This window comes from Flavobacterium sp. SLB02, assembly GCF_009664855.1.
Lineage (GTDB): Bacteria > Bacteroidota > Bacteroidia > Flavobacteriales > Flavobacteriaceae > Flavobacterium.
The window spans coordinates 1,934,522-2,049,864 of sequence record NZ_CP045928.1 but is presented as its reverse complement, the minus strand read 5'-3'; the positions used below and the strand labels follow the sequence as shown (position 1 = coordinate 2,049,864).

The 115,343-nt window shown below is 32.9% G+C and carries 104 protein-coding genes, 2 tRNA genes, 1 rRNA gene and 2 pseudogenes (1 of these 109 cut by a window edge); 60 read left to right on the top strand and 49 right to left on the bottom strand.

Going from position 1 to position 115,343, the window contains the following annotated elements; genetic code table 11:
• Positions 1–12, top strand: partial view of a DNA helicase RecQ gene (recQ, locus tag GIY83_RS07840; protein ID WP_208686173.1) — the 3' portion only. It extends 2,097 nt beyond the left edge of the window; only the last 12 of its 2,109 coding nucleotides appear in the window; the start codon falls outside the window, past its left edge; the stop codon is at positions 10–12.
• Between the two features lie 364 nt (positions 13–376).
• Here the strand turns inward: recQ and GIY83_RS07835 are convergent, their stop codons facing one another.
• The 4 genes from GIY83_RS07835 to GIY83_RS07820 form a co-directional block, all read right to left on the bottom strand.
• Positions 377–892 (bottom strand): DinB family protein, encoded by a 516-nt coding sequence (locus GIY83_RS07835; protein WP_194618239.1) that lies wholly within the window; start codon positions 890–892, stop codon positions 377–379.
• A gap of 34 nt (positions 893–926) precedes the next feature.
• Entirely contained in the window at positions 927–3,512 is a 2,586-nt protein-coding gene (locus tag GIY83_RS07830) for a phosphoenolpyruvate carboxylase (protein ID WP_194618238.1), read from the bottom strand.
• A gap of 87 nt (positions 3,513–3,599) precedes the next feature.
• A complete protein-coding gene (locus GIY83_RS07825; RefSeq protein ID WP_008468989.1) occupies positions 3,600–4,079 on the bottom strand; it encodes an Lrp/AsnC family transcriptional regulator in 480 nt (159 codons plus the stop codon).
• Positions 4,080–4,156: 77 nt separating this feature from the next.
• A complete protein-coding gene (locus GIY83_RS07820) occupies positions 4,157–5,311 on the bottom strand; it encodes a M14 metallopeptidase family protein (RefSeq protein ID WP_208686172.1) in 1,155 nt (384 codons plus the stop codon).
• 312 nt (positions 5,312–5,623) lie between these two features.
• Here GIY83_RS07820 and GIY83_RS07815 point away from each other — a divergent pair, with 312 nt between their 5' ends.
• Positions 5,624–6,076 carry a helix-turn-helix domain-containing protein gene (locus GIY83_RS07815; protein ID WP_194618236.1) on the top strand — a complete coding sequence of 151 codons (453 nt, stop codon included), beginning with the start codon at positions 5,624–5,626 and terminating at the stop codon, positions 6,074–6,076.
• A gap of 65 nt (positions 6,077–6,141) precedes the next feature.
• Here GIY83_RS07815 and GIY83_RS07810 read toward each other — a convergent pair whose 3' ends face one another.
• A complete protein-coding gene (locus GIY83_RS07810; RefSeq protein WP_208686170.1) occupies positions 6,142–6,711 on the bottom strand; it encodes a 1-acyl-sn-glycerol-3-phosphate acyltransferase in 570 nt (189 codons plus the stop codon).
• A gap of 65 nt (positions 6,712–6,776) precedes the next feature.
• On the opposite strand from GIY83_RS07810, the gene GIY83_RS07805 reads away from it, so the two are divergent.
• From GIY83_RS07805 to GIY83_RS07780, 6 genes are all read left to right on the top strand, one after another.
• Positions 6,777–7,442 carry a spermidine synthase gene (locus GIY83_RS07805; protein ID WP_208686167.1) on the top strand — a complete coding sequence of 222 codons (666 nt, stop codon included), beginning with the start codon at positions 6,777–6,779 and terminating at the stop codon, positions 7,440–7,442.
• Between the two features lie 12 nt (positions 7,443–7,454).
• Complete coding sequence (locus GIY83_RS07800; protein ID WP_208686165.1) at positions 7,455–8,132, top strand: peptidoglycan DD-metalloendopeptidase family protein; 678 nt, start codon at positions 7,455–7,457, stop codon at positions 8,130–8,132.
• Positions 8,133–8,138: 6 nt separating this feature from the next.
• Positions 8,139–8,615 carry a hypothetical protein gene (locus tag GIY83_RS07795; RefSeq protein ID WP_208686163.1) on the top strand — a complete coding sequence of 159 codons (477 nt, stop codon included), beginning with the start codon at positions 8,139–8,141 and terminating at the stop codon, positions 8,613–8,615.
• A 9-nt stretch (positions 8,616–8,624) separates the two neighbouring features.
• Positions 8,625–9,149 carry a hypothetical protein gene (locus GIY83_RS07790; protein ID WP_208686161.1) on the top strand — a complete coding sequence of 175 codons (525 nt, stop codon included), beginning with the start codon at positions 8,625–8,627 and terminating at the stop codon, positions 9,147–9,149.
• 51 nt (positions 9,150–9,200) lie between these two features.
• Positions 9,201–9,671, top strand: a complete 471-nt coding sequence (locus GIY83_RS07785; protein ID WP_208686159.1) for a nuclear transport factor 2 family protein — start codon at positions 9,201–9,203, stop codon at positions 9,669–9,671.
• Positions 9,672–9,792: 121 nt separating this feature from the next.
• On the top strand, positions 9,793–11,535 hold the full coding sequence (locus GIY83_RS07780) for an APC family permease (RefSeq protein WP_208686157.1): 1,743 nt from the start codon (positions 9,793–9,795) through the stop codon (positions 11,533–11,535).
• Between the two features lie 361 nt (positions 11,536–11,896).
• Here the strand turns inward: GIY83_RS07780 and GIY83_RS07775 are convergent, their stop codons facing one another.
• The gene (locus GIY83_RS07775; protein WP_194618228.1) at positions 11,897–13,384 is read right to left on the bottom strand and encodes an aminotransferase class V-fold PLP-dependent enzyme; all 1,488 of its coding nucleotides are present in this window, start codon (positions 13,382–13,384) and stop codon (positions 11,897–11,899) included.
• 179 nt (positions 13,385–13,563) lie between these two features.
• Here GIY83_RS07775 and msrA point away from each other — a divergent pair, with 179 nt between their 5' ends.
• Together msrA and GIY83_RS07765 are read left to right on the top strand one after the other, a co-directional pair.
• A complete protein-coding gene (gene msrA, locus GIY83_RS07770; RefSeq protein WP_208686155.1) occupies positions 13,564–14,097 on the top strand; it encodes a peptide-methionine (S)-S-oxide reductase MsrA in 534 nt (177 codons plus the stop codon).
• A gap of 110 nt (positions 14,098–14,207) precedes the next feature.
• On the top strand, positions 14,208–15,776 hold the full coding sequence (locus GIY83_RS07765; protein ID WP_208686153.1) for a YdiU family protein: 1,569 nt from the start codon (positions 14,208–14,210) through the stop codon (positions 15,774–15,776).
• A 99-nt stretch (positions 15,777–15,875) separates the two neighbouring features.
• Here the strand turns inward: GIY83_RS07765 and GIY83_RS07760 are convergent, their stop codons facing one another.
• Together GIY83_RS07760 and GIY83_RS07755 are read right to left on the bottom strand one after the other, a co-directional pair.
• A complete protein-coding gene (locus tag GIY83_RS07760; RefSeq protein WP_208686151.1) occupies positions 15,876–16,844 on the bottom strand; it encodes a YpdA family putative bacillithiol disulfide reductase in 969 nt (322 codons plus the stop codon).
• Positions 16,845–16,848: 4 nt separating this feature from the next.
• Positions 16,849–17,325, bottom strand: a complete 477-nt coding sequence (locus GIY83_RS07755) for a CYTH domain-containing protein (protein WP_194618224.1) — start codon at positions 17,323–17,325, stop codon at positions 16,849–16,851.
• A gap of 201 nt (positions 17,326–17,526) precedes the next feature.
• Between GIY83_RS07755 and GIY83_RS07750 the strand changes: the two genes are divergently transcribed.
• Complete coding sequence (locus GIY83_RS07750) at positions 17,527–18,438, top strand: OmpA family protein (RefSeq protein WP_208686149.1); 912 nt, start codon at positions 17,527–17,529, stop codon at positions 18,436–18,438.
• Positions 18,439–18,458: 20 nt separating this feature from the next.
• On the top strand, positions 18,459–19,010 hold the full coding sequence (locus tag GIY83_RS07745; RefSeq protein WP_194618222.1) for a hypothetical protein: 552 nt from the start codon (positions 18,459–18,461) through the stop codon (positions 19,008–19,010).
• Positions 19,011–19,180: 170 nt separating this feature from the next.
• Here the strand turns inward: GIY83_RS07745 and GIY83_RS07740 are convergent, their stop codons facing one another.
• The 8 genes from GIY83_RS07740 to GIY83_RS07705 all read right to left on the bottom strand — a co-directional run bounded on the left by GIY83_RS07740 (position 19,181) and on the right by GIY83_RS07705 (position 28,333).
• On the bottom strand, positions 19,181–20,215 hold the full coding sequence (locus GIY83_RS07740) for an o-succinylbenzoate synthase (RefSeq protein ID WP_208686147.1): 1,035 nt from the start codon (positions 20,213–20,215) through the stop codon (positions 19,181–19,183).
• A 132-nt stretch (positions 20,216–20,347) separates the two neighbouring features.
• Positions 20,348–21,550, bottom strand: a complete 1,203-nt coding sequence (locus GIY83_RS07735; protein ID WP_208686145.1) for a M48 family metallopeptidase — start codon at positions 21,548–21,550, stop codon at positions 20,348–20,350.
• A 25-nt stretch (positions 21,551–21,575) separates the two neighbouring features.
• Positions 21,576–23,027 (bottom strand): S41 family peptidase, encoded by a 1,452-nt coding sequence (locus tag GIY83_RS07730; RefSeq protein ID WP_208686143.1) that lies wholly within the window; start codon positions 23,025–23,027, stop codon positions 21,576–21,578.
• 44 nt (positions 23,028–23,071) lie between these two features.
• Positions 23,072–23,581: a DUF2199 domain-containing protein gene (locus GIY83_RS07725; protein ID WP_194618218.1), complete on the bottom strand. Its 510-nt coding sequence runs from the start codon at positions 23,579–23,581 to the stop codon at positions 23,072–23,074.
• A gap of 210 nt (positions 23,582–23,791) precedes the next feature.
• Entirely contained in the window at positions 23,792–24,469 is a 678-nt protein-coding gene (locus GIY83_RS07720; RefSeq protein WP_194618217.1) for a metal-dependent hydrolase, read from the bottom strand.
• Positions 24,470–24,499: 30 nt separating this feature from the next.
• Entirely contained in the window at positions 24,500–25,462 is a 963-nt protein-coding gene (menA, locus tag GIY83_RS07715) for a 1,4-dihydroxy-2-naphthoate octaprenyltransferase (protein ID WP_194618216.1), read from the bottom strand.
• A 159-nt stretch (positions 25,463–25,621) separates the two neighbouring features.
• Positions 25,622–26,455, bottom strand: coding sequence for a 1,4-dihydroxy-2-naphthoyl-CoA synthase (locus tag GIY83_RS07710; RefSeq protein WP_035625114.1), 834 nt, complete (start codon positions 26,453–26,455; stop codon positions 25,622–25,624).
• A 1,023-nt stretch (positions 26,456–27,478) separates the two neighbouring features.
• Positions 27,479–28,333, bottom strand: a complete 855-nt coding sequence (locus GIY83_RS07705; RefSeq protein ID WP_208686141.1) for a S1 RNA-binding domain-containing protein — start codon at positions 28,331–28,333, stop codon at positions 27,479–27,481.
• A 168-nt stretch (positions 28,334–28,501) separates the two neighbouring features.
• Between GIY83_RS07705 and GIY83_RS07700 the strand changes: the two genes are divergently transcribed.
• On the top strand, positions 28,502–29,851 hold the full coding sequence (locus GIY83_RS07700) for a M28 family metallopeptidase (protein WP_194618214.1): 1,350 nt from the start codon (positions 28,502–28,504) through the stop codon (positions 29,849–29,851).
• Between the two features lie 105 nt (positions 29,852–29,956).
• Positions 29,957–30,379, top strand: a pseudogene (locus GIY83_RS25170) (Imm70 family immunity protein).
• Here GIY83_RS25170 and GIY83_RS07690 read toward each other — a convergent pair.
• A pseudogene (locus tag GIY83_RS07690) lies at positions 30,354–30,668 on the bottom strand (DUF2853 family protein). The pseudogenes GIY83_RS25170 and GIY83_RS07690 overlap by 26 nt on opposite strands.
• Before the next feature lie 87 nt (positions 30,669–30,755).
• A complete protein-coding gene (menD, locus tag GIY83_RS07685; protein WP_208686139.1) occupies positions 30,756–32,423 on the bottom strand; it encodes a 2-succinyl-5-enolpyruvyl-6-hydroxy-3-cyclohexene-1-carboxylic-acid synthase in 1,668 nt (555 codons plus the stop codon).
• A 173-nt stretch (positions 32,424–32,596) separates the two neighbouring features.
• Here menD and GIY83_RS07680 point away from each other — a divergent pair, with 173 nt between their 5' ends.
• From GIY83_RS07680 to GIY83_RS07670, 3 genes are all read left to right on the top strand, one after another.
• Positions 32,597–33,775, top strand: a complete 1,179-nt coding sequence (locus GIY83_RS07680) for a thioredoxin family protein (protein ID WP_194618212.1) — start codon at positions 32,597–32,599, stop codon at positions 33,773–33,775.
• 193 nt (positions 33,776–33,968) lie between these two features.
• A complete protein-coding gene (locus GIY83_RS07675; protein WP_194618211.1) occupies positions 33,969–34,466 on the top strand; it encodes a GNAT family N-acetyltransferase in 498 nt (165 codons plus the stop codon).
• Positions 34,467–34,739: 273 nt separating this feature from the next.
• Positions 34,740–35,408 (top strand): alpha/beta fold hydrolase, encoded by a 669-nt coding sequence (locus GIY83_RS07670; protein ID WP_208686137.1) that lies wholly within the window; start codon positions 34,740–34,742, stop codon positions 35,406–35,408.
• A 272-nt stretch (positions 35,409–35,680) separates the two neighbouring features.
• Here GIY83_RS07670 and GIY83_RS07665 read toward each other — a convergent pair whose 3' ends face one another.
• The gene (locus tag GIY83_RS07665) at positions 35,681–36,268 is read right to left on the bottom strand and encodes a glutathione peroxidase (protein WP_194618209.1); all 588 of its coding nucleotides are present in this window, start codon (positions 36,266–36,268) and stop codon (positions 35,681–35,683) included.
• An 875-nt stretch (positions 36,269–37,143) separates the two neighbouring features.
• Between GIY83_RS07665 and GIY83_RS07660 the strand changes: the two genes are divergently transcribed.
• From GIY83_RS07660 to arsB, 9 genes are all read left to right on the top strand, one after another.
• Positions 37,144–37,674 carry an RNA polymerase sigma factor gene (locus GIY83_RS07660; RefSeq protein ID WP_194618208.1) on the top strand — a complete coding sequence of 177 codons (531 nt, stop codon included), beginning with the start codon at positions 37,144–37,146 and terminating at the stop codon, positions 37,672–37,674.
• Positions 37,674–38,462: an anti-sigma factor domain-containing protein gene (locus GIY83_RS07655; protein ID WP_194618207.1), complete on the top strand. Its 789-nt coding sequence runs from the start codon at positions 37,674–37,676 to the stop codon at positions 38,460–38,462. Before GIY83_RS07660 ends, GIY83_RS07655 begins: the two co-directional genes overlap by 1 nt.
• A 107-nt stretch (positions 38,463–38,569) precedes the next feature.
• Positions 38,570–38,947, top strand: coding sequence for a DoxX family protein (locus tag GIY83_RS07650; RefSeq protein WP_194618206.1), 378 nt, complete (start codon positions 38,570–38,572; stop codon positions 38,945–38,947).
• Between the two features lie 32 nt (positions 38,948–38,979).
• Positions 38,980–40,044 carry a hypothetical protein gene (locus GIY83_RS07645; protein ID WP_208686135.1) on the top strand — a complete coding sequence of 355 codons (1,065 nt, stop codon included), beginning with the start codon at positions 38,980–38,982 and terminating at the stop codon, positions 40,042–40,044.
• A 20-nt stretch (positions 40,045–40,064) separates the two neighbouring features.
• The gene (locus GIY83_RS07640; RefSeq protein ID WP_208686133.1) at positions 40,065–40,796 is read left to right on the top strand and encodes a DUF3667 domain-containing protein; all 732 of its coding nucleotides are present in this window, start codon (positions 40,065–40,067) and stop codon (positions 40,794–40,796) included.
• 81 nt (positions 40,797–40,877) lie between these two features.
• Positions 40,878–41,210 (top strand): helix-turn-helix transcriptional regulator, encoded by a 333-nt coding sequence (locus GIY83_RS07635; RefSeq protein ID WP_194618203.1) that lies wholly within the window; start codon positions 40,878–40,880, stop codon positions 41,208–41,210.
• A 19-nt stretch (positions 41,211–41,229) separates the two neighbouring features.
• A complete protein-coding gene (locus GIY83_RS07630; protein WP_208686131.1) occupies positions 41,230–41,703 on the top strand; it encodes a DUF6428 family protein in 474 nt (157 codons plus the stop codon).
• A 17-nt stretch (positions 41,704–41,720) separates the two neighbouring features.
• The gene (locus tag GIY83_RS07625) at positions 41,721–42,350 is read left to right on the top strand and encodes a protein-tyrosine-phosphatase (protein ID WP_194618201.1); all 630 of its coding nucleotides are present in this window, start codon (positions 41,721–41,723) and stop codon (positions 42,348–42,350) included.
• A gap of 1 nt (position 42,351) precedes the next feature.
• Positions 42,352–43,410, top strand: a complete 1,059-nt coding sequence (gene arsB / locus GIY83_RS07620) for an ACR3 family arsenite efflux transporter (RefSeq protein WP_194618200.1) — start codon at positions 42,352–42,354, stop codon at positions 43,408–43,410.
• Between the two features lie 495 nt (positions 43,411–43,905).
• Here arsB and ccsA read toward each other — a convergent pair whose 3' ends face one another.
• The gene (gene ccsA / locus GIY83_RS07615) at positions 43,906–47,118 is read right to left on the bottom strand and encodes a cytochrome c biogenesis protein CcsA (RefSeq protein ID WP_208686129.1); all 3,213 of its coding nucleotides are present in this window, start codon (positions 47,116–47,118) and stop codon (positions 43,906–43,908) included.
• Between the two features lie 394 nt (positions 47,119–47,512).
• On the opposite strand from ccsA, the gene GIY83_RS07610 reads away from it, so the two are divergent.
• The 17 genes from GIY83_RS07610 to GIY83_RS07530 all read left to right on the top strand — a co-directional run bounded on the left by GIY83_RS07610 (position 47,513) and on the right by GIY83_RS07530 (position 64,544).
• On the top strand, positions 47,513–48,274 hold the full coding sequence (locus GIY83_RS07610) for a Rossmann-like and DUF2520 domain-containing protein (protein WP_194618198.1): 762 nt from the start codon (positions 47,513–47,515) through the stop codon (positions 48,272–48,274).
• Positions 48,258–48,785: an HAD family hydrolase gene (locus GIY83_RS07605; RefSeq protein WP_194618248.1), complete on the top strand. Its 528-nt coding sequence runs from the start codon at positions 48,258–48,260 to the stop codon at positions 48,783–48,785. Before GIY83_RS07610 ends, GIY83_RS07605 begins: the two co-directional genes overlap by 17 nt.
• Before the next feature lie 119 nt (positions 48,786–48,904).
• A complete protein-coding gene (locus GIY83_RS07600; protein WP_194618197.1) occupies positions 48,905–49,831 on the top strand; it encodes a geranylgeranylglycerol-phosphate geranylgeranyltransferase in 927 nt (308 codons plus the stop codon).
• Positions 49,824–50,408 carry a Maf-like protein gene (locus GIY83_RS07595; RefSeq protein ID WP_194618196.1) on the top strand — a complete coding sequence of 195 codons (585 nt, stop codon included), beginning with the start codon at positions 49,824–49,826 and terminating at the stop codon, positions 50,406–50,408. The genes GIY83_RS07600 and GIY83_RS07595 overlap by 8 nt, the downstream gene beginning before the upstream one ends.
• A gap of 10 nt (positions 50,409–50,418) precedes the next feature.
• Positions 50,419–50,949 carry a mechanosensitive ion channel family protein gene (locus GIY83_RS07590; protein ID WP_194618195.1) on the top strand — a complete coding sequence of 177 codons (531 nt, stop codon included), beginning with the start codon at positions 50,419–50,421 and terminating at the stop codon, positions 50,947–50,949.
• 280 nt (positions 50,950–51,229) lie between these two features.
• A complete protein-coding gene (locus GIY83_RS07585; protein WP_194618194.1) occupies positions 51,230–52,330 on the top strand; it encodes an AI-2E family transporter in 1,101 nt (366 codons plus the stop codon).
• A gap of 201 nt (positions 52,331–52,531) precedes the next feature.
• Positions 52,532–54,244: a hypothetical protein gene (locus GIY83_RS07580; RefSeq protein ID WP_370514244.1), complete on the top strand. Its 1,713-nt coding sequence runs from the start codon at positions 52,532–52,534 to the stop codon at positions 54,242–54,244.
• A gap of 199 nt (positions 54,245–54,443) precedes the next feature.
• Positions 54,444–54,971 carry a hypothetical protein gene (locus tag GIY83_RS07575; protein WP_194618192.1) on the top strand — a complete coding sequence of 176 codons (528 nt, stop codon included), beginning with the start codon at positions 54,444–54,446 and terminating at the stop codon, positions 54,969–54,971.
• A gap of 212 nt (positions 54,972–55,183) precedes the next feature.
• On the top strand, positions 55,184–56,815 hold the full coding sequence (locus GIY83_RS07570; protein ID WP_208686127.1) for a hypothetical protein: 1,632 nt from the start codon (positions 55,184–55,186) through the stop codon (positions 56,813–56,815).
• Between the two features lie 206 nt (positions 56,816–57,021).
• Positions 57,022–59,553, top strand: a complete 2,532-nt coding sequence (locus GIY83_RS07565) for a PIG-L family deacetylase (protein WP_208686125.1) — start codon at positions 57,022–57,024, stop codon at positions 59,551–59,553.
• Positions 59,554–59,675: 122 nt separating this feature from the next.
• Positions 59,676–61,412, top strand: a complete 1,737-nt coding sequence (locus GIY83_RS07560; RefSeq protein WP_208686123.1) for a sodium:solute symporter — start codon at positions 59,676–59,678, stop codon at positions 61,410–61,412.
• 10 nt (positions 61,413–61,422) lie between these two features.
• Entirely contained in the window at positions 61,423–61,782 is a 360-nt protein-coding gene (locus tag GIY83_RS07555) for a hypothetical protein (protein WP_208686121.1), read from the top strand.
• Between the two features lie 249 nt (positions 61,783–62,031).
• Complete coding sequence (locus tag GIY83_RS07550; RefSeq protein ID WP_208686119.1) at positions 62,032–62,307, top strand: hypothetical protein; 276 nt, start codon at positions 62,032–62,034, stop codon at positions 62,305–62,307.
• A complete protein-coding gene (locus tag GIY83_RS07545) occupies positions 62,292–62,609 on the top strand; it encodes a hypothetical protein (protein WP_194618186.1) in 318 nt (105 codons plus the stop codon). The genes GIY83_RS07550 and GIY83_RS07545 overlap by 16 nt, the downstream gene beginning before the upstream one ends.
• Positions 62,610–62,666: 57 nt before the next feature.
• Entirely contained in the window at positions 62,667–63,149 is a 483-nt protein-coding gene (locus GIY83_RS07540; RefSeq protein ID WP_208686117.1) for a hypothetical protein, read from the top strand.
• Positions 63,150–63,230: 81 nt separating this feature from the next.
• Positions 63,231–63,839: a hypothetical protein gene (locus tag GIY83_RS07535; protein WP_194618183.1), complete on the top strand. Its 609-nt coding sequence runs from the start codon at positions 63,231–63,233 to the stop codon at positions 63,837–63,839.
• Positions 63,840–63,914: 75 nt separating this feature from the next.
• The gene (locus GIY83_RS07530; protein ID WP_194618182.1) at positions 63,915–64,544 is read left to right on the top strand and encodes an MCP four helix bundle domain-containing protein; all 630 of its coding nucleotides are present in this window, start codon (positions 63,915–63,917) and stop codon (positions 64,542–64,544) included.
• 6 nt (positions 64,545–64,550) lie between these two features.
• Here the strand turns inward: GIY83_RS07530 and GIY83_RS07525 are convergent, their stop codons facing one another.
• The 7 genes from GIY83_RS07525 to GIY83_RS07495 all read right to left on the bottom strand — a co-directional run bounded on the left by GIY83_RS07525 (position 64,551) and on the right by GIY83_RS07495 (position 69,663).
• The gene (locus GIY83_RS07525; RefSeq protein WP_194618181.1) at positions 64,551–64,964 is read right to left on the bottom strand and encodes a nuclear transport factor 2 family protein; all 414 of its coding nucleotides are present in this window, start codon (positions 64,962–64,964) and stop codon (positions 64,551–64,553) included.
• Between the two features lie 2 nt (positions 64,965–64,966).
• Complete coding sequence (locus tag GIY83_RS07520; protein WP_194618180.1) at positions 64,967–65,491, bottom strand: TetR/AcrR family transcriptional regulator; 525 nt, start codon at positions 65,489–65,491, stop codon at positions 64,967–64,969.
• Positions 65,492–65,799: 308 nt separating this feature from the next.
• Entirely contained in the window at positions 65,800–66,642 is an 843-nt protein-coding gene (locus GIY83_RS07515; RefSeq protein WP_194618179.1) for a DUF2911 domain-containing protein, read from the bottom strand.
• Positions 66,643–66,713: 71 nt separating this feature from the next.
• Complete coding sequence (locus tag GIY83_RS07510) at positions 66,714–67,376, bottom strand: HAD family phosphatase (protein WP_194618178.1); 663 nt, start codon at positions 67,374–67,376, stop codon at positions 66,714–66,716.
• Positions 67,377–67,535: 159 nt separating this feature from the next.
• Positions 67,536–68,252: a ThiF family adenylyltransferase gene (locus GIY83_RS07505; RefSeq protein WP_194618177.1), complete on the bottom strand. Its 717-nt coding sequence runs from the start codon at positions 68,250–68,252 to the stop codon at positions 67,536–67,538.
• A 155-nt stretch (positions 68,253–68,407) separates the two neighbouring features.
• Complete coding sequence (locus tag GIY83_RS07500; protein WP_194618176.1) at positions 68,408–69,064, bottom strand: TatD family hydrolase; 657 nt, start codon at positions 69,062–69,064, stop codon at positions 68,408–68,410.
• The gene (locus GIY83_RS07495; protein ID WP_194618175.1) at positions 69,064–69,663 is read right to left on the bottom strand and encodes a DUF1684 domain-containing protein; all 600 of its coding nucleotides are present in this window, start codon (positions 69,661–69,663) and stop codon (positions 69,064–69,066) included. The genes GIY83_RS07500 and GIY83_RS07495 overlap by 1 nt, the downstream gene beginning before the upstream one ends.
• A gap of 97 nt (positions 69,664–69,760) precedes the next feature.
• On the opposite strand from GIY83_RS07495, the gene GIY83_RS07490 reads away from it, so the two are divergent.
• The 8 genes from GIY83_RS07490 to GIY83_RS07455 all read left to right on the top strand — a co-directional run bounded on the left by GIY83_RS07490 (position 69,761) and on the right by GIY83_RS07455 (position 77,954).
• Positions 69,761–70,978 carry an MFS transporter gene (locus tag GIY83_RS07490; RefSeq protein WP_208686115.1) on the top strand — a complete coding sequence of 406 codons (1,218 nt, stop codon included), beginning with the start codon at positions 69,761–69,763 and terminating at the stop codon, positions 70,976–70,978.
• Positions 70,979–71,125: 147 nt separating this feature from the next.
• Positions 71,126–71,494, top strand: coding sequence for a BlaI/MecI/CopY family transcriptional regulator (locus GIY83_RS07485; protein ID WP_208686113.1), 369 nt, complete (start codon positions 71,126–71,128; stop codon positions 71,492–71,494).
• Between the two features lie 5 nt (positions 71,495–71,499).
• Positions 71,500–73,095 (top strand): M56 family metallopeptidase, encoded by a 1,596-nt coding sequence (locus tag GIY83_RS07480; RefSeq protein WP_208686111.1) that lies wholly within the window; start codon positions 71,500–71,502, stop codon positions 73,093–73,095.
• A gap of 26 nt (positions 73,096–73,121) precedes the next feature.
• Complete coding sequence (locus GIY83_RS07475) at positions 73,122–73,490, top strand: BlaI/MecI/CopY family transcriptional regulator (protein WP_194618171.1); 369 nt, start codon at positions 73,122–73,124, stop codon at positions 73,488–73,490.
• A gap of 5 nt (positions 73,491–73,495) precedes the next feature.
• Positions 73,496–75,283: a M56 family metallopeptidase gene (locus GIY83_RS07470; RefSeq protein WP_208686109.1), complete on the top strand. Its 1,788-nt coding sequence runs from the start codon at positions 73,496–73,498 to the stop codon at positions 75,281–75,283.
• Between the two features lie 24 nt (positions 75,284–75,307).
• Positions 75,308–76,756: a serine hydrolase domain-containing protein gene (locus GIY83_RS07465; protein ID WP_208686107.1), complete on the top strand. Its 1,449-nt coding sequence runs from the start codon at positions 75,308–75,310 to the stop codon at positions 76,754–76,756.
• Between the two features lie 100 nt (positions 76,757–76,856).
• Positions 76,857–76,997: an SsrA-binding protein gene (locus GIY83_RS07460; protein WP_194618168.1), complete on the top strand. Its 141-nt coding sequence runs from the start codon at positions 76,857–76,859 to the stop codon at positions 76,995–76,997.
• Positions 76,998–77,108: 111 nt separating this feature from the next.
• Positions 77,109–77,954: a DMT family transporter gene (locus GIY83_RS07455; protein WP_194618167.1), complete on the top strand. Its 846-nt coding sequence runs from the start codon at positions 77,109–77,111 to the stop codon at positions 77,952–77,954.
• A 94-nt stretch (positions 77,955–78,048) separates the two neighbouring features.
• Here GIY83_RS07455 and GIY83_RS07450 read toward each other — a convergent pair whose 3' ends face one another.
• Positions 78,049–78,603 (bottom strand): fasciclin domain-containing protein, encoded by a 555-nt coding sequence (locus GIY83_RS07450; protein ID WP_194618166.1) that lies wholly within the window; start codon positions 78,601–78,603, stop codon positions 78,049–78,051.
• 210 nt (positions 78,604–78,813) lie between these two features.
• Between GIY83_RS07450 and GIY83_RS07445 the strand changes: the two genes are divergently transcribed.
• Positions 78,814–79,347 carry a biopolymer transporter ExbD gene (locus GIY83_RS07445; protein ID WP_208686105.1) on the top strand — a complete coding sequence of 178 codons (534 nt, stop codon included), beginning with the start codon at positions 78,814–78,816 and terminating at the stop codon, positions 79,345–79,347.
• A 22-nt stretch (positions 79,348–79,369) separates the two neighbouring features.
• Positions 79,370–79,900: a biopolymer transporter ExbD gene (locus GIY83_RS07440; RefSeq protein ID WP_194618164.1), complete on the top strand. Its 531-nt coding sequence runs from the start codon at positions 79,370–79,372 to the stop codon at positions 79,898–79,900.
• Between the two features lie 355 nt (positions 79,901–80,255).
• Here GIY83_RS07440 and GIY83_RS07435 read toward each other — a convergent pair whose 3' ends face one another.
• The 4 genes from GIY83_RS07435 to GIY83_RS07420 form a co-directional block, all read right to left on the bottom strand.
• Positions 80,256–84,452 (bottom strand): T9SS type A sorting domain-containing protein, encoded by a 4,197-nt coding sequence (locus tag GIY83_RS07435; protein WP_208686103.1) that lies wholly within the window; start codon positions 84,450–84,452, stop codon positions 80,256–80,258.
• Positions 84,453–84,582: 130 nt separating this feature from the next.
• Positions 84,583–87,213: a leucine-rich repeat domain-containing protein gene (locus GIY83_RS07430; RefSeq protein WP_194618162.1), complete on the bottom strand. Its 2,631-nt coding sequence runs from the start codon at positions 87,211–87,213 to the stop codon at positions 84,583–84,585.
• A gap of 140 nt (positions 87,214–87,353) precedes the next feature.
• On the bottom strand, positions 87,354–89,132 hold the full coding sequence (gene rpsA, locus GIY83_RS07425) for a 30S ribosomal protein S1 (protein ID WP_056253708.1): 1,779 nt from the start codon (positions 89,130–89,132) through the stop codon (positions 87,354–87,356).
• A 378-nt stretch (positions 89,133–89,510) separates the two neighbouring features.
• The gene (locus GIY83_RS07420; protein WP_194618161.1) at positions 89,511–90,044 is read right to left on the bottom strand and encodes a hypothetical protein; all 534 of its coding nucleotides are present in this window, start codon (positions 90,042–90,044) and stop codon (positions 89,511–89,513) included.
• Positions 90,045–90,147: 103 nt separating this feature from the next.
• On the opposite strand from GIY83_RS07420, the gene GIY83_RS07415 reads away from it, so the two are divergent.
• Complete coding sequence (locus GIY83_RS07415; protein ID WP_194618160.1) at positions 90,148–90,663, top strand: hypothetical protein; 516 nt, start codon at positions 90,148–90,150, stop codon at positions 90,661–90,663.
• A gap of 9 nt (positions 90,664–90,672) precedes the next feature.
• On the opposite strand, the gene GIY83_RS07410 is transcribed toward GIY83_RS07415, so the two are convergent.
• The 7 genes from GIY83_RS07410 to GIY83_RS07380 form a co-directional block, all read right to left on the bottom strand.
• Positions 90,673–91,239, bottom strand: a complete 567-nt coding sequence (locus GIY83_RS07410) for a hypothetical protein (protein ID WP_229029244.1) — start codon at positions 91,237–91,239, stop codon at positions 90,673–90,675.
• A 257-nt stretch (positions 91,240–91,496) separates the two neighbouring features.
• The gene (locus tag GIY83_RS07405) at positions 91,497–92,873 is read right to left on the bottom strand and encodes a nucleoside permease (protein ID WP_194618247.1); all 1,377 of its coding nucleotides are present in this window, start codon (positions 92,871–92,873) and stop codon (positions 91,497–91,499) included.
• 70 nt (positions 92,874–92,943) lie between these two features.
• The gene (gene cmk, locus GIY83_RS07400) at positions 92,944–93,636 is read right to left on the bottom strand and encodes a (d)CMP kinase (protein ID WP_208686098.1); all 693 of its coding nucleotides are present in this window, start codon (positions 93,634–93,636) and stop codon (positions 92,944–92,946) included.
• A 270-nt stretch (positions 93,637–93,906) separates the two neighbouring features.
• Positions 93,907–94,506, bottom strand: coding sequence for a murein L,D-transpeptidase catalytic domain-containing protein (locus GIY83_RS07395; RefSeq protein ID WP_208686096.1), 600 nt, complete (start codon positions 94,504–94,506; stop codon positions 93,907–93,909).
• Between the two features lie 4 nt (positions 94,507–94,510).
• Positions 94,511–95,530: a type IX secretion system protein PorQ gene (gene porQ / locus GIY83_RS07390; RefSeq protein ID WP_208686094.1), complete on the bottom strand. Its 1,020-nt coding sequence runs from the start codon at positions 95,528–95,530 to the stop codon at positions 94,511–94,513.
• A gap of 270 nt (positions 95,531–95,800) precedes the next feature.
• Entirely contained in the window at positions 95,801–98,254 is a 2,454-nt protein-coding gene (lon, locus tag GIY83_RS07385) for an endopeptidase La (protein ID WP_208686092.1), read from the bottom strand.
• A gap of 248 nt (positions 98,255–98,502) precedes the next feature.
• Positions 98,503–99,516 (bottom strand): DUF6252 family protein, encoded by a 1,014-nt coding sequence (locus GIY83_RS07380; protein ID WP_208686090.1) that lies wholly within the window; start codon positions 99,514–99,516, stop codon positions 98,503–98,505.
• A gap of 198 nt (positions 99,517–99,714) precedes the next feature.
• Between GIY83_RS07380 and GIY83_RS07375 the strand changes: the two genes are divergently transcribed.
• The 4 genes from GIY83_RS07375 (at position 99,715) to GIY83_RS07360 (ending at position 102,715) form a co-directional block, all read left to right on the top strand.
• Positions 99,715–100,269 (top strand): RNA polymerase sigma factor, encoded by a 555-nt coding sequence (locus GIY83_RS07375; protein ID WP_194618153.1) that lies wholly within the window; start codon positions 99,715–99,717, stop codon positions 100,267–100,269.
• Between the two features lie 84 nt (positions 100,270–100,353).
• The gene (locus tag GIY83_RS07370) at positions 100,354–100,890 is read left to right on the top strand and encodes an anti-sigma factor (protein WP_208686088.1); all 537 of its coding nucleotides are present in this window, start codon (positions 100,354–100,356) and stop codon (positions 100,888–100,890) included.
• Entirely contained in the window at positions 100,874–101,935 is a 1,062-nt protein-coding gene (locus GIY83_RS07365; RefSeq protein WP_208686086.1) for a hypothetical protein, read from the top strand. Before GIY83_RS07370 ends, GIY83_RS07365 begins: the two co-directional genes overlap by 17 nt.
• A 45-nt stretch (positions 101,936–101,980) precedes the next feature.
• Positions 101,981–102,715 (top strand): head GIN domain-containing protein, encoded by a 735-nt coding sequence (locus tag GIY83_RS07360; protein WP_208686084.1) that lies wholly within the window; start codon positions 101,981–101,983, stop codon positions 102,713–102,715.
• Positions 102,716–102,802: 87 nt separating this feature from the next.
• Here GIY83_RS07360 and GIY83_RS07355 read toward each other — a convergent pair whose 3' ends face one another.
• The 6 genes from GIY83_RS07355 to GIY83_RS07330 form a co-directional block, all read right to left on the bottom strand.
• The gene (locus GIY83_RS07355; RefSeq protein WP_208686082.1) at positions 102,803–104,125 is read right to left on the bottom strand and encodes an MFS transporter; all 1,323 of its coding nucleotides are present in this window, start codon (positions 104,123–104,125) and stop codon (positions 102,803–102,805) included.
• A gap of 166 nt (positions 104,126–104,291) precedes the next feature.
• Positions 104,292–105,104 (bottom strand): M48 family metallopeptidase, encoded by an 813-nt coding sequence (locus GIY83_RS07350; RefSeq protein ID WP_194618148.1) that lies wholly within the window; start codon positions 105,102–105,104, stop codon positions 104,292–104,294.
• Between the two features lie 85 nt (positions 105,105–105,189).
• Positions 105,190–107,589: a glycoside hydrolase family 31 protein gene (locus GIY83_RS07345; protein WP_208686080.1), complete on the bottom strand. Its 2,400-nt coding sequence runs from the start codon at positions 107,587–107,589 to the stop codon at positions 105,190–105,192.
• A gap of 202 nt (positions 107,590–107,791) precedes the next feature.
• Positions 107,792–109,696 carry a 1,4-alpha-glucan branching protein GlgB gene (gene glgB, locus GIY83_RS07340; RefSeq protein ID WP_208686078.1) on the bottom strand — a complete coding sequence of 635 codons (1,905 nt, stop codon included), beginning with the start codon at positions 109,694–109,696 and terminating at the stop codon, positions 107,792–107,794.
• A gap of 80 nt (positions 109,697–109,776) precedes the next feature.
• Entirely contained in the window at positions 109,777–111,057 is a 1,281-nt protein-coding gene (locus tag GIY83_RS07335; protein WP_194618145.1) for a glucose-1-phosphate adenylyltransferase, read from the bottom strand.
• Positions 111,047–112,474, bottom strand: a complete 1,428-nt coding sequence (locus GIY83_RS07330; protein ID WP_208686076.1) for a glycogen synthase — start codon at positions 112,472–112,474, stop codon at positions 111,047–111,049. Before GIY83_RS07330 ends, GIY83_RS07335 begins: the two co-directional genes overlap by 11 nt.
• A gap of 124 nt (positions 112,475–112,598) precedes the next feature.
• On the opposite strand from GIY83_RS07330, the gene GIY83_RS07325 reads away from it, so the two are divergent.
• Together GIY83_RS07325 and nth are read left to right on the top strand one after the other, a co-directional pair.
• Entirely contained in the window at positions 112,599–113,465 is an 867-nt protein-coding gene (locus tag GIY83_RS07325) for an alpha/beta hydrolase (protein WP_208686074.1), read from the top strand.
• Between the two features lie 39 nt (positions 113,466–113,504).
• Positions 113,505–114,149 carry an endonuclease III gene (gene nth, locus GIY83_RS07320; protein WP_208686072.1) on the top strand — a complete coding sequence of 215 codons (645 nt, stop codon included), beginning with the start codon at positions 113,505–113,507 and terminating at the stop codon, positions 114,147–114,149.
• 4 nt (positions 114,150–114,153) lie between these two features.
• Here the strand turns inward: nth and GIY83_RS07315 are convergent, their stop codons facing one another.
• The 4 genes from GIY83_RS07315 to rrf all read right to left on the bottom strand — a co-directional run bounded on the left by GIY83_RS07315 (position 114,154) and on the right by rrf (position 115,330).
• The gene (locus GIY83_RS07315; protein WP_229029243.1) at positions 114,154–114,588 is read right to left on the bottom strand and encodes a nuclear transport factor 2 family protein; all 435 of its coding nucleotides are present in this window, start codon (positions 114,586–114,588) and stop codon (positions 114,154–114,156) included.
• A 394-nt stretch (positions 114,589–114,982) separates the two neighbouring features.
• A tRNA-Leu gene (locus GIY83_RS07310) sits at positions 114,983–115,068 on the bottom strand.
• 6 nt (positions 115,069–115,074) lie between these two features.
• Positions 115,075–115,147 (bottom strand) — tRNA-Phe (locus GIY83_RS07305).
• Between the two features lie 73 nt (positions 115,148–115,220).
• A 5S ribosomal RNA gene (gene rrf, locus GIY83_RS07300) occupies positions 115,221–115,330 on the bottom strand.
• Positions 115,331–115,343 lie beyond the last annotated feature (13 nt).

The window sequence follows — 115,343 nt, the reverse complement described above, 5'->3', positions numbered from 1 at the left end:
AGGAATAAGTAATGTCATTGCGAGGAACGAAGCAATGTCACTAAAAAATTCGACAAAGATTAGTTAATGCAGATTTTCAGGAGCTAATCCCGCTATGCATTCCAATCTTTTGTGGCGAACACCGCCACAGAAGGATTTTTACTTCTATCGGAGCTAGGGCAATTGTTTTCATAATAATGTTTTCGTCTAGTTGTCATCCCGAGGAACGAGGGATCTACATAAGTAGCTCGACAAAGATTGGTAATTTTGCTTGCGGAGTTTCTTGCGTAGATCCCTCGTTCCTCGGGATGACAAACTGAAGCCTCCATACTTAAAAAACAAAAAAAAATCCTGTGAAGTTGATTCACAGGATTTTTTTATATCAATAATCTAAGATCTATAAATACCTTTCCTCAAAAACTTTCTGATGGTGTTTTTGGTGTCCGATAATCACAAAACCCAAAGCACCTGCAGAAATTTGATGGTTTGAAGCCGTTCCAACTCTTTTAAGTTGCTCTTCAGATAAACTTTTGTAAAACAATAAAGTTGAATGTCTTAGCGCGGAAAGCTCAGTTAGTAATTCCTGAATACTTCTTTTGCCTGCAGCGGTATTGTCAACATAATCGTTTTCTTCAAATCCTGGTAATGCGGTTTTATCATTTCTTGAAAAACGCAAAGCACGATAAGCAAAAATACGCTCGCAATCAATCAAATGCTGAATGATATCCTTAATCGTCCACTTACCTTCGGCATAGCGATAGTCAAATTTATCTAATGGAATATTTTGAACAAATCGAATAAAATCATGAAGAGAAATTTCTAATTCCTCGATCAGATTAATTTCTCCGGCTTCGCGGACATAATTCGCAAAAGGACCTGAATATTCTGTTTCCAATAACTGATTTGAATTCATATTTATATTTTTTTTGCAGTTCTTTCAATCAAATTTATGCAGAGTTTCTACTTGCATTAGTATTTCCGAAAAGTGATCTCGTCACGATTTTTTCATATACTTTTACCAACTCTTCATCAATCTCATTTTCTTTGTTCAGTTCGTTAATTCTTAACAAAGCATATTGTTGTATTGTTAACAATGGCAATACAATACGCTCTCTTACCTGAATCGATGCTATACCATCAGGATAGTTTTCCATAAGCGTTTTATGTCCTGCAATTTTAAGTAATAAACGTTTTGTTTCCTGGAATTCATCGTAAATAATTTGCCAGAATTCACCAAATTCAGGATCATTTCTCATGTAAGCTGTTAACGGCAAAAATGATTTAGCCAACGACATCATACTGTTTTCAAGCAATGTTTTAAAGAATAAAGAATTATGATACAAATCATGTACTTTATCCCATTGTCCTGATTCTTCAAAATGTTTTAACGCTGATCCTACTCCAAAAAATCCAGGTACATTTTGTTTCAATTGACTCCATGAACCTACAAAAGGAATCGCTCTTAAATCAGCAAAATCTAATGATTCAGATTTACTTCTTTTAGATGGACGGCTTCCGATATTAGTTTTTGAGTAATATTTTAACGTACTCATTTTCTCTAAATACGGAATGAATTTTGGATGGTTTTTAAAGCTTAGGTACTTCTCATAACCTAAATCAGCCAATTGCGTTAAAATTTGAGTTTCATCTGCACTCAATTCGTTTTTCTCTTTACTAAATACCTGATTGGTTACACCGGCAGTCAATAAATTCTCGATATTATAACGACAAGAATCCAAAGTTCCAAAATTAGAACTAATCGTTTGTCCCTGAACCGTAATCTGAATTTCATTATTTTCGATCTTTGGCCCTAAAGAAGCATAAAATTTATGTGTTTTTCCACCGCCACGAGCTGGAGGTCCACCGCGTCCGTCAAAGAAAATCGCTTTAATGCCGTATTTTCTGGATATTTCGGTTAAAGCAATTTTTGCCTGATAAATACTCCAGTTTGCCATTAGGTAACCACCATCTTTAGTTCCGTCAGAGAAACCTAACATAATTGTTTGCTTGTTGCCTCTTTCCTGCAAATGTTTTGAATATTCAGGATTGGTATACAATTGCTCCATAATATGGTGCGCATTTTGCAAATCATCAACAGATTCAAAAAGCGGAATAATATCTACAGTTGGATTTTCCCAATTGTTCAATCTGATCATAGCAAAAGTCTCCATTACATTCAATGCGCTTTCGTTATTACTAATGATATAACGATTAGCACCAAACTCACCATTAGCTTTTTGAATTGTTTTAATTGCCTGAACGGATTCTAAAGTAGATCTGGTGATTTCATTTTCGAAATCAGCCGGATTTAATTCTCCCTTCACTTTAGATAAAACAATTAATTTTTCACTTTCAGATAATTCAAAGTAATTTGATGGAAATATCGGAGAACCAGAATTTAAATAATGATTTACTACATCTTTAAATACGGCATCATGAATCTTACTATTCTGACGAATATCTAAAGTAGCAAAATGGAAACCGAAAAGATTAATTTTTACCAAAAATGCTTCCAGATCATCTAAATAAAGAGATTGGTGTTTTTCGATAATGATATCACGAATAAGATTTAATTGTGTCAATAATTCATCTAAAGTGATGTAAATTTCTCCTTTAGAATAAAAAACAGAACGATAAAGTTTATGTTCAAGTTCGGACACCAAAGTATCTACTCCTGAGAAAGTTAACTTGCGTTTTAAGTTTCTCATTTCGATATAATAACACTTTAAAATTGAAGTACGTAAACGTTCAGCAACTTTCAAAGTAATCTCAGTAGTAACGAAAGGATTTCCGTCACGATCTCCTCCTGGCCAGAATCCTAACTTTATTAATTGATTCTGAATAGCATTTCCCTGAAGAATGTTCTTTTGTAAATAATGAACAATTTCGCCTGAAGTAGCGTAAAAAACATTCTCTAAATACCAGATCAAACTAACTGCTTCATCGTAAGGATTTGGTTTTTCGTTCTGAATAAAAGGTGTTTTTCCTAATTGCGCTAGTAATTCTTTTATTTTTAATAAATCATTCAAACGAATAGCTTCGGTCAAATCGTTTATAATTCCCAGAACCGGTCCCGGGTAAAATTGCGTTGGATGCGCTGTTAGAACTGTTCTGACATTAAAATTTTCTAAGAATTCGATCAATTCATCGTCTTTCTCTTTAGCGTCTGATTTCTCTTTAATATCACGCAAAGATCCGCGGCCTTCCATATTATTAACTTCCGGAAAAGCAGCATCTTCAATGGCATCAAACAATACAATCTGACGTTCTGTATACTGGATAAATCGAAACATTAAATCGATCTTATCTGTCTCAGTTGCATTGTTTAAATATCGATTAGAGAAGAAATCGAATATTTCTTTTGGTGTTTCTTGTTTTTTAAATCCCGTTTCGCATGTCTCTGTAAATAAAGGAAGTAGCGCTCCTGTATTATCAATAGAATCAAAAGGCAATGTTATAAATACACTATTGTAAATGTGGTATTTTGAAAGAACATCTTGATTAAAGCGTTCAATTTTTGGTAACGTGTACATAATCTATTGTAGTTGTGGTTAATTAGTCATAAAAAAACCCCAAGAATAAACTTGAGGTTATATTTTAATATAGCATTCAAGAAAAAATTACATATTTTTAAAAATAGTATGCATCAAACGCTTCTTATCGTTGATACTTTCTTCTAATGAAATCATAGTTTCTGTTCTGTAAACACCATCGATATCATCTATCATAAAGATAACCTCTTTTGCGTGCTTAGTATCTTTTGCTCTAATTTTGCAAAAGATATTGAATTTTCCTGTCGTTACAGAAGCTACTGTTACGAACGGAATTTGATTGATTCGCTCTAATACAAATTTAGTTTGAGACGTATTATTAAGGAACACACCAACGTATGCAATAAATGAATACCCTAATTTATCGTAATCCAAAGCCAATGAAGAACCCATTATTATTCCTGCGTCTTCCATTTTCTTAACCCTAACGTGCACTGTACCAGCAGATATCAATAGTTTTTTTGCAATGTCAGTAAACGGAACTCTCGTATTGTCTATTAACATATCTAAAATCTGGTGATCTACTTCATCTAAACGAAATTTACTCATAATTCTTTAATTAATATTACTAATTGCTATTACAAAGTATAAAAATATATATAAAAAACAACAAATTCACATAAAAATTAACTTTTTATCAATCCGTTAACAAATTTAACATTTTTATTTAAATAAAAATCTGCTTTTTGATTCGATTTCGGAAAACCACTAAAGTCATCAGAATAAATTGCGCCTTTTGCATCGTATTCATAATGTCCAAAATAATTTTCCAATTCGCCCGTTTCAACTATGTAAGCGTTAAAATGAATCTTATTTTCAATCAATTCTTCTTTGTATTGTGCGACAAAATTCGTAATAATTTCGATACCATCATAATTTATTTTGATATTTTTATACATAAAATCATAAAAAACGACTTTATTTTGTGAAATATTCAAATAATCATTAATTCTGTTATCAACTAAATCGTTTTCGCTAATGAGTTTAAAACTTGAAAAAAGTGAGAAAAATATGAGTTTTCGAGTGATTTCGCGGTCATAATCATGAGGAAAATGACCTGCTTCGAATAAAATTGTTGGTACTCCTAAAAACTGAAACGTATCCCCTATACAGTTGATATTAAATGAATCATCAAATCGGCCCACCTGTCCCGGGATGTGCTTTTGTAATACATCATTGATTCCGGCAATCACATTAATAGCTTTTAAACGGTTTTCATTTACTTCTCTTTCTTCATTATAAGAAGGTGCTAAAAATGAAACGGTTGCAGGTTTTCCAGTATCTCCTGCACCAAATATAGTACGCTGATCATGCAGATTAAAGCAGTAATGAGGTTTAAAGGTCTTAAAAACTTCTCTTAACACCCTGCTTTCAGGTTGAGTAAGGTTTTGTGAATCCCTGTTTAAGTCAATTTTATTGGCATTTTCCCTTGTATAAAGCCTTGCGCCGTCTGGATTTAAAATAGGAATGCAGTAAAAGGTAAAGGTATTAAGTATTTTCTCTGCAATCTCAGATCCGCTGTTTAAGACATTAATAAAGTCAAACAAGGCTTTTGTGGTCGTGCTTTCGTTTCCGTGCATTTGTGACCAAAGGTAAATACGCGTTTCTCCGGTTCCAATTTGATAACTATATATAGGTTCGTCTAAAACCGATCTTCCAATTATTTGTACTTGATTATTAGTATTTAGTTTATCTAATATGGGTTTAATATGATCTAATGTTAGATAACGACCTTCTATTGTTTTCTCTTTGTATTGGCTAAATAATTCTTCTAAATTCATTGTCTTTTGATTAGTTTACAAAAGTAAACATCTTTATTTTTACAATTGTAAACAGTTAAAAATAAAGATAATTTATAATTGTAAACAAGATTTTAAAGATTATTAATCATTTAGTATACACAGGAGTTGACAAATGTTATAATTTTAATCAAACAACATCAAATAACTTGTAATTAGTTACTTATGTACTATTAGTTAAAGTTATAATTAATACATTATACCTTACTTTTGATAATTTACAACTGTAAAATTGCTTTATTAGATTCTTTTAGTTACATTTGTAAACAACGGTTTTAAAAACAATAATTTACAATGGTAAACATCGATGATTTTGTAAAACGTCTTGAAATAATACTTGACTATTATGCCTTAAATGCCTCTTCGTTTGCTGATAAAATTGGCGTACAGCGTTCTAGTATGTCTCACCTACTTTCTGGCAGAAACAAACCAAGCTTGGATTTTGTGATGAAGATTATGGAAGTTTTTCCTGATGTTGACCTGTATTGGATTTTGAACGGAAAAGGAAGTTTTCCTAAAAACAATGAAGAAGTTGTAGAAACGACAAAAAATCCTGCTCCTATTTCTTCAAATGAAAATATAAGTGGCGGAGATTTATTTTCGGCTATTCAATATAAAGAAGCTGAAAAAACCGAAATAAGAATTTCTCCAGAAATTAAAAATCAAAATTTAAGTTCTCAAGAGAGTGAAATGGAGAAAATTGTTATTTTTTATAAAAACGGAACCTTCAAGGCCTATAATCCGTAGATCGAAAAAATCGCATATTTCAAAAAAAATGAAAATATTTTTCGTTTAAACGATTCTCACGTAACTTAAAAAACATCGAAAATTTGCAACTGAAAGCCATTCTCAGGAATTTTACCTACGACTCCTTTATAATGTTTTTTTAAAATCATAAGATCTGCTTCGTAATTTCCTGTTGGATAAAATGGTTTTGCAAAGCTCACTTCTTTCTTTCCCCAGTCAAAAGCAACCGGGACAATAGGTGCATTTGCTTTAATTGCAATATAATAAAATCCGCTTCTGATTTCTTTTACTTCTTTACGGGTTCCTTCGGGCGCAACAGCCAGACGAAAAACTTCTTTTCTGTCAAAAATAGCCGCAATCGAATCTACTTTATTCAATCCTCCCGAACGATCCAGAGGTTCTCCTCCTGCGCTTCTAAAATAATATCCAAACGGAAACTTAAATAATTCCTTCTTTCCGACCCAGTTCATTTCCAGTCCTGAAATGCCACGGGTAAATATTCCTAAATAAAAATCATGATTACTTGTATGGGGCATCACCATCATCACACATTTTTTCACTTCCGCATTTTCAATTCCTACTATTTTCCAGCCCATTAGCTTAAAAAAGATGAATTTATACAACTGTTTTTTCATTAAAATTTATTTTGTGTTGCAAAATAAAAGATTTAAATGGTAAATTTGAGTAAAAGCATTTAAAAATGATTCAAAAATTATTCAGTTATATCATTCCAATAAAAATATTCAAGAAAAAATCAGAAAGAAGTAAAATTATCGAAGTTACATGGGCCAATGGTGAGCTGGTTCTGGATTCTGAAAATACCAATTATTCATACGGAAGTTTACAACGCATATTAAGATACGGTCTTAGAAACATAGGTTACAATGCCATTCTTAAAATGGATCACATTCTTTTATTAGGAGTTGCCGGCGGGAGCGTCATTAAAACCCTTGTAGACGAAATTGAATATAAAGGCAAAATTACAGGTGTCGAAATTGATTCAGAAATTATTCAGATTGCCAATCAGTACTTCAGCCTTGATCAGATAAAACAACTGGAAATTGTAATTGATGATGCTTTCGAATTTGTTTTAAAAACAAAAAACAAATATGATCTCATTATTATTGATATTTTTGAAGATATAAAAATGCCCAACTTTTTGTTTGAAAGTTTTTTTAGCGAACGCATTTGCTCTCTTTTAAAAAATCATGGATTTGTACTCTTTAATACCATGATTTTAGATGAAGCTCATAATGTTCGTAATAGAAAATATATTTCAGAAATAAACTCAGAATTTTTTACTTCAAAAATGCTGCCCCGCATAGAAGTACATAACGAATTAATAATTATCGAAAAAGTCGTCTAAAAATTAAATTTTATGAAACCTCTTGTCTCCATATTAAAAGCCTTACCACCTACTAAAGTAATTGACTCTAATATTCACCTTTCAAAATACATTCCGTTAGATCTATCTGTAACGAATCACGAATTGATGGAGAAAAAACCTGGGAATGCAACTGAATTTGAAACATTTATATTTAATTACTTAGAAAAAAATAATGCCGAAGTCGCCTATGGCGGTTATATAGAAGGTCGTACCTTGTACCAACGAAGTACGATTTTCAAAAATGATTCTATTCCGGAACGCAATATTCATATTGGTCTCGATTTATGGACAAAAGCAGGTACTGCGGTTTTGGCACCGCTTAGCGGAAAAGTGCACAGCTTTAAAAACAATATTGGTTTGGGAGATTATGGCCCGACCATTATTTTGGAACACATCGTCGAAAATGAAAAATTTTATACTTTATTCGGACATTTATCGTTAGAAAGTATAGAAAACCTTAGTGTTGGGACATTTTTTAATAAAGGTCAAAAAATTGGAACCCTTGGAGATTCAAGTGTAAACGGCGATTATGCGCCTCATGTACACTTTCAGATCATAAAAAATATCGAAGAGTATAACGGAGATTATCCGGGAGTTTGCAATACAAATGATTTGAATTTTTATATAGAAAATTGTCCTGACCCCAACTTATTATTAAAAATTACTTAAATAGTTATGAAGAAAGCAGGATTGATTATATGTTTGTTGTTGTTAATTGGGTGTAAATCGAAAACCGTTAGCAGAGATACTGAAGATTTAAAGATTAAGAAAATTTCTGGTTCAGAAATCAATGCCAATCAACAACAAAAAGCTTACGAGTTAGGAAAACGAGTTTTAGAAACTTGTAATACATCAAAGTTTAAACCTTTTAATGACACAGAAGTTACGACCTCGGTTAGAGAAAACACAACCGAAGAGCGTTTAACAAAAACCTGTCAGAGATTTAGACAGTATTACGGAAGCTTTATAGATTTAAAACTAGATGGCGTTTACAAAACAAAACAAGAAGTAGTTTACCGCTATCACGCCTTATACACAAAGAAAGTAGCCAATAAAGAATTGCGCGTTTTTGTAAATGAAGACAATTTGGTTTCTGCCATAAAATCAATGGATTGGGATGAAAAATTTGATTCTAAACTAACTGAACAATAAAATACAATTATGAATTTAAAACTGCCTTTTTTTTTATTACTGTTGATTTCGACATTTGCAAACGCTCAGGAAACTATGAGCATAAAAGGTTCTAAACCTTATCCAGCAACAGAAAATTATACTTTCATTTGCGAAAAATATGTTTACACGGGCGAAGCAAATGTTCAGATTGCAAAGACAGAAAAAGGAGGCGTTTTAAAAATAACCATTAAGACTGCTAACGATAAAACCCGAATTTCCGGTGGTTTATATGTTGATTTAGCAAATGCAGATGTCATTCCCTGCGTTGATAAAAAAGTAAATGAAAGTGCTGAAGGCACAACATCATCCTATTATTATTTCACTCCGTCAGAAATGATAAAATTGAAAAAAAATGACATCAAAGGAATTCGCTTTATAGTTACCGGAAACTCAAATGCCTTTGGCGACCAAACGGGATATTTTACAGCCTCTAATAAAAAGGATTATTTTTCTACAGCCTTCGATAAATCTAAAAAATCATTTGACACTGCCGCAGCAATTAGTGCTTTATAAATAAATTATTTAATCTAATAAATCTTATATTTATACTCTAATATAATACCTATGAATCCTAACGAGGCTTTAATTACCAAATTCTATACTGCTTTTGCAAACGCCGATGCTAAAACCATGAGCGAATGCTACCATCCTAAAATTCATTTTATAGATCCCGCTTTTGGCTTACTAAAAGAAGATCAGGTTTCTAAAATGTGGGAAATGCTTATTTTAAAAAGCAAAGGCAATATCAAAATAGAATTTTCAGATGTAAAAGCCGATGATTTTACAGGCTCTGCAAAATGGGTTGCTACCTATAATTTTAGTAAAACCAATAGAAAAGTAATCAATACAATTACTGCTGAATTTGCTTTTCAGGACGGATTAATCATCAAACATACCGATAATTTTGATGTTTGGAAATGGTCAAAACAAGCTTTTGGCCCAATGGGATATTTATTAGGATGGACAGGTTTTTTTCAGAAGAAAATTCAGGACCAGGCCCTGCTGTCGCTCAAAAAGTTTCAGGAATCTAAATAATTCCAATAACTTCGAAATTCAAAATATTAGTTATTTTTTTTACTTGAATTATCTGCCTTCGATTTTAAATTGCTTGTTTCTGTCTTTTGTTGATTTAATCGTGTTTTAATCTTGAGTAACTATGAAAGAACTTGTACACAAAAAACTAAATCAATTACAGGCAACGTCAATTTGCGGAAACGATATTAGTTCCTCCTGTTTATATGTTTCGGCGTTAACTATTTTATACGCTGGTCAATATGCATGGATCTCCTTATTAATAGTGGCAGTTGTTTTATTTTTATTCAGAAAAATTTACGGCGAAGTTGTGGGCGCAATCCCCTTAAACGGTGGCGCTTACAACGTTTTATTAAACACATCAACCAAACGGCTGGCTTCCCTTGCTGCGACACTAACCGTTTTGTCATATATGGCAACAGCAGTAATTTCGGCCTCAGAAGGCATGCATTATCTACACGGAATCTTCGAAAGTTTAAATGTAACAATTGCAACAGTCGTCGTTCTAATCCTCTTTACAGGACTTGCTATTTTAGGAATTGGCGAATCAGCTTTTGTGGCCGTCATCATTTTTATCACACATTTAGCGACTTTAAGTTTACTGGTGTTTGCCTCGCTTTGGTTTATCTTAAACAATGGCTTAGAAACTTTTCACATCAATTGGGAAACACCTATAGCTTACGGAAACATCAAAACCGCTTTGTTTTTAGGATTTTCAGCAGCCATGCTCGGAATTTCAGGTTTCGAAAGTTCTGCCAATTTTGTCGAAGAACAAGAGCCAGGAGTTTTTCCAAAAACGCTTAGAAATATGTGGGCAATCGTAAGTTTCTTCAATCCTGTAATTGCCATATTATTAATCAGTATTATTCCGCTAACCGAAGTTGGCGCCAATAAAGAATCCCTTCTCGCCCATTTAGGACAAACTACCGGTGGATCATGGTTAGCGTGGCTCATTTCTATCGATGCAGTTTTAGTTTTATGTGGAGCCGTATTAACCTCATTTGTTGGAGTTTCAGGATTATTAAACCGAATGACCTTAGACAGAATTCTACCCAATTATTTTCTAAAACAAAACAAAAGAGGTTCGCATTATAGAATTGTAATCAGTTTTCTGGTTTTATGTATTTCCGTACTTTTTGCTACCAGCGGACATTTAGAATCTTTGGCCGGAGTGTATACTTTTTCATTTCTGGCCGTAATGGCACTATTCGGAATTGGAAATTTATTGCTCAAATTCAAACGCAAAAAATTACCAAGACCTGAGCGCGCAAGAGGAATTACAGTTGTTATCGCTGTTTCCTTTATCATAGCTGCCTTCATCGGCAACATGAAACTGAACATCAATTCTTTTTATACCTTCTTAAAATATATGGTTCCATCCCTGATTTTTATCGGAATCATGCTAAACCGTGTCATTCTAATTCGATTACTCATCGAAGCTTTAGAATATTTCTATCAGCCATTACGAAAAATAGTAATTCTCAGTAATCGTTATTTGCAGCGAATGAGCGTTGAGATAAATTCGCAGGAATTTGTCTTTTTTACCAAAGGCGATGATATTGCCATTCTCAACAAAGTCCTGCAATATGTTCAGGGAAATGAAACCACCAATAAATTGAAAATCGTATACGTAACAAACAACACTTCAAGAAACGAAGCCTTGATAAAAGATCTTGAAGTTCTGGATCGCGCTTACGACGAAATTGATCTCGAATATCTCGAAATTAAAGGTGTTTTTGGTCCAGAAATCATCGACGAATTATCCAAAAAGTGGAAAATCCCCAAAAACTTTATGTTCATAGGCTCACCCGGAAATAAGTTTTCGTACCGTGTTTCAGATCTCGGCGGAGTTCGTTTGATTATGTAATAGATTTTTAAGGAGCAGAAAAAATGAGGTTTTTCAAGGCATTTAGTCCCGCTTTCGCCTTTATCTTTGTTCGTTCCTCTCAAAGGATACCGTCTCTATAGAGGCTAGTCGAGAAATTTATCATTTATAAGTACTAGATTGACTTTTACCGCAAAGCACGCCGAGACGCAAAGTTTTTTTTTTCACGCAGATTTTGCAGATTTTTTTTAAGTTTTAATTTAAAATTCGTGTAGATTCGTGAATTCGTGGCGAATTTAACCGCAAAGTTCGCAATGATCAAAGTTTTTTTACGAGATTATTTTCAACCCAATAAAAAGATTCTTGCGTTCTTTGCGGTTAAATTTTCAGCTTTCAAAAAAAATTAAGATCTAAACCAACCGGCAACCAATTCATCCTCAAACGAGTTAGCATTTTTATGAATAAACTCATTTGTGTTTTTATTATAAGAATAATCCAAAGCCCAATTTTTATGGTTCTCTGCTAAATCCTTAATACTTTCACACACAAAAGCAATTTCTTCGTCAGTTGTCGTTGGGTGAATCGACATTCTGATCCATCCCGGTTTTTTGATCAAGTCCCCAATCGTAATTTCATTCACCAGTTTATTAGAAGTTTCCTGATCTACGTGCAACAAAAAATGTCCGTAAGTTCCGGCACAGCTGCAACCTCCCCTGGTTTGAATCCCGAATTTATCATTCAGTAATTTTACTCCTAAATTAAAATGAAGATCCTCAATAAAAAACGAAATTACACCCAAACGATTTTGATGTTGTCCTGCTAAAATTTTAATATTTGAAACCGGATCCAAGGCATCAAAAACATAATCAACGATCTCGTGTTCACGTTGCAGAATGTTTTCAATTCCCATTTCTTCTTTTAGCTCAATAGCCAAAGCAGTTTTAATAACCTGAAGGAAACCAGGAGTTCCGCCATCTTCGCGATCCTCTATATTGTCAATATACTTATGTTCACCCCAAGGATTTGTCCAGCTTACGGTTCCTCCACCCGGACAATCAGGAATCATGTTATTGTATAATTTTTTATTAAAAATCAAAACGCCAGAAGTTCCGGGTCCGCCCAAAAATTTATGCGGCGAAAAGAAAATAGCATCAAGATACGCTTCCGGATCTTCAGGATGCATATCAATTTCGACATAAGGTCCTGAACAGGCAAAATCCACAAAACAAACACCATGATGCTGGTGCATCAATTTTGCTGCGTCGTGAAAAGGAGTTTTTAAACCTGTAACATTCGAGCAGGAAGTTATCGAAGCAATTTTAATTGTTCTGTCAGCATATTTTTCTAATAATAAAGCCAAATTATCCAGACAAAAAAGCCCTTTTTCGCAAGACGGTATAATCTCTACATCAGCAATTGTTTCCAACCAGGACGTTTGATTCGAATGGTGCTCCATATGCGAAATAAAAACAATTGGTCTTTTTTCTGCAGGAACAGTAATGAAATCTTTTAGATTCTCAGGAACTTTAAGTCCCAGAATACGCTGAAATTTATTGACAACACCGGTCATTCCCGTTCCATCAGTAATCAAAACATCATCTTTACTGGCATTGGTATGACGCTTTATGATGTTTCTGGCATGATGATACGCTTTTGTCATGGCAGTACCTGACACAGTAGTTTCCGTATGAGTATTTGCTACAAAAGGTCCAAAATCATTCAAAAGTTTCTCTTCAATTGGTCGATATAACCTTCCGCTGGCAGTCCAATCTGTATAAATGATCTTTTTTTTGCCATATGGAGAAGTAAATTCCTGATCAATTCCAACAATATGCTTTCTAAAATCCTGAAAATAGGTTTCTAAGGTGATGGTATTATTTTTGCTATTCATTAGTGTGTCTGAGTTTGATTGCAAATATATTGCTTTTTTATAAAATTGCGAATTTATCAATTGTAAACTTCAAACTTTCAATAACCGTTTGGTATATTTAATTAAAACATTGTTTTATTAATAATTTTTCATAATATTCTATCGGATTAATAGGGCAAGTAAAACTAAACAATACGTTTATGAAAAATTCGGCAGTAGCTACTTTTGGTGGTGGATGTTTTTGGTGTATTGAAGCTGTAATTCAGCGTTTAAAAGGAATAAAATCATTAAAGTCAGGATTTTCAGGAGGTTTTATAAAGAATCCTCCTTATCGTGAAGTTTGTACTGGCAGAACCGGTCATGCTGAAGTGATACAAGTCACTTTCGATCCTGACATAATTTCATATCATGATTTGATCTTTATATTTATGACCAGCCACGATCCCACAACTTTAAATCGTCAGGGAGCAGATGTTGGTACGCAATATCGTTCTATAGTATTATACCATGATGAAGAACAAAAAGCAATCGCGGAACAAGTCTTTATAGAAGCAAAAGAATTCTATAAGGATCCAGTTGTTACGGAATTAGTGCCTTTCGAGGTATTTTACAATGCCGAAGACGACCATCAAAATTATTACAACAATAATCAGGATGCGCGTTATTGCCAAATCGTTATTGACCCGAAAGTGCAAAAACTAAAGAAAATGTATGATCATAAACTAGTTGACTAAATAAAGTTTTGCTACAGATTAAAGGATTAAAAGTTTTTTTTTAAATCTAATTTTAACATTTTAAAAATCATTTTAATCTGTGTAATCTGTGGCTAAAAATAAAAACTCTAATGAAAAATTTAAAAATAAATAATCGATTTACTGCTGAATTACCTGCAGATGCTAACGAAACAAATGAAATTCGTCAGGTTTCGAATGCTGTTTTCTCTTATGTAAATCCAACAAAACCTTCGAATCCTCAACTTATTCACGCATCAAAAGAAGTGGCTGAATTAGTAGGTATTGCTGAAGATGAAATTCAGTCACAAGCTTTTTTGGATGCCTTTTCAGGAAAAGAAATTCTTCCGGAAACGCGTCCGTATGCTATGTGTTATGCCGGGCATCAGTTTGGGAATTGGGCTGGACAATTGGGTGATGGCCGTGCTATCAACTTAACCGAAGTAGAACATAATAATGAATTTTTCACGCTTCAGTTAAAAGGTGTCGGAAAAACACCTTATTCCAGAACTGCTGATGGTTTGGCTGTTTTACGTTCTTCTATCAGAGAATATTTGTGTGCCGAAGCCATGTATTATTTGGGGGTTCCCACTACCCGATCGCTTTCGCTAATGCTGTCCGGTGACGAAGTTTTGCGTGATATTTTATACAACGGAAATCCGGCTTACGAAAAAGGCGCGATTGTTTGTCGTGTTGCTCCCTCCTTTATTCGTTTTGGAAGTTTCGAAATGCTGACAGCGCGCAACGAACTCAAAAATCTAAAGCAATTTGTAGAATACAATATCAAACATTATTTCCCCGAAATAAAAGGAGAACCAAAAGAGCAATATCTACAATTCTTTCAAACGGTTGCAGATAAAACACGTGAAATGATTTTGCATTGGCAACGTGTAGGTTTTGTGCACGGTGTAATGAATACAGATAATATGTCAATTCACGGAATCACAATCGATTACGGCCCATATGGCTGGTTAGAAAATTACGATCCCAACTGGACACCTAATACTACGGACAGCCAAAACAGAAGATATCGTTTTGGGAATCAGCCTCAAATTGCACAATGGAATTTGTATCAATTAGCAAATGCTCTTTATCCCTTAATTAATGAAGCTGAGCCTTTAGAAAAAATATTAGAATCGTTTATTAATGAGTATGCTTCTGACTATAAAACAATGTTTTTGAGCAAAGTAGGAATATTTACTTCGACTGAAACTGATAGTAATTTAATTACCGCTTTAGAAACTGTTTTACAATTATCGGAAACAGATATGACTATTTTTTTTAGAAATTTAAGTCAAATTCTAAAATCAGATACCCCACAAAATGCAATAAAAAAAGTAAATGATGCTTACTACAAGCCGGAAGAAATTTCAGGAGAAATCTTAGAAGCCTGGATAAAATGGTTTACAGTTTATATCGAAAGTTTAAATACTGAAACTTTATCAGATGAAGTTCGTTCACAAAAAATGAATGCTGTGAATCCTAAATATGTGCTTCGAAATTATATGTCGCAATTGGCAATTGACGCAGCAGATCAGGGAGATTATTCTTTAACTGATGAACTCTACAAATTATTGCAAAAGCCTTATGATGAACAGCCTGAATATCAAAAATGGTTCGCGAAACGCCCGGATTGGGCACGATCTAAAGTAGGTTGTTCTATGCTTTCTTGTAGTTCTTAAAAGTTTTTTGCCACGAATTTCACCAATATACGCTAATTTTAATCTCGATGTTAAAAAAAATAATTAGTGTATATTGGTGAAATTCGTGACAAACTTTTTCTATTTGGAAGTAATATAATCTACAATCATATTGGCATGAATACGAGAGTTTTCGATAAACCATTTGTGTGTTTGCATTCCGCCACAAACTACGCCTGCTAAAAATAAACCTTTAATATTGGTTTCCATAGTTTCAGGATTGTAATGAGGAGTTTTTAATTCATCATTAGATAACTCGATCCCTATTTTTTCCAGAAAACTTAAATCTGGTTTATATCCTGTTAATGCAAGAACAAAATCATTTTCTATAGTCACTTTTCCGTCAGGTGTTTTTATTTCTACTTCATTTTCTCCAATTTCAGTAATATTCGATTCAAAATAAGCTTTGATACTTCCTTCGGCGATTCGGTTTTCGATATCAGGTTTTACCCAATATTTTACCCGATTATTAATTTCGTTTTTACGAATCACCATCGTAACATTTGCTCCTTTTCTCCAACATTCTAAAGCAGCATCAACAGAGGAATTATTGGCACCTACGACTAATACATTTCTAAAAGCATATTCATGCGCTTCTTTATAATAATGACGTACTTTAGGCAATTCTTCGCCTTTTACGTTCATTTCAATCGGAATATCATAAAAACCTGTTGCTATTATTACATTTTTTGACTTGTACGAAGATTTATCGGTTGTAATTTTAAAAGATTGATCTTCTAATTTCAGCACTTGATTTACTTTTTCAAACAAATGAATTGAAAAATTAAAATAACGATGAATATTTCGATAATACTCTAAAGCTTCTTGACGACCGGGTTTTGGAGCTAGGCAGTTAAACGGAATATCGCCAATTTCAAGCCTTTCTGCTGTCGAGAAAAAAGTCATGTACAATGGATAATTGAAAATACTATTTACAATCGCGCCTTTCTCAATAATCAAATAACGTAAATTTTTCTTTTGTGCTTCGATCGCGCAAGCCAGACCTATAGGGCCGCCTCCAACGATGATCAAATCATATTGTGTTGTCATAACTCTATTGCTTTTCCCAGCTTTTAAAAGGATTTTTACTCAAATAAGCGTTATAGTATCTTTTGTCATTTGTTACTTCTTCGCCCAGCCAGTCAGGCTTTTCAAAGGATTCTGTTTCAGATTCCAACTCGATTTCGGCCATTACTAAACCTTCATTTTCTCCGTAGAATTCATCTACTTCAAAAATGTGTTTTCCTGATTGTACTTCAAAACGGGTTTTCTCTATTTTACCTTTTTCGCATAATTTAAGTAACTCTTGGGCTTCGTCAAGCGGAATTTCATTTTCCCACTCAAAACGGGACATTCCTCCCTGCTGACCAATTCCTTTTATCGTAATAAAGCCTTTATTTCCTTTTATTCGAACCCGAACAGTTCTTTCAGGAATAGAACTCAAGTATCCCTGCGCGATATTATTTCGGGTAAAAGCCTGTTCTTTAAAATCATCCGATTTTACAAGAAACTTTCTTTCTATTTCGACCATTTTTATTGTCTCAATTTAATTTTTATGCAAGTTACTCAATTTAATTCAGTCTTATAAATTGAGATTCAACAAAACCGTAGCTGTTTAGCTAAATTCTATAACCGACTTAAAACTAGATATATAACTTCGAAATAACTGATTATTAATGCATTATGTATCTATTTTTTTGTTAAATTTGATTGAATCTTAATTTCATCACTTATGTCTAAAAAAGCACTTTATCTATTAGGCATTGCAATAACAATCATTTTGGGTACTTTTTTGTATGTGAAATTCTGTTGCAATTGCATTATTAAAACACCAGCGGTTGATACTGAAAAAGTATCGGTAGTTGTGGCTGAGGAGACAGTTATTGTCCCTTTTATTCTAAATGGTTCCGGAATTGATTATCATAGTAATGATAACATCAAGTTCCTTAAAAACAGTTTTGCAGTAGTCCTGCCTGTTAGTGATTCTGTAGCAATTGGAATTGAAAATCTTAAAACATTTTTGGTTGCAAATCCTAAGCAAAAAATAACGATAACGGGTTATGCTACTTCTGATGAAACAAACTCTACCACTTTTGAAAATCTTGGTCTTGCAAGGGCAAATGACATTAAGAAGTATTTTGTTTCGAAAGGATTATCGGCTTCTCAGTTTAATACAAAAGGCGAGATAGTAGATACGTGGAAAACAAGCAAGGATACTCTTTTAGGACCTGCTGACTATAAGTTTGAAGCTATGGAAGCTTCTCCTGCTGTTACTGATGAATGGGTTATTTTGAAAGATAAAATCAATGGTGATCCGCTAATCTTACATTTCAGCACCAATAAATCCAGTAACAATTTATCCGACGCGGAAAAACAAAAAGTAGCAGATCTGGTTAAATATATGGAACACGTTAAAGATGCGGTTATTCTGGCCGTTGGACATAGTGATAATGTTGGAAACCGCGATTCTAATGTTGTACTTGGACAAAAACGTGCCGAATTTTCTAAAAACTACCTGTCTAAAAAAGGTATCGATGGCAGCCGTATTACCACTGACTCAAAAGGTCCGGATGAACCTATAGGTGAAAATACAACTGCTGAAGGAAAAGCAAACAACAGAAGAACTGTAATTACAATCAAATAATTAATCAAAAATATACTATTATGAATATACCTTGTATCTTAATACCGGTGCTAGTGGGATTAATCTGTGGAATCTTGGGTTACTTACTAGGAAAAATGAATTCAAAAGGAGACGATTCTCTTGCATTGTCACTACAAGCTGATTTAGATGCCTGTAAAGCAAATACCAAAAATTTGAATGCTAAAATTTCGTCATTAGAAGCCGATTTAGCATCAAAAGCATCTATTGCCGCCCCTACACAATCATTTACTGCTGCTGCAGCTCCTGCATTTTTATTTGATGCGGCATTGGCTACAACAGTTTATGGCAAAAAAATAAAAGAAAACGATTTGAAAATTGTAGAAGGAATCGGACCAAAAATTGAGGCTTTATTTAATGCAACAGGAATAACAACATGGAGAGAGCTCTCTGAAACTTCAACTGAAAAATTACAATCTATTCTGGATGCCGGCGGCGAAAATTACGCCATTCACAATCCGAGTACCTGGGCAAAACAAGCTTTATTGGCTTATCAGGGCAAATGGCAGGAACTTAAAGACTGGCAACAAGGATTGCTTGGAGGGAAAGAGTAAAAGATAGGTTCAAAGGTACAGAGTTGCAAAGGTTCAAAGGCTTTTCTACTCTGTGCCTTTTATTTGATACCTCTTTACTCTTTACTCTTTACTCTTTACTCTTTACTCTTTACTCTTTACTTCATGCTTTTAAACCTCTGAACCTTTGTCGCTCTGCACCTTTGCACCTTCTAAAAAAAAGATTCCCATTTTTTAGAAGTATTGTACCATAACTGTCCTTGCGAAACTTCTAGCGGACAATCGATATTGTTGGTATAAAGTGCACCGGTTCCTAAACCCTGTGGCATTTTTGAGTTTTGAATAAAGGTCCATTGCGAAATGGCATTAAGGCCAATATTGCTTTCTAATGCTGATGTAATCCACCAGCCAATATTGTATTTATTAGCTAAATCAATCCATTCTTTAGTACCTCTAAAACCTCCCACAAAACTTGGTTTCAGGATAATGTGTTGTGGCTTTATTTCTTGTATTAATTTTTCTTTTTCTGGTAATGAAAAAACACCTATTAGTTCTTCGTCTAATGCAATAGGAAAAGGAGTGGTCTGACACAAATCAGCCATTGCTTTGACGTTTCCTTTTTTAATGGGCTGCTCAATACTATGAAGCTGAAATTGATTCAATTGATTAAGTTTATCTAAAGCTTTATTTAAGGCAAATGCGCCATTGGCATCCACGCGAATTTCTATCTGTTCTGCTGAAAAATGACTTCGGATAAAGTGTATTAATTCTAACTCTTTCTCAAAATCGATAGCGCCAATTTTGAGTTTGATGCAATTAAAACCATCGGCTAATTTCTCTTCGATTTGTTGTTTCATATACGAAGCTTCTCCCATCCAAACCAAGCCGTTTATATTAATTGATTTAGAATTATTGGTGAAATCCGAAGGGAATAATACATATGGATTTTCGCTTTTAAGCGATAAAAAAGCCATTTCGATCCCAAATTGAATCGACGGAAATTCTAATAAAGCGTCCCATAAAGCGTTTTCTCCTAAATGAATATTCTGGCAAGTCCAGTTTAGTTTTTCTTCGTAATCATCCCTGTCGTCGGCACTTAAACCGCGTAAAATTCCGCACTCGCCTATTCCTTTTTTGCCGTTTTCTTCAAGAATAATAAACCAGGTTTCTTTTTCGGACATAACGCCTCTGGAAGTTCCGGAAGGACGTTTAAACTCCAGCATGTATTTTTGGTAAGTTGCTTTCAAAATATCGTTTTTTTTATGCCACAGATTGCCCAGATTAAAATGATTTTTAAAACATTAAATGTTTTTGTTTTGTTTAAAATAATTATGTTTTTTAGTTTTCTTAATCTGTGTGATCAGTGGCAACACTTTTTATTAATTGTATAATTTCAAAACTCTTTCAAAGTCTTTTGATGGTAATCCTGCTTTTTCGAAAACTATAAAATCCTGTTTTGTTTTTTCTTTCCAGCTTAAACTCTCTGTAACGTTTTGAGTCTGGTATTTTTTATAAATGGCTTTTGCTTCGCTGTAATCATCGCTTACCAGATAAACGTGGGCCAGATTTAATTTCACCAATAATTCTGTATCGTCTAATTTTTCACCTTCTTTCAGGAATTTAATCGCTTTTGCATATTGTTTGGTCAAAATATAGCAATAACCAATAGAACCATAATCAATTGCGGTTGCTTTTCCGTCATTGATGATGGTATTTAGTTTTTGAATCGCTTCGTTGTATTTTTGCAGTTTTATTAGAGTTGAAGCCTGAGTTCTTAAATCGCTATAAACGTTTTTAGAAATATCGGCATCTTTATAACAGCTGTTTCCGAAGTCTTTATATACTTTGTTTTTCTCGATTGGCAATAATTTCTGAAACTCGGTATAGCGATATTGTTTCATTATTTTTTCGAGAATACAAACGCAAAAATCATCCGAATTGGCCATTTTTTGAGCCATTGTCGAAGTTTTACAAAGGCTGATAATTTCGTTTTTGTTGTCCTGATTCCAACCACGATTTAGTTTTGAATCGACCCATGGCACAACTTCAAGTACTATTTTTTGATTTAAAAGCCAGTTTTTACTATGAAAACCAAACCAGAGTGTACTTATATTTTGCCCCAAACATGAAGATTTATCAAGTGATAATCGTTTAGCATCTTTGCTTAAAGGTTCTTCCTGAGCGTAACAGGCTTTATCTGTTTTACCATCGGAAATGTATTTTTTTGCATTTTCGTTTGAAGTAAAAAGTGCGTAAGAACAAGTATCGTCACCAGAAATTTTAGACATTAAAAAAACGGCTCCGGCAGAACCCTGAGAAATTCCGGTTGGATCGGGAATAGATTTTAAAACGGAAACTAAACTATTCGTCATTTCCTGATTTTCATCTAATAGTGTGATTCTATAAACGATTTCTGTTGTTCCAACAGGTAAATCTTCTGTTTTTAGCACAATTCGGTCTCGTGCTGAAACTATGATTTCTTTTGTTGTAGCGCGTTCCTTGTCCCAATAGCCATCTTTTTGAGCGAATGTGTTATAGGAAACTGCAATTAAAATGAATAAAATTATTTTTTTTACATTCATGTTACGATTTTTTAAAATCTTTTATTTAATTCGCCTTTAATATTTTTTCTGTAAATCTCACCCAGTCATATTCAGGGATACTCTTGTCAAGATAATAATCCGGCTGAATTCCTTTACCATCAATTTGCATGCCCGGAATTCTGAAACTTTTTGATAACGAATATCCTAACTTTAAATCTTTGCAAGGAGAATCGACAAAGTGCATATTTGAAATATCCAAAATACCTTGTGTCGTTGTACCAAAAAGTTTGACTTTTTTACTTTGTTTTGCTTGTAATAAAAACTCTTCGGTGGTACTTGCATTATTTTCGTTTATAATAATCCCAATATTTTTTGGATTGGTATAAACGATATTTAACTTACTTTCCTGAACTATCGCATCTTCTAAACTAACAAATTTACCTAAATTAGAATTTAATTTCTCTAATCCTTTTCTTGCCCATTCTTTCTCTTCAACAGACCAATCAGGATTTGCTATGAATTCCTCCATTCTTTTATTATTCTGAACTGTAGATAAGTATTCTGTACCAATGATTCTAATTGGATTTGTGTATAAATAGGGGATTATTTCCTGAAAACTGGCATCAGATCCGCCGCCGTTATTTCTTACATCAATTATTAAGTTTTCTTTTGACAGGATTAATTGTTTATTGGCGGCTAATATACTATCAATAACTTTTTTGTTAGAATAATCGAATGAAGGTATTCGCAGTAAAATGGTTTGACTTGAGATTTCTTTAAGAAATGGATTTTGAGTCGTTACTGATTCAACATAGTTCGTTATTTCGGGATTACTTTCCTGATATGCAGGAAATTTTCTTTGTAATGAGACAAAACCCATCTTTAGAAAATTATTTCCAATAAGTTTAACTTCATTAATTTTTTGACTAGAATAATCACCTAAAAAGAATACTGCGCTGTAGGTTTTGTCAGGGTTTTCTTTTATTTTGAATTTTACCTGATACTGCTTCCATTTACTTTTTTTTGCTTCTAAAATATAACCAATATATTCATTGTTTCTTTTTGCAACTCCAATAGTATATGGAGCCGAAACCCAAATACCTTCAAAGCCCGGTTGTGAAATATTTGATAGATTTTTTTTTAATTGATCTTCATTTATTTCCAGTTTTTCCCATTCTTTTTCAGGAGTTGTATTAGTTTCAGAAACTGATTTCTTTGCAAAATCCTGATTTACCGATAAAGATAAATGTCCGGGTCTAAAGAATAACATCCAGTCAAAAAGGACATCTCTGCAAGTATTTAGGTCTTTTATTTTTTTTGCTTTTTGGCTAAAAAGGACATTGTGATTTTGATATGCGGCTGGTCCTTTTTTATCAATTACAAATTGAAAACCTGCATCGTTTTCTTCAAAATTTTTCTTTAACCAGTTAAAATTATCCTGACAAGAGCATTTTTGGGCAAATGTGCTACATGAAATTATAAGGAAAAGAAAAACAGACAGTTTTTTAAAATTCATTTTTTTAAGTTTGATTGTTCGATAGGATTTGATGATGATGATTGTTATAGTATTTCCCGAATCCTCTTTTCGGCTTCTTCTTTTGTAATTCCTTTATAAAAATCTTTTACAAAAGGATGATCGAAATCATCATGAGGAAAAATTTCGGGTCGATTATTCCCGGTTTTAGTAACTACTGTTGTTGGAATGCTATTTGAAAATTCATATTGTGGAATATAATTGGAAAGCCATCCAAAATAGTGTGTTTCATGATTTTCGTTATCGAAGTTTTCGAGATAGTCATTAAAACTTGTTTCGCTTAATGAAACCCAGAAACCGTATTCGAGATCTTCGCAATGGTTGTTTACTTTTTGAATCAAAACGACTCTTGCAAACCGGTCTATATGATCATCTGAATGTTTAATTACGCAAAAATCTTCATCGATAACAGCCATTTCTTCTTTTTCCTGAGGTGAAAGATTGTGGTAACTATTTGGTGCATTGTAGGTTATTGCCGGCCAGCTTTCGTGTTCTTTGCCGCAACAATCGCAAATAAATGTAATGGTGTCGTTCATATAAATTTCTTATGAATACTAAAACCCTGGCCCCGATAGAGGCTATATCTTTTTTGAGAAGATGAAAAATCTTCTCAAAAAAGATATAGCCGAAAGAGGGAAATAGCTTCTTAATAAATTCCAATATTTTAAATTTCAAATTCCAAATCTGATCTTGAAAATTTAAGATTTGATAAATTCTAAAAAAACTACAAACCAGCTTTCTATAAATTATAATTCGATTGATTCTCCGATTTCAAGAAGCATTAAGTCTTTTCCTTTATCGAAAAATTTACGAATTGATTCTTCGTGATTGATTTCGATATAACCAAAAGTATCAAAATGGTAACCAAGGATTTTATCGCATTCGATGAAATCTGAAGCAATAATGGCGTCTTCAACATCCATCGTAAAATTGTTTCCGATGGGAAGAATGGCTAAATCTAATTTTGTACGTAACGGAATCAGTTTCATGTCGTATGTAAGCGCTGTGTCTCCGGCAATGTAAATGTTTTTGTGCTCGCTTTCGATCACGAAACCTCCGGGATTTCCGCCGTAACTTCCGTCAGGGAAAGAACTTGAGTGTATTGCGTTTACGTATCTTACTTTTCCGAAATCGAATTGCCAGCTTCCGCCGTGATTCATTGGGTGCGCTTTAAACTCTCTTTGAGCGTAATAACTTGTAATTTCTGCATTTGAAACGATCGTAGCATTGGTGCGCTTTGCAATAGCTTCGACGTCAAGAACATGATCGCCATGTGCGTGCGTTAGCAAGATGTAATCTGCTTGTAAGGTATTGATATCTATACCTGCGGCTTTTGGATTTCCGGTAATAAAAGGATCAACAATAATGTATTTTCCGCCAACTTGAATACCTAATGAAGCGTGTCCGTAATATGTGATTTTCATTTTGTTTAAATTTTAAAGTTGAACTTTGTTTTATCTTCCGCCTAAGAAAAGGTTCACAATAATGTCTGAAATCAAGGATATCATACATACTGTTAATAATATTGAAAGTAAAAATGTACTCAGTGCCAGTGTTTTTAATTCCGGATCTAAAAGCTTAGGGTTTTGGTTTTTATAAACCGTAATTAAATGTTTAGTTAAAGGTATGTAAGCCAATAAAAACAAATATTGATCGAAATTATAGTCGCTTAAAATCGCAAAAAGAACCACTGCAACCATAGCGGTAATGATAAGTGTAAAGTGATAAACTTTAGCTTTTGCCCCGCCCATTTGAACTACGATGGTGTTTTTTCCTGATTTTCGGTCAGATTCTTCATCACGCATGTTGTTTAGGTTTAGAACTCCTACACTTAATAAACCAATTGCGACTGCAGGAAGTATTAAAAGCGGATCGATTTCTTTAGAATACAAAAAGTTAACGCCTAAGGTACTTACCAAGCCAAAGAATATAAAAACAAAAACGTCTCCAAATCCTTTGTATCCATAAGCCGAATTACCTACAGTATAACGAATTGCAGAAATAATTGCAGCTACACCAAGCAATAAGAAAAAGATTGAATAAACGAAATTGGTTTCGCCAAAAGCAAAATAAATTAAGGTAATAGCAGATAATAAAGTCAATACAGAAGTTATTATGATTGCTTTTTTCATGGCCTCAGGTGTGATAATACCACTCTGAATAGCGCGTTTTGGGCCTACTCTGTCTTCATTATCAGTACCTTTTACACCGTCTCCGTAATCATTTGCAAAATTGGATAAAACCTGTAAACCTAATGTTGTTAAGAGTGCAAAACCAAAAATTTTCCAACTGAATACTTCTGTTGGGGTGTCGATCGTTGATGTTGGATTTGAAAGCGCATAGATACTTCCAACTATAATTCCGGAAACTGATAAAGGCAATGTGCGCAATCTTGCGGCTTCAATCCAATGTTTCATTTATTTTTAATTTTAGATTTTAGAATTTAGATTTTAGATTGTTGGATTCTTTTATTTTAAAAATCTAAAATCTGTAATCTAAATAAATATTATTTTTCTACTCTAGAGTTGAGATGTCAGTTTCAGATTTAAAAAATCTAAAATCTGCAATCTAAAATATTAAGGAAGCCATTTGTTTTCGCCAAAGTTTGGTTTTCTTTTTTCTAAGAATGCATTTCTTCCTTCTTTAGCTTCTTCGGTCATGTAAGCTAAACGAGTGGCTTCGCCGGCAAATACTTGTTGGCCAACCATTCCGTCGTCTGTAAGGTTCATGGCGAATTTTAGCATTTTGATAGAAGTTGGAGATTTTTGAAGAATTTCCTGAGCCCACTGGTAAGCGGTGTCTTCTAACTCATCGTGAGGAATTACGGCATTTACCATTCCCATATCCATCGCTTCCTGAGCGGAATAGTTTCTTCCTAAAAAGAAAATTTCACGTGCTTTTTTCTGACCTACCATTTTAGCCAGGTATGCTGATCCGTAACCACCATCAAAACTAGTTACATCGGCATCTGTTTGTTTAAAAATAGCGTGTTCTTTACTTGCCAATGTCATATCGCAAACTACGTGTAAACTGTGTCCGCCGCCAACTGCCCAGCCTGGAACAACTGCGATAACTACTTTTGGCATAAAACGAATTAAACGCTGTACTTCGAGAATATTCAAACGATGTTGACCATCTTCGCCTACGTATCCTTGGTGTCCACGGGCATTTTGATCTCCTCCGCTACAAAAAGAATATACGCCATCTTTGGTCGATGGTCCTTCTGCAGAAAGTAAAACCACTCCTATCGAAGTATCTTCTTGTGCGTCGTAAAAAGCCTGGTATAATTCTGAAGTTGTTTTAGGACGAAAAGCATTTCTAACATTCGGTCTGTTGAATGCAATTCTTGCAACTCCGTTACATTTTTTATAAGTTATATCTTCAAATTCTCTGGCAGTGATCCAATCCATTTCTATTTGTTTTATTTTTAATAATTATAGCGTAAAAATAAAGCATTTTTACATTTTTACCTACTCAATTTGCGTTAAGTCTGTACGAAAATTACTTTCAATGTTAACAATTGCTGCTCAGAGGCAAAAAATAACATTTTTTAACATTAGTTTCAAAAAATAATAAGTAATTTTACACCCTAGAAATCAATGAGATACATTTTATTTCATTGATTTGGGATTGATTTTCTTTCACTGATTTATTAACCTAAAAAATGATTTTTTTGAGAAAATTTAAAAAATTTGTCGCTCATTTTTTTACGGTTTTTAATAGTAAACCCTTAAATGATGAGCAAATGATTTACTCATTTATTGAAACTTCGAAAAGGAGATAGTAACACCTAAGGTTAAATGCTAGAATTGTTTAGTAATTAGTATAAAATTGATTACGAAAAGAGGAAAAAATGCTAACTGAAACTTTCTATACGTTATTTTATAAAACCAATGGATTAGCCGTGAAATTGACGTTTCGCTCTTAATATGAATGTATAAGTTATTTAAAGACATACCGTTTCAAGAAGTAATTTCTAAAATTTTTAAAGCTGTTATTTCTTGAAGGATTCAAATTATTTTATTTCTGTTTTTTTTTAATTACAATTTTTTTTAAAACTAGAATAAAAAGGGAAAGGCTACTTGTAATGAGTAGCCTTTCCTGTTTTAATAATTTAAAATTCAAAAAAACAAATTCCAAATTCCAACTCGACGTCGAGTGTTGTTGAGATTTAGGATTTTAAATTCCCAAGGTTGAAACCTAATAATGTAAGGAACTTGTTCTTAAACTTTGACAAAGGTTTTTTACTTATAAACTTGTGAGACATTGCCTGTGGTTTCAACCACGGGGTGCAATATTATCAAGCCTCGTATTGTGTCCTCGTGGTTGAAACCACGGGCTATGGTGGGGATAAATTTCAATAAAAAATTCCAAATTCCAATAACTATGTTTCATATTGGAATTTGGAATTTTAAAATATTGGAATTTTAAAGTTATTCTTTTACAAGATAAATCCCGTCTTCTTTAATTTCGATAAGTTTGTCTTTGTATAAAGCACCAATTGCTTTTTTGAAAGTCTTTTTACTCATTTTTAATACTGTTTTGATGTCTTCAGGGTGTGAAGCATCGTTTAGACGTAAAAAACCACGATTGGCTCTCAATTCATCTAATATTTTTTCTGCATTTGGCTCAATACTCTGATAACCTTGTACTTGCAGGGCAACATCTATTTTGTTATCAGGACGGATATTTTTGATAAATCCGGTCAGTCTGTCTCCGGTTCTAATCGCATCATCGTACACTTCATCTTTGTACAACAATCCTTTATGCTGCTCGTTGATGATCACGTTGATTCCTAGTTCAGTGATATGTGAAACGATTAAATCAACTTCTTCACCTTTTTCAACCGTTAGGTTTTCATTGCTTAAAAATTGGTTCAATTTACTTGAAGCTACCAAACGATTGGTTTTTTCATCCATATAAAGGTAAACTAAGTAACGTTTTCCTTTTTCCATCGGACGAGCTTGTTCTTTAAACGGAACCAGAATGTCTTTTTCCATTCCCCAATCCATAAAAGCACCTACCTGATTGGTGTAATTCACTCTTAAAAGTGAAAACTCATTCAGTAATATATAAGGTTCAAGTGTTGTGGCAACAGGGCGTTGTTCGTGGTCTAAATAAACAAATACGATAAGCTCCTCGTCTATTTCAAATTCGTTGGGAACGTATTTGTTGGGTAATAATATATCGTGAATTCCTTCGGGATCTTCTTGAGGATTTCCTAAAAATAAACCAACTTTGGTATCACGCAGTATAGTAAGGGTATTGTATTTTCCTATTTCAATCATATTCTTGAGATTCTAAGCTAAAAAGCAGCTGAGTTTTTAAAGTGCAAATGTACGAAGTTTGAAAATGGTACAACGAAAAATGTTTTAGATAAAAATCCGGTAAAAACATCTTTTTAGAGTTTCTCTTTTTTTTAATTAAATTTGAGGATCTAAATTAATCCCAAATCAATGAAAAAGACTCTTTTTTATTCTGTTTTTACTTTTCTGTTTTTTACTCAAATTACCTTTTCCCAAGTGGCTGAAGATACGGAAATAAAAAAAATGATCACCGAAATTAAAGCCGAAAACCTTGAAGCTACTGTTCGTAAATTAGTTTCTTTCGGGACACGACACACCTTAAGCGATACTAAAAGTAAGACGAAAGGAATTGGTGCCGCACAGCAATGGGTAAAATCTGAATTTGATAAATATGCCTTGGAATCTAACGGAAGATTAACTTCTGTGATTGATTATTTCACGGTTAAAGCAGACGGAAAACGTATCAACAAAGACAGTCAGCTTGGCAATGTGATGGCGACTTTAAAAGGAACTGACCCCAATGACAATCGTGTGCTTATTATAAGCGGACATCTTGATTCGAGAGTTTCTGATGTTATGAATATAAAATCTGATGCTCCGGGCGCAAATGATGATGCTTCGGGAGTTGCAGCTGTAATGGAGCTAGCTAAAGTAATGAGTAAAAGATCTTTTCCTGCAACTATTATTTTTGTGGCTGTAGTGGGCGAAGAACAAGGACTTGTTGGTGCCCGTCATCTTGCTGAAACGGCAAAAGAATCTAACTGGAATATCATGGCAATGCTAAATAATGATATGATTGGCAATAGTTTATCGAGCGGAACTAAGTTAAGAGACAATACACAAATCAGGGTTTTTAGTGAGACTATTCCGTTTCTTGAAACCGAAGAAGAAGCTAAAATGCGAAAAGCTACAAGCCGCGACAATGACAGTCCGTCAAGATTGCTGGCACGTTACATAAAAACGGTTACAGAGCAATACGTAGATCAATTGACGGTGAAACTGGTCTATAGAAACGATCGTTTTTTACGTGGCGGAGATCATACTCCCTTTAGCCAAAATGGATTTACAGCAGTTCGCTTTTGCGAAATGAATGAGAATTTTGATCATCAACATCAGGATTTAAGAACTGAAAATGGTATTAAATATGGTGATTTGGTTGAATTTATGGATTTTGATTATTTAAGAAAAAACACTTGTTCTAATTTAGCTACTCTGGCCAATTTAGCTTGGTCGCCAAAAGCACCAACCAATGCAGGCATCGAAGTTAAAAATCTTTCTAATTCATCTACTTTTTCATGGAATGCTCCGGAAGGGAAAACACCATACGGTTATCAAATTTTAATGAGAGAAACATCATCTTCTCATTGGGAAAAAACTTTTTTTGTAAAAGATACAAAAGCTGAAATCCCTTATTCTAAAGACAATTATTTTTTTGCCGTACAAGCTGTAGATGAATTAGGACATGCCAGTTTACCTGTTTTTCCGGTTCCAATTCGTTAAAATATATAATATAAAAAGCGCTAATTTGGTATTTCTTAGATGACAATTAAAAACAAGTAGGTTTTTTCCTTCTTGTTTAGTTTCTTTGTGTAAATTTTTAATGTTATGGGAATATGTCTTAGGATAAAGGGGGTAGTGAATATTGAGTATGAAATAGGAACAGCTGATTTTTTTCACTGTTTTTTTTCTACTATTTGCTACCATTTAGAAAATAAAAAATGGGGTAGCAAATATCCTGTTACAATGAATAATTTATATGAAGGTAAATTCAAGTGCCAGTATATCAGTATTGCAATAAATGAATTAAATAGTATAAAAGGATGAATTTTAAAAAAATTCACCACGAGATATCATTTGGGATATTAGTAATTTAAGTCTTACTCCTCCATGGGAAACAATATCTCTTCAGAAATCATAAATCTATCTAATTATTTTGTCACTAGTGACGGTAGAGATTTGTTTAAAGTTTTGCATTTGGCACTCCAGGATTCAAAAGTGAGATTTATTTGTAAACACTTTCTTTTTTAAAATGCAATGTCAATAAATAATACGCAACTGCTCTGTATTTGTGTTTATTCAGCTATGGCTTTGTCTAAGGCCGCGCTATCAGCTAATCCTAATTTTTTATCAGGAAATTATTTTTTGCAGTGTCCAACTCAGATTGTTGAGTTCCGGCAACCGCAGAGGCATCTGCATTATAAATAGAAGGTCCGCAACCAATAGTTACTTTAGTAAGCAAATCCATATTAGGCGTTACTCCACATTTTTCTTTTAGATCTTCTGCATACTTTTTAATTAATTCTTCTCTTGCGCTCATAATAAAAATTTAAAATTGATTAGATTTACAAAAATTAAAGATTTACCTTACATTTAATAGTGTTTTAACTTTATTTTATTTACAATGCTAAACCAGCTCTTTAAAGTATTGTTTTAAAATAACATTATTCTCTAATGTTGGCGTAAATACTTCCAGAATTCCGGCAGCATTATTATTACTGTAAAGGTTTTTTATTCCCTCTTGAAGAGATGCTACATCGTTGGCAGTAAAATAATTAAGCTTATACATCTTTGCTAAATGTTCTGCGGTAAGATTATGCGAAGTTTCGAAATAAGTATTAAAAACAGGCTTTTCTTCATGTCCTGGTAGAATTCGAAATATTCCTCCTCCTCCATTATTAATTAAAATAATCTTGAAGTTTTTAGGGATATAAGAATTCCATAAAGCGTTGCTGTCGTATAAAAAACCAATGTCTCCGGTAATAAATACGGTTTGCTTATCGCTTCTTCCTACCGCCGCTCCTATTGCTGTTGATGTGCTTCCGTCAATACCGCTTGTTCCCCGGTTGCAATAAACTTCGATCGAAGGATCAATTTCGATTAACTGTGCATAACGAATCGCTGAACTATTGCTTATTTGCAGCTGAGTGTTTTTAGGAAGTGATTCTATTACTTTTTCGAATACTTTAAAATCAGAGAATGTCGTTTTACGCAAATATTCTTGTTTTCTGATTTTTCTTAAATCGTAAATTTTATCAATTTTTGAGAAATATTTACTCGAAACAAATGCTGTTTTTGGAAGCAGTTCTTTGAAAAAATCTTCTGGTTCCATTACAAAATGTTTGCTTAAAGCATTAAACGTATCATAAGCACGTAAAGTATCTATATGCCAGTGATGTGCAGGTTTATATTTTCGTAAAAAAGCTTTAATACGTTTTGAAACAATCATACCGCCAAAGGTGATTAAAACTTCCGGTTCTAATTCTTTAAAATCAGAATCGTCAAAAGGTGTAATTAAGCTGTCTATGCTATTTATAAAACTTGGTTCATGCAAATTTGATGTTGTCTCGGTAAGCACTACAATTGAAGGATCTTTGGCGAAATTTTCGAGAATTTCTTTACTAACAGAATTGGCTTCGTTTATTCCTCCAATAAGAATTAATTTTCTTTTTGAAGTATTCCAGACAGAAACTATATCATCAATATTTTCGATAATTTTTGTTCCGAGAATCTCCTCTGAATGGGTAATCTTTGGTTCAACAGAAAGTTCTGAAACCGTTTCGTATAAAGGTTCTTCGAATGGTGCATTGATATGAACCGGTCCTTTTTGAAGAATGGCTGCTTCGATTGCTTTATTGATTTTTAAATCATTTTCTACAGAAGCTTCTTCTGTTAAATTGGCATTGAAAACGGAGTGATTCTGAAAAACATTTTCCTGACGAATGGTTTGGCCATCGCCAATATCAATCTTGCTTTGCGGGCGATCTGCAGAGATCACGATTAACGGAATCTGGCTGTAAAATGCTTCGGCCACAGCCGGATAATAATTCAATAAAGCCGATCCTGAAGTACAAACAATTGCAGTTGGCTGTTTGGTTTGCTGTGCGATTCCTAATGCGAAAAAAGCAGCGCAGCGTTCATCAGCAATGCTGTAACAATTAAAATTAGGATTTTGTGCAAACCCTATCGTTAAAGGTGCGTTTCTTGATCCCGGAGAAATTATAATATTGGTGATTCCTTTTGCTAAACAAATTTCGATAATGCTTTGAGCAAGCGCTATTTTGGGGTAAATCATTATTATGTGTATTATTTTGTAAAAAGAATCTAAAAGTCTAAGATTTCTTTTTGATAACACAAAGTTACAAACTTCGCATTGGATTTAACTTATAAATAGGAAGATATTAAGGGCTGTTTTTAGAAAAAGGAGATATATTTGTAAATCAGATTTTTTAATAAAAATAAACTTCTATGCGTTTCTTCTCTATTTTATTTCTTTGCGTATCCCTACAAGTCCTACATTCTCAAAATCAGTTTGTTCCGGATGACACACCGTATAAAACAGTCTTAGAAAATGCCAAAACACAGGGTAAACCTCTTTTTGTAATGCTTTACGCTGATTGGTGCCCACATTGTAATCAAATGAAAAAAGAAGTTTTTAGTGATCCTGCGGTTATGGATTTTTTAAAGAAAAACTATGTGTGCGTTTGGAAAAATGTCGAAAAAGAAGAAGGTATTGCTCTAAAAGATAAGTACAACACCAAATCACTGCCTACTTTCTTATTTATAGATCCTGCCAATGAAACGCTTTTGTATGCTTTGAAAGGAGAATCGAAAAAGGCAGATTTTATGACCGAAGCCAATTATGCTTTGAATCCCAGAATGCAATTGCCTTATTTAGAAAAGCAATTTCTTGATGACCCGAGCAATTCTACTAAGTTTTTTGCCTATTTGAATACACTGAAAAAAGGAAAAGACAGAACCGATTTATCGATCCCCACACATATTTATCTCAATACACAATCTGATGCGCAATTGGTTAGTGAATTAAATTGGCGTGTTATTGCGAATGGTGTAACGGATATTAAATCAAGAGAATTTCAGTATGTTTTAAATCATCAGAAAGATTTTGCTACTGTGGCTTCTCAAAACCGTGTTGATCGCAAAATAGAAAGTATCGTAAATGAATTGCTGCGTCCGTATGTTGATGGCCTGGACACTATAAACTATTATAAACAAAGAGAAATTGCAAAATCGATCCGATTGCAAAAAACGGATTCTATTGTGTTTAAATTCGATTTGACTCTGGCAGAAAGAACTGAAAAATGGCAGCAATACAAAAAAGTGACGCTTGACGATACTCAGAAAATAGTTTGGAATGATGCGAGTTTCCTTAAAGAGATTGGTCAGACGTATTTAAAGCATATTTCTGATACCGAGAGTTTGAAAAAATCCATTACCTGGGTAAAACGTTCTCTGGAATTAAACGATTCATATGATGGAAATTTCCTGATCGCCCGACTTTACAACAAAATAAAAGACAAAAAAATGGCTATGAAATACGCTAAAGATGCCAAGGAAATTGGTGCCGAAATGGGTTGGGGCACTAAGGAAGTAGATGATTTATTAGTGGAACTCAGCAAAAAGTAGACGTTAAATTCCAAAAATAATAAAATTCCAAATTCCAGTCTAAAATGCTTTGGGGAAAGTCCTGAATAATTTGGACGAATTAAAACTTAAAACAAACAACAATTAAAATAAACACGAATTTGCGAATTGATATTTATAATTAAGAATAAATTAATTCTTGAATTCGGGGCAAAAAAACTACCAATAAAAAACCATGGACGTAATACTTAGACCAGCCACAACCAACGATTTAGAAAAAATTCTTGAGATTGTAAACCATTCTATTTTGCATACTACTGCAAATTATAATTATGAAATTCAAACTATAGATATTCAGACAAAATGGTTTGAAGATAAAACAGCTAAAAACCTACCTATTGTCGTTGCTGAATTAGCGGGCGAAGTTGTCGGTTTTGGAAGTTACGGGCAATTCCGTGAGAAAATCGGATATCAATATACAGTAGAACACTCCGTTTATGTAGTTGATAATATTATAGGTAAAGGGATTGGATCTAAACTATTACTTGAATTGATTCGTGTGGCCAAAGAACAAGGTTATCACGTAATGATTGGTGCAATCGATGCTGATAATGCGGGAAGTATTGCCTTTCATGAAAGATTTGGTTTTGTAGCAACGGGAACGATTCGTGAAGTAGGTTATAAATTTGATCATTGGCTTGATTTGGTTTTTATGCAGCTTATATTGAAGTAGGTAAAAATGACCCACAGATGAAACGGATTCGCTAGCGCGAAAACGCTGATTGACGCGGATTTTTTCTGTTTTTTGATAATGGTTTACTGGAATGCTTTTTTTTACCTCAAAGCACGCTAAGAATTACGCAAAGTTCGCTATGAAAAACATTGTCATTCTTTGAGTTCGCAAAGCTGGACGTTAATATTTTTTGTCGTTTCGAACTTAATAATTTAATTTATAAGGAACTAATTTTAATCTACAACTATTGAATACAGACTATCAAATACAAATTTGGTCGACGATATTAAAACCCTTCTCTCCTATCTCAAAATCAAAAAGGTAAATATTTTTGGTGGTTCCTGGGGCACAACTTTAAGTCTTGTATTTGCGATACAAAATCCCGAAAAAGTAAAAAGTCTTTTGTTAAGAGGTGTATTTCTTGGGGATAAACGGTCTATAGATCATTACGTAAATGGTGGCGTACAGAATGAATTCCCTAAGGAATGGGATCGTTTTAAAGCGAATGTTCCTTTAGATTCAAACCTTACGATTCCGGCTTATTATCTGGGTCAAATGTTGAATGGAACTCCTCAAAACAAAAAGTTCTTTTGCTATGAATGGGTGCTTTATGAAATCTCTATATTTAAGAAAGGAATTGCCGAAAATGAAATCGATGCTATTATAAATGAATTTCCGTTTGAGTCTTTAGCAATTATGGAGGCGCATTATTTAAGTAATAATTGTTTTATAGAGGAGAATTATATTTTAGATCATATAAAAATTTTGGATGATATTCCGGCGACTATTATTCACGGAAAGTACGATGCCATTTGTCCTGTTGAATATGCCGAAAAACTACACCATAAACTTAAAAGGTCTACTTTATATATTGAAAATTGCGGGCATTCTGATTCAGAACCCGGAATTGAGCAGACAATTATTGAGGTGTTGAATCAATAGGTTATTTTTATAAGTAAAATTACTTTTTTTACCACAGAGGGCACGAAGTTTTGCACAGAGTTGGGAAAGGGGTTTTACTATGTAAAAAAATTAGATCTCAGAGGGTCAATCACGATTTTTATAATAAAAATAAATAAAATCCGCGTCAATGGGCGTTTTCGCTTTAGCAAATCCGTTTCATCAGCGTACAAAAGTTAGCATAAATTAAAACAAAAAAAATCCACAAACTTGAATATTCAAATTTGTGGATTTTTTGGTAAAGATAGTTATGATTAACTTTTTATCCAGTTGATTACTTCAGGATCTGTCGGTAATGTTCTTGGTTTAATAACTTTTACCAATTCGCCTTTTTCGTTGATTAGGTATTTCTGAAAATTCCATTCAACTTCTGAATCCTGTAAACCGTTTTTAGATTTTTGAGTCAGGAATTTGTACACTTCGCACATATCGTCTCCTTTTACAGAAACTTTGTCCATCATTGGGAAAGTTACTCCGTAATTTTGTTGGCAAAACGTTTCGATTTCTTTGTTTGTACCAGGTTCCTGCGAAGCAAAATTATTAGCCGGGAAACCTACAATTACAAAACCTTTGTCTTTGTATTCTTTGTAGATGGCTTCAAGATCTTTGTACTGAGGTGTTAATCCGCATTTTGAAGCGGTATTTACAATCATTACTTTTTTTCCTTTAAGGGATGCAAAATCAAAAGTATCTCCTGATAAATCCTGTACTTTAAATTGGTAAATGTTTTCTTTTGCCATGGCTTTATCTGTTTTAGATATTTTGTTTTTACTTGTCTGAGCCTGAACTTGTGAACTCAACAATAAGATTAAGCTACAAGCTATAAATGCTATTTTTTTCATCGATTAATTTTTTTATAAAATTAGTTAAAAACTGTTTTCGGATAATGTTTTGCCTGCTTTATTTTTATTAAACATAAGTTAAATAAAAAATTGAAGCCTAGCGTTAATCAGACGCTAGGCTTCCCCCCATACAAACAAATCAAACCATGAATTTAATTGTAATCTATTATTCTGTTAGTTAAAATTATAGTTGATGCTTCGGTTATAGTGAAAATTATATTTAGAATCATATAACCTTATTTTTAAATATTATCTTATTTCTGGCGTTTATATCTTAATTTATCGTTTATGAATGTAAATTGGCATTTAGTTTTCTATTCTAATTTTCGATTTGGAAGTCCGAAGACATCAACTATGCAATGCTATATTTAAATCTGAATCAGATTTTGTTTTTCTCTTAAATTTTTATTTGACAATTCACTTCTGAACTTTTACAGTTCTTTTTAAAATCACTTTTACTTAAACTGGTCAATGCCAAAACCGTTGTTAAACCCACAATTAAAATTTTTAAATTGTATATCTTCGTCATGACATTTTTTATTATTGAGATTTACTTTACACTTAAATGTTTAACAATTGTTAAATTTCAATTTATCATCTCCTGCAAAAACAGCTTTTATATTCTTCTTTTGAAGCTCTTTTCTTTCTTCTGCTATTTTCAGCATTATTGTTTGATGTTATAATAGCATTTACGTAATTGGTTTGCTTTTGGTTTTAAAAAAATGAAAAAAAAGTGATATTTTTTTTCAAACCCTTATTTTACTAGGTTTCGGACTGTTAAAAAAAAATAAAATTTCACAAAAAAATAAATTATCTTTATCTCAATCTATAAAAATGTATACTAAAATTTTGTTTAAGCTTAAAAACCTAAATCTATGAGTCAAGATGAATTGCTTGTTTTAATTTACAAAAAAGACGAAAGAGCTTTTACCCATTTGTACGATATGTATTCGAAAAGTTTGTTTTCGGTCATCAACGTTCTGATTAAAAATCGTGAGGAAGCCGAAGATGTTTTGCAGGAAGTTTTTGTCAAAATCTGGAAAAATATTGATACTTATAATGAGAGTAAAGGCCGATTTTACACCTGGATCCTTAATATTGCAAGGAATACATCGATTGACAAATTGAGATCTAAAAATTTTAATAACAGCCAAAAAAACCTTTCTTCAGATAATTTCGTAAATCTGTTAGACGACAGTAATAAACTAATGAACAGAATTGATACAATTGGAATTCAGGAATTTGTAAAAAAACTAAAACCAAAATGTATTGAAATCATTGATTTATTATTTTTTAAAGGATATACCCAACAAGAAGCTTCAGAAGAATTGGCATTGCCACTGGGAACTATCAAAACGCAAAACAGAAATTGTATTAACGACCTACGTAATTATTTAAAAATATAATGGAAGCACAAGAATATATAGACTCAGGAATTCTCGAATTGTATGTTTACGGTTTATTGACCGAAACTGAAAATCTGGAAATAGCCGAAATGGCAAAGAAGAATCCCGAAATGGATCAGGAAATTATTGCAATAGAAAAAGCTATTGTGGCTTTATCATCAAGTTTTTCTCCTTTTCATTCGGTAGCTAATTTTGAAAAGATAAAGGCCCGTTTAGAACTGAAACATGGCAAAGTAGTCGATATGAAACCGGCATCGACCTGGTCTCAATATGTGGGCTGGGCTGCAGCGGTACTATTACTACTAGGTCTTGGATATCAAACTCTGGAACTGACCAAAACAAAAGAAGCTATTTCTACTGTTGGAACTGAAAAAGAAAAAATACAAAGAGAATATGCTTTCTTAGATCAGCAAAATAAAGAAACAGAGAAAAACTTAACTATCGTAAGGGATATTAAAAATACTGGTGTAACACTTGGCGGACAAGCGGTTTCTCCTAATTCATTTGCAAAAGTGTACTGGAATAAGCAAACAAAAACCACTTATATTGATGCTGCCGGTTTACCAACTCCTCCAAAAGGAATGGTATATCAGGTTTGGTCTTTAAAATTGAGCCCGGTACTTACGCCAACAAGTATTGGTTTGCTGGATAATTTTGAAGGAAACAGTCAAAAAATCTTTGCTGTAAGCCAGACAGATTCTGCAGAAGCATTTGGAATTACACTTGAGCCTGCCGGCGGAAGTTTAACGCCTACAATGACACAATTGTATACTTTAGGAAAAGTTTAAAAATAAAGTTAGCATAAAACTCAGAACGCATATTAATTTATTTTAATGTGCGTTTTTTTTATTATTTTTAATTCGAATAACTCTCTATTAACCAAGTCACTAAAACCATGAACGGAACTTTACTTTTACGAATTGCAGTTGCTATTATTCTCCTCACCCATTCTGTTTTTGGTATCTTCGACAACGGAATTAATGATTTTGGAAATTTGTATTTAAACCAAATCGGGTTTGCTCCTTTTGGAGTTTTTATCGCCTGGTCTATCAAATTGTCGCATATCATAGCTGCTGTTCTTTTGGTTTTAAATAAGTATATCAAACTTGCGGGCTATGTAACGATTTTTGTGCTCATCATGGGAATTATTCTCGTTCATTTTCAGGAGGGTTGGTTTGTTGTTGGCGGCGGCCGAAATGGTGTCGAGTATAACTTTTTACTCATTATAGTTTTATTGGTCATTATGTATCCTGATGGATGCAAGAAAGTATAAATTGAATTGATTATTAATTATAAACATAACCTATGATGCCTTCTGATAATCGCTATAGTTCTTTCAATCAAGTTATCTTACTGTTTTTTCTTCTTATCTCAACATTTGCTTTTGCACAGGAACCGCACAGTTATATAAATGATTATGATTATTTAAATAAAAATACCAAAGGAGTAAAAAAAATAACGGTCAAAGAAAATGATACAATTCAGGAGCAGCATTATTTTAATAACAAGGGACTTATTTATTTTTTCTTAAAAAACAGATTAAATCACGTCGGCTACTTTAAGTACGACAAAAAAAACAGACTTATTAAAAAAATAAATGCATACGCTATTCAGGGCTTTAGTTGCGAAGAAATAAAATATTCAGATAAATCAACACAACTTTTTTCGTATTTAACTGAAGACGAAAAAGAACGTCAATTAGAAAATGATAAATATCTGGAAAATAAATCAAAAGGAATAGAATATACAATTGTTGGCCAAGATACTATTAGCATTGATGATGCCTATTCGGTAGTGACATCCGACGAGGAATACTATAAATACAAAAACGAAATTGAAGGAATTAAAGATACAACTGCATTGCTTAATGCTCAAAGTTTAAAAAAATTAATTGACCAACCAAAATATCTGGATTTTTCGATTGAATACGATAGTAAGCTTCGTCCTTTAAATGAAAATTTTTTTGACTCCAGAAATAATGTTACTTCAGTACATACTTTTTCCTACTTACCTGGTAAAATAATAAATAAGTACAAAACTGACATGATTGGAATGGGAGAAATAATTAAAACGTTTGATGAACACAAAAATGTTATTAGCGAAAAAGAAGGAAGTAAAAATTTAAAGTATAAATATAAAGACCAGCATTGTATTGAAAAAAGTGAATTTAAAAATGATACACTTTTGAATACAATAACATACAATTACGACAACAATCTTTTATCAGAACGGATATATCGAAATTTAGAAGATGGAAATGTCTATTTTTTTAATTATAAATATAATAGCAAAAATTTAATCACTGAAATAATATTTCGTTCTCAACAGTTTCAACGTGTTTATAAATACGAATATGAATATTATAAATAAAGATTAAAATACGAAATACAATGGAAATAACCTGTAAAAACTGTCAGCAACATTATGCCGGAAATTACTGCAATAATTGCGGCCAGCCAGCGGATACGCATAAAATAAACTCACATTATTTATGGCATGATATTCAGCACAGTTTATTGCATTTTGATGCAGGGATTCCTTATTCTATAAAACAACTTTTTACAAGGCCCGGACATTCTATTAGGGAATTTATCGAAGGAAAACGCGTCAGACATTTCAAACCCTTGTCTTTGGTGACGGTTTTGGCTGCATTTTATGGTTTTTTATACCATTATTATCGCCTTAATTTATTTAAGGTTAATGAAGCTGATTTAAATCTAAATGATTTTAATGAATGGAATGCTACGCACTTTGCCTGGACAACCATTGCTACTATACCTTTGTATACTATTGGAACCTATGTTGTTTTTAGAAAACAGGGCTATAATTTTTTTGAACTTTTTGTCCTCAATACATTCAAAGCTTCACAAAGGTTATTTGCTCAAATTTTAATATTTCCATTATTACTGTATTTTAACGGAACGCCTCATATGCAAGAGATTTTAAATTTAATGTATATAATAGGTCTCCTATTAATTTTCTGGACCAATATCCAGTTCTTTAATAAAATATCAAAAACAAAAGCATTCTTGCTGTCTATAGTAAGTCATGTTGTTTTTCTAGTTTGTTTTTTAATAGTAATGACTATTGTGCTTGTGATGACGGGAAGACTTTCATTATAAATCCTCTAAAAAGAAAATAATAAACTATTTTCTTTTTTTATAAATATCTATATCGTAATATTGCAATATAAAAATATAACAATGGGAGCTACAAAAACAGATCATTTTACAGATGAGCAAAACGAATTGGCTATTTTAACAAAAGCTTTAGGTCATCCTGCGCGAATAGCTATTATTCAATATTTAATGAAGGTCAATACATGCATATGCGGTGATATAGTAAACGAATTACCTCTTTCTCAGCCAACGGTTTCTCAGCATTTAAAAGAATTAAAAAATGCCGGATTGATAAAAGGAAATATCGAAGGAAATGCGATTTGCTATTGTATTAACGAAGCGGGTTTTGAGAAAATAAAAATCTTCTACAATCAGATAAATATGCATTTAGAAAAAAGAAAAAACGAATGTTGTTAAATTATTAAAACAAATTATTATGAAACTTTCAGAAATTAAAAAAATACTTACTACTGTTGAAGCCGTTAACTTTCAATTGCCTGACGGAAAATTTGTTCCGGAATATTTTCACGTAACCGAAGTAGGTTTGATTACCAAAAACTTTATTGACTGTGGCGGAGTTGTTCGTAAAGAAACTGTCGTGAATTTTCAGCTTTGGGATGCCAACGATTATCAACATCGTTTAAAACCTCAAAAATTAATTCATATCATAGAACTTTCAGAGAAAGTTTTGGGAATAGAAGATTTTGAAATCGAAGTAGAATATCAAAATACTACTATTGGTAAATATGATTTAGATTTTAATGGAAAAGATTTTTTACTGTTAAATAAAACTACTGCTTGTTTAGCTCAGGATCAATGTGGGATTCCGCCAGAAAAACCAAAACTTAAACTGACGCAATTAGGTACAGATGAAGGTAATTCCTGTACTCCTGGTGGAAGCTGTTGTTAAATTTAAATGCCTACAAAATGTCAAATCACAATATATTATTCTCCGAAATTCAATCTTTAGTTCAGTCTTTTGATTTTGGAGTAATTTCTAAAGATCGTAAAGAAATCCTCCAGCCTCTTATTAATTTTATTCAGCTAAAGTCTGAACAACATCAGGAAATCAGATTGAATTTAATTTGCACGCATAATTCCAGACGAAGTCATTTATCTCAGGTTTGGGCGCAAACTGCTGCGCATTATTACGGAATTCAGAATGTGTTTTGTTATTCCGGAGGAACTGAAGCAACAGCTTTGTATCCTAAAGTTGCTGAAACATTAGCATTATCAGGTTTTAAAATCACGAAGTTATCAGAAGGTAACACTCCTGTTTATGCTATAAAATTCGCTGGAAATCAAGCTCCAATTATAGGTTTTTCTAAAACGTATGATGATGATTTTAATCCAGAAAATGAATTTGCAGCTATTATGACCTGTTCTCAGGCAGATGGCGGCTGTCCTTTTATTGCTGGGGCCGAGAAAAGAATTGCCGTAACTTATGATGATCCAAAAGCTTTTGATAATACGGATCAACAATCAGAGAAATATAATGAAAGAAGTTTGCAAATCGCGACTGAAATGTTTTATGTTTTCTCTCAAATAAAAAAATAAAATGTCTATAGATCATTGTCATCCCGTTGCGGGAAGAAAAAAGTTAAGTTTTCTGGATCGGTTTTTAACGCTTTGGATTTTTCTGGCTATGGCTGTTGGTATTGCTGTAGGATATTTTTTTCCGTCAAGCGGAAATTTCATCAATTCGTTTTCTAACGGGAGTACTAATATTCCGTTGGCTATTGGTTTGATTTTGATGATGTATCCTCCGCTGGCAAAAGTGAACTACAATAAAATTGGTGAAGTTTTTAAAAATACAAAAGTACTTGGCGCTTCTTTATTCTTAAATTGGATTGTTGGTCCTGTTTTGATGTTTGCCTTAGCACTTTTATTCTTAAAAGAGTATCCTGAATATATGATTGGATTGATCTTAATTGGGTTAGCGCGTTGTATTGCCATGGTGGTCGTTTGGAATGATCTTGCCGATGGAAACCGTGAATATGCCGCCGGATTAATTGCTTTAAACAGTATATTTCAGGTTTTGCTTTATAGTGTTTATGCATATATTTTTATAACTGTTTTACCTCCTTATTTTGGATACACAGGTTTTAATGTCAATATTAACATGATTGAGATTGCTAAAAGTGTTGGTATTTATTTAGGGATTCCGTTTGCTTTGGGAATTGTAAGCCGATACGGTTTGATAAAACTCAAAGGCGAAGAATGGTTTCAGGATAAATATATTCCGTTTATCTCTCCTGTTACATTGATTGCTTTGCTGTTTACCATTGTTCTTATGTTTAGCTTAAAAGGGGAACTGATTGTCCAGATTCCGATGGATGTTGTTCGAATTGCAGTTCCATTGATGATTTATTTTGCCTTAATGTTTGTCTTAAGTTTTTTTACCGGAAAATATTTTGGTGCCGATTATTCTAAAAGTACTTCGATTGCTTTTACCGCTACAGGCAATAATTTTGAATTGGCGATTGCGGTTGCCATAGGTGTTTTTGGTATCAACAGCGGGCAGGCTTTTGCAGGCGTTATTGGTCCGCTGGTCGAAGTTCCTGCTTTGATTGCTTTGGTAAATGTAGCTTTTTGGTTTAGAAAGAGTTTTTTTTAAGTTGCTAAGATGCTAAGCTACTAAGTGGCTAAGTTTTAGAATCTGGTTCTTCTTATTTATTATTAGACAAGGTTTCAATCTTGGGTTTTATCGTTACAATTTATCGTTACAATTTATCTTTATATCATTGATTGTGTAGCATAGATTATCTACTATTTATTTTGTGTCATTGATTGCGTCCCAACGGTTGAAACCGTTGGCTATGTTTTATACTGAATTATATTTTAAATTTTATTTCATCTTTTTTCTGATATCTTTATTTTGATATAATTATATTGAAAACGAGTGCCCTAGCCCTGATAGAAGTGGAAATCCTTTTGTGTCGGTGTTCGGCACAAAAGATTGAAACGAATAGCAGGAAATAACTCCTAATTCTTCAAGTCATCTAGGTGTAACAGAAGGGAATTTCTAATTTATCTTTATAATAAAATATAAAAAAAGGTTCAACTATGACAGTTGAACCTTTTTTGCGAATTAATAAAAATACCTTAGTTATTATTTTTTCTTTTTATAATACTTTCGGTATTTTGGATATGTGAGAATTCCGAGAAGGGAAATTGTTCCTAATGAATACCAGATCCAGCTTAATGAATGTGCTTCTCCGCTTGCATAAGAGTGCAGTCCTACGAGGTGAAAGTTTACTCCGTAATAGGTAAACAAAATAGACACAAAGGCAAACATACTCATTAAATTAAAGAACCATTGCCCTCTTAATGAAGGAACAAAACGAGCGTGAATTACGAACGCATATATCATAATCGAGATTAGAGCCCAGGTTTCTTTTGGATCCCATCCCCAGTAACGTCCCCAGCTTTCGTTGGCCCATTGTCCTCCAAGGAAGTTACCAATCGTTAGCATGATTAGACCAATTGTTAAGGACATTTCGTTTATATAGGTAATTTCTTTGATGTTTAAATCCATTTTAGCCTTGTTCTTTTCGTTGGTAAAGAAGATTAAAATTAATCCAACAAGACCAAGAATCATCCCTAAAGCAAACGGACCATAACTTCCTACAATTACTGCTACGTGAATCATTAACCAATATGAGTTAAGAACCGGCTGCAGGTTTGCAATTTCAGGATCGATCCAGTTGGCGTCTGCAGCAAAAAAGATCATCGCTGTTACGAATGCTGCCGATGCAACGGTAAGTTTTGATTTACGATCAAAAGCCAGGCCGAAGAACATGGTTGCCCAGGCAACGTAAACAATTGCTTCGTAGGCGTTACTCCAAGGTGCGTGACCTGAAATGTACCAACGGGCGATTAATGCTACGGTATGAAATGCAAATATTACTCCTATTAATATATGAAAACCATTTACAGTAATACGAAGCCATTTTTTATCAAAGAAGGTACTGAAAAGCGTAAAGATCAACATGAAAATTCCGGCAAGTGAATACCAATAGAACATTTTTGGTAAAATGTTGTAGGTGTTGTAAGCAATTTCAAGATCGATTTTCTTATCACTTGGACGTACTTTACTTCCAAATTTCTTTTGGAAACCGTCAATACTTTCCACCAAATGATCGGCAGTATCAAAGTTTTTAGAAATTGATCCGTTGTTTAAAGCACTGAAATATAAAGGCAGAATTTGTTTCACATATGTAGAATCCATGCCTTTTAATCCTGCGTTCTGAATTTCTAAATAAGAAATCCATTTGTTGTTTGGATCATTCGGGATTGGGAAAATTCTCAGGATACTTCCGCTCAAAGCAGATTCCATCAAGTTAACTTTTTTATCTGTTTCTATAAAGTCTGTCTCAAAACTATTTGGATTTGCTGCTTTGTATGCTGCATCTAAATAAGGAGATAATTTATAATTTCCGTTTTCGTCAAAGAATTTTACAAACGGCGCTAGTTTTGCTTTTCTGTCTACACCAATGATTTTACGGATACTATCATCTTTGGTATTAAGATAAATAAGCGGAACTTGTATCCAAACCTGAGCGTACTGTGTCATTGACAAGAACACCTGATCAGAGTTCATTCCGTTGTAAGTATCCTTATGACTTACTTTTCTTAATAGTTCAGATGAGAAAGTATTGATAGGTTTCATTCTACCTCCGGCATCCTGAATAATCAAACGTCCGAATTTAGCAGCGTGTGCTACCGGAGCTTTGTAAATCGTTAGTAACGAATCTATTTGTTTCTGACTTGGTGCTGCAGTTACGTGATTGGCATGATCGTTAGGATCTGCTGGTGCATGATTATGATTGTGGTCGTGACCGTCACCAGGCGTATGAACGTGTGGTGCCTGAGAAAAACCAGCGAAACTTAGCATTAAAACCAGGATCGTAATTAGTTTTTTCTTTTTTACATTATCTAATTTACGTTTTAGATCAGCAAAGCGAGAATGTTTGGTAAACATAATAGCCATTAGACCAAAGTATAACATAAAATATCCAAAGTAAGTAATAGAAGTTCCCCAGAAATCGTGGTTTACAGATAATACGGTTCCTTTTTCGTCCGGATCGAATGAAGATTGAAAAAATCTGTATCCTTTATGGTCTAAAACGTTGTTCATAAAAATTCTGGCATCAAATGTTTCTGTAGAATCCTGAACCGTTACTTTACTTTCGAAAGCAGAATAACTTTTTTCTGTTCCAGGATATTTTGTGGCGATAAAATCGTTTAATTTTATTTTGAATGGTAATACATACGCTTTACTTCCGTAGAATAAACTGTATTCGATTTTACCAATTTTTACGGTTTGAGGCTCCCCTATGCTACCTTTAGATCCTAAAAGACGAACTTCTTTTTCCTTTCCATCGGCTTTAACTTTTACCACCAAAGCATCATGATGAGATTTTGCTTTGAAATCATTATCCGACTCATAATCAACAACTCCTCTTATAGCTGGATCCGGAAAAACGATTCGGATGTCTCCAATACTATATAAAGAACGCATCATAAGAGGCTGAACATTATCTTTGGTTACAGCTCCTTTTAATTTATCTGCCATTCGCATAAACTCTCCTTCAAAAGGGGTTTGAATGGTATATTTTTCTCCTTGAGTATTGATATTGATCGCGCCTTCGGTAGGTTTGTTTAATGCAAATAATACATTATGAATGTTCTGAACTTCTCCTTCTTTTAGGAAATGTTCTTCACGTCCGCCTGCTCCTGCTTCTACCAATTTAAGGTATAAAGTTCCGTTTGCTGAAGGTTTTATCGTTTCTTTGGCTCCCATGATGTACTTAACGTAAGTCACTTCAAAAGGAGTTTCGTCGAATTTACCTGAAAGTGTAAAATCGTTATTGGTAACTGGCGAGAACAATAGTGCTTTGTCAAAAACTCTGCGTTTCATTTCGCCTTTGTATTCTCCGTCTGCAAAAACAGTTAAGAATGTTTTATCTGAATAGATTTGATTTTCGGCAGCGCCTTCACGAATTGGCATCATACCTTCGTAGCTGATATAACGTGTAATAAAAGCTCCTATAAGAATAAAAATAAAAGCGATATGAAGTATAAGTGTCGCCCATTTTTCCTTTTTATGCAATTGGTAACGTTTGATATTTCCGAAGAAATTGATCAAAAAGAAGACCATTATTGCTTCAAACCACCATGTATTATAAATTAGAATTCGGGCTGTGTCTGTATTGTATTTACTTTCGATAAAAGTACCAATACCCATTGCTAAAGCAAATGTTAAAAAAAGAACAGACATTAATCGTGTAGAAAACAAAAAAGAGAATATTTTTTTATCCATTTTTGAGGAATTACATTGTATAAAAGTGGCACAAAAGTACTTAAAAATGTTGAGTTCCAATATTTGAAGTTTGTTAATAAAAACCAAAAATAGGATACCATTTTAAATCAAATTCACAAAAATGTACGCTTAACTTTACAAAACCATAACAGTCCCATTTATTGTAAAAGAGACTATTAGTCCGCAACCTAAAAGGGTTAAAGTATTTTTCTAATAATAAAACTGTTTTCTATGGTTTTACAAATCTCAGTTTGATGAAATATACCTTTATAAGTCAACGTTTGCATATCATTAACAAAATAATGCGCTATTAAAATCATTTTAATCGGTGCAATCTGTGGCTAAACTCAGTTTTGGCTATTTTCTTTAAAAAAAATAATGCTAATTTTGCGCTATGACTCGAATAACAATAATTGGTTCAGGAAATGTTGCCCAACATTTGATAAAAGCTTTCACCAAAAGTGAACTTGTAGAAATTGTACAGGTATATTCAAGAAAAAAAGAAACCTTAAGTTCTCTCATTGAATTTGATAAAATTACAAGTGATTTTGAAGAATTACAGGAAAGTGATTTGTACATTATTGCCGTTTCAGACAAGGCTATTGCAGATGTTTCGAGACAACTGCCTTTTCACAACCGAATCGTTGTTCATACTTCCGGTGCTGCTTCTCTTGATGTTCTGGATGCAAAAAACAGAAAGGGTGTTTTCTACCCGCTTCAAACATTTTCTAAAAACAAAGAGATTGATTTTTCTATCATTCCGCTTTGTTTAGAAGCTGAAAATACTTTTGACTTTCGTGTTTTAGAAACCGTTGCCAAAAGTGTTTCGAATGCTGTTTTTGCTATTAATTCAGACCAAAGAAAAGCGTTGCACGTTGCGGCTGTTTTTGTAAATAATTTTACGAATCACTTATATCATATAGGACAGGAAATTTGTGAGGAACATCAGGTTCCTTTCGAAATTTTAAGACCATTGATACAGGAAACCGCCGAAAAGATCAATACTTTAAATCCTGTCGATGCGCAAACAGGGCCTGCAAAACGGAATGATTCGGTTACAATTGATGCGCATTTGGCGTACTTAACCAGTGAAAATCAAAAAAATATCTATAAACTTATAACACAATCTATTCAAGATGATAGACAAGCACTTTAAAGAAATAATGAACGACATCACTACTTTTGTTTTTGATGTTGATGGCGTACTTACAGACAGTTCGGTTTTTGTAACCAATGAAGGAGAAATACTCCGAACGATGAATATTCGTGACGGTTATGCTATGAAAGCAGCTGTAGAAAGTGGTTATAATGTTTGTATTATTTCTGGCGGAAGCAATGAAGGCGTTCGTGTTCGTTTGCATAATCTTGGAATTAAAGACATTCATTTAGGAGCTCCTGATAAAGTATCCACTTTTAAAGAATACACCGAAACCTATAATATTAAGCCTGAACAGGTATTATATATGGGTGATGATATTCCTGATTTTCATGTTATGAAATTAGTAGGTTTACCAACCTGTCCGCAGGATGCAAGTCCTGAAATCAAAAATATTTGCCGTTATGTGTCGCACGTAAAAGGCGGAAAAGGTGCTGTAAGAGATGTAATCGAACAAGTGATGAAAGTGCAGGGAAAATGGATGGAATATTTTAATGGGAAACATGATTAGTTTTCAGTCTCAGTCTCAGTAACAAATTGTTTCAGTATTCAGGTTTGGAATGACGTGAACTTGAAATGAAGAAAACCTTAGTCCCTCTGCCTCTTTGAACCTTTGTAACTTAAAAAAAAATGAAATTCCTCAAACTCATTCGATATAAGAACCTACTGATGCTTGCTTTTATGCAGGTATTATTTCGTTATGCTTTTTTAAAACAGCAAAATATTCCATTAGCCCTTAGCGACTGGCAATACGGATTACTGGTTTTGAGTACCGTTTTATTGGCCGCAGCCGGTTATGTAATTAACAATATATATGATGTGGCAACAGATACCATCAATAAACCTAAGGATGTTGTTATTGGCAAAGGCATCTCAGAAACTGCTGCGTATAATATTTATATCGGACTTAATATTACTGGGGTTGCTCTGGGTTTTGTTTTATCTAATATCATTTTAAGGCCTGGTTTTGCTTCGCTGTTTATTTTGATCGCATCGTTGCTTTATTTCTATGCCACAACCTTAAAACAAATCATGATTCTAGGGAATTTTGTTGTAGCATTGCTACTTTCTGCAAGTGTTGTAATCATTGGCGTTTTTGATCTTTTTCCGGCAACTAATGCTGAAAATCAGGCGCAGATGGCCAGTTTTTTTTCTATACTGACAGATTATGCTTTGTTTGCTTTTATGATTAATTTTATTCGTGAAATTGTTAAAGATATCGAAGATGTAAATGGCGATTACAATCAAGGAATGAATACGTTACCTATTGCAATTGGTATTAGTCGCGCTGCAAAAATTGCAGTCGGTTTTGCAGTTATTGCTTTTATATTATGTCTGCTTTATGTCAATATGTATTTTTTTCAGAACAATCTTTTCATCGCAACATTTTATGCCTTTGCTTTTGTTCTGGCGCCGCTTTTATACTTTATTGTAAAAATCATTTCCGCAAAATCTAATAAAGATTATCATCATTTGAGTACCGTTTTAAAACTCATTTTGTTCTTCGGAATTTTATCCATTCTAATTATTACCCTAAATATCAAATACAATGCTTAAAGAAAAATTAAAAAAATATACTTTAATCTTGGCTTCGGGCTCACCACGCAGACAACAGTTTTTTAAGGATTTGGACCTTGATTTCGAAATAAGATTAAAAGAAATTGAAGAAATTTATCCTCTGGAATTAAAAGCAGTTGAAATCACTGATTATTTGGCGGCATTAAAAGCAAGTGCATTTGATGGAGAACTAAAGGAGAATGAAATTCTGATTACCAGCGATACAATAGTGTGGCATCAGGATAAAGCTTTAGGAAAACCAAAAAATGCCCAGGAAGCTTTTGAAATGATCAAATCAATGTCAAACGACACGCATGAAGTTTTTACATCGGTATGTTTTAGAACTGGCTTTACTTCTACTGTAATAAATGATGTGACAAAAGTAACGTTCAAAGATTTGTCAGATGAAGCAATTTTGTATTACATCGAAAACTATAAACCTTATGACAAAGCCGGTGCTTACGGCATTCAGGAATGGTTTGGTTTTATGGCAGTTGCAAAAGTCGAAGGCTCTTATACCAATGTTATGGGCTTACCAACAGCTAAAGTTTACGAATATTTGAGTACTTTAGTGTAAAAAAATATTTATGTTTTCTTTTAAAGAATATAGTCAGGAGATTTTCAGCACCATAATTATTCTTTTCGCTTTAGTAGCGTTAAGAGTAATTATTGCAAAATTAATTCGCCGTTACGCCAGTACAAGTCACTTATTAGAACACCGAACTAATCTGGTTATCAAGTATATCCATATTTTAATGAATATACTGGTAACGATAAGTTTAATTGTAATTTGGGGAGTTGAGACCAAAGATATTTTTATAACCGTTTCTTCAATTGCTACTGTTATTGGAGTGGCTATGTTTGCGCAATGGTCTATTTTAAGTAATATTACTTCAGGAATGATATTGTTTTTCTCCTTCCCTTTCAGAATTGGAGACACCATCAAAATTCATGATAAAGATTTCCCTATAGAAGCTGAAATCGAAGATATTAGTGCTTTTCATGTTAATCTAAAAACAAAAGAAGGTGAAAAAATTATTTTCCCTAATAATTTATTACTTCAAAAAGGTATCTCAATAATGCCGGCACATTACGAAGAAAAAGAGTTTTTTGATTAAAACTTATCTAGGACAAAATTTTACCGCAAAGTCCGCAAAGATTTACGCAAAGCTCACAAAGCTTTTTGAGCTGAAAATTTCAGAAAAAGTTCGCAAAGTTTTAAAGCATTTAAAGCAAACACAAAAGAAAATTTGTGCTAATTGGTGCAATTCGTGGCGAAAAATAAAAATTTGAATGGGAATTTTATAAACTATTAAGAAAAAGCTAAAACGATATTTTTTAAATAAAATATAATATTTGTTTTACCAAATTCTAGTTTTACTAAATCACCAAAACACAATGATTCGCACCATAAAATTACCGTTTTATGCTAAACTTGCTTTTATATTAGTTAGCTTTATATCTTTTGCTTTTATTTTTTGCGCCGGAAAAGACATTATTACTCCCGTCTTAATGGCTTTTTTATTCTCGGTATTATTAGTGCCGGTTTTTACCTTTTTGCACACACGATTAAAATTTCCCAGACATCTTGCTGCGGCATGTTGTATTTTAATTTTTGCTGCATTCATTGTAGGTATACTAATCTTTATATCCTATCAGGTTAGCGATATTGCGAATGATTTTGACACTATAAAAAAGAATGCAAACGCCTTTATAACAGATATTCATAAATTTGTAAAAGACAATTTTCATGTAAGCATTGGCGAACAGAAAAAATATATTGATACCGTTGCAAAAGATTCTGTACAAAACGGAAAAGCAACTATAGGATCTGCATTAGTATCTATAACTGACCTACTTGTAGACTGTACCATTATCCCTATTTATACTTTTTTATTCTTATTATATAAAGATCATTTTATTTTGTTCTTAGCAAAATTGGTCAACAAGGATGATCACGAAAGATTGAAAGATATCTTATCGCAAATTAAAGTTTCTATAAATAATTATATTGTTAGCTTAATCTTCGAAATGATAGTCGTGTCTGTATTGACGGCTTTAGGACTTTGGATTATCGGAATCAAGTATTTTATTTTATTGGGATTAATCACCGGAATCTTAAATCTTATTCCTTATATAGGTATTTTAATTGCTGGTATTATTACCGTTCTAGCCTCTTTAACAGGTTCTGCAGATACCTCAATAATCTTAGGCATTTTAATTGTGAATATAATTGTTCAGTTGATAGATAATAACTTATTAGTGCCTTTAATCATTAACTCTAAAGTCGAAATCAATGCTTTTGTTTCCATCATAGGAATAATTGTCGGTGGCGCTGCAGCAGGAATATCGGGAATGTTTTTAGCGATTCCTCTTTTGGCTATTTTAAAAATTATATTTGACAGAATCGATTCGTTAGAACCCTGGGGCTACTTAATGGGCAATCATATGCCCAGAAAATTCACCTGGAGAATTCGAAAAGTAAAAGCACAAAACTAAATAGTATCGCGTTTTTACAAAATAGTCTTATTAATTTACTATATTCATATCAAAAAATAACTTTTAAGCCCGTCTGATTATCTAATGTCCATAAACGCTAAAATAATAGTTTTTATTCTCTTGTGCTTTTGTTTACAAAGTGCCTATGGTCAGGTTGATAAGCCAAAGAAAGATTCAAACGGCAAAAAGGATAGTACGGAGGTGTATACTAAAATTAAAAATTATTCTAAGAGAAATAAATTTACTAAGACACTTCATAAACTATTGTTCAGGTCGGCTAAAACCAAAAAGAAAGAACCGATTTTGGTTCAAAATGACACAACCAATTTTAATGGTAAAATTATTAGAAAGATTAATATTGAAACTTTAGACCCTTTTGGGCATTCTATTACCGATACCACTCAAATGCCCAGAAATTGGGGAGAAAGAACAGGAAACAGATTGCATCTTAAAACAAAAAAAATAGCGATTTATAACTTATTATTATTCAAAAGAAACACTCCTTACGACACTTACAAAGTACAGGAATCGGAACGTTTAATACGTTCTCAAAGATACGTTTCTGCCGTAAGGGTCACAAACAAAGTAGCAGGTGTAGCAGCAGATTCTGTAGATGTTACTATTCGAGTTCTGGATTCCTGGAGTACCATTCCAAAATTCTCAATATCTAGTAATCGTGTTTCTGTTGGGGTAAAAGAAAAAGACTTCTTTGGATCGGGCCAACAACTCGAATACCGTTTTACAAATCGTTTTGATGACGGAAGTAATGGTAATGATGTCACTTACACCGTACCAAACATCAAGAATACCTACATTGGTGCTGTATTGCATTACAATATGGATCTGGACAATAATTATACTAAAAGTATCAATATCGAACGGCTCTTTTATTCTCCTCTTACCAAATGGGCAGGTGGTGCTTATGTAGGACAAATTTTTAGAAGAGATTCATTGCAGGCGCCGGATAGTTCGTATGCGTTTCAGCCCTTTAAAAATAATTTTCAGGATTTATGGGTAGGACATGCCTCTAAAGTATTTGAAGACGAAAACGGAATCACAAATTTGGTAGCTTCCGCGCGCTTCCTTAATATTAATTATAAAGAAAGCCCTTCTCCTCTTTACGATCCAGCCAATTTTTATTCAGACGAAAAATTCATCCTGACCGGAATTGGACTTAACCGACGTAAATTTATAAAAGAAACCTATCTCTTTAGAAACGGACAGGTCGAAGATGTTCCTATTGGAAGGATTTATGGAGTTACTTTTGGATATCAATATAAAAATACTTTTTGGCGGCCTTATGTTGGTGGACAATTTTCGTTTGGAAATTATTACAAATGGGGATTTCTAAGTATAAATTTTGAAGCCGGAACTTTCTTTCATCAATCTAAAACCTATCAAACGGCATTTTTGATCGAAAGTAACTATTTTACCAAGCTTTATAAGATTGGCAATTGGAAACTAAGACAATTTATTAATCCTAAGTTTGTTATAGGTGCAAACCGTGAAGATATTATTGGAGATCAATTGAATATTAATGAACAAAATGGTCTGGCAGGATTTAACAGTGCGATATACGGAACAAATAAAATGGTTTTGTCACTTCAGACCCAAACCTATTCCCCTCATGCTCTTTGGGGATTTCGTATGAATCCGTTTTTTAATTATTCGATCGCTGTATTAGGAAGCCCTAATGATGCCATGGGAAGAAATAAAGCATATCAAAAAATTACCTTGGGGTTATTGATCAGTAATGACTATTTAGTATTTAGTTCATTTCAGCTTTCAATTTCCTACTACCCTACTATTCCTTATCAGGGAGATAATGTATTTAAAACAAATACTTTTGAAACTACAGATTATGGCCTGCAAAACTTTGAGCTTGCTAAACCAAGGGCTGTCGAATACAGATAATTGAAATTCTCTTGCTGTTTTTTTTAAAATTTTAAATTCACGAAAACGTTTTATAAATCAAAACGTTACAAAATAAATAAGTAAATATTGCTCGTTAAAATGCTGTTTTTATTCGACCAAATACATTTTGTTTTCATTTTTGGCACAGTATATGAATATCCCTAAACAGGAATAACATTAACATTAAAACTAAAAAAAAATGAAAACAATAAAAATAGCAATCGTAGGTTTATTTCTGATGGTTGCAAGCGCCACACAAGCTCAGGTATCAATAAATGTTAATATAGGATCACCTCCTGCCTGGGGTCCTGCAGGATATGCAGAAATGGAATATTATTATTTACCAGACATTGAAGCGTATTATGATGTAAGAGCCTCTCAGTTTATTTATTTTGGAGGAGGAAGATGGGTTAGAACAACTTACTTACCAAGACAGTATAGAAATTATGATTTATACGGAGGATATAAAGTAGTTTTAACCGACTATCACGGAAGAACTCCTTACACTTACTTTGATCGTCACAGAGTAAAATACTATAAAGGATATCACGGTGCACCTCAAAGACCTTACAGACCAAGAGAAGTTTACGGTTATAATGATCGTCGTAATGATCGTAGAGATTACAGACATCATGATAACAGAAACCACGACAAGCACGACAGACATCACGACAAGCACGACAGACATGATGATGATCACGGACATGGAGGTCCTGGAAGAAGATAATTTGCTAAATAGTTAATTTTCAATATAAGAGAGTATCAAATTCATGATACTCTCTTTTTTTGTTTAAATTTTAACTACAAAATAGTTGAATCATTGCGCATTTAACATAAAATACTATAAAACAAATAGTTGAGTTAAACTATTCCTAACAAATATCTTCTTTTACTGTTTTTATGGCGTATATTTGCAAAAAATTTAATTTAAAGAATACCATGAGAAAAGGAGTTTATTTATTTTCATTTATAGCAATGTCGCTTTTTACATTTTGTACAAGCAATGATGACTCAAATATTGACAATCAGGCAAAAGATAATGCTATCGAAATCAATAACGATATTACCTCTTTAAGTAAAAGACTGGATTATACAAATTCTGGAGTACTTTCTATCACGGGTCTTTCAGCTGGAAAATTTGCAAAAAGTGCTGAATCATCAACAAACAGTTTACCATTAGTACAAATTGCAGAAGTAAATCCGCCAACAGACAGCAACGGAAAAACTTTACAGGCAAATCATGTTGCCGTAAACGGAAACTATGCTTATGTAGCATATACAATGAGCGGAGAAGTTTATTCAGGAGCTATTGATGTTATTGATGTTACTGATCCTTATAAACCTAAACTAATTACATCGGCATTAATTGCCAATACTGATATTACATCCCTAACCTACTCAAACGGAAATTTGATTATTGCCGCAGCAACTGATATTGATAAAAATGCTGCAGTAACAAATCCTTCAATTGTAATTACAATGCAATTGAGTTCTGGAATGCTTACAGATAAATATACGATTACAAATCTTGAAGGAAAAGTTACTACTGATGTTGCATCAAACTCAAATTCATATTTTGCTACAACAGGAGATCAGGGAAGTTTATTTAAAATAAATAGTTCGACCAAAGCAGTAACTGCAAAAGCGACCCTGGAAGATTTACGTTCTATAGCAATTAGCGGAGACAAAATTGTTACTTTAAGCGGTACAAAGGGCGTGAATATTTACAATGAATCTACTCTTGCATTGCAAAAAAGCTTTACAACATCTACAGATGTTAGCGGAGCAAAAAGAACAATGGATCTTGATGGTACAAAACTTTTAGTATCTGAAGGATACAATGGTTTAGGAGTTTATGATATCAATAGCGGCTCTAAATTACAGACTATTGCACTGGCTGTTGGTGGTGAGGAAAATGTAACCAATGCAGTTTCTGTAAATGATGGTTACGCATTTGTTGCCAATGGTGCAGCGGGTTTAAACGTTTACAAAACCGGTTTTCAATTGAATTTATTAGGAACAGTAAATATTGTAGGTTCATCAAACTATGTAAAATCAAGTGGTGATTTTATTTATGTGGCAAGCGGAAAAGGCGGTTTGAAAATCATCAAGATGGAAAAACCAAATACTGTTTTTGCTGGATGTTCAGACTACAGTGTATATAATCAGGGGCAAAATTTGATCTTAAATTCAAATGAAATAAAATCATACTCAGGTTCTACAGCAATCAGTTCTGCTATGGTGAATTCTGGTGCGATACTAACACATTGTGGTTCAATTACAGTTCAAAATGGTTTGACTTTAAACAGTGGAGGAACTTTTAATATGAGAGGAACTTTGGCACAAGGAAAATACCAACAACAAAATCCAACTGAGTTAATCATAAACAGTAACGCTGTATTGCAAATTGAAGGAACGGTTGTAATCTGGGGGGACTTAAGATTAAATAGCGGTGCAAAAATTAACTTTATAGGAAATGATTCGTCTATTACCATTTACGGAAAAGTGACTAAAAACAGTAATGTATCCATTACAGGAACTTATAAAGACACAGAAAACAAATTGAAATAATTGTTTCGGTATTGTTTTAGAATAACGATGATATAAGTTTATATATTAATTCTCTTAAAAGCTGTTAGATTTGATCTGACAGCTTTTTTTTTGAATCAATTTTCTTAAAAAAGGAAATCAATAACCAAACATTAACATTTCATTTAAATACTGTTCAAAAATATAATTAGTATTTTTGAAGCTATTTCAAACCATTTAACTACGCTATGCGAAAAATTCAGATTCAAATTCTTTTTATTTTTTTAACAGGGATTTCCATTTCTTTTGCACAACAACCACAAAAACCAAGTTCTGTCGAAATTTACAATCAAATCAAAAAACTGAATTTTTTAGGTTCTGTTTTGTATTTGGCTGCCCATCCTGACGACGAAAATACCCGCTTAATTTCATATATGGCAAATGAAATGAATGCCAGAACCGGTTATTTGTCTTTAACACGCGGTGATGGAGGTCAGAATTTAATTGGACCGCAATTGCGTGAATTATTAGGCGTTATTAGAACTCAGGAATTAATCGAAGCCAGAAAAATAGATGGCGGTGAGCAGTTTTTCTCACGAGCAAATGATTTTGGCTATTCAAAAAATCCTACTGAAACTTTAGAAATTTGGGACAAAGATAAAGTACTGGCTGATGTAGTATGGACCATTAGAAAATTTCAACCAGACGTCATCATCAATAGATTTGATCATCGCTCTCCTGGTACGACCCACGGACATCATACATCGTCGGCAATATTGAGCGTTGAAAGTTTTAAGCTTACAAACGACCCGAAAATATATCCGGAACAATTAAAATATGTAAAACCATGGCAGGTAAAACGTCAGTTTTTTAATCCGTCTTGGTGGTTTTATGGCAGTCAGGAAAAATTTGACGCCGCTAATAAATCAAAATTTACCAAATTAGAAACAGGAGTTTATTATAACGGAATAGGGAAATCGAATCAGGAAATTGCTGCTTTGAGCCGAAGCCGACACCAATCGCAAGGTTTTGGAAGCACTGGTGCAAGAGGTCAGGAAATGGAATATTTAGAACTTATAAACGGTGATAATCCAAAAGATCGTGACAATTTATTTGATGGGATCGACACTTCATGGAATCGTGTTAAAAACGGAAAACCAGTTGGTGATTTGATTACCACCATTATTGCAAAATATGATTTCAGTAATCCGTCAGCCAGTATTCCGGATTTGGTTAAAGCCTACAAAATGATCGAAGCTTTAGAAGATGATCATTGGAAATCTTTAAAATCTGCAGCCATAAAAAATATAATTGCATCTTGTTCAGGATTATATCTTGAAGCTGTTGCCAGCGAGCAGGAAGCAACTCCGGGAAGTACCATTAGATTAAGCCTTGAAGCTATTAACAGATCTCCTGTAGATATGCAATTGGTTAGCGTAACTTCTTTACCGGATAATAAAAGCACTGCTCAAAATATAGTATTAAATAACAATAACGATCAAAAATTAAATTTACAAATTCAGCTTCCTAACAATATCGAATACACTCAGCCCTACTGGTTAAAAGAAAAAGCAACTGTAGGAATGTACACGGTTTCGAATCAGGAAAATATTGGTATTCCGGATATTATCAGACAGGTGAAAGTAGTTTTTAATGTTAAAATAACTGGTATTGAAATTCCGTTTGAACGTACTGTTGTTTACAAATATAACGATGGTGTAAAAGGCGAAATGTATAATTTCCTTGATATCGTTCCTGAAGTTACTACTTCAGTTTTAGAAAAAGTTCTAATTTTTGGATCTGTAAAAAGCAAAATAATTCCTGTAAAAGTACGTGCAGGAAAAGACGGAATTAAAGGAAAACTACAACTGGAATTGCCTAAAAGCTGGAATGTTTCTCCAAAAGAAATTGCTTTTAGTCTGGATAAAAAAGGAAACGAACAGATATTTTATTTTGAAGTAACACCACCTGTAAACCCGGAGCAAGCTGTTGCAAAAAGCATTGCTACTGTTGATAATAAACGTTTTGACAAAGATCTGACTATTATTGATTACAGCCACATTACCAAGCAAATGGTTTTGAAACCAGCTGAATCAAAATGCATTCGAATTGACTTAAAAACAAACGGTGATGCTATTGCCTATATTATGGGTGCAGGCGACGAAGTTCCTGAAAGTCTGGCTCAAATGGGGTATAAGGTTACGATTATTAAACCCGAAGAAATCACACCCGAAAAGCTGGATTCGTTTAATGTCGTTATTACCGGAGTTCGTGCATATAATACTGTCAATGCTTTGGCCAACAAACAAAACATACTTTTCAATTTTGTAAAAAGCGGTAAAAACATGATCGTACAATACAATACGTATGGCAAAACCGTAACCGATCAGATTGCACCGTATCCGTTAAAAATTTCAAACGATCGTGTGACCGAAGAAAATGCTAAAGTGACTTTTCTGGCGCCTAATCACCCTATTTTGAATACACCCAACAAAATCAATTCAAAGGATTTCGAAGGTTGGACACAAGAACAAGGTTTGTATTATCCGGATCAATATGATCCTGCCTTCACTCCTATTATATCATCGCATGACAAAGGCGAATCTCCTAAAAACGGCGCGTTACTGGTAGCGCCTTACGGAAAAGGATACTATATTTACACCGGTCTGAGCTTTTTTAGAGAATTACCCGAAGGTGTTGCCGGAGCGTATAGATTGCTATCGAACATGATTTCGCTAAAACAGCCTGTAGAAGCTCCTAAACAAGAAATAAAGAAATAAACATTCAAAATATGGAAGCTAAAAAAACTAAAAAATGGAAAAAAAGCTACACCTATGTTTTGGTGGCCAATGCTATTTACATTGTGATTTTTTTCTTAATCATGCAATTATACTCATAACCTATGCAACTATTTGATTGGATCGTACTTATCGTCACGCTTTTATTTATTGTTGGGTACGGCTCCTGGAAAACCAGAGGAAGTAAAACCGTCGAGGATTTTATTCTGGGCAACAACGAAACTCCCTGGTATACCGTTGGATTATCAGTTATGGCAACACAGGCCAGCGCTATTACCTTTTTATCGACTCCGGGACAGGCATATCATGACGGAATGGGTTTTGTGCAATTCTATTTTGGATTGCCAATTGCCATGATCGTAATTTGCGTCACTTTTATTCCGTTATATCATAAAAATAAAGTCTTTACGGCTTATGAATTTCTTGAGAAACGATTTGACCTTAAAACACGATCATTAGCTGCTATTTTATTTTTGGTTCAGAGAGGTTTAGGAACCGGACTGACTATCTATGCTCCTGCCATTATTTTGTCGGCACTTTTGGGTTGGAATTTGACTTTAATGAATATTATTATAGGTGTTCTGGTAATCATTTATACATTCTCAGGCGGAACAAAAGCGGTAAACGTAACACAGAAACAGCAAATGTTTGTGATTATGTCGGGAATGTTTATTACATTTTTCCTGATTTTACATTACCTGCCAAACGATATGACTTTTACAAGCGCATTGCATATTGCGGGTGCTAATGACAAAATGAATATTGTTGATTTTTCTTTTAATCCGGAAGAAAAATATACTTTCTGGAGCGGAATCACGGGTGGTTTTTTCCTTGCCCTCGCCTATTTTGGAACTGATCAGTCTCAGGTTGGACGTTATTTATCCGGAAAATCAGTTCGCGAAAGCCAGATGGGATTAATCATGAACGGACTTCTTAAAGTGCCGATGCAATTTTTTATTCTGTTGACCGGAGTTATGGTTTTTGTGTTTTTTCAGTTCAATCCTGTTCCATTGAATTTTAATCCGAATAATAAAATTGTCATTGAAAAATCAGCTTATAAAGAAGAGTATCATGCTTTAGAGAAAAAATTAGTCACCCTTTCAGAAGATAAAAAGGTAATTAATTTATTGTACATCGACCAGTTGAACCAGGATTTTGATAACCCTATTTTACGAAAAGAACTGGTAACTTTATCTAACAAGGAAAAAGATTTGCGTGATCGTGCCAAAGAAATAATTTCAAGAGCCGATCCTGCCAGTGAAACCAACGACAAGGATTATGTGTTTTTCCATTTTATCCTCAATTATTTACCTAAAGGACTTATTGGTTTATTATTGGCCGTAATTCTTTCGGCGGCAATGTCATCAACGGCTTCGGGATTAAATGCTCTGGCTTCTACAACAGCAATTGATATTTATAAACGAAATTTAAGAACCGTAAAATCTGAAAAGCATTATCTAAACGCAACCAAATTTTTCACCTTATTCTGGGGTGTTGTTGCCATATTATTTGCCTGTGTGGGAACTTTGTTCGAGAATTTAATTCAGTTGGTTAATATCATTGGTTCTATTTTCTACGGAACCGTTTTAGGAATCTTTTTAGTTGGATTCTATCTGCGTCGTGTAAAGGCAAAAGCGATGTTTATTAGTGCTATCATTAGCCAGATAACCATCTTTGTTATCTATTATTTTATGATTGCCATACATCCAAGCGGTCAGGAAAAATTAGGCTATTTATGGCTGAATTTTATTGGAGCTATTTTGACTATAATATTAGCACTGTTTATGCAGATTGCTTTTTTTAGAGGAGAAAAAGAATCTGATAGTGTGGTTTTGGAGTAATTAGAGAATAATGACAGCACTTTTTAAACGTAGAATATTTTATCAAAATAAATTATCCTTTTTGGGTCTAGGAACAATTTTGATAGGTATATATATTTTCGCTCCAATTGCAATAACACATATAAGTATGCTAATTCCTCTTGAAGGAACTATTAAGGCAACAAACTACTCAGAGGGTATCAGTACAAGTAAAGATAAATATGGACATGAAACTTATGGTAGATTTTCAACTTTAGTTTTCTCTCTTAATGAATTTAACAAATCCTTTATTCTATCTGGAGGTTCTGCCAATCCCTTATATAATGGATATACTGAAAATGATAAAATAGAATCCTATTTAAAGGTTCAGATAAAGTTGTTGTATGGATAAAAAGATGGGACAAGAATCAAGTTGAGCCCGAAGTTTTTAGAATCGATATCGACGGAAGAACAGAGTTCAATTTTGAAACTAACCGATCAAGAGCTCAAGAATTATTATTTATTTTACTCATTTTTGGTTGTTTATGTATTTATTTGGGTAATAAAATTGAACAATCTAAGGCAAAATAAAGTTAGCGCTCATCTTTTTTTGAAAGTGGTTAGATAAAAATAAATAGTTAATTCTGATTTAAATATATTCATGACACAACAAGAATTTTTATTTCATTTGCAAGGAGCCAGTTTGGTTTCCCTGAAATTTGCAGAGCGTTATGTCAAGGATAAATTAACTACTGATTTCAAATACAATATAATTTTTACTCCACCCAATATTTACGGAAATGTTGATCAATTTGATTTTTATCCTGAAGATGAGGGAATTATAAAGTTAAATTTTTGGCTTAAAAAAAGGCAATTTACTTCAATTATAGATTTTACAAGAATTAAAGCAAAATTAAATTCATGGAAAAAAAGATAACAACAGACAGAAGGATTTTATTTACTTCTGCCATTATTGGAGTTTTACTTTCTTTTCCTTTAACCGGATTTATTTATGGATTTTCTATCTGCAAAGATTGTGGAGAAGGAATAGGCGGAATATTCGGCAGAATACTTATTGGTTTCGTTGAAGCGATTCTAACTACAATTACATTAGGTCCTCCCTGGGATAATGAAGGCGGAACAATAAGTACCAATCTTAGGTTTTATGTTTTTCTGACTGCTTTAATTATTACTTTGATTCTTTTTTTAATTCGAAAAAGAAACCAGAAAAAGTATTAAAATATAATATAAATCAAGAGTTGAAGCTTCTCCTTTTTAGAATTAAATTTTAAGACCATGATTGCAAAATTTCTATCCTTGCTATTATTAATTTTAAGCTTTCAGGCCAAAAGTCAAAATGCGGATGAGAGTATAAAAATTGAAGATAATTCGATTTCGGCTCAGCTTTACACAAAATGTTTTGAGAATCTGAATCAAGGTTCTAAGGTTTTAGAAAAATATACTGCTTTTAAAAATGTGAAACTTTGTTCTCTTGCATATTGTATGATGCTTTTGGCATACCAGGATAAAGAAATACAACAAATGGGCAAAAACCGCTTGATAGGAATTGCGACACAACTCTATCACGAAAAAACTCCAGTTATATTAATTATGGGAATGGACAGTTCTATCGAAGCCCAAAAGAGAAACCAAAACCTCGATGATGACGATCACATCGTTTATATCAGCTATGGAGAATGCACAAATCCGGTATTTCTAAGTAAAGCCGCTGAAATTGTAAACAAGCAAACCAGAACATTAGTCTATCAAAACAGATAATAATTTTCTTTGCAATTCATCTATTGGATATTTATAATAAAAAAGTACTATTTTAGTATTCGCCAAAACAAAACTATATAAATGAAATATTCAGAGGAAATACAAAAATTACTTCCGCTAGGTTACCTTTACCTTGTAATATTAGGAATACTTAAGGAGAGTATTTTTAACTACCAACTAGGAATAAACATTCTGAAATACTCAACTATTATGGATATCTTAATTAGTCCAATTGCAGAGTTCACTTCAAACCCAATAACATTGGTTTTTATAGTTTCGCTTTTTGTATTTCATTATTATTTGCCAAAAATATACCTCAGGAACAAAGACAATAAGACGCTTCAGAAAATATTTGAATTGAAAACTACAGAAGAATTATCAGAAGAGGAAATTAATAAATATCACATTTTTGCTTCTTTTAAAATGTTTGCTTTGATATTATTATCATTTTTTGTTGGAACAGGAGTTGCGGGTGGTTACATGACTATGCACAGTATAAAAGAGAATAAATTAAAATACAATAATATACTAAACTACAATAGCGGCGAATCTGAACAAATTTTCCTCATTAACTCCAATAGTATTTATTATTTTTATGTTCAAAAAGGAAATAAATCTATCAAAATTGCGCCAATTGGTGCCATAAAAAATATAGAGAAAGGCTTAAACATTGAAATTCTTTCGAAATAAAGGTTTAAATCTAAAGATTATATTTCCTTAAAAAACTGATAATCAGTTTATAAAATCAATTTAAAACGCATCATCATGAAGGATTTAAAAAAATATAGCAATAAAACAAAGGCTGCTTTTATTTTACTTATTGTGATGCTGATCATTTTGTTGGGAAATTTTAATACACTGCAAAATTCAAAAAATGTAAACGAGAATATTAATGCGATTTATAACGACCGATTGGTGGTGGCGCATTATATTTTTCAGTATTCTAAAGAACTTCATTTTATAAAAGCCGAGGCGGAAAAGCTTGATTTAAGCGATAATACTAAAAAAAATGAGATCATTCATACCTTAGACGTGATTCATAATATTGATGATTTGTATGCGAAAACCGTTTTGACGAATAAAGAAAAACAGTATTTTGATACCTTCTTGATTTCATGTAAAGAAATAAACAAGCAGGTTGCAAGCAAAAATTGGAGTAAAATTGCAAGTCTGAGCCATGATGCATTATTGACTTTAGAATCATTATCGAATATTCAGATTCAGGAAGGAAAGGCTAAATTGGCCAGTGCGAATGCTATGTATAGTAAAAACAATAGCCTTGGGCAGCTGCAAATTGCTTTGCTAATTATTTTAGGCGGCATCACTTTTTATCTTTTAATTGTAAAGAAAATCAAGCGCAGCATTAAAATTCCTGAACCGCCAAGTATGAACTAACTAATTTTATTTCAGCTTTCTGTCTTCTTCCTTAATCGCAAGATCGTTTATACTGGCGAACCTTTTTTGCATAAGACCATTTGCATCAAATTCCCAATTTTCATTTCCGTACGCTCTGAACCAGTCTCCCTGAAGATTTTGATATTCATATTCAAATCGAACAGCTATTCGGTTTTCACTATGTGCCCAATATTCTTTTTTTAGTTTATAGTTTTGTTCTTTTTGCCATTTTTTAGTTAGAAAAACTACTATTTCTTCCCTCCCGTTTACAAATTGGTCTCTGTTTCTCCATTCGCTGTCTATTGTATACGCTTTCGAAACTCTTTCGGGATCCTGACTGTTCCAGGCGTCTTCGGCCAACTGGATTTTTTGTATTGCTGTTTCATATGTGAAAGGTGGCAACGGTAGTTTTTGTTCCATTTTTATGAAATTAGGGTTTGAATGATTTTTTTTGATTGTTCTATCAATTGATTCGATTTGAATAACTGGCTTTCGATAATACAGCTTTCAAAAAGTAAATAAGTATGATCTGCGATAAGATTATCTCCTAAAATAGCTTTAAAATAGTGACGTAAATCTGTTTTATGGCTTTGAATTACGTTGAGAATCTTTACATTATCTGAAGGGATTTCAGATAGAATATTAAGAAAACTACAGCCTCTAAAATTCTCTTTCTGATTCATATCTATCAAAAAGTCAAAAGAAGCCAGAACTTTTGATTTCGTATCTTTTTGGGTCAAAGTGAAGTTTTCTAATGCATTGAACCAAAAAGAATGACGCTCATTTAAAAAAGCCACGCACAAATCTTCTTTTGATTTAAAGTGCTGATAAAAACTCGCTTTCGCTACTTTGGCTGCTTCTATAATCTGATTAATACCCGTAGCATTATATCCCTGCTTGTGGAATAAAACTGAGACTGTATCTAAAATTCTTTCTTTTGGTAACATTTGATAATCGTTCTAAGATATGCAAATGTAAATAATTATTTTCTAAAAACAGACAAGTCTGTCTGTTTATTTTTTTTTTATATTTCATAACACAAACTTGTCATCTCGACGTAAGGAGAAATCACACTATGAATTCTGCATAGTAAATCGCAAATCTTTGTCGAGTTTCGAGTTTGATCTCTACTTACGTCGAGATGACAAAAAAATGAAATTCAATAAAAACAAAAATTCCAAATTCCAATATTTAATTGGAATTTGGAATTTTATTTAAAATCTACCAGTTGGAATTTAATAATTCAAAAAAAATATTATCTGCTCCACTCTGTGATACTATCTTTATTTAATTTTACGTAATCCTGGTTGTTTGCAGCTTCAGCAGCGGCAAGAGAAGCTTTTGCAGTTTCAACCGCACCTTTTTTGTCTCCTTGTTTTGCCTGGATTTGTGATTTTAATCTTAAGATAAAATATGGTTTTTCAGCACTCATATCTAATGATTTATCGATATAAGTTCTTGCTGTCTCGATGTTTCCGTTTGATTGAAACAAATAAGTTGCAGCAGCAAAATAATCATTAGCTGATGGTCCGTTTAGCGCTTTTTCGATACTTGCTGTAGCGATTTTAGCTGTTGGAACTTCGAATTTTAAAGCTACATGAGAGTTTTCCCAAGCCATATCAAGATATCCGAAGTTTGGATCTAAACCATTAATACCAATCGTAAATGTCTCAAGTGGAGTTGGTAAAGCATCTTCTTTTACAGTAGTTCTTAAAGCCACATAAGCATCGTTCCAGTTTTCAGGTAATCCCCAGTTGTCTGTAGAAAGATAAAAAATCACTTCCCAGCTTTCGATTTTAGGAATGGTATAAATTGCATATTTTCCTTTTTTCAATGTTTTACCATCGATCACTACATCATCACTAAAATTAATGATTGTATTTTCGTTAGCTCCGGTTCTCCATAATTTACCAAACGGAACTAAATTCCCGAAAACCGCTCTGCCTCTCGCGCCCGGCCTTGAGTAGGTAACTTCAACATCAGTTAATCCAACTGTTTGTTTGATATACCCTTTAGGGCTCGCTTGTGGTGTTTTTATTTGCGCCTCTGTAGCAAAAGGAGCCAAAATTATGGCTAATGCAATAAGTATTTTTTTCATTGTTTGAGTTTATTTTGTTTTGTTCAAATTTACAAATTCAATTACCGAACAAATGTTAAATTTTCTATAATTCAGCATTTTAACTGTGATATTTTTTGAGCATTTAATTCGCTGAAATCATTGATAATACTATCTGCATCTGATAAATCCTGCAGTTTAGAATGATGGCTGTTGTATCCCACACAGTAGATTCCGGCCGCTTTTGCTGCTTTTACACCATTTGTGCTGTCTTCAATAATAATACATTCTTCTTTTGGTGCTTTTGACAACGAAGCCGCATGAATAAATATTGCCGGATTTGGTTTTGATTGAGGAAAATCTTCCCCGCTAACAATATCCGTAAAATACTGATGCAGATTGAATCTCGTAAAAACACGATCAATCGTAACTTTTGAAGCCGATGAAGCCAGAATCAACTGTTTTCCGCTGGTATATAAATCTTTAATAAGATCTTCTACACCTTCTAAAAGATACAAATCTTCTTTGGTATCAAAAGCATCATTAAATATACTTCTTTTTCTTTGGATTAAATCTTCAACTTCGTGCTCAATAGTTGGAAAAAATCCTTTTAGCGTCTGAAACGTATTTCTAGTCGAAAATCCGGTAAACGAAGTGTACATTTCCTCGGTTACTGTAATATTTAATTCTGAGAATTGTTTGTAGTAGGCATAACGATGAACGGGTTCAGTGTCTACAATTACACCATCCATATCAAAAATTACTGTTTTTATCATTTTTTTTAGGTTCAAAGGTTGTGAGCAACAAAGGTTCAAAGTTTTGTTGTTTCAGGTTTCTCTGCTTACGATAACTTTGTCAAAGTTTTAAACTTTGACAAAGTTTACTTCGTTGCTGAACTTGAAACGTGAAACCTGAAGCATTTTTAAAACAAATTTTTACTCTTTCTTAAGCAAATGCCTGATCACGGTTTCGGCTACATATAGACCAAATAAACCCGGCATATAGCTGTTGGTTCCGTAGAATGACTTTTTAAAGTTTTTTCCGTCGGTTAATTTTAAGCTTTTTTCGTCTTGAATTTCAGAGGAGAAAACCACTTTTAGTTTGTTTATTTTTTCTGCTTTCAGGCGTTTTCTGATGGCTTTAGAAAAATAGCAGTTAATGGTTTTAGAAATATCAGTAACTTTTACTTTAGAAGCTAACATTTTTCCACCGGCGCCCATACTGCTAATGATTTTAACCCTTTTGCGTTTCGATGCAATAATAAGGTTTAATTTTGGCGTAATACTGTCTATACAATCCAATACATAATCAAACTCTGGAGATACGATCTCAAACGCTCTTTCCGGAGATAAAAACTCCTGCACGCGGGTAAGTTTCAATTCAGGATTAATATCCATTAAACGATCTCCTACGATTGTAATTTTAGGCTGACCAACAGTTGAATGCAAAGCTGGTAATTGTCTGTTGATGTTTGTAATATCGACTACATCTCCGTCTACAATTGTCATACTTCCTACTCCCGCTCTTGCCAAAAACTCAGCCGCAAATGATCCAACTCCGCCTAAACCCACTACCAAAACATTGGAGTTTTGTAAATTTTGTAATCCCTCTTTTGTAAATAAAAGCTCGGCTCTTTCTGTCCACTCTGCCATATATCTTCTTTTGTTATTTTTTATTTGTTTTAATAATTTGTTCCAAGTTTAATTCCCCGGCTTTTAAAAGCCCAATCATTAATCTTGCTTCTTTCTCTATTATCTTTCTCTATTATCTTTCTCTATATTCTATTCTCTATATTCCATTCTCTTTCCTATACTTTCCCCTTCACAAACACAGCTGCAAAATTACTTGAGATAACCTCTTGTAATTCATTAATTGTTATATTTTTATATTCTGATGCCAGATCATAGACTTGCTTAATACTTTCTTCAACTGTATCTGTTTCAAGAAAAAAACGATCGTTTGGGGTATTCTGAAATACCGTTTTTAAATCCGGATTTTTTAATAAATATTTCCCAAATGAAAGATAAAACCCTGCCGTAATTAACTGATTGGCGATTTGACTATTTTTAGAAAAACCATGAATAATCATTGGCACTGAAATTTTCATTTTCTTTTTAATGCCAATCACTTCCTGAAAAGCGGCAACACAATGTATTACCACCGGCTTTTTATATTGTTCGGCCAAAGCCAGTTGTTTTTCAAAAACTATAATTTGCTGTTCCAACGGAATTTCAATTCGTTTGTCTAAACCACATTCGCCAATGGCCAGGCAATTTTGTGTCTGTAGTTTTTCCTCAATAATTCTGAGGTCTCCATCAATTTGATCTTCCTTAATATACCACGGGTGAATGCCTATAGAATAAAACGGAATCGAGTCATCAAATTCATTTGGATATTGATTGACCAACTCCAATATATTCGGTTGATTCGTAAACTGATGAGTATGAAAATTAAAGAATTCCATTAATGAAATGTTTTAACGCCAGCTTTTATTTCGACATTCAAATCATTTTCTAGAGGAACAAGCGGACAAGAATATTTATGATTATAAGCACAATACGGATTATAAGCCTGATTAAAATCAACAGCAATTGTATTTCCTTTCGGGATTTTCAGGTCGATATACCTTCCTCCTATATAACTTTCTTTTCCGGAAGTTAAATCTGAAAAAGGCAGAAACAAATGATCTTTATATTCTTTAGTTTTCGAAAGTTCTATATTTCTATATACATTCAGCTTAAGTGCAACGCCATCTATAGTAAAATATAAAGTTCCATATTTAATGTACTTTGGTGTTCTGGTTCCTGTAGTTTTCATTTCGAAAACTTTTTCATTTTGTGCTTTTTCGAATTTCGCGTTCACAAAATATTTACTGTTTATAGGATAAAAATCTAAAGTTTTAAAAGTCTTTAAATCTTCTTCCATCAACGGACTTGTTTTAGGATCAGCATATTCACTATTAATGGTCTTGTGAAATTTTTCAGCTTCTTTTTGATCGAATTTATTTTGTCCAAAACAAAAATTCATCATCAGTAATACTAAGAAAGCAATAACATTTTTCATCTTTGAAATTTTGAGCAAAAATAGTTTAAAAGTAACAAAGCAGCAACCTGTGATCCCTACAAAGTTTTGTAACTTTGTTGCAAATAACTTATTTATAATGCTCAAGACCGCTTTTAGTCACTACATCAATAATTTTAAAGGATTCTCAAGAGAAATTTGGATACTTACAATTGTCACTTTTATCAATCGTGCCGGAACGATGGTTCTTCCCTTTTTATCCAAATATTTAAAAGAAGATCTTCAATTTACTTATAATCAAGTGGGTTGGATTATGGTGGCTTTTGGTTTAGGATCGATGTTAGGATCGTGGTTGGGCGGAAAATTATCTGATAAAATTGGTTTTTACCGCATCATGATTTTTAGTTTATTTACCAGTGGGGTTTCACTTTTCTTTATACAATATGTTACAACTTTCTGGACATTGTGCATTGCCATGTTTGTCTTAATGACCATTGCAGATATGTTTCGTCCAGCAATGTTTGTTTCGCTTGGTGCTTATGCCAAACCTGAAAACAGAACAAGAGCTTTGACTTTAGTGCGTCTTGCGGTAAATTTAGGTTTTGCTGCCGGTCCTGCTTTAGGTGGTTTGATTATTATGGGAATTGGATATTCAGGTTTGTTCTGGGTTGATGGGGCTTCATGTATTATTTCGATTTCTATTTTTGCTTTATTGGTTAAGGAAAAGAAAAAAACGGTTCATGAAGATAAAACCGAAAGTGCTGCCGAAATAAAATCGGTTTTTCATGATAAAATCTTTTGGGTCTTCTTGTTTGTGAGTTTTGTAACGGCTATGATTTTCTTCCAGCTTTTTACCACTTTACCTTTATACCATAATGAGAAATTTGGTTTAAGCGAATTTCAAACCGGATTATTAATGACCTTAAACGGATTGCTGATCTTTGCTCTTGAAATGCCAACGGTTGGTTTTATGGAAAGAAAAGGATTTCCTAAAATCAGGATTATTATTCTTGGATCATTTATAATGTCGCTGAGTTTCTTTTTATTATTGATAAATGTTTGGGCAGGAATTCTTGTTATTAGTATGATTTGTATTTCGATTGGAGAAATTTTGACTTTTCCGTTTTCGAATGCTTTCGCACTGAGTCGTGCTCCACGTGGTCAGGAAGGCCGTTATATGGCATTATATACTATGAGTTTTAGTTTGGCGCATATTATTAGCTCTAAAGTTGGATTTGAAATCATCTCCCGATTAGGTTATCAAATCAATTGGTTCTTCATGGCTTGTATTGGAGTTATTGCAACGCTTTGTTGTTTATGGATTAAGAAGGCATTGCACAAAGAGAAAGTTCTCTGAATATTTTCTCTGCAGGTACTCATCTGGCGATTTTACCCCCGTTTTCATGCTCTCAACTCTATCCAAACGTATTTTTTAGTTAAATAACTATTTTTATAGTTGCGTAACTAAAAAAATAGTTGTAGGTTTGAATTAAAATTAGAAAACATGCAAAAGTTAACCAACAAGGAAGAGGAAATCATGCAAATTTTATGGAAACTTAAAAAAGCATTCGTAAAAGAAATACAGGCAGAGATAACTCAAGATCAACCACATTACAACACACTTTCTACGATTGTGCGCAATCTTGAAGAAAAAGGTTTTGCGGGTCATAATGCATTTGGAAATACGCACCAGTATTATCCAATAGTTACTTTAGAAGCGTATAGCAAAAAGTATATGAAGACTGCGATCGACAACTATTTTAATAGTTCGTATAAAAATATGGTTTCATTTTTTGCTAAAGAAGAGAAAATTTCAGCAGCCGAATTACGTGAAATCTTAGCCATGATTGAAAATCCAAAAGAAGAAAAATAATTATTATGGAGGCAATTTTCATATTTATCGCAAAATCAAGCGGATTGCTTGTATTGTTTTATTGTACTTACTATTTTTTACTGCGCAAAGAAACTTTTTTTAGCAGTAACAGATGGTTTTTATTGGCTGGGTTAGTCACTTCTATTGTTCTGCCTTTTTTGGTTTATACAAAAACTGTTTGGGTCGATCCTACTCCGCTTTTGTCTGATAATTTTCAAATTAATACACCACAAGTCAATGCGGCTACATCTCTAACGGTCGATTGGAATTTAACTTTATTAGCTGTTTATACTATAGGATTTCTGGCCTTAGTAATAAAGTTTGCGTTTGATTTTTATAGTTTAAATTCTGTACTAAAAGGCAAAAAGATAAAACAACAAGCTGACTTTAAATTTGTAGATATCAACGAAAATATTGCCCCTTTCTCTTACTTTGATTATATCGTGTATAACTCATCACTGTACAGCGCCTCAGAGTTAGAAAGCATTTTGGAACATGAAAAAGTACACAGCGAGCAAAATCATACCATAGATGTTTTAGTATCAAGAATATTTTGTGTCTTGTTTTGGTTCAACCCTATTATGTGGCTGTACAAAAAAGCCATTCTGCAAAATCTTGAATTTATTGCAGATAATGAAGCCGCACAAAAAATATCCGACAAAAAAGCGTATCAATACACGCTTTTAAAAATAACAACACACGAAAATTGTGTTGCCATTACCAATCATTTTTATCAATCATTAATCAAAAAACGAATCATTATGTTAAACAAAAAACAATCAAAAAAGAGAAATTCCTGGAAGTTCTATGTGATACTTCCGGCACTTGTGGCTTTTGTACTTTTATTTCAGGTTGAAGTAATTGCAAAAGAAAAACAACAGATTATAAAAGATCTTTCGGGAGAAATTAAGTCTGTGGATGTGTATAAAATTAAAAAGAATAGTACAGACGCAGAATTAAAAGATATAAAAGAGAAATTAAAATCAAATCACAATATTGTTTTTGAAGTCTCTGACATAAAAAGAAATGCCGAAAGTGATCTGACTTCGCTTAAAATTGATATCAAAAATGGCGACCAGATATCACAATCTATCCAAACGGGAGGAACTAAACCTATTAAAGATTTCGGAATAATTGTTACAACCGATAAAGACGGAAAGAAACAGGTAGGTTTTCAAACTGGTGATGAAACAAATAAAGATCAAAGAACCAGTAAAACAATAACAATAAAACAAAATACCAACGGCAATACTAATTCTGATAAAAATGCTAAAACTAATCATATTAATGATAAAAATACTAGTTCAGGTACTAGTACAAATACTGTAAGTACAGATGCAGCTACTTCTTATAGCTATAATATAGATAGTAACGTTAAAAACGGAACTGTTATAACAGTATCTTCAGGTGGAGATAATACACAAAAAGGAGAGCCTTTAGTAATTGTAGATGGCGTTGTAATTACTACAAATAAAAGTACAGAAGAACTTCAGGAGCTTAATATTAAATCTATGAGTGTTTTTAAAGGTCCTGAAGCTTCAAAAAAATATGGTGAAGAAGGTAAAAACGGAGTAATTGTAATAGAAACTAAAAAAGAATAGTTTCTGTTGCGTAAAATCTAATAATCATGCAAAAGTTAACCAATAAAGAAGAAGAAATCATGCACATTTTATGGAAGCTTAAAAAAGCATTCGTAAAAGAGATACAGGCAGAGATTACGGAAGACCAGCCGCATTACAACACGCTTTCGACAATTGTACGCAATCTTGAAGAAAAAGGTTTTGTAGGGCACAATGCTTTTGGAAACACGCATCAGTATCATCCAGTAATTACACTGGAAGCTTATAGCAAAAAGTATATGAATACTGCCATTGACAACTATTTTAATAGTTCATATAAAAATATGGTTTCATTTTTTGCTAAAGAAGAGAAAATTTCGGCTGCAGAATTACGTGAGATCTTAGCTATGATTGAAACTCCACAAGAAGTAAAATAATCTTTATGGAAGCACTTTTCACCTTTATCGCAAAATCCAGTGGATTACTAGTACTGTTTTATTGCGCTTATTATTTTTTATTGCGCAAAGAAACATTTTTTACCAGCAGCAGATGGTTTTTACTGGCAGGTTTGATCACCTCGGTAATTTTACCATTTGTAGTATACAACAAGATTGTTTGGGTTGAACCTGCTGCTGTTGAAGTTTTGGCTTTAGATCAAAAAACTTATGGCGTTTCAAATTTAAATTTTTCTCAGATTCCAATTCATACTATTGAAAATGAATCTTTTGAAATTAATTGGAATTATGTTCTGCTAGCTATTTACATACTTGGTTTTCTTGCCCTGGTCATAAAGTTTGTCCTTGATTTTTACAGCTTAAATTCTGTTCTAAAAGGTAAAAAAGTACAACAACAAGCTGATTTTAAATTTGTAGATATTAACGAAAACATTGCTCCGTTTTCTTATTTTGATTATATCGTATACAACTCATCAATGTATACAGCATCAGAATTAGAAAATATTATTGAACACGAAAAAGTACATAGTGATCAGAATCATACTATAGACGTCTTGATTTCGCGCGTATTTTGTGTGCTGTTTTGGTTCAATCCAATAATTTGGCTGTACAAAAAAGCTATTCTGCAAAATCTTGAATTTATTGCAGATAGCGAAGCTGCCAAAAAAATATCCGACAAGAAAGCGTACCAATACACGCTTTTAAAAATTACAACACACGAAAGTTGTGTTGCCATTACCAATCATTTTTATCAATCATTAATCAAAAAACGAATTGTCATGTTAAACAAAAATCAATCAAAAAAGCGAAATTACTGGAAGTATTATGCTATAATTCCTGCGCTTGTAGCTTTTGTGTTTTTATTTCAAATTAATATAATAGCACAGGAAAAAGAACGAAAAGAACTAAAAGAAGTTGCCGGGAAAGAAAGTCAAACAGATGTTTACAATATTAAAAAATCAACAACAGATCAGGAATTAAAAGAAATAGTACAAAAAGCAAAACAAAACCATAATGTTGATGTTGTAATATCTGATGTGAAAAGAAATTCAGCTAACGAATTGACAGCTATTAAAGTCGATATTAAAAAAGGAACAGGAGAAGTACAAACTTTTCAGGTTGAAGGAGATAAAGCGATTAAAAATTGTGGTATTGTAATTATTACGGAAGATAATGGTTCTAAAAAAATCAATTTATTTGCGGATGGGGATAGTGACAGCGCAATGACTGATGAAAATTACGTTGCAGAAGTAAGAGAATATAATAGCCAGGGTATGATTGCTCCACCAGTTCCGCCTACACCTCCGTCAACAGCATCATTACCACCAGCACCTATAGCTCCGGTAGCACCTGTATTGCCAAAGGAATTATATCTTCCTCCGCCGCCTAATATGTCAAAAATGCCAAAACCTCCGGTAGCGCCAAAAAATCCTGAGGATAAAGTTGCAATGAAAAATTTCGAAAAAAAGATGGAGGAATTTGATAAAAAAATGAGCCTTATTGAGCCACAAATGGCTGCTTATGAAAAGCAAGTAGATCAAATCATGGCAAAACGTGAACTTGGGTATGATAAAGAAATGGAAAAGTTCGAAGTTGCAATGGGAAAATTTGAAGTAGAAATGGATAAATATAGCGCCATTATCGAAAAGCAATTTGGAGCCGAATTTGAAAAAAAGATGGAGCAATTTGAAAAAGACATGAAAGTGTATGAGAAAAGTATGAAAGAACATGAAAAAGATTTCAAAAGAATTGAAACACAAAGCAAAAAATCTTAATTCAGGAAATATCCCAAATCATACATGAAAAACTCATTTTTACTAGCCTCTCTCCTATTGGTTTTTAATTGGTCATTTAGTCAAAAAAATGAAGATCAATTAATCGAACAAAAAATTGACAATTACATTAAAGAAGTAATACAAATAAATGAAATCCCCGGAGTAGCATTGGGTGTTATAAAAGACGGCAAAGTTATTTATGAAAAATATTTTGGGAAAGCCTCTCTGGAAGAAAATAAAGCAGTGGATAAAAACACTGCTTTTAAACTCTTCTCTACAACTAAACTTATTACTAATGTTGGCGTGTTTCAGCTTATCGAAAAGGGAAAATTATCATTAGAAGATCCTATTTCTAAATACCTGGACAATCTGCCCAATGAATGGCAAAAGATACAGGTCAAGAATTTGTTGTCCCATTCTTCCGGATTACCTAATATTATCATGTTTGAGGACATAAAGATTACATTGCCTTTTGAAGAAAAATTGGCGATTTTATCTAAAAAACCAATGGAATTTGTTACTGGAAATGAATACAGTTATAATCAGACCAATTATTTATTTCTAACCAAAATTATAGAGAAAATTACCAGTTTAACTCTTGAAGATTATATTTTGCAAAATCAGTTTCCTGCAATACAATCAGGGGTTTATTTTTCATCTAATTTTGGAGAAAATTTTCCTAATAGTGCTCCTCGCTATAATTATGATATCAAAACAAAGAATTATACAAAAAGCATTTCAAATTTTGGGTTTGATGCACATTCTGCCAATGGCTTAAACATTACTTTACAGAACTTTATACGCTGGAACGAAAATCTGGATAAAGATGTTTACCTTAATAAAGAAACTAAATATTCGATGTGGAAGCCTTTTGCATTTGCCAACAATACAGATCGCTTTGCTTACGGCTGGGAAATTGTTCCTGTAAATAAAATTCTTTCTTATGGCTTTACGGGAGGAAATGAAACGGCATTTAGAAAATTTCCTGATAATAAATTAACAATTATATTTTTAGCAAACGGACATAGATATTCTTCGTTGTATGTGCAGAGTCAGGTAATAAACCATGTCGCGGCAATTGTAGATAAAAAATTAACAGATGACTACTATCTTACCGGTGAAAAAATCAATCAGAACTTTTTAAAATTAAATATCGAAGAAGCAAAGAAAAATTATTTAGATACAAAAAAAAGCCATCCCGGCTGGGATTTTCAGTACCGATTAAATCTTATTGGTTATACCTTAATCGATCACGGAAGAATAAGTGACGGCATTAAAGTTTTAGAATTAAATACAATAGAAAATCCAAAATCCGGAAATGCATATGATAGTCTGGCTGATGGTTATTTTAGAAACAATCAGTTCGAAATTTCAAAAGAAAATTATAAAAAGGCATTAGAACTAAGACCTGATAATGCTAATGCAAAACTAATGCTGGAGAAGATTGACAAACTTTTACAGAAGAAATCATAAAAGCTGGAAATAATCATCTTTTATTGCGTAAAATATTCATAAAAAAGACTTTGCCCAACCGCAAAGTCTTTTTTTATATCTTTGCAAAAATTAAAATGCCATGTATAAAATTTTAGCCAAAATCAATAAAGTCCTTTTACCTAGCTTTACCAAACAAGGTTTAGACATTTCGAAAGCAAAAAAATGGCAAATGGCTATTATTGGTTATCGTGCTTTTGTTACAAAACGCGCATTGCAATAATCAAAATATCCCCATCCTTATATTAAAGAGTTGAGGTTAATTTCAACAATACCTCTTGAGATAGAAATTATTACTTCGTAAATACATTTCTTATCGCATCAATTATTTCTAATGAAAAACAAAGATTTTAATATCCCTCCTATTTACGCTGTGCTTTTAGCGATTGTAAGCGTACAATGCGGAGCTGCAATTGCCAAAAGTTTATTTCCCACAATTGGAGCTGCCGGAACCGCCTCTATCCGAATTGGGTTATCGGCTGTAATTTTACTATTGGCTTACAGACCCAATCTAAAAGCAATCACGCCAAAACAATGGAAAATAGTCGTTCCCTATGGTTTATGTTTGGGTGCAATGAATTTAATTTTTTATTTAGCAATAGAAAGAATCTCTATAGGACTGGCCGTTACGCTAGAATTTGTAGGACCTTTACTGTTGGCTATAATTGGCTCAAAACGACTGGTAGATTATTGCTGGGTGATATTAGCAGCTATCGGAATCGCTTTAATCGCTCCCTGGACAAATGAAGGTATCGATCTTTTAGGAGTTTTCTTTGCGCTTTTGGCTGGTGCATTATGGGCTACCTATATAGTTTTGGGTGGAAAGATTTCTCAAATTATGAATGGTGGCCAGGCTGTATCAACCGGAATGTTATTTGCGGCAATTTTAATCCTCCCTTTTGGTATTTACGAAAACGGACTGTCGCATCTTACTCCAAAGCTTTTTGGCATGGGTATAGCGTTGGCGCTTTTGTCAAGCGCAATTCCGTTTACACTTGAGATGAAAGCTTTAGGACAGCTTCCACCACGAACTTTTAGTATTTTAATGAGCTTAGAACCAGCGGCAGCTTCTATCTGCGCTTTTATATTCTTGCAGGAAAAGCTTAATATTTATGAAATTGTGGCTGTATTTTGCGTTGTTATTGCTTCGGCCGGATCAACATTAACCGCTAAAAGATAAGCTACAAAACTTCTAATAATTAAAATTCCAAATTCCAATTTAAAAGTTGGGATTTGGAATTTTTAATTATTGCTTTTTTTTTATAAAACAGCTATTATTTTTTAGGCAATAATACAGTATCTACAACATGAATTACACCATTAGATTGATTCACATCTGCAATGGTAACTTTAGAATTGTTTCCGCTTTGGTCAGTGATGTATAAATCTTTTCCTTTCATCCATGCAGTAAGAATTCCACCGCTAACCGTTTTAAGAGTTGCTTTTCCTTTTCCTGCTTTTATTGCTTTAGCAATATCAGAAGCATTCATTTTTCCTGCAACAACATGATAGGTCAAGATCGTTTGCAGCATTTTTTTGTTTTCAGGTTTCAATAATGTTGCTACAGTTCCTGCTGGCAATTTGTCAAACGCAGCATTTGTTGGGGCAAAAACGGTGAATGGTCCTTTACTTTGTAATGTTTCTACTAAATCAGCAGCTTTTACAGCAGCTACAAGTGTAGTGTGGTCTTTTGAGTTTACGGCATTTTCAATAATATTTTTGTTTGGGTACATTGCAGCTCCACCAACCATTACAGTTTTTTGCGCAAATGATGTAAATCCAAATCCTAATGCTAAGATTGCTACGGCTAAAAATTTTCTAGTTTTCATAATTAATATTTTAAGTTATAAGCTCATTTACGCGGTAATAATTGTTTTGGTTTTATTAAATCTTCAAAAAAGTTTTAAAAACATTGAAACATCTTCAAAAAAGGCTGTAAAACAAGCTTTTAATACCTAAAATTATTTTGATTATTTTTAAATTCAGGTTTATCAATATGTTAATTTTATTGTTAACTTTAGTAAATCAATTTATCATTTATGGAAAATCTACCTAAAAAAATCAGAAGTAAAAAGTTAAGTACAAGAGTCGATTTAACCCCAATGGTGAGTGTTTCTTTTTTATTGATCATCTTTTTTATGGTGACAATTGAGTTATCTAAACCAAAAGCGGTTGATTTAAGTTTGCCTGATAATGATTGGACTTGCGGTAACGGTAGATGGATCAGTTGTGGTGGTGGCGAAAGAACTGTTATTTTATTATTAGGAAGTAATAATAAATTAATATCCTACATGGGATTTATGGAAAATCCGATGGCTCCGGTCAAAGAAATTAGCTATGGTAAAGATGGTATTAGAAAAGAACTTTTATTAAGAAATAAAAACATGCTTGAATATTCGGCTCAATTAGGAAAACCCGGAAGAGGAATTACTGTTATTATCAAACCAAGCAAAGAATCTAATTATAAAAATTTAGTCGATATTCTTGATGAAATGGCAATTGCAAAAATTGACACTTACACTATTGTAAATGATTTTACACCTGAAGAATCAAATTTATTAGCGACTAAATAATTTACTTAATTCTATAAAATCTATGCAAACTCTACCTAAAAAAGTAAGAAGTAAAAAGTTAAGCACAAGAGTCGATTTAACTGCAATGGTGAGTGTTTCTTTTTTATTGATCATCTTTTTTATGGTGACAATTGAATTGGCAAAACCTAAAGTTTTAGAATATGGAATGTCGGGTTGTGATGATTGCGGCGAATATTTTGGCTGTAGACATATAGACGAAAACCGTATATTGACAATATTACTAGACGAAAATGACGAAATAGTAACTTATTCAGGACTAATAAATTTCCCAATTGAAACCCCAAAAAAAGTCAATTATAGCAAAAACGGAATTCGTAAAGAATTAATTAGTAAAAGTAAAATTGTGCTTGAATATTCTAAAAACTTAGGGAAGCCTAAAAATGGATTAATTGTAATTATTAAACCAAGCCAAAAATCTAATTATGGGAATCTAGTTAATATTTTAAATGAAATGAAGATACTAAACATTCATAATTACAGTATTCTAAATGAATTTACTTCTGAAGAGGAAAAATTATTAGCTACAAGATAATCTTTTGAACACGACTGCCCTAGGCCTTATTGAAGTGGAAATCCTTTTTATTTTTTCCTTTAAAAAATAAAAAGATTGGACCGGAAAGCAGGATATAGCTCCTAAAAAAACTTCAATATTAAAACTCCAAACTCCAACTCGTCAAAGATTTCAAATTTGCTTGAATTTATAACTTTGCATTGTAACATAAAGTGGCTCTTTTTCTTGTACCTACAAAATCAAAAATCCGTTTTTATTCGCATTTTCGCTTGCGGATCTGTGTCATCCGCGTACTATTTCATAAAGAAAATCAAAAACAAAAATGCATAAAAAAAAGTCCCGCATTGCTGTGGGACTTTTTGTTCTAAATGAACTGTTATTTCTTGATAAATTTCATATTTGAACTTCCTTTATCCGACTTTACTTTTATAAAATAATTACCTGTTCTAAGCTGCGAAACATCGATATTAGAGACTGTTTTTGCATTTGGAATCGCGATTACCAATTGCCCTAAAGTATCATAAATTGCAAACGATTGTATTTCTATATCCTGCTTAGCGTTAATATTTAAAATATCATTTGCAGGATTTGGATATAAAGTAAAATAATTAGAGAATTCAAAATCCTGAGTCGCTAATGTTTTAAAAGTAGAGGTTGCTTTATTGGTTAAAATAGGGAAATTATAATCAAAATAAATATTGGCATCATTTGTAAAAGAATCTCCAACTTTTAATGTTGGTTTTGTTTTAATTTTAAAAGCAACATAACCGTCATTACTAGCATCATCAAAAGGAAGATTGATGTTTTCGAAAATAAATTCTACTTTATTTCCTTCTGAAATTTTAGTCACAAAAGAATGGCTAGAACTTGTTGGTATTAAAGTAGCAATATCAAACTTTGATAAATCAATCATATCTTTTACTACAATATTTTGTGCTTTGTAGCTTCCGGTATTTTCAAAACGAATCATATAATGAACATACTCGCCTATTAAAACTGGCGTTATAACTGAACCCTCTAAACAAGTTTTATCGTTTGGATCGTAAGAACCTACAACAGTCTGATTTAAATTGAGTGCATTATCTAAAGGCATTTCATCTACATTCTGCGATGCGACAGCAGCGCTAAATTTTAAAATATCACCATTGTTTACAGCAGGAGTCTCTGTTGGAGTATTTGTGTTAAAAACAATGGTTATTTCTCTACTTTCAAAAGGCTTTAAGTTGGTAAAATTCCATTCAATATTACCAACAGATTGCTTTGAAAAAGCAATATTTGAAGATATATAATCTAAAATAGAATCGTCGAATTTAAAGCTAACAGTGCCTGATTGCGTTACATTTCCTTTATTTTTATAAATTAGTTTGTATTTTGAATCAAATCCTGGTCTGGCATTATTTAAAGGAAGTAATTGAACTTCTAAATCTTTTTTCTCCGTATTTGTAGCAGTAAGACAAAAATCCTGAAACAAAGGTGTTGTTTCTGCAGGTGTTGCTACGATTAAAGTTGTAGGCGAAATATTAAAATATTCCGGATTTTCTAATATCGGGCTTACTTCATAATTTCCTGTTTGAATTGGAAAAGAATACGATCCTGTTGCGTCTGAAATAACCGTACCTTCGGTCAAATTACTTTTTATTTTGAACTTTATACTTGAAACCGGTATATCAGACACCTCGCAACCATTATTGTTTGCATCTAATCGTGTGTTTCCTTGCAGCATAGTAAAAGCTCCGTTGGGAGTAAAACTGCAATATGAATTTACATTACAGGTGTAATATCCTAATCTATATACTTCTTTTTGAAAAGCTGCAATTCTAGACTCATCAACACAGATATACTGTAAATTTGGATTGTAATGTAACGAAAAATCAATATGTACATCGCGATCCAGATTGTTTAAAAAAATAGAAGTTAACTTACTATTCTCAACACAACTAAAAGTTGTCAGTTTTGTTAAGGATCTTAAATCTAAAGTAGTGAATTCATTTCTTAAGCAAACTAGATAATTAATGTTGCCGCAACCTGTTAAATTCAATTCTGTCAATTTATTATCACTGCAGGTAAGTGTGGTTAAATTCTTAAAATCAATTAAATTAATTTCACTTATCTGATTTTCTTGAAAATTTAATTTTTTGATGTTTTTTAATGTTTTAGTGTCCAAAGTGGTTAACTTGTTTCCTTCGCAACTTAAATCAATTATATTGCTAAGTCCTTGTATGTCTAAATTTGTCAATTGATTTCGTGCTCCATAAAATGTTTCCAAACTTTTTACTTCTTTAAGGTCCAGTGAAGTAACCCCTGTGTCATATATGCTAACTGATTTAAGTTTAGGTACATTAGAAAATGTAACAGTAGTTAATGTTTTAGAATCTGAAACTCCCAGGTTCTCAAGACTTGGCAAGTTTGTAATAGGTAAATTGGTTAGCAAAGTATTGTACAATGCAATTTTGGTCAACATATCACAGCCTGCAAATTGGAAAGACTTAAATCCTTTATAACTTACTTGTATATCATTGATACTGCTGCAGCCTGTGATATCTAATGTTTCGATATGAGAATTATTATCAAAGTATAAAGTTTTCAAACTTTTACAACCACTCAAATTTAAATTTTTAGTGTCTATAGTATAAAAGGCTAATTTTGGACATCCTGAAGCGTTAACATTTTCTAATCTGCTAAGTCCGTAAACTTTAGATAAATTGGCAAGGTTAGAAATATTAATATTTGGAGCGGTACAATTATCAAAAACAATAGAAGATACGGTGTCAAATCCTCTTAAATCCAAATCAATTGGAAAAGTAATATAATAAAAATAGAGATTGGTTGCCTTCGTTGTATTAGTATAACTAAGCTTGTCAACAGCGCCCCAGCTTACATTTAAATCATTTAAGGCACTACAATTTGAAACATCCAAATTTCCAATAACTCTTGATTTAATCTCGGCAATTACCAAGCTGGTACAATCGGATAAATTTAAGTTAGAAAGTTTACCAAAACCTGTATTGGTAATATTTGTAAGTGTGAAGGATTTCAATCCTGTACAACCACTAAAATCACCTACTACAATTGGATTTGCGATTATCAATTGTTCTAATAAAATACAACCCGAAACGTTTAAATCTGCTAAGACATAGTTTCCATTTGTAAATGAAAACTTATTTAATTTAACCAATTTGCTTGTATTTAAGCTGACAAGGTTATTAAAGCTACAGTCAAACTCTTGTAGTTCTGAAAGTTGCGACACATTTAAGTTGGTTAAAAGATTCCTATAGCAAATAAACGTTTTTAAACTGGTTAATCCTGTAATATTAATATTTGCCAGTTTATTTTCGTAACAACTTAAGCTTACAAGTTGACTTTGGCCTGATAGATTTAAATCGGTTAATAAATTATTAGAACAGGAAAGCTCTTTAAGCTTGCTTCCTGCAACTTTTAAAACCGTAAGCTTATTAGATTTGGCGACTAATTTTTCAAGATTAACACAGTCAGACAAATCTAATTGTTGCAACATATTGTTATCGGCTACTAAAGTTTTTAAACTTGAACAGCCTGATAAATTAATTGTTTCTACGTTAATTTTAGTACATTCTAAAGTTGTAAGAGCACTACAATTCAATAGATTAAGATTTTTAACTCCAAAATTAACCATGATAATTGCCGTAAGGTTTTTACAATTTGTAAGATTCAAATTTGTTACATAGCCCATAGAATCAAACCCGCTTATAGCAGTAAGAGCTGTACAATTTTCGACGGTCAGTTTATCAATACTGCAATATCTCACATCTAGCGTCTCTAGGGCGGTACAGCCCGATATATTTGCGTCACTAATTTTGTGGTCCGCTACACTGATAAATTTTAAAGCAGTACAATTTGCGGTATTTAAACTTGTTAGCGGATTACCGTAAAAAGTTAGGGTGTTTAAAGCTGTTAAATTTGATGTATCTAAAGTTTTAACGGAATTACTACCTAAATTCAGTACTTCAAGATTTTTAAAACCGGAAACATTTAAAACACTGATACTGTTATTATTAATTATAAGATTTTTTATAGCAGTACAATTTGTCAGGTCTAACGCTACCACTGAACTGTTGCTGCAATCTAAATTTTTCAGAGCCGTGAAATCCTTAAAGTCCAAAGTTGGAATTGCATTATAACTACAATCTAAAACCTCAATTTTGGTTAGTCCGGTCACATTCAAGGTTTTTATTTGGTTACGGGCACATTTAACTATTTTAAGATTATTTAAACCGGTCAAATTCAAAGCGGTCAATCCGTTTGAAGTCACGTCAAGCTCAACTAGATTTATAAATTTTGAGATCTGAGTAAGATTAGTAAGATAGCGCGAATCCATTTTTAAGTAAGCAATTGGCAGTACTTCAGATTCTTCAATCAAATTATTATTGTTTGTATCCACCCTAATATAATTTCCGTTGATATCTTTTGCAGGGCCTCCGCTTTCAGATGAGCTAAGCAACAGATCTTGAAAGCGAATGTCGTTAAAAGTAATAACCTGCGCATTCAAACCAGTAAAGAAACATAACGCCAAAGCTAAAAAGTAGATTTTTTTCATATAAGGAAATTTTACACAAAAATAACTTTTTAAGATAATAACACAACTTTATTTGTTAAAACATCTTAAAACTAAAAATATAAATCAAAAAAGCCCCGCTATTTGGGACTTTCTGTTTAGAATTAAATTGTTAGTTCTTAATAAATTTCATATCTGAACTTCCTTTATCCGACTTTACTTTTATAAAGTAACTGCCGGTTCTAAGCTTTGAAACATCAATATTAGAAACTGTTCTTGCATTTGGAACCGCAATTACCAGTTGCCCCAAAATATCATAAATTGCAAAGGATTGTATTTCTATATCCTGCTTAGTCCCAATATTCAAAATATCATGTGCAGGGTTTGGATAAAAAGTAAAATAATTTGAAAATTCAAAATCTTGAGTTCCTAATGTTTTAAATGTAGAAGTTGCTTTATTGGTTAAGATTGGGAAATTATAATCAAAATAAATATTAGCATCATTAGTAAATGAATCACCTACTTTTAAGGTTGGTTTTGTTTTAATTTTAAAAGCGACATAACCGTCATTACTATCGTCATCGAAAGGAAGATTGATGTTTTCAAAAATGAATTCTACTTTGTTTTCTTCTGAAATTTTAGTTGCAAATGAATGGCTTGAACTTGTTGGAATTAATGTTGATAGATCAAATTTAGATAAATCGATCATATCTTTTACTACTATATTCTGAGCCTTATAGGTTCCTGTGTTTTCAAAACGAATCATATAATGAACATATTCGCCAATTAAATTGGGGGTAATTACATCACCTTCAAGACACGTTTTATCGTTTGGATCGTGAGAAGCTACTACAATTTGATTTAAAGCAAAAGTATTATCTAAAGGAGTTTCATCTCTATCCTGAGATGTAACCGTTGTTGTGAATTTTAAAATGTCCCCTGCATTTACCGCAGGAGTTTCTGTTGGTTTGTTTACACTTATAGTAAATAAAATTTCTTTACTTTCGAAAGGTTTTAAATTACTAAAATTCCATTCTATATTATCAGCTTTTTTACTTGCTAATGATGTGTTTGAAGAAATGTAATCTAAAATATTATCATCAAATTTCAGATTAATAGAACCTGATAGTTCAATATTTCCTTTGTTTTTATAAACAATTTTATACATTGCATCAAAACCAGGTCTTGCCGGTTCTAAGGGAAGTAAAACAATTTCTAGATCCGGATGATTACCATTTGCTGTTATGCAAAAATTTTGAGCAACTGAACTTGTTTTAGCTGGAAAAGTTAGTGTAGCCGCTGTGGGAGAAATATTAAAATAGGTAGGTTTTTCTAAAATTGGAGTTATATTATGATTTCCTGCCTGAACCGGAATAGAATAATTTCCTGAGGCATTTGCAATAAAATTTCCATTTGTTATACCGTTTGCAATTTTAAAGTTTAGATATGGATAAACAATGTCCAAAGCGTCACAACCATTTTTGTTCATATCCAAACGAGTATTACCCTGAATAACATAAAAGGTACCTCCTGGAACAAAAGTACAATAAGAATTTACGTTACAAGTAGCTGAATAACCATATTGATCAATTTTACTCTGCACTAAGGCCAGATCTTCTTCGTCTGCGCAAACGTATACTAAATTATCATTGTTTTGAAAATCTAAAGTAGGCCATCTTAAATTATTACTTTTAATGAATAAACTTTTTAGTTCATTATTTTGACAACTTAAACCCTGCATCTTAGATAAAGCTGAAAGGTTCAAACTTGTTAATTTATTGTATTCACAAGATAAAAATTCTAAATTAGTTAAATTCGAAATATTTAAACTCGATAAATTATTATTAAAACACCTTAAATCTGTCAAAGCAGTTAAACCTGAAAGATCCAATTCAGCCAGTTGATTTTGATAACAATGTAAGTTTGTCAAATTTGTGCAACGTGTGGTATTTAAATTTATTAATTCATTATTTGTACAAAACAAACCTTGCAACCTAATTAAATTGGAAACATTTAAACTTGATAGTTTATTATAATCACATTTAATTTCTTGCAAATTGTTACATTCTAAGACACTTAAATTAGATAATTTATTAAAAAAGCAGCTTAATTTAAGTAAATTGACACAACCAGTCACATCTAAATTTGATAGTAAATTAGAATAACAATCCAAACGTTCTAATTTAACTAAATTCAAAACATTCAAACTTGACAGTAGATTATTGTTACAATAGATTTCTCTTAAATTATTTAAGCCTGAAGTATCTAAACTAGATAATTTATTATTTGGACAATATAAAGTTCTTAAATTAGTCAAATTCAAAACATTCAAACTTGTCAACTGATTATCATTACAGTGTAATTCTTGCAAATTAGTTAAACCCGAAATGTTAATACTTAATAATTGACTAGATCTGCAATTTAAACCCTTTAAATTAACTAAAGCCGAAACATTTAAGTCTGTTAATTTGCTAACGCCACAACTCAAATAAATAAGATTTGTAAAATTCTCAATACCACTTAAATCACTAATTGATGTACCGCTTACATCTAATCTTTTTATAGCTAGTGCTTCGCTAACTTCGATTTCACCATTATTATTGGTGTCTATTGGCTGATAAGATGAAACTGACCAAATACCATTAACAGTAATATAAAGCGGTGTTTGTGTCGATGCAATTGTATTATTAGAATTTGCAGCCAGCAACTTAGCTTTAAAATTAGCGTCAGGAAAATTAATAACCTGCGCATTCAAACCATTAAAAAAATATAAAAACAAAACCAAAGAGTAGATTTTTTTCATAAAGGGGTATTTTCGAACAAAAATAACTTTTTATGATTATAACACAACTTTTTTTGTTAAAACATATTAAAAGCAAAAGTATAAAGCAAAAAAAGTCCCACATTGCTGTGGGACTCTCTGTATTTAGATAAACTTAAGAATTATTTTTTCTCAGTTTTTTCCATTTTAGCTTTCAATGCAGCTAATACATCATTATTATCTCCTAAAGTTGCAGCTGGTGCATTTGTAGAAGAGTTAGATGAAGTATTTTCAGTTGCAGCTTTCACGTTTTTCTCTTCTTCTTCACGGAAGATAGCAGTGTGAGAAGCAACTACTCTTTTGAATTCTTTATTAAATTCGATTACTTTGAAATCAGCAGTATCACCTTTTTTCAATTTCTTTCCGTCTTCTTTTTCAAGGTGACGAGTAGGAATGAAAGCAACGATATCATCTCCGAATTCTACAGTAGCTCCTTTGTCAACGATTTCAGAAATTTCACCATTGTGGATAGTTCCTACAGCGAAAGAATCTTCGTATTGATCCCAAGGATTAGCAGTAGTTTGTTTGTGACCTAAAGATAATTTACGTCCTTCAACATCTAATTCTAATACAACTACATCAAGTTTCTCACCAACATTTACAAATTCAGATGGGTGTTTGATTTTCTTAGTCCAAGAAAGGTCAGAAATGTAGATTAATCCATCAATTCCTTCTTCTAATTCTACGAAAATACCAAAGTTTGTAAAGTTTCTAACGATACCTGTATGTTTAGAACCTACTGGGTATTTAGAAGTAATATCAGTCCATGGATCTTGAGTCAATTGTTTGATACCTAATGACATTTTACGGTCATCTCTATCTAAAGTTAAGATAACAGCCTCAACAACATCTCCAACTTTTACGAAATCCTGAGCAGAACGTAAATGAGTAGACCATGACATTTCAGAAACGTGAATTAAACCTTCAACACCTTCAGCAACTTCGATAAATGCACCGTAATCAGCGATTACAACTACTTTACCTTTTACTTTATCACCAATAGTTAAATTAGCATCTAAAGCATCCCATGGGTGAGCGTTTAATTGTTTCAATCCTAATTGAATTCTTGTTTTCTCATCATCGAAATCAAGGATTACAACGTTTAATTTTTGGTCTAATTCAAGAACTTCACTTGGGTGGTTGATTCTACTCCAAGAAAGGTCAGTAATGTGAATTAATCCGTCAACACCACCTAAGTCAATGAACACACCATAAGAAGTAATGTTTTTAACAACACCTTCTAATACTTGTCCTTTTTGTAATTGACCGATGATTTCTTTTTTCTGTACTTCGATATCAGCCTCGATAAGCGCTTTATGAGATACAACAACGTTTTTGAATTCGTGGTTAATTTTTACCACTTTGAATTCCATCATTTTGTTTACATATACATCGTAGTCTCTAATTGGCTTAACGTCAATTTGAGATCCTGGTAAGAAAGCTTCAATTCCAAAAACGTCAACGATCATACCACCTTTAGTTCTGCATTTTACAAAACCATTAACGATTTCTCCTGTTTCGTTTGCAGAAATAACTCTATCCCATGATTTAATAGTACGTGCTTTTCTGTGAGATAATACTAATTGACCTGTTTTGTCCTCACGGATGTCGATTAATACTTCTACTTTGTCACCAACTTTTAAGTTTGGGTTGTAACGGAATTCGTTTAAAGAAATAACACCTTCCGATTTTGCATTGATATCAACGATAACGTCTCTATCTGTAATTCTAACAACTACACCTTCAACTACTTCTTCTTGATCTGTAGCGATGAAAGTTTTTGATACTAAGTCTTCGAATTCTTGTAAGTTTTTCTCATCTACTGCATCGATACCTTCTTCGAAGTTATGCCAGTTAAAATTTGCTAAAAACTCTTCTTGTGATTTTAATTGTTCAGACATGCTGATAAAAAATTTGTATTCTGCTTTTCTTGAGTTTCATAAAGCGATAGAAAAAACAGAAGTTGTTTTACATAAATAGTTGATACCTAATGGAAACTCTTCTCTGCCAAAAGGTTTGCAAAAGTAATACATTTATTTGTAATAGCAAAACAATTCGATATGATAATCAGTCTATTGTTCAGCAGCAGCAATTTTAAGGGTTTTCAAGACCTGAAGTCCCGCTTTCACTCTTATCTTTTATGGTGAACCCCACCATAAAAGGATAACCGCTCTATCGGGGGTATATTAGAGTTTTTATTGTTTTTAAGAACTTTAGATTCTTAAATTAGTTCTGTAACAAACCCGACAGGTTTACTACGCGTAACTATCCTTAGATAATTATTTATTTTCCACTTTTATTTTTTTCTCTACAAAAGAAATTATTTGTCGAAAGTTCTCTGTTCCTACTTCAATCTCTCCTAATATATAAGGCCGATAATCTTTAGTAATTAAAATAAGGTTATCTTCTTTAACAAAGTGAACACCAAAATTTTCCCAATCAGTAACTATTGTATGATTTTCAAAATTCATTATCCAGGATTTCTCCGTCAGTTCTAATGTAGCAATCTCTACATCTTTAAAACTATCATTATATTTTATTTTAGCACTCTCAAATTTCTTGTATTGTGATTTGATTTTCAAATAATAATAAACAAATGGAATAAAATTAGACAATCCAAAAATTAATAAAAAATAACCAATTCCAAATATATTTGGTCGATTATAAATTAAAGCAACTCCCGTTACAATTAAAAGGATACCTAAATATTGGGAGTTTTTATAATATGAAATCTTTCGTTTCCAGGTAATATCAAACAATAAATCCATTTGATTATTATAAACAACTTCATCAAAAACTAATTCGTACTTCATATTTATTTGTTTCCTTAATTCAAAACTGAAAAAGCGAATTTAAATAATAAGTTTTAATAGTTTAAATGATAATGGAAAATTTCAAAATTCTTACTTTTATATAATGCTTAGAACTCTCGACGAAATAAAACTACAAATAGATGCGTTCCATAAAAACGGACAAGTCATCAATGCTGTTTACTGGCTTTTGAAAAAATACAATCTCAACAACAAAAACTTAAAAGGATTCGAATTTAGAGAAAGCGCCAAGCCTGATTTTATCTTAATGACCACTGAAGGCGATTTTGGACAACCACAAATCATCCGAATTCCTAAAAATACTTTCGAATTTCCTTTAGAATTAATGCTTGTTTTAATTGCTCACGAAATGGTGCACGTGAATCAAAAAACTCAAAAGCCATATGTATTAGATAAAAATGAAAGAGAATGGCAGGCCTATTACGAAATGAATTTTCATACTCAGTTTCCACAAATTCCCCAAATATCCAACTTTCATAAAAAATTCTTCGCCAACAAAGCCCTCGAATACTACAACCGAATGGGAGAAGGTTCTGATCTGCAGCAAAAATATGCTCATCAAAAAAAGCAAGTCGAAGATTTGATCGCTTCTTTAAAATAACTTTATTTATTAATCAACAAAATAATAAATAAGTCCCAAAACCAAAATAAAAAACACGGCAGACATAATTCTGGTACGTTTTTGTTGCCTATAATCAATACTAGAGTTTTCCGGATCAATATAGTGATTCGGAAAAATAACAGGGTCAACAGTAATATCAGGACGATTATGTTCAACTCCTAATAAAAATGTTCTTATCAACTCTAATCGATTTGCATAAAACATGGCAAAAAAAAGTCTTCCTAAAAAAGCGTCATTATGAACTATTACCTTATTATCAATCAAAACCGGCCAATAAAACTGATCGTATAATGATTTCATTGGTCTTGTCGATGTAATATCATATTTGGGAGGTTCAAAAACATGCTCCAGCTTTTCTCTTTTAGCAAAACTGCTCAAGGGTAAATCTTTGGCAATTCTGTTATTAAATGTATTCAAATACCGAATTCCTTTTTGGTCGATTATAGTAGTGGTAGACATTTTTTTTCTGGAATAAATCAGCAATACTACTATACCTGCTAAAGCAATAAAAAAGATCAAAAACAAAAAAACGGAAGCAATTACATCTAACCCCATTTCTTCTTGGGAGCTAAAAAGTAAAAAGACAATTCCTGCAACGAAAAAAAGAACAAAACAGACCCAGAATAAACCAAAGATAAAATTCAGTAATACTATTGGTTTTGAGCTTATAGCCCTAAAAGGTGGAATTGTTTTTTCTTAACTGTGCATATTATACTCTAAAGATAAATAATCAAATATACATATAAACAAAAAAAAGAAAAACCCGCTTTCGATAAATAGAAAGCGGGTTTTTAAATATAATTTATAAGCTTTTAATGACTCAAATTTTCTATTTCCTTAGGGTCATGTTTGTGTTTAAACAAAATCGCAAAAGCAATTGCGATAACCAACGCATAAGCTGCAAACGACAACCAGATCGTGTGCCAGTCTTTCATTAAAATTGGCTCTGCAAAAATTCCATCTCTAGTAATTGAATTCCCTTGTCCTTTTACAAAATCAAGCATTTTAGAATTTGTAGTTTCTGTTTGTAAAAATCCAGCTAATTCAGTTGTATTGCCAAATGATTTGGTAAAGAAGCGATCAATCGCCCAACCAGAGGTTAAACTTCCTAAGACAGCTCCTACTCCATTGGTCATCATCATGAATAATCCCTGAGCCGATGAACGTATTTTAGAATCGGTATTGCTTTCTACGAATAATGAACCTGAGATATTAAAGAAATCAAATGCCATACCGTATACAATACATGACATGATAATCATCCATAAACCTCCTACAGGATCTCCAAATGCAAATAACCCGAAACGCAACACCCAAGCCAGCATACTAATCAACATGACTTGTTTGATTCCAAAACGTCTTAAGAAAAACGGAATCGCCAAAATAAATAACGTTTCAGATACCTGAGAGATCGACATAATAATAGTCGAATACTGAATTACAAAAGAATCTGCATATTTAGGAAAATGTTTGAATTCATCTAAAAATACATCTCCGTAAGCATTTGTTAATTGCAAAGCACCTCCTAAAAACATAGAAAACACAAAGAACAAAGCCATTTTATAATTTCCAAATAACTTAAAAGCTTCTAAGCCTAAAGTTTCTGTTAATGTAGCATCTTCTTTTGTTAGACGTTGTGGTTTACATTTTGGCAATGTAAAAGCGTAAAATCCAAGAATCAACGCACCAACTCCGGCAATATAAAACTGATACTCTGTTGCCTTGCTTCCACTTAAATTAGTGATCCACATTGCAGCAATAAAGCCAATAGTTCCCCAAACACGAATTGGGGGAAAATCTTTTACTATGTTTTTATTATTTAATTTTAGCGAAGTATACGATATCGAATTACTCAATGCAATTGTAGGCATATAGCAACACATTGCAGCAAACATTACATATATAAAATTATCCGGTGTAGTAACTTGTGCGATACCAAATAAAACTAAGGCATAAATTATATGCAGGAAACCATATAATTTTTCAGCATTTACCCATCTGTCGGCAATGATTCCGGTAAGAGTAGGCATGAATAAAGAAGCAATTCCCATGGTTCCGAAGACAAGACCAAATTGGGTTCCTTCCCAATTTTTAGTTCCAAACCAATAATTTCCAATTGTTATAAGCCAGGCTCCCCAAACAAAAAATTGAAGAAAGCTCATTATAATCAACCTGTTTTTAATTCCCATATGATGAAATTGTCTTTTGAATAATAAATGAAGCGGTAAAACTACCATTAAAATAAATATCTACAAAAATTTAATTCGTTTTTACAACATCATTTACTAATTCTAAAACAGCAGCGAACTGTTCTTCTCTGCTTAAGTAAGAATTATCTATTTCTATGGCGTCATCTGCAATCACTAAAGGAGAATCTTCACGGTGCGTATCGATATGATCTCTTTCTACTACATTTTTCAAAACATCTTCATAAGATACGTTATCACCTTTTTGCTGTAATTCATCAAAACGTCTTTGTGCACGGGTCTCAGCGCTGGCTGTCATGAAAATTTTAAGTTCTGCATTCGGGAAAACAACTGTTCCTATATCCCTACCGTCCATTACAATTGCTGCGTTTTTTCCCATTTCTTGTTGTTGTTCTACCAATTTAGAACGTACTTCAGAAACTTCTGCTACTTTACTTACAAAATTAGAAACTTCAATAGTTCTGATTTGTTTTTCGACGTTCTCACCATTCAGGTACATTTCCCCAAAACCTAAATCAACATTAAACTTAAATTCCAGCTGAATTTTAGGTAACGATTCTTTTAAAGCATTTTTGTCAAAAAAATCAGCTCCAATAAACTGCTTTTGCATTGCAAAATAGGCAACTGCACGGTACATCGCTCCGGTATCGACATAAACATATTCAAGCTCTTTTGCTAATTGTTTTGCCAAAGTGCTTTTTCCTGTTGATGAGAATCCATCAATAGCAATGGTAATTTTTTTCATTTTTGTTTTTTAATTTAATTCAGTTATGCTTTTGCTGTACAAATTCAATTCTTCTCTGCATACTTCGTCATCGCACTTTCTAAAACATTCTGCGAATATAAAACACTATTGAATAGAAGTAAAAATAAAATATAGTATTTCATGAAATTTTAGTGAGAGAAGATTTAAAACAAGCACAAAAAAAATTATCAGTAAAAAAAAATATTTACTGATAATAGTATCATTTCAATGTAAAGTTTGTTTTTTTTCTTTTGGTATTAAGCCCCGTTTTTAATAGTAAACATCCAAAATAATTTTCGACTTTGAGTTGTCGATTATCTTTTCAATTCTTTTAAAAAATTGCTCGTTAACCATTGGACATCCATGACTATTACTGATATAATAATCCTGCTCTTCATAAGGGACAGCAGAGTAATAATGCAAAACAATAGCTCTTTTTAATGCATTATTATTTGTCTCGTCAAGGCCGTTTAGTTTATAAGATTTTCCGAATCCGCCTTTATAGCAGTTTTCGATAACATATCTTCCTAATGCGGTGCAGTTTGAATTTGGCGTATTGCTAAATCTTAAGCTTCCCTTTACTCCGGTTTCAGATCCTGAACCATGAGCCACTAATCCCTGATCTAAAATTTTATTGTTTACAAGATCATAAACAAAAAAACGATTTTTACCTGACGGTATTCTCATGTCTACAAAAAATGCAATTTTAGTATTGTACTTAGGATCAATACTAATCATGTTTTTTATTTCGCTTATTCTGGTATTCATTCTCTCTAGTTCAAGAGTAGACATGACTTCTTTTTTATAGTAGTGCTTTGTACCCGTAAAAAGCCCTACAGTCATGAACAAAAACAAACTGAATATTTTCATATAATTATTGAAAATTTAAAATTAGACCAAAAAGACTTGTATTAGCTGCCAATGTATATCTTGAATACGAATAATTAAACTTTAACTTATTCATTTTTAAACCAAACCCTAGTGAGATTCCTGAAAAATTACGTTGTTCGTCAATCCTTAATTCTTCTCCTCTTCTAAAATTATATCCTAAACGCAAATTAAATGCCTTCTTGGGGAAAAGTTCCAATCCAAAAACAACATGTCGCAAAGCATTATTTACAAACGAAACTTTCTCGTTACTTGTTGATCCATCAATATTGGTTTCGCCACGCACGGGATTCGAAAAAGAGATGTTCCATTGTTGCAAATTCTCTAAAGTAAGATGCCAGCGAATAGGTACATGTTCTAATTCTTGCGAAACACCAGCAATGATTTCAAAGGGCAAATTCTCTTGTATTCCTGAATAAGTAGTAAACTGTGTTCCTATATTTCGAAATACTAGGGCTAAATTTACATTATTTTTTTGAATTTCATACATAATTCCCACATCAATTGCACCACCAATCGAATTATAACTTTCTAGAGTTGAAGTTATTAACTTAGCATTAGCTCCAATATGCAGGTCTGTAAAAGGAATATTATAAGCGTAACCCAGGGAAAGAGCGCCTTCACTCCCTGTAAAATCTGATGTTACCTGACCATTTTCGTCATAACCTTCAAACGAACCATAGTTTACATAACTTATTCCTGCGTAAAATGTTTGCACATGTCGATCGTAAGTATAAGCATAAGAAGCTGTTCCGTAAGAGGCTTCTCCGTAGTAATTACCATAATTCATTGCAAGGTGATTGTCCATATCTTCGTTTAAAGCTGCCGGATTAGACATCGCCTGATTGACATCTTCATCATAAATCGTTATATTTTTCCCTCCTAACGCTGCCTGCCTTGGTGACGTCGTTAAATTAAGAAACTGATAAGTGTAACGCCCTCCTATTTGCCCGAAAGAAACGGAACAAATTAACATAAATAAAAGTAAAACGAATCGTTTCAACATGCTTTTGGGGCGAATCCTATATGGGAATAACGCAACTGCGAAGATAAAATTATATAACTTATAAAAAATAAAAAAACTCCAAATTTAAAATTCCTAATTATAACTAAATTCCAATCTTTTGAAATTCCAAATTCCAATTGTAAGTGAGACCAAATTAAATAAAAGTTCTAAAACTGAAATAGGTTCAAAAATAAAAAATTCCAAACTCCAAAACTGAGTTATCAGATTGGAATTTGGAATTTTAAAATATTAAGATTTAACTTTAAAATTTTATTTTAAAGTTTTTGCGTTCTTAACACTTTGATCTGTTATAGCCAAAGCAAGGACTTCACTCATTTCTTTTACGTAATGAAAAGTCAGGCCTTCAAGATATTCTGCTTTGATTTCATCGATGTCACTTTTGTTTTCATGACATAAAATGATTTCTTTGATATTGGCTCTTTTTGCTGCCAGGATTTTTTCTTTGATTCCGCCAACTGGTAAAACTTTTCCACGAAGCGTGATTTCGCCTGTCATAGCCAGGCTTTTCTTTATTTTCTTTTGCGTTAGTAAAGAAACCAAAGAAGTTAACATCGCAATACCCGCACTTGGACCGTCTTTTGGCGTTGCACCTTCCGGAACGTGTAAGTGAATGTTATATTTTTGAAACAGTGCTACATCCAATCCTAATTTCTTAGCATTGGCCTTAATATATTCTAAAGCAATCGTAGCCGATTCTTTCATGACATTACCCAAATTACCGGTAATTGTCAGCGAACCTTTTCCTTCTGATATTAAAGATTCGATAAACAAAATATCTCCGCCAACACTTGTCCAGGCCAAACCCGTAACAACTCCTGCAACATCATTATTTTCGTATTTATCGCGCTCTAATCTTGGTACACCCAAAACTTTTACGATATCTTCATCACTAACTTTTTTATTGTACTCCTCTTCCATTGCAACTGATTTTGCTGCATTACGAATCACCTGCGCAATTTTAGTTTCTAAGTTACGAACACCAGATTCGCGTGTATAACCTTCTACGATTTTCTCTAATTGTTTTTTACCAATCGTTAAATCTTTAGCAGTTAGTCCGTGTGCTTCTAGTTGTTTTGGAAAAAGGTGTCTTTTTGCGATTTCTACTTTTTCTTCAATTGTATAACCTGACATCTTAATTACTTCCATTCTGTCACGTAAAGCCGGCTGAATGGTTGCCATATTATTAGATGTCGCAATAAACATTACTTTCGATAAATCATACCCCATTTCAAGGAAATTATCATAAAAAGCATTGTTTTGTTCCGGATCTAGAACTTCTAATAAAGCCGAAGACGGATCACCGCTGTTTCCGCTAGAAAGTTTATCTATTTCATCTAAAATAAAAACAGGATTTGATGTTCCGGCTTTCTTTAAACTCTGAATAATCCTTCCCGGCATTGCACCAATATACGTCTTTCTGTGTCCGCGAATCTCTGCTTCGTCACGTAATCCACCTAATGAAATTCGAACATATTCACGACCTAAGGCTTCTGCAACTGAGCGTCCAATAGATGTTTTACCAACTCCCGGAGGTCCTGTTAAACATATAATTGGCGATTTCATATCGTTACGAAGTTTCAACACAGCCAAATGTTCGATCATTCTTTTCTTAACCTCTTCAAGTCCAAAATGATCTTTATCTAATATTTTCTGAGCATGTTTCAAATCGAATTTATCTTTCGAATATTCGCCCCAAGGCAATTCTAAAAACAATTCTAAGTAATTACGCTGAATTCCAAAATCAGGTGATTGCGGATTCATACGGCGCATTTTAGACAATTCTTTTTCGAAATGTTTCTGCGTTTTTTCGTCCCATTTTTTGGTTTTCGCTTTCAGTCCCATTTCGTCCATTTCCTCCTCTTGCGAAACGCCACCCAATTCTTCCTGAATGGTTTTCATTTGCTGATGAAGGAAATATTCACGTTGTTGCTGATCTAAATCAAAACGAACTTTTGACTGAATGTCATTTTTCAATTCTAACTTTTGCAGCTCAACGTTCATATAACGCAAAGTTTCAAGCGCTCTGTCTTTTAATCCGTTTATCGATAATAGACCTTGTTTTTCTTTTACCGACAAATTCATATTCGAAGAAACAAAATTGATCAAAAACGACTGGCTTTCAATATTTTTAATCGCAAAAGTAGCTTCTGAAGGAATGTTTGGACTTTCCTTTATGATTTGAATGGCCAATTCTTTTACAGAATCTAAAATAGCTGTAAACTCAGTATCGTTTTCTTCAGGACGATCTTCTGAAACTTCTTTTATTGTTGCAGTAATATAAGGCTCTTCTGAAACAACTTCGTCTATCTCAAAACGTTTTTTTCCTTGCAAGATAACCGTAACATTTCCGTCAGGCATTTTTAAAACGCGCAGAATTCTTGCTACAGTTCCTATTTTATGAATATCATCTTTTGATGGATCTTCGTCTTCCTCATTAATTTGAGAAACTACTCCAATGATCTTTCCGCCGGCATTCGCATCGTTTATTAATTTAATCGATTTGTCTCTTCCTGCAGAAATAGGAATAACAACTCCCGGAAATAAAACAGTATTACGTAAAGGCAAAATAGGTAATGAAAGAGGAAGCTCCTCATTGTTCATTTCCTCTTCGTCTTCTGGAGTTAATAATGGAATCAATTCTGCTTCTGAATCAAATTCTTGAAGTGACAGATTGTCAATTGTGAGTATTTTATGGTTTGACATAATAGTATATAAGTCGTTTTGTCATTAAAATTTTAATACTAACTGCAAATGTAGTCTTAGATTCATTAATTTGTAATAAAAATATTCTAAGCACTTCATTTACAAGATAGATCGTTAAAATAGACAATCACTATGCCAAAATGAGGCATGATTGATCTATTTTAGATAGCCAATCTAGTAAAATCAAATTGTACTACCAAAAAAAAATCCACACAAAGGTGGATTTAATGTCTTTACTATTTTTATTACTACAGATCATCAGTATTTATACCAAAAGAGCCTGTAATTGTTTTTTTCTTACCGGTAGTAAAATTACTAACCACAAAATTGAAAGTACCTTCTATCTTTGTTGCTGTTTTTAAAGTAATGGTTAGCGAACCTGATTCTGTATTGTACAAAAGATCATCTAAAATACAAGATGCACTGGCAACATTTACAAGTTCCTCTGCACCTCCATTCAATATAGCACTCGAGGCCTGATATGTGCCAACGCCATATGATTGACTAATACCTATACGCACACTATCATCACTACCTCCGTTTTTCACCCCTACTATGCTATAATAAGGATGAACACCACTTGAATTTACACTTGCAACATCAATATCATTTTCAGCAAACCCAACCCCGTCTATTTTAGCGTTTAAAAAACCGTCAGATTCCACTACAGGTGCATTTTCTGTATAGGGTATATTAGTAAAGGAACCATTCGTAATTATTTTTGTTTCGGTTTTATCATCACCTATATCTCTAAAACCTGTAAATTGAAATGTTCCTGAAATTGTTTTTTTAGTTTTATCTACAGCTGTAATGGTAACAAGTGCAGTATCTGTATAATTTTTTACTCCAAAAAAATCTGCAACTTCGTTTGATGCACTTATAAATGGATTTTCGGTAGTCGCTGTCACTGAACCATAAGACAGTACAAATTTTTCTCCATCATCTTCACTATTGGCCCATGTATAAGTTCCCACTTTATTACTTGGCAAAGTTATTTGAATTAAATCTTTATTAGCTGTTCTAATTCCTGCAATAAGTACAAAATTATCTGTTACAATGGCACTCGAACTATTAGCAACAAAAGCATTTCCTCCTACAGTTGCCTTAAAAACTCCTGTTCCGTCCGGATTATTTCCGTTTCCATTACCAGCCTCCTGATTGCCATTATTATAATTGAGTCCATCCTCAAAGTCTTTAGTACAAGATGTAAAAGATATTCCTAAAGCAAAAAGTAAAAGAAATAAAAGAGTATTTTTTTTCATATATATAGTTATTTTTCGGCTACAAATATAGATTTAAAAAAATGAAATAAAAATCCTACTATAGATATTATTGACATCTTTTTAATATTTTCAATTTCTGATCATCACAATTATTATTAAAAAAAATAAAATTATTTTTAGCAAAACTGTAACAAACCAAAAAAAGCACCGTCCTTATAAAAAACTAGCAATCATTACTTGAGTATAACTAACCAAAATATCGAAGAATTAATCGCGCTTTGTAAAGAAAACAATCAAAAAGCACAATTCGAAGTTTACAATCGCTACAGTAAAGCCATGTATAATGTGGCCTACCGTATTGTAAAAGATGAACATTTTGCACAAGACGTCATGCAGGAAGGTTTCCTTAAAGCTTTTACAAAAATAAATGACTATAAACAAGAAGTAGCTTTTGGGGCATGGTTAAAGAAAATAATTGTCAATTATAGTATTGACTTTTATAAAAAAAATAATGCTTTTCAGGTCGAAGATTTGAGCAAGACATTATATAAAATAGAAGAAAATGACAGCTTTTTTTCTGAAAATATAGATTTGAATTCACTTAAAGTGAAACAGGTTTTAGATGCCATTTTAAGTTTAAAAGACAATTACCGCATGGTTTTAACGCTTTTTTATATTGAAGGGTATGATCAGGAAGAAATTTGCGAAATTTTAAACATCAGTTATGCCAATTGCAGAACGACCTTAAGCAGAGCAAAGGAAAGTTTGCGCAAAAAATTAGAGGAGATATGAAATTGCCAATACCGAAAAATTTGTGCGCACAAATCATGAAAAAAGCGATAACAGATTCACCACTAAAAAATAAATATTAGATATATGAAAAAGGAAAATGACGATTTAGATCAATTATTTGAAAAATTTGAGAATCAGTGGGATGTAAAAAGAATGAGTACTGACCATCAGGTTGATTTCTTAAATAAATTAAACAACAAACAACCTAAGAAAAAGAATTACGCTGTTTGGGCCATCGCTGCTTCAATTGTAGTGTTGCTAGGGGTATCTCTATTTTATAATAATAACGAAAAGCCTAAGGAATTCAAATTTGCCTCTAAGGAAACCCAGCGTACTGATTCTATCTTTAGTATTTTAATTGATAATGAGCTAGTTAAATTAAAAGAAAAAAGCTCACCGGAAAATGAGCAAATCATTAATGATGCCTTAAAACAGATGAAAGTTTTTGATGCAGATTATGCAAAGATTATAAAGGAAGTTCAAAAAAATGGTGAAAACAAACAAATCATTTACGCTATGATCAGCAATCTGCAAACCAGAATTTCTTTTTTGCAAACGGTTTTACAGAGAATTGAAGAAAACGAAAAATTTAAAAACACAACTGATGAAAAAACATTATAACATACTTATTTTATTCATTTTGATTCCTTTTTTAGGATTCTCAAATGATGATACTTTTATTTCTAAAGAAAAAAACATCAAGAAAACCTTTATTGTTAATTCTAATGCAGGAATTGATATTGAGAACAAATACGGTAACATTACTATAAGTACCTGGGACGAAAACAAAATTGATCTGGATATTACCATTAAAGTTTCCGGAGGAAATGAAAACTGGGTAAACGAAAGATTAAACAGTATCGATGTCGATATTAATGCCCTGAAATCTATGGTTACAGCCATTACCAACATTGGAAACTCTTCGCTAAAAAGCAGAGGAAGCAGCAATAGTTTTGAAATTAACTATGTGATAAAAATTCCGAAAAACGGAACCGTAAAACTCACTAATAAATACGGGAATATTACCACCCTAAACTTAGAATCTACCACTGATATTGCTTGTAAATATGGTAAGATTAACATTGCAAAACTAAATGGAACCAACAATAGAATTGCTATTGGTTACAGCCAAAACTCAACTATCGATTATATTAAAAACGGTAACATTGAAGCGCGTTATTCTGGTTTAAAAATTAATGAATCGGGAAACTTAAATCTTGATGCCAACTATACCGATATTTCGCTGCAGCAAGGGCAAAACATAAAATACGAAGGTAACTATGGCAGTTTTAAATTTCAGGAAATAAATTCGCTTGTTGGTTTAGGAAATTACCTAACCGTTTATATTGGCGAAATCTCTAACAACCTGACTATTGATGCAACGTACTCAAAAATAAATGTAGAATTACTAAACGAAAGGGCTAAGAACGTTAATATCAATACCGGATACACCAATGTAGCTTTGGGTTTTAATACAAACTTTTCTTTTGATTTTGATATTAATACAAAATACGGAAGCATCAAAAATGACAATTCTTTAGATATTTCTTTAAGTGAAGTCAAAAACAATTCTAAAAAAATAAGTGGTTACAATAAGAAAAAAGGACAAAGTAAAGTAATCGTTAATTCTAATTATGGTAATGTAATCCTTACCAGAAAACAATAATAAGATCATAAATCAATCAAAAACAACAATTTAACAATCAAGACAATGAAAAAAACTTTTAAACTATTCGTATTTAGCGCATTATTAATAAGCTCTGTTGGAAATGCACAGTGGTCATCAAATAATAAAATTAAAGGAAACGGTAAGGTAATTTCGGATACCAGAACCACATCAGATTATGATGCTATAAAAGTTGCAGGCTCATTTGATGTCGATCTGGTAGCAGGAAAAGAAGGCAAAATTATCATTAAAGGAGAGGAAAATCTAGTTTCGGCTATAAAAGTTGAAGTCGAAGGTAATGTTTTAAAAATCTATGTTGAAAAAGGCAGTAATATCCGACCAAGCATTGGTAAAAAAATTGAAGTTACTGTTCCTTTCGAAAAAATATCAGAAGTAAGTTTGTCAGGTTCAGGTAATGTTCAGTCTAAAAATGCAATCAAAACTGATAAGTTTGTAGCAAAACTTGCAGGTTCAGGAAACTTTGATCTAGACGTAAACTCAAGTGATTTAGAATTAAATTTAAGTGGTTCGGGAAATATACGTCTAAAAGGAAACTCAGATAGCTTAACTAGCAAACTTGCAGGATCAGGAAATATTGAAGCTTCAAATTTAAAAGCGAAAAATGTTGATGTAAACGTTTCAGGATCTGGCAACAGCCGTGTTAATTGTGTAGAAAGTTTAACCGCAAGAATTGCAGGTTCTGGTGATATCAAATACAGCGGAAATCCAGAAAAACGAGATGTAAAAGTTTCTGGTTCTGGAAGTATATCAAAAGCATAAATACTAAGACATAATAATTACGATCATCAATCAAATCAATTTGTCTCATTAAGATAAATTAAATCCCCCGAAAGGCACTTTATTAATTTAAAGTGCCTTTTTTGGTACTCTTCTCAATAGAAAAATTGCTGTAATAAAGAAAACTCCTAAAACTGCAATAGCTGGACGAGGACTTCCTGTAATCTGGTCAATAATACCGTAAACGCACATTCCTATTACAATTCCTATTTTTTCTGCTACATCATAAAAACTAAAGAATGAAGCCGTATCTTTTGTTTCTGGTAGTAATTTTGAATATGTAGAGCGTGACAATGCCTGAATTCCTCCCATTACAAATCCGGCAATAGTGGCCGCAATATAAAAATGCACAGGCAAATAAATAAAGTAGACAATTACACAAAATACTACCCAAATAAAGTTAATTACAATCAAGGTTGGGATATTACCGTATTTCTTTGATGCTCTTGATGTTATAAATGCTCCGATAATTCCAACTATTTGTATCAATAGAATACAAATAATTAATCCAAAAGTTCCTTGTTCTTTTGATTCCCATTTAATTTCCTGAGCGCCAAAGTAAGTAGCGACCAACACAACAGTTTGTACCGCCATACTAGAAACAAAAAAACCACCTAAGTAACGTTTTAAAGGAATATTTTGCTGCAATAATGCCCAAACTTTCTTCAATTCCTTAAATCCATTAAATAACACAGATTTTGTTAGTTTTTCACTACTACTTTTTCGTCCTTTTGGTAAGTAATAGTAGGTATATTGACTGAATAAAATCCACCAGACACCGACCATTATAAATGAATATCGCATTGCTATTTCTGAAGCTTTTTGATTCGCTGTTCCAACAATTCCAAACCAATCAGGCTTCATGATCATTGCCAGGTTAATAAGCAATAAGATAACGCTTCCAAAATATCCTAGCGAATAACCTTTAGCGCTAATATTATCTTGTTGTTCCTCAAAGGCAATATCCGGCAGATATGAGTTATAAAAAACCAAGCTACCCCAAAACCCTATAAGTCCAAAAAAGTAAAATGCCAAACCTACATAAATATTATCTAAACTGAACCAATACAAACCCATACAAGATAAAGCACCAGTATAGCAGAAAAATTTAAGGAATGATTTTTTATTGCCTACATAATCAGCAATTCCAGATAACAACGGCGATATAAATGAAACTACTAAAAATGCCATAGCCGTAATAAAACTTATTAAAGCCGTATTTTTCAAATGCAACCCAAAAACATCTATATAATGATCACGGTCTGCAAATAAAGCTTCATAAAAATTTGGAAATACTGCCGATGCAATTGTGAGCGTATAAACAGAATTTGCCCAATCATAAAAAGCCCATGCGTTTAATAATTTTTTATCTCCTTTTTGTAAATCTTTCATAGAAATGGTTTTGTTAACAAGCTACGAATTTATCTTTTTTTTATCATAATCAAATAGAAATTTGATAAATCGTGTATTAATAAATTATAAACAATTTAAATTCTTCTACATAAAAAAAGCTACCCTGAAAAGAATAGCTTTTGAATTATCTTATGTAACTTGTTTGTTATCTTATAACGCCAACTTTTAATGCTGTGGCTTTTGCTTCAGGAATCAATGACTTCAAGTTCGCAATCCTGGTAGCATCAGCAGGGTGAGTACTCATAAATTCCGGAGTTCCAGATGCTCCTGATTTTGCTGACATTCTTGACCAGAATGCAATTGCATCATCCGGATTATAACCAGCAATGGCCATAAGTGTTAGTCCTATTTTATCTGCTTCGGTTTCATTACTTCTGCTAAACGGAAGCATTACTCCTACTTCAGAACCAAGCCCGTAAGCCTGGGCAAAAATTTGCTGAGTCGATTCCGATTTTCCGCTTGTTGCTGCTCCTAAAGCTGCTCCACCAATTTGCTGTAATTGTGCCGCACTCATTCTTTGTGCACCATGATTCGCCAATGCGTGAGAAACTTCGTGACCCATAACGGTAGCAAGACCAGATTCATTTTGTGTTACCGGCAAGATTCCCGAGTAAACTACAATTTTACCTCCGGGCATACACCAGGCATTCACTTCTTTATTGTCTACCAGTTTATATTCCCACCGGTAGTCAGTTAAATATTGAGCTTGTCCTAAATAAGTTAAATATTTTTCTGCTGCTTTTTTAATTTTAAGTCCAACAGCCTCTACTAATTTAGCATCTGCTGTTCCAGTTATTACCTTGTTTTCAGATATAAACTGGCTATACTGCTGAAATGAAGAGGGAAATAATTCACTGTTCGAAACGAAGTTTAAATTTTTCTTCCCTGTAACAGGATTGGTTGCACATCCCACAACTAAAACAGCTGCAAAAATCCCTGATAATAAATGTTTTTTCATGATATTTAATTTTTAACACACACAAAAATACAACTATAATTATTTTTTATTTTATATAATTACATAAAAACTTATCAGAATTTACTTATTCACCACTAATATGAAGTTCACTGAACTCTTTATCAACAATTAAGAAATGACTTTCTTCAAAAGCAATTTTATCAAAAGCTATTATTTCATTATCAATTTCAATTTCTGTTACTTTAAAAGGGAGTCCAATTAAGTTAATTTTATATTTTGAATAAGGGGTATCATACTTTCCTTCTTTATGAAGCTGAACAATTAATTCTTTCTCTTTGCCAATGGTGCTAAAAGATAAAAAACTGTAACGTCCTTTTTTATAATCATAACCGTCCTGAGCATCTTCATAAACTACAGATTTTTCCTTGCCGTTTTTAAAGTACAAATCAAGTGTTAATTCATCAAATTCAAGTTCTCCCACATATTGCTGAACCGGATATTTTGGAATTATCGCACCTGCTTTTACAAAAAGTGGAATTTCATCAAATTTGGTATCTACCCAAACTTCTCTGCCGCCTGTTGCAAATTCATTTGTCCAATAGTTATACCACTCACCTCTTGGAATATACATACGCCTACCTACAGCATTAGGTTCAAGTATTGGACATACCAATATTTGGTTTCCAAAAATGAATTCATCGTTTCTGTAGTGTGTTTGGGTATCTTCCTGATCGTAATATACTAATGGTTTTAACATCGGAATTCCCTCTTCAATATATTGCCAAAACATCGTGTATAAATAAGGCAATAACTGATAACGTAAACTCACAAATTTGCGGGTAATGTTAATCACTTCTTCATCAAAAGCCCAAGGCTCCTGATTGCCGTGATCTCCGGATGAATGCGTTCTGCAAAATGGATGAAATACACCTAACTGTATCCAACGGGCGTATAATTCACCTGTTGGCTGTTCTGCAAAACCACCAATGTCTGAACCTGTAAAGCCCATTCCGGAAATACTCATTCTTTGTACCTGAATATTGGCAATCCATAAATGCTCCCAGGTGGCTACATTATCTCCTGTCCAGGATGATGTATAACGTTGCGCTCCTGAGTAAGCAGATCTCGTAATTACAAACGGACGTTTAGGATATGTAAATCGTTTTACACCATGATAAGTCGCTCTGGCCATTTGTGTGCCGTAAATATTATGCGCTTTTCTATGGCTGCAAGGGTTTCCGTCATAAACGTGACGAACATCCATTGGGAATGTTTTATTAGGAACCTCCATAACAGCGGGTTCATTCATATCATTCCAAACACCTTTTACACCTATATCTGAAATTAATTCTTTAAATAATCCGGCCCACCATTCTCTAACTACGGGATTTGTGTAATCTGGAAAATTACATTCTCCTGGCCAGACTTTCCCTTTCATATAAGGTCCATCGGCTCTTTTACAGAAATAATCTTTTTCTAAAGCTTCCTGATAAACCCAGTAATCCTTATCTATTTTAATTCCTGGATCAATAATTACGATTGTTTTAAAACCATCTTCTGCCAGTTCTGCAACCATACGCTTTGGATCTGGAAAGTAATTTTTATTCCAGGTAAAACATCGAAATCCTTCCATATAATCAATGTCCAGATAAATAGCATCGCAAGGAATTTTGAGTTCTCTGAATTTTGATGTGATTTCTTTTACTTTACTCTCAGGATAATAACTCCATTTACATTGATGATATCCTAAAACCCAAAGTGGCGGTAATTCCGGCTTACCTGTTAAATCAGTATATGTTGTTACCACATCCTGCATTTGCGGGCCATAAATGAAGTAATAATTCATTTCACCGCCTTCTGCCCAAAAGCTCGAAACGTTTCTTCTTTCCTGACAAAAATCAAAGAAAGTTCTAAAAGTATTATCGAAAAAAATACCGTAAGATTGTTTGTTGTGCAAACCTATGTAAAACGGAACTACTTTATATAATGGTTCCTGATCTTTCTGGTAAGCATATTGATCGGTAGCAAAATTTTCTAATCTTTTGCCTTTTAAATTCATTTGAGTCGCTTTGTCCCCTAGTCCGTAAAAACATTCTCCATCTTTCGATGATTTACTCATTTTCACGATATTGCCACCGTATTCATAACTTTCTTCCCAGTGAAAACCAAGTTCATCTTCAAGAATCAAAAGATCGTTTAAATCATAAATAGATAAACGAAGATCTGCTTTCTGAATTTTACATTTTACCTTACTGGTTCTAATCTGGAAATAAGTCTCCTCTTCTGTAAGTTCTAAAAAATTATAACCGTGCAGCTGGGTTTTATCAATTGCATAAGAGAAATCATTACTAAAATAGCCTTTTGTTGTAAAGCGAAACCGAATTAAACTGTCTCTAAGAATAGTGACTTTTAAGATTACTTTATTATCGGTATTAAAAAAAATCGAATCACCTTCATGTTCAAACGAAACGATTTTTGATGGATATAAATCGCCTTTATATTCTAATGATGTATTTGTAATCATAATGCTAGTGAGTTAATTATAAAATGCTAAATGGCTCTTTCAAACATACAAAAAAAGCATATAAACGGCTATCAATATAAGGTTTATTCACGAAAACGTTTTTTCTGAATGAGTGCTAAATTATAGCTGCGAAAACAAGTAATTCAATAATTTTAAAACGTTAAATTGATAAATTAATATTGATAAAAATAATTGCTCTTTTTTATACAAAAGAATATACTGTTACACTTAAAGGAGGTAAAAGTAATTCTACAGAAAACTCTCTGCCATCATAGGCTAAAGGTTCAATTTTTAAAAGACCGGAATTAGTTACTCCGCTTCCTCCATAAGTAACATCGTCGCTATTAAAAACGGCTTCTAATTTACCTTTTTTCGGAATTCCGATTCTGTACTTCTCCCGAACCACTTGCGTGAAATTACAAACCACAATTAGATTTTCATCAGGATTATTTCCCTTTCTAATATAAGATAACACCGCATTTTGATGATCAGAATAATTAATCCATTCAAAACCTTCTCCTGTAAATTGCTTTTCATATAAAGCCGGATGCGATTTATATAAATTATTCAAATCTGTAATCACTTTTTTAATGCCAGAATGATAATCGTATAGTAGTAAATGCCAATCGAGGCTTTTTTCAAAATTCCATTCATCACTTTGCCCAAACTCCGAACCCATAAAAAGTAATTTGGTTCCGGGATGCGTAAACATATAGCCGTATAGCAATCGTAAATTGGCAAATTTCTGCCATTCATCACCAGGCATTTTATTGGCAATAGATTTTTTTCCGTACACTACTTCATCGTGCGAAAACGGAAGCATAAAATTTTCGGTAAAAGCATAAGTCATCGAAAAAGTTAAATCATTTTGATGGTATTTTCTATAAACCGTTTCTTTCTGAAAGTATTTTAAAGTATCATGCATCCATCCCATCATCCACTTCATACCAAATCCTAGACCTCCTGAGAAAGTTGGTCGTGATACCATTGGGAAAGAAGTACTTTCTTCTGCAATAGTTTGAACTCCATCAAAATTAGCATAGATTACCTCATTAAACTCTTTAAGAAAACTAATCGTGTCCAGATTTTCCCTTCCACCATAAATATTAGGTTCCCACTCACCTTCATTTCTTGAATAATCAAGATACAACATCGAAGCAACAGCATCAACGCGTAAAGCATCAGCATGATAATGCTGCAGCCAAAAAACGGCATTACTAATTAAAAAAGCGCGGACTTCATTGCGACCGTAATTAAAAACCAAACTTTTCCAATCCGGATGATAGCCTTTTCTGCGATCCGGATGTTCGTATAAATGCGAACCATCAAAAAAGCCCAAACCATGCGCATCATCAGGAAAATGCGACGGAACCCAGTCTAAAATTACTCCAATACCAGCCTGATGCAATTTATCAACCAGAACCATAAAATCCTGTGGTTTTCCAAAACGGGAAGTTGGTGCAAAATACCCTGTCAATTGATATCCCCACGATGGATCATAAGGATATTCCATTATCGGCATAAATTCTACGTGAGTAAAACCTGTTTCCTTTACATAATTGACCAAATCATCAGCAAGTTCTAAATAAGTCAAAAACCGATTATTTTCGCCTCGTTTCCACGAACCTAAATGAACTTCGTAAACCGAATAAGGTTTGTCTAATCCGTTCTTTTCCTTACGGGATTGCATCCATTTTTCATCCTTCCAATTGTAATCTAAATCCCAGACAACCGAAGCTGTGTGAGGCGGCTTTTCGCAGTACAAAGAAAAAGGATCTGCTTTTTCAGTTACAACTCCATTTATATTGGATTGAATTTTATATTTGTAAAGCGTTCCTTTCTCGATACCCGGAATAAAACCTTCCCAAATTCCAGAAGAATCCCAACGCACTTGTAATAAATGCTCTCCTTGTGTCCAGTAATTAAAATCACCAACAACCGAAACAGATTGAGCCGTTGGTGCCCAAACTGCAAAGTAAACGCCCTTTACTCCGTTAACTTCAACTAAATGCGCTCCTAATTTTTCATATAATTTGAAGTGTTTCCCTGCTTTGAATAAATCAATATCAAAATCAGTAAACAGAGAATACGTGATAACTTTATTCATATTTGTTTTTTATAATTGGAATGCGGATTTTTTTATTGGAATTTGGAACTTTTGTATTGAATTTTATCTTCTTTAAAACCTTATTCAATTCTAAAATTATCCGACAGTACAACTCCTTTTTTAATCACTACAATACCATCTTTTATACTGTACAATTCATTGGTAAAATTGTCTAAATGTTTACCTCCGTTAATATGAACATTGTTTCCTATACGAACGTTTTTATCTACAAGAGCATTCTTTATAAAACAATTTTCTCCTATCCCTACGTGAATTTTATTGATACTGCTTTCGTGATTCATCTCGTCAAGATCCTGATAAAAATCGTTCCCCATTACGTAACAATTCTCAAGTACAGTACCAACCCCAATTCTGGAACGAATTCCAATTACAGAACTTTTAATTTCTTTGGCGTTAATAATACAACCTTCAGAAATCAACGATTGATTGATCACTGAATTTCTAAATTTTGATGGCGGCAATAATCTTGGTCTGGTAAAAATTTTATTATCGTTATCAAATAAATTAAACTCAGGAATATCTGCCGTTAAGCCAATATTAGCTTCAAAAAAAGATTCAATATTTCCGATATCTGTCCAATACCCTTCATATTGGTAACTCAAAATCTTATGTTTACCAACAGCTTGAGGGATAATTTCTTTTCCGAAATCTTTCGTTTCCGGATCAGCCATTAAATCCTCTAATAACTGACGGTTAAAAATATAAATTCCCATCGAGGCCAGATACTTCTTGCCTTTTTCCTTCATGTGGTCACTTACTTCAGATTCCCATTCAGGTAAAAGTGATGCATCAGGCTTCTCAATAAAAGCCTCTACATAACTTTCATGACATGTTTTTAAGATTCCAAATTCAGGAGCATCTTTAGCATTTACGGGTAAAGTGGCAATAGAAATTTCTGCGTCTGCCGCAATATGAGCTTCCAGCATTTCATTAAAATCCATTTGATACAACTGATCACCGGACAAAATTAAAGCATGATCAAAATCGTGTTTTAAAAAATGTGACATACATTGGCGAACAGCATCTGCAGTTCCCTGAAACCAGGTTGGATTATCAGGAGTTTGCTCTGCCGCTAAAATATCTACAAATGACTGACTGAAAATACTAAAATTGAAAGTGTTTTTGATATGCGCATTTAGAGATGCTGAGTTAAACTGGGTCAAAACAAATATTTTAAAAATATCCGAATTAATACAATTTGAAATAGGAATATCGACTAATCTGTATTTTCCACCAATTGGAACTGCTGGTTTTGATCTGGTTTCTGTTAACGGAAACAAACGTGATCCTTGTCCTCCTCCTAAAATAATAGCAACTACATTTTTCTTTTTAAACTTCATTTTTCTCAATTATTAGGTTGTATATCTCAATATATTCTTGGCAAACTCTTTCCCATGAATGGTCAATAGCCATTCCTTTTTTTCTTATTTTATTAAAATTGACTCTATCATCGTACAGTTTCACAGCACGATTTATAGAATAACAAATATCTCCAACCGAAGCCTGATCGTGACAAATCCCATTTCCGTTGTCTCCAAAATCGATCACAGTATCTTGCAGTCCGCCTGTTCTTCTCACAATTGGCACAGTTCCATAACGTAAAGAATACATCTGATTTAATCCGCAAGGTTCAACTCTTGACGGCATTAAAATATAATCCGACCCTGCATATATTAAATGTGCTAATTCTTCATTATAACCAATAAATACATTGTAATTACCATTGTAATCATTTCTTAACTGAAGTAATTGTTCTTCTATTTGTGCATTTCCGGATCCTAAAATCAGGATATTGATATTTTCAAAATTTTCAGACAAAGCCAAAGCTGAAGCATGAGGCAATAAATCCCCTCCTTTTTCTTCGAATAAACGACCAATAAAGCTAAATAAAGGTTTCGTAGAATCAAGATCAAATTGCTCACATAACTTTTCTTTATTTTTTTGCTTACCTATTCCCAAAGTTTCAATCGAATAATTTTCAGCAATCATTTGGTCTTTTTCCGGATTCCAAACTTCAAAATCAATCCCGTTCAAAATACCTTTTGATTTATCCCTAACTGAGTTAAACAAAGATTCCAGACCATTCGCAGAAACATTAATCTCATTCAGATAACTGGGCGAAACAGTCGTAACGGCATGAGCACACTTTACTCCTACCGCCAAAGAATTAAGAGAATTATTCCATTCTAAAAATCCAACATGAATTAAATCAAACTCAGGTAAATAATGCAATTGATCAAAACCAAACCAGCCTTGGTATAAACCGTTATGAATCGTAATTACTGTTTTTAGAGTCCTTAACTTCTCATATTTATAGGCATACTTCACCAAAAATGGAATTAATCCTGTATGATGATCATGGCAATTAATAACATCAGGAACAGTTTTACGTGCAGCAATCCAATCAAGAGTTGCCATCTGAAAAGAAAAAAAACGTTCTGTATCATCCTCATACCCGTAAATATTTAGCCGGTCAAATAATTCCTTAATTTCTATGAGATATAATTCGTAACCAAGTTTATCTGTTGTTTCTTTTAAAACGCTAAATGGAAAATCGAAACTCCCTAATTTTACAGTTCCCCAATGAACACATTCAAAATTATTTTCATTTTTGAACTTCGTATCGTAACAAGGAACAACAACACGAACCTCATGACCGGCATTCGTTTGATATTTCGGCAGTGCGCCAACAACATCAGCCAAACCGCCAACTTTTGCCATAGGATAACACTCAGCACTGATATGAAATATTTCCATATAGAAATTTTAAACTATTTGTGAATTATTTTTTTGAATAAGCATCTATTAAAATGCTACTTTTATGTTTCCTAAATTTAGGAAAAAATAAGTAAAATTAAGGCTTCCGAAAAAAATTATTGAAATGGCAAAAAAGGCGACAAATCCTACTCAATCTTTAAAAATTCCACAGGTTATCATACTATCCAGCAAATTACTCGCTTTTATATCGCCTAAATTGGTAACCACATTTGCAGCAAAGCTTTTTACAACACCAATAAAACATAAGGTTCCAAAACGTGAGCTCGAAATGGATCAAAAAAGCACTAAGAACACTTTTTTTGTTCCTGCAATTCATAAAAATATAACCACTTACGAATATGGAAAAAGTGAACGCAAAATATTATTAGTTCATGGCTGGTCCGGTCGTGGGACGCAACTATTTAAAATAGCCGACGAACTTTTGCAAAATGGTTATTCAACCATAAGTTTCGATGCACCGGCACATGGAAAATCCGAAGGAAAAAGAACGATAATGTCTGAATTTATCGCTTCGATTCTGGAAATAGAAAAACAATACGGTCCTTTCGAAATTGCAATCGGGCATTCATTAGGTGGAATGTCAGTCTTAAACGCAATTAAAGATGGTTTACAGGTAAAAAAAGCTGTTGTTATTGGTAGTGGAGATATTGTACATGATATTCTGGAAGAATTTGTTTCTAAATTAGGTTTAAAAACCAAAATTAGTAATAGATTACGTGATCATTTTGAAGAGCAGTATCAGGTAAAGATGGATGATTTTTCAGCTTACAAAGCAGCACAAAAAATTCAAATTCCCGTTTTGGTAATTCATGATAAGGATGATCCTGAAGTTCCGGCAAAAGCAGGAATTCATATTCATAAACATTTACAAAATGGCAGTTTATTTCTTACCGAAGGTTTAGGTCACAGAAAAATACTAGGAAATCAAAATGTTATAAAAAAAATCATAGATTTCATCAAAACTAGTTAATTTTGTGATGGTTATATTTTAATTTAAAAGAAAACGAAAATGGATTTATTTGGAGAAACATCAAATTGGGAAACTAAACTAAAACCCATTTTAAAAAAATATAAAGGAAAAAGACATCCGCTCGAATATCAAAACACCTACCAATTATTAGTTATGGTAGTTTTATCTGCCCAGGATTCTGATGCTAATATCAATAAAATTGCCCCTGCTTTATTTGAAAAATTTCCAACACTTAAAAATTTATCAAAAACTGATACTGAAACTTTTATACCTTACATCAATAAAGTTCGAAACTACCCCACAAAAGCAGGCTGGCTGTTAGAAATTGCTCAAACCATTAAAAATGACGAAGACATTCCGACTACAATGCAAGGATTAACAGCATTAAAAGGAATTGGCAGAAAATCAGCCAATGTTATTTTAAGAGAAACAGGCAAACCTGCAGAAGGCATTATTGCAGATTTACACGTAATACGAGTAGCCCCGCGAATTGGCATCATAAAAGAAAGTAAAGATGGTATTAAAGTCGAAAAAGACCTTATGCAAGTCTTACCAAAATCTATTTGGTCAGAGATCGGAATGGCAATTTCTTTTTTAGGAAGAGAAATTTGCAGACCAAAACCAAAATGCGAAGAATGTTTATTAGCCGATATTTGCCATTATTATCTCACAGAAGTAATCTAAGAAATTATTTTCTTCTGGTATCTGCTAAGTAAATAATCTTCCAAATATCCTTTTCTTTAAACAAAGTAAACGTATTCACGCCCGTATGACTCAATTTATCATTGACAAAAAACTCATATGGAGCCCATACGTGAGCCATTGTTCCATCAATCTGAATATTGTAACTTAGTATTTTTTCATGAAGCTTCATAGTTGACGGAATTGAGGCAATTGATTTATACAATTCTTGGGCAGTTTCATCAAATAATTTATTTCCTTTAACTGCACTCTCGCTAATTGATTGTAAAATAATTTTAGAAGAACAAACAGATTGCATTTTCACAGTATCCTTTTGATGAAATCCTTCAAAAAAAATCTCTATAGCTCTCTGAACATCTTGTTTCTGTGCATTACAAAGCGATACAGAAAATAAAAAAACAAATAGCATTACCTTTTTCATGATTAAAATATTTTGAGATTTAAAAATAAGCCTTTATTTCAAAATTAAAATATTTTTTTTTCCAAATATGAGTTTTATGGGCTTTTCCGCCACGGCGGACCGGGCTGTCCGCTAAATCTTTTGCGAGAGATATTTATGTCATTAACCAGAGTAATTCAGATTTCTCGCAAAAGGATATCGCTCCCTTCCCTAACGCAATTTACGCTAGATAAGATATTCACAGGTGTGCGTAAAGTAGATTTCTTCTTATTCAGATTATCCATCTTTTTGCCTAATCCCTAAACTTTGCGTTTGATCCGTTTGATCCTTGATCACTTTAGATACCTAAACAAAAAATCTTTCACTTTACCCCAAAAAAAAACTTCAATTAGCATTAGCCAATTGAAGTTTTTAGTACTCAGAGCGGGACTTGAACCCGCACGAACATTGCTGTTCACTGGATTTTAAGTCCAGCGTGTCTACCAATTTCACCATCCGAGCATGATGTGGTACCTCCAGGGATCGAACCAGGGACACATGGATTTTCAGTCCATTGCTCTACCATCTGAGCTAAGGTACCCAATTTACTTATAATTAAATAAGTAAAAGTTAGAATAAAAAACCCTGTCTTTTTAGAAACAGGGTTTTCAAAAGAAAGGCGACGACATACTCTCCCACATAACTGCAGTACCATCTGCGCAGGCGGGCTTAACTACTCTGTTCGGGATGGGAAGAGGTGAGCCCCGCCGCAATAACCACCTTAAGGTCGTTTTTGC

What these genes read in the sequence shown, in the direction of transcription:
- GIY83_RS07835 (WP_194618239.1), bottom strand. Translation starts at nt 892, where the DNA reads ATGAATTCAAATCAGTTATTGGAAACAGAATATTCAGGTCCTTTTGCG.
- GIY83_RS07830 (WP_194618238.1), bottom strand. Translation starts at nt 3,512, where the DNA reads ATGTACACGTTACCAAAAATTGAACGCTTTAATCAAGATGTTCTTTCA.
- GIY83_RS07825 (WP_008468989.1), bottom strand. Translation starts at nt 4,079, where the DNA reads ATGAGTAAATTTCGTTTAGATGAAGTAGATCACCAGATTTTAGATATG.
- GIY83_RS07820 (WP_208686172.1), bottom strand. Translation starts at nt 5,311, where the DNA reads ATGAATTTAGAAGAATTATTTAGCCAATACAAAGAGAAAACAATAGAA.
- GIY83_RS07815 (WP_194618236.1), top strand. Translation starts at nt 5,624, where the DNA reads ATGGTAAACATCGATGATTTTGTAAAACGTCTTGAAATAATACTTGAC.
- GIY83_RS07810 (WP_208686170.1), bottom strand. Translation starts at nt 6,711, where the DNA reads ATGAAAAAACAGTTGTATAAATTCATCTTTTTTAAGCTAATGGGCTGG.
- GIY83_RS07805 (WP_208686167.1), top strand. Translation starts at nt 6,777, where the DNA reads ATGATTCAAAAATTATTCAGTTATATCATTCCAATAAAAATATTCAAG.
- GIY83_RS07800 (WP_208686165.1), top strand. Translation starts at nt 7,455, where the DNA reads ATGAAACCTCTTGTCTCCATATTAAAAGCCTTACCACCTACTAAAGTA.
- GIY83_RS07795 (WP_208686163.1), top strand. Translation starts at nt 8,139, where the DNA reads ATGAAGAAAGCAGGATTGATTATATGTTTGTTGTTGTTAATTGGGTGT.
- GIY83_RS07790 (WP_208686161.1), top strand. Translation starts at nt 8,625, where the DNA reads ATGAATTTAAAACTGCCTTTTTTTTTATTACTGTTGATTTCGACATTT.
- GIY83_RS07785 (WP_208686159.1), top strand. Translation starts at nt 9,201, where the DNA reads ATGAATCCTAACGAGGCTTTAATTACCAAATTCTATACTGCTTTTGCA.
- GIY83_RS07780 (WP_208686157.1), top strand. Translation starts at nt 9,793, where the DNA reads ATGAAAGAACTTGTACACAAAAAACTAAATCAATTACAGGCAACGTCA.
- GIY83_RS07775 (WP_194618228.1), bottom strand. Translation starts at nt 13,384, where the DNA reads ATGAATAGCAAAAATAATACCATCACCTTAGAAACCTATTTTCAGGAT.
- msrA (WP_208686155.1), top strand. Translation starts at nt 13,564, where the DNA reads ATGAAAAATTCGGCAGTAGCTACTTTTGGTGGTGGATGTTTTTGGTGT.
- GIY83_RS07765 (WP_208686153.1), top strand. Translation starts at nt 14,208, where the DNA reads ATGAAAAATTTAAAAATAAATAATCGATTTACTGCTGAATTACCTGCA.
- GIY83_RS07760 (WP_208686151.1), bottom strand. Translation starts at nt 16,844, where the DNA reads ATGACAACACAATATGATTTGATCATCGTTGGAGGCGGCCCTATAGGT.
- GIY83_RS07755 (WP_194618224.1), bottom strand. Translation starts at nt 17,325, where the DNA reads ATGGTCGAAATAGAAAGAAAGTTTCTTGTAAAATCGGATGATTTTAAA.
- GIY83_RS07750 (WP_208686149.1), top strand. Translation starts at nt 17,527, where the DNA reads ATGTCTAAAAAAGCACTTTATCTATTAGGCATTGCAATAACAATCATT.
- GIY83_RS07745 (WP_194618222.1), top strand. Translation starts at nt 18,459, where the DNA reads ATGAATATACCTTGTATCTTAATACCGGTGCTAGTGGGATTAATCTGT.
- GIY83_RS07735 (WP_208686145.1), bottom strand. Translation starts at nt 21,550, where the DNA reads ATGAATGTAAAAAAAATAATTTTATTCATTTTAATTGCAGTTTCCTAT.
- GIY83_RS07730 (WP_208686143.1), bottom strand. Translation starts at nt 23,027, where the DNA reads ATGAATTTTAAAAAACTGTCTGTTTTTCTTTTCCTTATAATTTCATGT.
- GIY83_RS07725 (WP_194618218.1), bottom strand. Translation starts at nt 23,581, where the DNA reads ATGAACGACACCATTACATTTATTTGCGATTGTTGCGGCAAAGAACAC.
- GIY83_RS07720 (WP_194618217.1), bottom strand. Translation starts at nt 24,469, where the DNA reads ATGAAAATCACATATTACGGACACGCTTCATTAGGTATTCAAGTTGGC.
- menA (WP_194618216.1), bottom strand. Translation starts at nt 25,462, where the DNA reads ATGAAACATTGGATTGAAGCCGCAAGATTGCGCACATTGCCTTTATCA.
- GIY83_RS07710 (WP_035625114.1), bottom strand. Translation starts at nt 26,455, where the DNA reads ATGGATTGGATCACTGCCAGAGAATTTGAAGATATAACTTATAAAAAA.
- GIY83_RS07705 (WP_208686141.1), bottom strand. Translation starts at nt 28,333, where the DNA reads ATGATTGAAATAGGAAAATACAATACCCTTACTATACTGCGTGATACC.
- GIY83_RS07700 (WP_194618214.1), top strand. Translation starts at nt 28,502, where the DNA reads ATGAAAAAGACTCTTTTTTATTCTGTTTTTACTTTTCTGTTTTTTACT.
- menD (WP_208686139.1), bottom strand. Translation starts at nt 32,423, where the DNA reads ATGATTTACCCCAAAATAGCGCTTGCTCAAAGCATTATCGAAATTTGT.
- GIY83_RS07680 (WP_194618212.1), top strand. Translation starts at nt 32,597, where the DNA reads ATGCGTTTCTTCTCTATTTTATTTCTTTGCGTATCCCTACAAGTCCTA.
- GIY83_RS07675 (WP_194618211.1), top strand. Translation starts at nt 33,969, where the DNA reads ATGGACGTAATACTTAGACCAGCCACAACCAACGATTTAGAAAAAATT.
- GIY83_RS07665 (WP_194618209.1), bottom strand. Translation starts at nt 36,268, where the DNA reads ATGAAAAAAATAGCATTTATAGCTTGTAGCTTAATCTTATTGTTGAGT.
- GIY83_RS07660 (WP_194618208.1), top strand. Translation starts at nt 37,144, where the DNA reads ATGAGTCAAGATGAATTGCTTGTTTTAATTTACAAAAAAGACGAAAGA.
- GIY83_RS07655 (WP_194618207.1), top strand. Translation starts at nt 37,674, where the DNA reads ATGGAAGCACAAGAATATATAGACTCAGGAATTCTCGAATTGTATGTT.
- GIY83_RS07650 (WP_194618206.1), top strand. Translation starts at nt 38,570, where the DNA reads ATGAACGGAACTTTACTTTTACGAATTGCAGTTGCTATTATTCTCCTC.
- GIY83_RS07645 (WP_208686135.1), top strand. Translation starts at nt 38,980, where the DNA reads ATGATGCCTTCTGATAATCGCTATAGTTCTTTCAATCAAGTTATCTTA.
- GIY83_RS07640 (WP_208686133.1), top strand. Translation starts at nt 40,065, where the DNA reads ATGGAAATAACCTGTAAAAACTGTCAGCAACATTATGCCGGAAATTAC.
- GIY83_RS07635 (WP_194618203.1), top strand. Translation starts at nt 40,878, where the DNA reads ATGGGAGCTACAAAAACAGATCATTTTACAGATGAGCAAAACGAATTG.
- GIY83_RS07630 (WP_208686131.1), top strand. Translation starts at nt 41,230, where the DNA reads ATGAAACTTTCAGAAATTAAAAAAATACTTACTACTGTTGAAGCCGTT.
- GIY83_RS07625 (WP_194618201.1), top strand. Translation starts at nt 41,721, where the DNA reads ATGTCAAATCACAATATATTATTCTCCGAAATTCAATCTTTAGTTCAG.
- arsB (WP_194618200.1), top strand. Translation starts at nt 42,352, where the DNA reads ATGTCTATAGATCATTGTCATCCCGTTGCGGGAAGAAAAAAGTTAAGT.
- ccsA (WP_208686129.1), bottom strand. Translation starts at nt 47,118, where the DNA reads ATGGATAAAAAAATATTCTCTTTTTTGTTTTCTACACGATTAATGTCT.
- GIY83_RS07610 (WP_194618198.1), top strand. Translation starts at nt 47,513, where the DNA reads ATGACTCGAATAACAATAATTGGTTCAGGAAATGTTGCCCAACATTTG.
- GIY83_RS07600 (WP_194618197.1), top strand. Translation starts at nt 48,905, where the DNA reads ATGAAATTCCTCAAACTCATTCGATATAAGAACCTACTGATGCTTGCT.
- GIY83_RS07595 (WP_194618196.1), top strand. Translation starts at nt 49,824, where the DNA reads ATGCTTAAAGAAAAATTAAAAAAATATACTTTAATCTTGGCTTCGGGC.
- GIY83_RS07590 (WP_194618195.1), top strand. Translation starts at nt 50,419, where the DNA reads ATGTTTTCTTTTAAAGAATATAGTCAGGAGATTTTCAGCACCATAATT.
- GIY83_RS07585 (WP_194618194.1), top strand. Translation starts at nt 51,230, where the DNA reads ATGATTCGCACCATAAAATTACCGTTTTATGCTAAACTTGCTTTTATA.
- GIY83_RS07575 (WP_194618192.1), top strand. Translation starts at nt 54,444, where the DNA reads ATGAAAACAATAAAAATAGCAATCGTAGGTTTATTTCTGATGGTTGCA.
- GIY83_RS07570 (WP_208686127.1), top strand. Translation starts at nt 55,184, where the DNA reads ATGAGAAAAGGAGTTTATTTATTTTCATTTATAGCAATGTCGCTTTTT.
- GIY83_RS07565 (WP_208686125.1), top strand. Translation starts at nt 57,022, where the DNA reads ATGCGAAAAATTCAGATTCAAATTCTTTTTATTTTTTTAACAGGGATT.
- GIY83_RS07560 (WP_208686123.1), top strand. Translation starts at nt 59,676, where the DNA reads ATGCAACTATTTGATTGGATCGTACTTATCGTCACGCTTTTATTTATT.
- GIY83_RS07555 (WP_208686121.1), top strand. Translation starts at nt 61,423, where the DNA reads ATGACAGCACTTTTTAAACGTAGAATATTTTATCAAAATAAATTATCC.
- GIY83_RS07550 (WP_208686119.1), top strand. Translation starts at nt 62,032, where the DNA reads ATGACACAACAAGAATTTTTATTTCATTTGCAAGGAGCCAGTTTGGTT.
- GIY83_RS07545 (WP_194618186.1), top strand. Translation starts at nt 62,292, where the DNA reads ATGGAAAAAAAGATAACAACAGACAGAAGGATTTTATTTACTTCTGCC.
- GIY83_RS07540 (WP_208686117.1), top strand. Translation starts at nt 62,667, where the DNA reads ATGATTGCAAAATTTCTATCCTTGCTATTATTAATTTTAAGCTTTCAG.
- GIY83_RS07535 (WP_194618183.1), top strand. Translation starts at nt 63,231, where the DNA reads ATGAAATATTCAGAGGAAATACAAAAATTACTTCCGCTAGGTTACCTT.
- GIY83_RS07530 (WP_194618182.1), top strand. Translation starts at nt 63,915, where the DNA reads ATGAAGGATTTAAAAAAATATAGCAATAAAACAAAGGCTGCTTTTATT.
- GIY83_RS07525 (WP_194618181.1), bottom strand. Translation starts at nt 64,964, where the DNA reads ATGGAACAAAAACTACCGTTGCCACCTTTCACATATGAAACAGCAATA.
- GIY83_RS07520 (WP_194618180.1), bottom strand. Translation starts at nt 65,491, where the DNA reads ATGTTACCAAAAGAAAGAATTTTAGATACAGTCTCAGTTTTATTCCAC.
- GIY83_RS07515 (WP_194618179.1), bottom strand. Translation starts at nt 66,642, where the DNA reads ATGAAAAAAATACTTATTGCATTAGCCATAATTTTGGCTCCTTTTGCT.
- GIY83_RS07510 (WP_194618178.1), bottom strand. Translation starts at nt 67,376, where the DNA reads ATGATAAAAACAGTAATTTTTGATATGGATGGTGTAATTGTAGACACT.
- GIY83_RS07505 (WP_194618177.1), bottom strand. Translation starts at nt 68,252, where the DNA reads ATGGCAGAGTGGACAGAAAGAGCCGAGCTTTTATTTACAAAAGAGGGA.
- GIY83_RS07500 (WP_194618176.1), bottom strand. Translation starts at nt 69,064, where the DNA reads ATGGAATTCTTTAATTTTCATACTCATCAGTTTACGAATCAACCGAAT.
- GIY83_RS07495 (WP_194618175.1), bottom strand. Translation starts at nt 69,663, where the DNA reads ATGAAAAATGTTATTGCTTTCTTAGTATTACTGATGATGAATTTTTGT.
- GIY83_RS07490 (WP_208686115.1), top strand. Translation starts at nt 69,761, where the DNA reads ATGCTCAAGACCGCTTTTAGTCACTACATCAATAATTTTAAAGGATTC.
- GIY83_RS07485 (WP_208686113.1), top strand. Translation starts at nt 71,126, where the DNA reads ATGCAAAAGTTAACCAACAAGGAAGAGGAAATCATGCAAATTTTATGG.
- GIY83_RS07480 (WP_208686111.1), top strand. Translation starts at nt 71,500, where the DNA reads ATGGAGGCAATTTTCATATTTATCGCAAAATCAAGCGGATTGCTTGTA.
- GIY83_RS07475 (WP_194618171.1), top strand. Translation starts at nt 73,122, where the DNA reads ATGCAAAAGTTAACCAATAAAGAAGAAGAAATCATGCACATTTTATGG.
- GIY83_RS07470 (WP_208686109.1), top strand. Translation starts at nt 73,496, where the DNA reads ATGGAAGCACTTTTCACCTTTATCGCAAAATCCAGTGGATTACTAGTA.
- GIY83_RS07465 (WP_208686107.1), top strand. Translation starts at nt 75,308, where the DNA reads ATGAAAAACTCATTTTTACTAGCCTCTCTCCTATTGGTTTTTAATTGG.
- GIY83_RS07460 (WP_194618168.1), top strand. Translation starts at nt 76,857, where the DNA reads ATGTATAAAATTTTAGCCAAAATCAATAAAGTCCTTTTACCTAGCTTT.
- GIY83_RS07455 (WP_194618167.1), top strand. Translation starts at nt 77,109, where the DNA reads ATGAAAAACAAAGATTTTAATATCCCTCCTATTTACGCTGTGCTTTTA.
- GIY83_RS07450 (WP_194618166.1), bottom strand. Translation starts at nt 78,603, where the DNA reads ATGAAAACTAGAAAATTTTTAGCCGTAGCAATCTTAGCATTAGGATTT.
- GIY83_RS07445 (WP_208686105.1), top strand. Translation starts at nt 78,814, where the DNA reads ATGGAAAATCTACCTAAAAAAATCAGAAGTAAAAAGTTAAGTACAAGA.
- GIY83_RS07440 (WP_194618164.1), top strand. Translation starts at nt 79,370, where the DNA reads ATGCAAACTCTACCTAAAAAAGTAAGAAGTAAAAAGTTAAGCACAAGA.
- GIY83_RS07435 (WP_208686103.1), bottom strand. Translation starts at nt 84,452, where the DNA reads ATGAAAAAAATCTACTTTTTAGCTTTGGCGTTATGTTTCTTTACTGGT.
- GIY83_RS07430 (WP_194618162.1), bottom strand. Translation starts at nt 87,213, where the DNA reads ATGAAAAAAATCTACTCTTTGGTTTTGTTTTTATATTTTTTTAATGGT.
- rpsA (WP_056253708.1), bottom strand. Translation starts at nt 89,132, where the DNA reads ATGTCTGAACAATTAAAATCACAAGAAGAGTTTTTAGCAAATTTTAAC.
- GIY83_RS07420 (WP_194618161.1), bottom strand. Translation starts at nt 90,044, where the DNA reads ATGAAGTACGAATTAGTTTTTGATGAAGTTGTTTATAATAATCAAATG.
- GIY83_RS07415 (WP_194618160.1), top strand. Translation starts at nt 90,148, where the DNA reads ATGCTTAGAACTCTCGACGAAATAAAACTACAAATAGATGCGTTCCAT.
- GIY83_RS07410 (WP_229029244.1), bottom strand. Translation starts at nt 91,239, where the DNA reads ATGGGGTTAGATGTAATTGCTTCCGTTTTTTTGTTTTTGATCTTTTTT.
- GIY83_RS07405 (WP_194618247.1), bottom strand. Translation starts at nt 92,873, where the DNA reads ATGGGAATTAAAAACAGGTTGATTATAATGAGCTTTCTTCAATTTTTT.
- cmk (WP_208686098.1), bottom strand. Translation starts at nt 93,636, where the DNA reads ATGAAAAAAATTACCATTGCTATTGATGGATTCTCATCAACAGGAAAA.
- GIY83_RS07395 (WP_208686096.1), bottom strand. Translation starts at nt 94,506, where the DNA reads ATGAAAATATTCAGTTTGTTTTTGTTCATGACTGTAGGGCTTTTTACG.
- porQ (WP_208686094.1), bottom strand. Translation starts at nt 95,530, where the DNA reads ATGTTGAAACGATTCGTTTTACTTTTATTTATGTTAATTTGTTCCGTT.
- lon (WP_208686092.1), bottom strand. Translation starts at nt 98,254, where the DNA reads ATGTCAAACCATAAAATACTCACAATTGACAATCTGTCACTTCAAGAA.
- GIY83_RS07380 (WP_208686090.1), bottom strand. Translation starts at nt 99,516, where the DNA reads ATGAAAAAAAATACTCTTTTATTTCTTTTACTTTTTGCTTTAGGAATA.
- GIY83_RS07370 (WP_208686088.1), top strand. Translation starts at nt 100,354, where the DNA reads ATGAAAAAGGAAAATGACGATTTAGATCAATTATTTGAAAAATTTGAG.
- GIY83_RS07365 (WP_208686086.1), top strand. Translation starts at nt 100,874, where the DNA reads ATGAAAAAACATTATAACATACTTATTTTATTCATTTTGATTCCTTTT.
- GIY83_RS07360 (WP_208686084.1), top strand. Translation starts at nt 101,981, where the DNA reads ATGAAAAAAACTTTTAAACTATTCGTATTTAGCGCATTATTAATAAGC.
- GIY83_RS07355 (WP_208686082.1), bottom strand. Translation starts at nt 104,125, where the DNA reads ATGAAAGATTTACAAAAAGGAGATAAAAAATTATTAAACGCATGGGCT.
- GIY83_RS07350 (WP_194618148.1), bottom strand. Translation starts at nt 105,104, where the DNA reads ATGAAAAAACATTTATTATCAGGGATTTTTGCAGCTGTTTTAGTTGTG.
- GIY83_RS07345 (WP_208686080.1), bottom strand. Translation starts at nt 107,589, where the DNA reads ATGATTACAAATACATCATTAGAATATAAAGGCGATTTATATCCATCA.
- glgB (WP_208686078.1), bottom strand. Translation starts at nt 109,696, where the DNA reads ATGAATAAAGTTATCACGTATTCTCTGTTTACTGATTTTGATATTGAT.
- GIY83_RS07335 (WP_194618145.1), bottom strand. Translation starts at nt 111,057, where the DNA reads ATGAAGTTTAAAAAGAAAAATGTAGTTGCTATTATTTTAGGAGGAGGA.
- GIY83_RS07330 (WP_208686076.1), bottom strand. Translation starts at nt 112,474, where the DNA reads ATGGAAATATTTCATATCAGTGCTGAGTGTTATCCTATGGCAAAAGTT.
- GIY83_RS07325 (WP_208686074.1), top strand. Translation starts at nt 112,599, where the DNA reads ATGGCAAAAAAGGCGACAAATCCTACTCAATCTTTAAAAATTCCACAG.
- nth (WP_208686072.1), top strand. Translation starts at nt 113,505, where the DNA reads ATGGATTTATTTGGAGAAACATCAAATTGGGAAACTAAACTAAAACCC.
- GIY83_RS07315 (WP_229029243.1), bottom strand. Translation starts at nt 114,588, where the DNA reads ATGAAAAAGGTAATGCTATTTGTTTTTTTATTTTCTGTATCGCTTTGT.